The sequence below is a fragment of the Sorangiineae bacterium MSr11367 genome (assembly GCA_037157805.1).
Classification (GTDB): domain Bacteria; phylum Myxococcota_A; class Polyangia; order Polyangiales; family Polyangiaceae; genus Pendulispora; species Pendulispora rubella.
In genome coordinates this window covers 4438663-4554005 of sequence record CP089983.1, presented here as the reverse complement: position 1 = coordinate 4554005, position 115343 = coordinate 4438663, and the positions used below count along the sequence as shown (strand labels likewise).

Genomic DNA, 115343 nt, shown 5'->3' with positions numbered 1-115343 from the left:
CACGGTCATGCGGCACACGTGGAAGTGGCATCCGGTGATCGTCGCGGCGGTGCTCGTGCTGTTTCTCTCGTTCGACGTGCCGTTCTTCGTCGCCAACACGGTGAAGGTGCTCGACGGCGGGTGGGTGCCCATCATGATCGGCGTCGTCTTCGTCGCGGCGATGCTCCTTTGGACGAAGGGGCGCACGCTCGTCTTCGAGCAGTACCAGCAACGAAGCGGCAAAATGGAAGAAGCCCTCCCTCGCCTCGTGGAGAGCCTCGAGGCGCGCACGTCGGGAACCGCGGTGTTCATGTCCTCGGCCGCCTCCCTGGTGCCGCCGATTTTGATTCACTTGGTCGATCGGACGCACACCATCCACCGCTCGGTGCTGCTGCTGACGGTGATCACGGAGGATATCCCTTCAGTGCCGCCCGAGCGCCGCGTCGAGGTCGCGCCGCTGCACGATGGCTTCTGCCGCGTGGTGGCGCGCTACGGGTTCATGCAGACGCCCAACGTGCCCCTGGTGGTGCGCGAGGCCGGGGAAAAGGCGGGCTTGCCCATCAACTTGGACAAGGTGACGTACTTTCTCGGGCGCGAGCGGGTGCTGGGCTTGGACACCGGGGCGATGGGGCAATTCGCCGAGCGCATTTTCGGCTTTTTGCAGCGAAATGCGGTGTCGGCCGACCGGCATTTTCAGATCCCGGCGGACCAGGTCATCGAGATCGGGATTCAGCTCGATCTGTGAGATTCGAAGCGCGGCGTCGTCGCATCGCGAGAGCGAGCGCGAACATCGCGGATGCGAGCGCGCCGTACGCAAACGGCGCGCGCCGCGGAGAGGCCGAGCAGCTTCCGCCCGCGATCTCCGTTTCGGAGGGCGTGCTCGGGTTGTTGGGGCCAGCGTCGGCACCGCGGCTACCGACGGGCACCTTGCAGACTTTCTGGTTGCCCTCGAGCGAGCACTCGTACCCGGTGGGGCACGCCGTGGAGAAGCAATCGAGGGTGCAGGCGCCCTGGTAGCAGAGGCCCGATTGGCAATCGGTCGGGCCTTGGCAAGCCTGACCGAAGCGGGCCTTTCCCGGATCCCCGGAGCCCTCGACCCATGGGGTCTCGCCGACGTCGCCGAAGGCCTCGAGGATGAGGGTCTTGAACGGTGCGGTCTCCGTGTAGACGTTGGTCGTATTGGAACCGATGCATCCACGCGGCTCGCCCGAGGTGCCATTGCCACCGCGCGAGACGACCCCGATGACGGCGTGCGTGTCGTCGCTGAAGGCTGGGCCGCCGCTGTCGCCGGCGCAGATGGATTCGCCGGTCATGAAATCGACGGCGGTGAGCTCCGGATGCGAGCTGGAGGCTGCGGCGGGGCCCACCGCGGTCACGGTGAGGCCGGTGCGCTGCTTGCGCACGGCAGGCTCGGTGCCGCTGTTGCCCGAGTTGGAGTTCTCCGTCATGCCCCACCCCACGGCGGTGAAGGGGTCGCCGGCGGCCGCCCGGGTGTACAGGCGGATGGGGGCGATCTTCGCGTTGGGAATGGGTCGATCGAGCGCCAACAAGGCGAGATCGTGGCCGCAGAGATTGGTCCCTTTGTCCGTGTAGATCTTCTTTCCTTTGGCGGCCGCCTTCTCGTACGTCTCGGCCTTGCGGAGATCCCCGGGGCTCTGCGCGCCGGTGAAGACGTAGAGCCCTCCGACCTGAAAGTCCTCGTGGACGCCGTTGTCCTTGCACGAGGCGGCGTTGTCGTCGGTGGCGGAGACGCAGTGGCGCGCGGTGAGTACCAGGTTGGGCGCGATCAGCGTACCGGTGCACCGCTCGATCGTGACGATGACGCCGGAGGGCTGGTAGCGCATGAGAAGAACGGTCTCGTCCTGCGCGGCGCTCGAGTCGGCTCCGGAGATGATCTCCGTGGACGATGCGCGCGAATCTTCGTTTCGGTCGGCGCTGCACGCCGTCGTTGCGGCGGCGACGAAACAGGCCGCGAGGACGTGGGCTCGTTGCATGGTGGCAAGTGTATCCGAGCCATCGTCCCGCGCCGACCCACCGTAGTCACACGGAAATGATCCGCTAGGGCCATCTGTAGATCTGAAACACCCGGGGGGGCCCACACGATTCTCCAATGCGGGATTCTCCCCATGCCTTTCCATCGCAGTGCGGTGGTCTGCCGTCGAACTCGACTGTCGCCACCGAAGTTCGTTTCACGAGCGACGACCCCGTCGTGGGTCGTCTGGTTGCTTGCTCTGAGTATCACCGCGGGGATCGCCGGACTTGCGACCCCGACAGGCACCGCGCTGACGTTGCTCGCGGCGGCGCTGATCGGCCCGGTGGCCGTGCTCGTCGTGGCGTTCTCGCGACGGCGAATCCCGCTAGATACCGCCGGACATCAACGTCGCCGCGAGGTCCGAAAGAAGACGCACGTCGTGCACGTCCGACGCAAGCTCGGGCACCTTCACGATGGGCACGTCTTCGGGAAGCTCCGCGTGCAGCACGCCGACGTTGCGATGGTCCAGCGCCGCAAGGTGAACGGCGTCCAGGTGCGCGCGTGAGAGGCGCTCGGCCGCTTCGTCCTCGAGTTGGATACCGCGGGTCATCACCGCCGCGTGCGCCACCGAGATGGGAATGGGCGCATCTCCGGCATGCGGCGGCGGCACGCGGTAGCGATTCACCACCAGCGCGCCACGCGGCATGTCGTGCTGGGCCAGGCGCCCGGAGAAATAGAGCACCTCTTTGATGCTCACCGGCGACGGCGACGTCACCAGCACGAAGGCGACGTCCTTGCTTCGCAGCGCGGCCTGCACGCGCGCCGCGCGCTCTTTGAATCCGCCGAAGAGATCGTTCAGCTCCGTGATGAACCCCGCGACATCTTCCAAGAAGCCGCCACCCGTGATCTTGCCGATGGCGCGCAGCACCACGGACGCCGAGCGCGCGAGGATGTTGAGCGACAGCTTTCCCGTCGACTGGAACGCATCCACGAACCAGCGCATGGCCGCGGAATCGAGTGCGTCGACCAGCCGCTCCGGCGCATCGAGGAAGTCGAGCGCGTTGGCGGTGGGCGGCGTGTCGAGGCAGATTAGGTCGTAGCGGGGATCGCCCTTGACGTCGATCAGCTTCTCCATCGCCATGTACTCCTGCGTACCGGCGAGCGACGTGGAGACGTACTTGTAAATCTTGTTGTCCAAGAGGCGCTGCGCGCGTTCGGGGCTCGAAGAATACTTCATCACCAGCTCGTCGAAGGTGCGCTTCGTATCGAGCATCATCACGGTGAGCGAGCCTTTGAGTGGCGCGCCGGCGTCGGCGAAACGCGCCGGGTCGATGTCCATGGCCTCGGTGTTCATCCGGGCGATGCCCAGGCTCTCGGCGAGGCGATGCGCCGGATCGATGGTGAGGCACAGCACGCGCTTTCCGCGCTGCGCAGCCGCGACCCCCAGCGCCGCGGAGGTCGTGGTCTTACCGACCCCGCCCGCCCCCACCGAGATGATCACACGGCGCGTATCGACGATGGACTCCAGAGGCGACTTCATGAGGAGGCGTCGTTTTTACCAGGAAAGTTACGCAAAAGTCGAATCTCGGAAGGCATCGGTCGGGAATCAGCCCGGCTCGTCCTCGTATTCGCCATCGGGCAAGTTGTCGAAGCGCGTGTATTCTTTGTCGAACCGCACCTTCGCCGTGCCGGTCGGGCCGTTACGCTGCTTGGCGAGGATCAACTCGGCGATGTTGGGCTCGGTCGAGCCTTCCTTGTTGTAGTAGTCGTCGCGGTAAATGAAGATGATGTTGTCGGCGTCCTGCTCGATGGCGCCCGACTCGCGAAGGTCGCTGATCTGGGGGCGCTTGGATTTCTCGCTGCGCGTCTCGACGGCGCGATTCAGCTGCGAGAGGGCGATGACCGGGACCTTGAGCTCTTTGGCGAGGCCTTTGAGTCCGCGGGAGATTTCGCTGATCTCTTGCTCGCGGGAGCTGACCCCGTCGCGGCCCTTCATGAGCTGCAAGTAGTCGATGATGACCAGGCCGATCTTGCGGCCCCCGCGGCCGTCCTCGGGCTCGCGATCGTACTCGGCTTGGAGGCGGCGCACCTTGGCGCGAAGCTCGAGAATGCTCAAGGTCGACGAGTCGTCGATCCAGATGGGCAAGCTGCCGAGGAAGGCGGCGGCTTGCGTCAGGCGGTTCCAATCTTGTTGGCTGAGGAAGCCCGAGCGGACCTTGCTGACGTCGACCTTGCCCTCGGAGCACACCATACGATTGGCCAGCTGCTCGCGCGGCATTTCCAAGGAGAAGACGGCCACCCCTGCCCCTTCTTGCTCCCAGCGCTGGTTCGGATCGTTCTCGAGTTCCCTGCCCTTGGGGCTCGCCACGTTGACGGCCACGTTGAGGACGAAGCTCGTTTTGCCCATGCCGGGACGCGCGGCGACGATGGAGAGGTCGCCCGGGTGGAGGCCGGCGGTGAGGCGATCGTAGCGATCGAACCCGGTGGCCACACCGGTGATGCGATCGCCGCGTTGCATGGCGTCGGTCAATTGCTTGAACGACTTCTTCATGACGCTGATGAGCTTCTCGACGCTGCTCGACTCCGACGTGCGACTCAGCTCGTACACGGACTGCTCGGCGCCATCGATGAAGTGCTGCGCGTCGCCGTAGTCGATGTAACCCTGCGCGGCCACGCGCTGGCAGGTGGCAATCAGCTGGCGCACGCGCCACTTCTCGTGGATCGTGGTGCCGTAGGCGGCGATGTTGGCCACGGCCGGGGCGCAGTTGAGGATCTCCGTGAGGTACGCCATCCCGCCGATCTGCTGGATGCGCTCACGGTTCTTCAGGTACGTGCCCACCTGCACGATGTCGACGGGCTGGCCGGCCTGGCGCAGTTCGATGCACGCTTCGTAAATGCGGCGGTGCGCTTCCGAGTAGTAGTGCTCGGGCTTGAGGAACTCGAGCACGCGGTCGAGCGCCATGCTGTCGATCATGATCGCCGACAGAACGGCCGCCTCGGCGTCGAGATCGTGCGGGGGAACGCGCCCGTCGATCTGCGGCGGCTCCACGATCTCCGGCTTTCCCCGCGTTTTCCACGCCTTTTCCACAGATCTTCCTCCCGAAAAAGCACGAAACCCCGGCTGCGCCGTCTGCGCAACCGAGGTTTCAGATGCTTACCACAAGTGATGTCCCCGCGGCATGGGCCGCGGACGACATCATGCGAGGCTCACTTCTTGACGACTTCCACCTTGAGGGTGGCGACGACGTCGGTGAGAAGCTTCACGGGAACTTGCACTTGGCCGAGCGCCTTGAGGGGCTCACCGAGCACGAGCTTTTTGCGATCGAACTTCACGCCCTGGGCCTCGACCGCGGCGTGGATTTCCTTCGCCGTGACGGAGCCAAAGAGCTTGTCGTCCTCGCCGACGGCGCGGGCGATCTTGATGTCGAGCGCGTTGAGCTTCTCTGCGAGCTCGCGGCTCTCCTTCTTCAGCTTTTCGGCCTTGGCCAGGGCGACGGCCTTTTCGTGCTCGACGCGATGGACCTGGGCCACCGTCGCGGGGACGGCGAGCTGGCGCGGAAGAAGGTAGTTACGTGCGAAGCCCGGGCGAACCTTGACGAGTTCACCGGAGGTTCCGACGTTCGGGACGTCCTGCTGAAGAATGACTTGAATCGTGGCGGGCATGGTAGCTCTCCTGAATCCTTCTCGTCAGGCCGTGACGGTGAAGGGCAAGAGCGCGATGTTGCGCGCGCGTTTGATCGCCTGGGTGACCTTGCGCTGATGAAGAGCGCAGTTTCCGCTGATGCGGCGGGGAACGACCTTGCCGCGGTCGGAGATGAAGTAGCGAAGCGCCTGCGGGTCTTTGTAGTCGATGACCGTGACCTTCTCCGCGCAGAACTTGCAAACGCGCTTCTTGCCCGTGCGGCGGCGGCCGGGGGCATCTTGGTTCAGGTCCGGTGTACGTCCAAAGTCCTTGTCGTCATCCAACATAGCCATGGCTCAGGCCTCCTCTCCGCTGCTGCCACCACCTTCGGCCTTCGGGGTCGCCGCGCTCTCGGGAGCGGCTTCTTCGTCGGCGAAGTCGTCCTCACCACGATCGCCATCGCGATCGTCGCGGCTGTGACGCGCATCGGGAAGGTCGACGAGGCCGAGGGCGCGCTCGCGCGATTCCTTCTCTTCTTCTTCGGCCGGCAGCTCGAGGCGGGCCAGCTTCACTTCTTCCGGATCGATCGTCAGCGTGCCTTCGTCGACGTCGTCCTTCAAGAGCACCGTCTGGAACTTGAGGACGGAGTCCTGCAGCTTCAGGTTGCGCTCGAGCTCGTTCACGAGACCGCCGCGGCCCACGTACTTGACGTAAACGTAGACGCCCTTCTTGAACTTCGCGACGGGGTACGCGAGACGGCGGCGGCCCCAGGCCTCGACCTTGGTGAGCTTGCCGGACTCGCGCGAAACGACTTCCGCGACGCGGTTTTGAACTTTTTCGGCGGTGTCGGGATCGACGTCGCCGCGAAGGATGTAGATGGTCTCGTACTCCTTCGTTTTCAGCGCTTGGGTGGTGGTGGCTAGTGCCATCGACCTCTCCTTGTGGACGTGAGGCCCCCCGGGCGGGGAGCAAGGGATTCCCACGGAAAACCCGCGGGAGGCGGCTCTGTAGCATACAGACGCCGCCGATGGAAGCTCGGTGGAAGCTAAGAGGCCGAGAGATTTTGAACAGGGAGATCGGGAGGTCGGGAGACCTGAATTTTTTTGATTCAACGATCAGCGCGTTGAAACAACAAAAACTCCCGATCTCCCGATCTCCCTGTTCAATCCCTCAGGGAGGGTTACGTGCGTTTTCCGCGGGTATTGACGGCGTTCATGGCGGCGGTTACGCCGTTCACGACGACCGAATGCGCGGCTTTGACGGCCGTTTCTACGACGTTGGGGAGCTCGGCGCGTTCGACGGGGTCGAAGGCCTGGAGCACATAGTCGGCGACGTCGCCGCGGAAGTCGGGGGGCGGGCGGCCAATGCCGACGCGCACGCGGACGAAGTCCGGGGTGCCCAGGCGGCCGATGATGCTGCGCAGGCCGTTGTGGCCGGCGTGGCCGCCGCCAAACTTGAGGCGAACGTCACCCCAGGGCAGATCCAGCTCGTCGTGGATGACGACGATTTCGGCCGGCTCCGCCTTGAGGAAGGCGGCGCACGGCTGAACGCTGTCGCCCGAGAGGTTCATGAAGGTCTGCGGCTTGAGGAGCGCGTTGTGCGCGCCCTTCGTGAAGACGCCGGAGAACTTCTCCCGCCACTCGGGGAAGCTGCCCTGCCGATGGATCTCGTCGGCCACCATGAAGCCGATGTTGTGACGCGTTTCCGCGTATTTTTTCCCCGGATTCCCGAGGCCGACGACGAGGATCACATCGAGTCTGCAGGTAAAGAGAGCTTACTTCTTCTTGGCGTCTTTGGCGGGGGCCGCGGCTTTCGCGTCCTTGGCGGCCGGGGCGGCCTTGCCACCCGCGGCAGCGGCCGGGGCTGCGCCTGCGGCGCCCGGGGCGGCGGCGGCGGTTTCCTCGGAGCGATCCTTCTCCGGCGCGACGACCGACACGAGGGTCTGCTCCGCGGGGAGACGGACGCTCACGCCCTCGGCGAGCTGCAGCTGCTGCGTCGAGATGTGGCCGTTGAGCTCGAGCGCGGTCACGTCGACCTCGATCTTGAGCGGGATGCGGTCCGGCCGGCAGCGCACGGGGAGCGTGCGGTAAACCTGGCGAAGGATGCCGCCCTTGACGACGCCTTCGGCCTTGCCGGTGGTGAAGAGCGGGATGTCGACCTCGATCTCCTCGTCGAGCTTCACCTCGACGAAGTCGACGTGCTCCAGATCGCGGCGCACCGGATGGTACGAGTAGTCACGGATCATCACGAGGCGCTCGCTGCCCGCAACCTGGACGCGAATGACGGTGTTTTTCCCGTGCTCGCTCTTGAGGATGTTGAGGACTTCTTTGGGGGCAACCGCAATCGGGGTCGCGGCCAGCGTCTTACCGTAGGCCACGGCCGGAACTTGGCCGGTGCGGCGCAGGCGCTTCGCCTCTCCCTTGCCCGCTACGAGGCGTGCCGAAACGGAAAGCTGGGCGATCGCCGAGGTGGAAGAATCGGAGGTGGTGGCCGCGCTCATGATCGTACGTATCTCCCGGATGACTCGTGTGGATGCAGCTAAGAGGCGGTGCCTTTAGCAGAAGGTGCGGGGGGCTTACAGTTAAAACGTGAAGCCCCCGACAATTTGTTCAGTAACGTGAGGGTCTGCTCAGGCGAAAAGCGAGCTGACCGAATCGGAGCTGTGGATGCGCTTGATGGCCTCGCCCAAGAGTCGGGCGATGCTGACCTGGCGGATCTTGGAGCAGGCCTTGGCCTCGTCCGACAGCGGAATGGAGTCGGTGACGATGACCTCACCGAGGGGCGACTCGCTGATGCGCTTGACCGCCGGACCCGAAAAGACGCCGTGCGTGGCACACGCGACGACCCGCGTGGCGCCGTGATCGACCAAGGCGCGGGCGGCGCCGCAGAGGGTGCCCGCGGTGTCGATCATGTCGTCGATGATGATGCACTCCTTGCCCTTCACGTCGCCGATGAGGTTCATCACCTCGCTGACGTTGGCGCGCTCGCGACGCTTGTCGACGATGGCCAGGCTGGCGTTGAGACGCTTGGAGTAGGCGCGCGCGCGCTCGACGCCGCCCGAGTCGGGCGAGACGAAGACGGCGGAGGAGTCGAACGTCTTCTTCAGGTAATCCTCGAGCATCACCGGCATCGCGTACAGGTGGTCGAAGGGGATGTTGAAGAAGCCCTGAATCTGCCCGGCGTGCAGGTCGACCGAGACGACGCGGGTGACGCCGGAGACTTGGATCAAGTCCGCCACGAGCTTGGACGTGATGGGCGTGCGCGGTGCGACTTTGCGATCTTGCCGGCCGTAGCCGTAATACGGGATGACCGCTGTGATGGATCCGGCCGAGGCGCGACGGAGGGCGTCGCACATGATCAGGAGCTCCATCACGTTGTCGTTGACGGGGCTCGACGTCGGCTGGATGACGAATGCGTCGACCCCGCGGACGTTCTCGTTCAGCTCGACGAACGATTCGTTGTCGCTGAACCGCGTGATGCGAACCTTCGACAGCGGCGTCTCCAGATAGCCACCGATGGACGCGGCGAGCTCCGGATTCGCACCCCCAGAGAAGAGACAGACCTTCTTGAACATGACCGAGCCCCAGCTAGCTGCGTTTGTTTCGCCGACGGGTAATCCCGCGAGAAGCGCGTGGTCTAGCTTCCAGGTGCGCCTGTGTCAACGGAAGGCTCATCTCGACCCCGCAAGAGTTCGTCCGGGCGGCCACGAGCCACCAGGCTTCCACCCTGAATGCAAAGGACCCGGTCGCCGAGAAGCCGCGCTTCCTGGGCGTGGTGCGTGACGTGCAGGAAAGGTACACCGAGCTCGGTCGCAGAGGCCCGGAGATCGGCACATAAGGACTGCCTGAGTTCGCGATCCATGGCGGAGAACGGCTCGTCGAGGAGCACGGTGTGCGGTTCCATGGCAAATGCCCTTGCCAGGGCCACACGCTGGGCCTCCCCGCCCGAATACGTCGCCGGACGTCGGTCGGCGAGGTGCGCCACCCGAAACCGGTCGAGCAGCTCCAAGGCCTTGCGGCGGCGGACCTCGCGGGCGAGGGCGCGATCCATCCCGTAGGCGACGTTGGCCGCCGCGCTCATGTGGGGGAACAAGGCCAGCGATTGAAAGACGAAGGCCACGCGACGCAGATGAACCGGCCGATCGATTCGCGCGCCCGCGTCGAACCAGACGTCGCCACCCAGCACCACACGGCCGCGCTCGGGGCGGAGCAAGCCGGCGATGGCGGCCAGGGTGGTGCTTTTGCCCGAGCCCGAGGGGCCGAAAAGGATGGTGATGCCGGGCGGCGCCTCGAACGCGACGTCGAGGCGAAAGGCACCGTGCCGGATCTCCAGCGCGACCGAGAGGCTGGTCATGCGCGCCGCCGTTCGGTGAGCTTGTTGACGGTGTAGAGCACGGCGATGGCCACCAGCGAGAGGACGATGACCAAGGAAAGCGCCTCGTCGTCGCGCTGGGCCAAGATGGCGTCGAAGATGGCGAGGGAGGCGGTCTGCGTTTCGCCGGGGATGTTGCCCGCGACCATCAAGGTGACGCCGAAGTCGCCGAGGGCGCGCGCGAAGGCGAGCATCAGTGCGGCGATGATGCCGCGCCCGGCCAGCGGAAGGCGCACGGTGAGAAAGGCGCGCCACGCGGAAGCGCCCAGGGTACGCGCGGCGAAGACGAGCTGCGGGTCGACGTCTTCGAGGGCGGCGCGCCCCGATTTGATGACGATGGGGAGCGCGCCGATGGCGGCGGCCACGACGGCGCCGGTGCGGGTGAAGACGATGCTCGATCCGGTGAGGGCCTCGAAGGCCTGGCCGATGGGGCCGCGGCGGCCGAGCAGCACGAGCAGGTAGTACCCGAGCACCGTGGGCGGCATGACCATGGGCACGGTCACGAGCACGTCGAGCAAGGCGCGGCCGGGAAAGCGTCGCGTCGCGAGGAGCGTGGCCATCGCGAGGCCCACCACCGCCGCCAGAAGCGTCGACCCGGTGGCAACGAACAGCGACAGCGCGAGCGGGCTCACGTAGGGCTATTGTATCACGGGGCGGGCGATTCCCCCGGGAGCAGGAAACCGTAGCGCTTCATGATGGCGCGGCCCTCCTCGGAGGAAACGAAGTCGGCAAAGCCGCTGGCGTGTTTGCGCGGGCGCCCCTCTTCGCGCGAGCCGCCTTTGCACACGACGAGCTTTTGGTCGAGTGGCGTATGCAGGGCGGGATCGATGGGGACGTACACGCCTCCCTCGGCGCTTATAGCGAGGGAGAGCGCCACGATGGCCGCATCGGCGTTGCCGCTTTGGGCGAATTGGAAGGTCTGCTGGATGTTCTCGCCGTAGACGAGCTTTTTGGAGACGGCGTCCCAAGCCCCCATCGACGTGAGCGCCTCCTTGGCGGCGCGGCCGTACGGCGCATGATCGGGGTTGGCAATGGCGACCTTGGTGAAGCGACGCTCCTTGAGATCGGCCAAGGACTTCGGCGGCGCCAAGGCCCCTTTCTTCGTCCAGACCACAATGCGACCGCGCGCGTAGATCTCCTGCCCTTCCGGAAAGCACGCGCCACTCCTCACCGCTTCGTCGGCGAAGGCCTGGTTCGCCGCCGCGAACACATCGAACGGCGCCCCTTCGGCGATTTGCTTCGCCAGGAGCCCCGACGAGCCAAAGGAGAACACGACCTTCTTCTCGGTCTTGGCCTCGTACGCCTTGCCGACCTCCTCGAACGCCTTTGCCAGGTCCGCGGCGGCAGCGACCTTCAGTGGCCGTTCGTTTCCATGGTGCTCCTCCTCGGGCGCGGTCGCGTCCAGCGCGGGCGTGGCCGCCGTCGATTGCTGCTTGGCCGCATCTTGCTTACCTTGGCAGCCCGCTCCAACGAGTACGCCACCGGCTACGAGCAGCGCTTCAATCTTTGTAAATGATCGTGCCGACATTTTCTCCCTCGAGGGCGCGGGTCACCATACCCGGTTCGAGGCCGTTGATGATTTGGAGTTCGTGGCAGAATCGCGCGCGCGTCAAATATTCGATGACCACGCGCTCGAGGACCAGGTCGGCGAGATCGCGTTTCATGAGCTCGCGGGCGCCGATGTTGGGAATGTGGGAGGCGTTGGGGTTCTTCTTGGGGTCGTCGGTGAAGAGGCCGTCTTCGTCTTTGATGAAGATGGCCCGCTTGACGCCGAGGACTTCGGCGGAAAGGAAGACGCCGGCATCTGTGCGGTGTTGGGGGATGCGGCCATTTTCGGTGGGCTTCTCCCAATAGCCAAAGGGGGGCATCCCCGTCATGATGGGGATGCAGCCGAGTCGAAAGTAGAGGGGCAGCTTCTCGAAGTCATCGTGCAAGATGAAAATGCCGCCGTGCCGCGCGAGGAGCATCTGCAGCATGCGCGCATTCTGGCGCGGGACGTAGCCGCCGAGGGCGGCGAGAAGGCCGGTGGGCAGCTCGAGATCCGAGGCCACGGCGTAGATGTGGCGCGCCCGCGTGCCGCCTCCGCAACAGAGGAGAAGCTTGTGCCGATCTTTGGCCGCGGCGAGTTCATCCAGGATGGGAAAGAGAGCCTTTCGCCCGCGGTCCATGATGGATTGCCCGCCGACCTTGAGGACCTTGACGTCCGGCATGAGCGCCACCGGATCGTACGGGAGCGACGGCGCCTGGGTTTGCGTGAGCGGGGCGTTCGCCAGCGGAGAGTCGATGGTGCGTCGTTCGAGGCTCATTTTTCGATCACCGTTCCGCAAGGTTCGCCGGCGAGTGCGCGCGTGAGCTCCCCGCGCCGGAGGCCGTTGACGATTTGCACTTTGCGCACGTGGCGTGCGGTGCGCCACGCTTCGAAGAGCTGGCGGTCCAGAATGAGCTCCTGGGGCATGTTCGCCAGGAGCTCGTCCAGGCGGATGTGCGGAATGAAGCGGGCGTTCTCGTTGGACTTGGGATCGCGGTCGTAGAGGCCATCTTCGTCTTTGACGAAGATGATGCGCTCCATGCCGAGCACCTCGGCGTGGATGAAAAGGCCGAAGTCCGAGCCGTGCGCCGGGAGAGGGCCATTCTCCGGCGGGGGCTCCCAGAAGTGGTAGGGCGGAATGGAGATGACGATGGGGAGCATGCCGCCTTCGAGGTAAAGGGGCAGCTCCCAAAAGTGTTCGCGCTGCATGACGATGGAGCCATGTTTGGCCAGGAGCGCGTTCAGGAAGACGGCGTTGGCCTCCTCCATGGCGCCCACCAACTGGGCGATACCGCCGGTGGGAAGGCCGAGGTCCAATGCGATGGCCACGGTGTGCCGCACGCGGGTCCCGCCGCCGACGCCGAGAACGAGTTTGTGGTGCTTGCGGATGGCCGCGAGCTCGTTGGCCAGCGGAACGAGGGCCTCCTTGCCGCGATCGAAGATGGAGTGGCCGCCGAGCCCGACCAGGGTCACGTCGGGAAGGATTCGAAATTCGTGCTCGGAGGCCGTGGCAGCGACGGTGCGGCGGTCGACCAGCGATTCGCGCATCAACTTGGATGCGATATGGGTGCGGCCGTCGCCGGTTAGCAGGGCATTGAACGCTTTCATGAGAGGCTCTCCAGCGCGTTGACGAGGTGGTAGCTCACATAACCCGAGAGAATGCCGAATCCGGTGTGGATGACAAATCCGGGTACAAGCATCGCATAAGCTACCGCCGGCGCCTGCACGGCGAGGGTGATGCAAAAGATGGTGGCAAATCGCCCCGCACCGATGAACCCGCCCAGGGCAGACCATACGAAGCGACCGGGAGACGCCATGCGCATCACCCAGGGCACGAGCAGATCGCAAAGAATGCCCGGGGTGACGTGCTTGAGGATTTCGAAGATGCCATAGCGTCCGTCGCCCAAAAGGAAGGCGACGGTTCCCATGGTGAGGCCCGTCATCGTCGCACCGAAGCGCGATGTCGAGAGCACGGTGGCTGCGATGTAGAGCGGCGTCAGGATCACCAACTTATGGCCGGGCGCAAAGGGAATGCTTGGCAGAATCTTCAGTGCCTTCACCCCCAACATGGTGAGCGCCATGCCCGCGATCACTGCGACGTCACGCTGACCGGGTGCGTGCTCCTCGACGCGGCGGATCTGCCGCTCGATGCGCTGGGCAATCGGGCCCACCTCTCCGCGACCAATCCCTCGCACCGTCTCCCAAAACCCGCGCCATCCCGTGCCCGCGCCCGTGCCCCTGCCCCTGCCCCGTCCTCCGCCTCCGCCTCCCCCGCCGCCTCCGCCTCCCCCGCCTTGACCGAGGAGGGCGAGCACCGCGTCGATGGACGCGGCAATCGTCTTTTTCACCCCGAGCTTGCCCAACCCCGCAGCAATCGCGCGCCCATCCCCCGCGCGCGCCACCTGCGAGGCGAGGATCACGGCCACGACGCGCAGAAGCATCGCAGAGCCGATGAAGACACCGCCCACGTTGACCGCGAGCGAATGCCCAAACACCGGCACGTGCCTCCACGCGTCGGTCGCGGGATCGTCCGACGTGAGCGCATACGACACGAGAATGAACAGCGCAAAACCCCAGAGCTTCGTCACCTGCCGCACGAGCCTTCGCGGCGGAAGGCCGACGGCGAGCCACAACGCGGCCTGCGACCCTGCAAGGGCCGCAAGCCACGGGAGGCCCTTCACCGCGAAGGCCCCCACGGCGATGGCAACGAGGTACAGGACGCGCAGCCTTGGATCGATCACGCGCGTCGCCTTGCTCGAGTCGGCCGGTTCCATGCGGACGACTTCATGATGGAGCAGTTTTCGTTCCGCTGCCTGCGCAATCGTCGGGCCGAGCTATTCACCCCGCCTTGCGCTTGAGCGGCGGGCATACGCTCCCCGGTACCGTCTTTTTGACGGGCGGAAGCTTTCGCAGGTACGCGATGATGGCGTCGAGCTGCTCGTCGGTCAGATATTCGTAGTGCTCCATCTGTGGGCACAGATTCGAGCTGTCCCAACGGATGCCATTGCGAATGGCCAATCGCAGCTGACCGTCGGTCCAATTGCCCAACCCCGTTTCGGGATCGGGTGTGAGGTTCGGTGCGAAAAGCTCGATGTCCGGGGGATAGCCGAGTTTGTCCAACACGGCCACGCGCCCCGCCAGCGGGCTATCGCCTTCGTTGTGGCAATTGCCACAGCCCAATTGGTTGATCAGCCCCGCGCCCGGGGTCCCATCGTCGGGCACCTTGGCCAACGGATCCTTGGCCGAGATGTCCGGGCGCACGGGGCCACCCGAACCGTCGTCGCTCTTTCCGCAGCCCAGGGCCGAGAGCCCGAAGCTGGCGCATGCCAACAGCACGATCGCCGATGGGTTCATCATGGCATCACCGCGCATCCGCGCCTGCGTCCGCGGAAGGCGGCGGATTGGCCTGCCCGCAGCTGCCCGCCTTGTACTTTGCGATGGCGTCGTTCACGAACGCGTCAATCGCCGTCTTCATCTCCGGCTTGAGCGTGAACAGCGGGTGCGAGTACGGCTTGTCCTTGGCCGTGGCATCCGCCTTCGCTTGGATCGCGTTCGACGCCACGGGCTCGGTACCGTTCAAGCCGAGGTACTTGACGATGTACTTGACCGACTTGGTCTCCTGGAACGTGGACGTGTCCAGGTTGCTGCCCGCCGCCATGTAGAACCCGCCGTCGCCGCCCGTGTGGCAGGTGCGGCACTTGGCGTTATCGCAACCGGTGCAGTTGTTCCGATTCTCGCCCTGCCGCTTGGTGGTGGTCAAGTTCTGAAAGCCGATGGCCTTGAACTTCGCCTCGTCGAGGCAGCCGCCCATCTTCTCGAGGATGTTTTCCGGCGCCTGCTGACCACCGCGATCCGCGGCCTCCTGCGTGAGCCACTCTTGGACGGCCTGCGATTGCGCAGCATCGAGGGCGGGCGCCGCCCCGGAGGCGTGCGAGCCCTTGGTGAGGACGAGGCTATTGGGGACGATGAGCCCGCGCGCATCGAGTCCCTGGTACGAGGTGTTCGCGTCCGTGGTCAGGAACTTCGGCGCGCCCGCGGTGCCGTTCGCGTGGCACTCCACGCAGCGGCCAATCTTCGGGTACACGCTGGCATTGAAGGCCTTGTGCCCGGCCGATTCGACGCTTCCCGGGCCGCTCGGCGGTGGAGGAGGCTGATTCGGGATGCCGCCCCCACCGTTTCCACCGCCGTTGCCGGCGCCATTTCCGGCACCATTCCCGCCGCCGTTGCCGTTGCCAGCCCCGTTTCCACCTTCGTCACCGACCTCGAGGGTGCCCTGCGGACCTTGCGAGCATGCGGCGGCGAGTACGGCGGCCGCCAACGCCGAAAGTAGGTGCCGATTCATTTCACGACCCCCTCTTGCGGCGGATGACCAACAGCGCGCCGACCATGCCGAGGGCGAGAGCTCCGAGTCCTGTCGGCATCGTCGACGTGGCCCCCACCGAGCAACCGCCCGCACCCGCGTTCAAGTCGCCGCCCTTTTCGTCGTCCGGGCCATTGCCGAAGGGATCCGGCTCGGGCGAGTTCCCATCGCCGCTCGGGGCAGAAGGCACCACGACGGTGGGCGAAGGCCCATTCAGAATGTCCTTGGTCAGGGTGACGGGACCAGAGACCACCTTCAGCGTGGGCAACCAGGTCGTCGGCACCAGCGACAGAAACAGGCTGTCGCGGTTGGATGCGGTCACATCCTTCAGACCGGGGACGGCGGCCACGGTGAAAGTCGCAACCTCGGGCATGAAGCCATTCGCCTTGCCGAAACCCGGATTTTTCAGCCCGCCGATCCCGTTGATGAAGCCTGCCCCCTGATCCTGCGGGTTGCGCTTGCCGCGCGCCGGGAGGTTCGCCACGTCCGACATGATGGAGACCTCGGACAGCTTCGCCGGGTCGATCGCCCCGATTTTACCGTTCGCGGGATCGATCGGGATCGTCTGCATCAGGCCTTTGCCCGTGCCCGTCGACGAGCCGGCCATCACCGCCACCGCGGGCTGCCCTGCCCCGCCACCGTAGAGCGACCCGAAGGCGTGCGCGTGACGCTGGTACGGTGCGACGCGCTCCTTTTGATCGAGCTGCTGGAACTCGCCGCCGGCGGCCGGCACCTTCAAGGTCGTCAGCATCGACAAGTTCTCGCCGCCGGTGTGGCCGTTGCCCTTCACGCGGTTTTTTCGCGCGTTGGCGCTTTGCTGCCACTGAATGGCCACCACGTCATCGCTGATGAAGGCCACCGACGGCTGCACCGCATAGCGGTTGGCCCTGCGGTCCGACTTGGCGATGAGCGTGCTCGCCACGGCCTCGCCCTTGTCGGGATCGAAGAGCACGGCGCGCACGCCGATGTCGGCGGGCTGGCTGTTCGCTTCCACCGAGGTGATGACGCGCGTGCGGCGGTTCACCGTCGCTCCGGGCGGCTCGCACTCCACCTGCGGACGGCAGTGCTGCGCGTCCTCGACGATGCGCTTGAAGACGGGCACGGTGACCTTCGCGGCGCCATCGTCCTGCATCTTGACGTCGACGCGCATCGCGTACGCATTGGTGTTCTGGCGCTGCACACCCACCAGGAAGGACTCGCTACCGTCGGCGTTCTTTCCGAGCGGGCAAACGCTGTGCGGGCCGTACTGCTGCGCGTCGTTCTGTTTGGAGAGCTGAATCAAGTTTGCCGGCTTGTCCCCTTTGTCGCCGGGGATGACGCGGCCTTTGTCGGTGATGTTCAGCATGTTGCCCTTACGGTCGAAGACCCAGGCCACCGCTTGCGGGTTGGTCGGCACGACGCCGTTGTCCTCCGAGGCGAAGATGCTGATCATGAAATTCTCGCCCATGGCGGCGACCGGCCGCATGTACGTGCGTTCGCCAATGAGCGTCGGCAAATCGGTGGGCGGCTTGGTCACCTGAAGGCCATTTTCGGTGAGCTGGGCCAGGGCAAATGCGCCTTGCACGCCAGCCTTGCCGTCGGCGTGCACCGAGTTGGTCCACGTCATGAAGATGTTGCCGTTGGCGTCGGCCGCGGCACTCGTATCCATGACGCCAGCGCCGGTCTGCTTGCCGACGGGCTTGTTCGCGGGGCCGTTTGGTGAATCCTTGATGAGCATCGTGGCGGGGCGCAAAAGAACGGCGGGAGCCGCCTGGTCGGCTGCAGCAGTTCCTGCGGCCCCCGCCGCAAATGCGAATACGACGACTGCACCCACCCTTGAGCTCTTGAACGACATGAAAGCCTCCTCGCAGATCGACCTGCAACCCGATGCGGGGTTCCGGTATTTACTATTTCCTATTTGCGCCCCGCCGTTCGGGCGGGCCGCGTCAATTCTCGCGATCGTCTCGACGCGATTCGCGCGCCGCCACGGTGCCGTCTTGCGGCTCCGGGGATTCATCGACAATGGGCAATAGTTCGTGCGCACTCGCGGGCGTACTCTTGTGAATGTGCACCGCGGTCACCGTCGTATCGTGCGCCGTGACGGGGTCATCGCCTTCGACGGCTTTGGCCTGCATCTCCGCGGGAACGTGAACGCTCACGCGCCCGTGTTGATGCTTCGGCAAGGTAAAGAGGAGAGCGTTCTCGTGTTTCATCCAAGCGGCGCCGCCGGTGCGAGCGATGACCTCGTCGCCCGACACGAGCTCGATGGCCCGCGCCGAAGCGACGTTCGCACCGAGCGACGTCATGAATTTCGTCAGGGAAAACGTATGTTCCCCTGCCTCACTTTTGCCGACGACCATCGACTCCGGGATCTGCCGTCGTTTGACGTACCCCGCGAGGCGGCCATCGATGTAGACGCGCGTTCCCTTTGCGTTCTCGCCCGTCGAATACGGATCGTCCGCGGCGCAGACGTCCTCTGCCGGCTGGCGCTCGGCGCCATCGACCTTGGCCCCGGGCCGCAAATGGCAACTGTATTGCGGATCGATCGCGGGGCTCGGTTTGTCGACGTAGACCGAAAGGGCGCGGATTTCATGAACGACGCTCAGGTTTTTGAGCCCGGTGGTCGCCCAGCGCGTTTTGGCGTTGCCCGTGGTTTCGTCCAGAAAGTCGAAAATAAATCGCGCTTTGTCGGCGCGAAGTTCGTCGCCCTCGATGCTGGCCACGCGGTTCTGATTGCCCACGACATGAATGGATCGAACACGCTCGACGGGGACGCCAATCTCTTTGAGGTATTCGTCCACTCGGTAATACCGCGCCCCGCCCTTGGGGTGCTCGGGCGAGGTGTGCGGCTTCACGGTAGAGGGCAATTCGCCGTAACGAAGGACGGCCATTTGTTTTCCGTCGACCCAAACGGGAACATCGACGTTCCGCATTTTGCGTGAGCCATGCTGCGTGGCCGGCGGCTCGGCGGGCGCCGGGGCCTCCGTCGCATGGGCAACCGGTTTCGGCTTGGTCACCGTGAAGCTCGAGCGCTTGTTGCAGCCGAGAAGCGCCAGAGCACTCGCTGCACAAGCCCAGATCACGGTACGCCGATCCATGGTCCGTGGCGTGTGCACGCGATGTGCCGTCGTTGTTACACCGTGCGCGCCACGCGAAATTCGTAAGGCTTTCGTGACCGCATGCTATCCGCGCCAGCGCCTCACAGGTGAAGCTTTGCGCGATTTGGTGGAACATCGGTGTAACAAGATCCAGAGACTGGTTCATCGGTCCCCCAGGTGGACGTATTCGTGTTTCTTACGGATGGATCCGGCGCACCCCAGTGGGCCGGCAAAGGCTCAGGGCACCGAGCAGAGATCGTTGCCGCCGCATTTCTTGGTTTGTGGACAATCGGTATCTTGTGTCGTGACGGAGCAGTGGAGAGTGCAGCGCAGGCCTCCCTTCTTTGGAAAGTCGTGGCAAACATGCGGGACGGGGCAATCGCCCGGATCGCCTGCTTGTGCGCACGATTGCCCAAACGCGTCGCCACCACCTTTGTCGGGATTGGACGTAGTGGGTTTATCGGGTTTGGACGTAGAAGGTCCTTCGTCGTCGCTCCCGCAGGCCAGCAGAGCAAAGGGCATGATCAGCACGTAGAAGATTTGCTTTTTCATGCCCGTGCCGAAGCAAAAAGATATCCAGATGATGAGGCGCAGTTTTTGAAGTAACAATAGGAGATATGCGATGGCGCGATGCGATTGACTGGGTGGCGGCAGCACTTCTCGCGTGCATCGTCTCGTGCACGAGCCGCGATGAGCACACATGCTACCGAGGCGACTACCGCGCATGCGCATGCGACAATGGCCGAGGCGGTTTGGCGGCATGCCTCGAACAGGAGAATGACTATGGCGCCTGCGATTGCAGCGGCACCATTCCCGGACTCGCCACGGATGGCAGTGCGGAGGATGGCGGCACGGACGCCGGGCAAGACGCGGGCGGCAAATTGCCATTTCTACAACCGTGCGACGTGAACGAACAATGCGAAACGGGCCTGTGCTTTCCGTTCAACGCCAAAGGGCCTCATTGCAGCAAATCATGCAAAAGCGACGGAGAGTGTCCTGTCCCCTCACCCGGATGCAACAACATGCATGTCTGCAAGGTACCGTGAGAATCGCGTTCTTCTTCGGGTGCGCGCTGATTCTGGGGGCGCCCGCCGCGTTCGCGCAAACCGCACGCGCGAAGAACGACGACGTACCCGAGGTGCGGGTCATTGGCGACAAGGCCGATTCGCTGCAAAAGATCCCCGGCTCCGGCCATTTGGTGACCCAGACGGACCTCGACCGCGCCCAGCCGTACGATGCGGCGGAGATGCTGCAACGTGTTCCCGGTCTGACCGCGCGACAGGATTATGGCGCGGGGCTGCGCCTCGACATCGGCCTTCGCGGATTGGATCCCGGGCGCAGCCGGCGCGTGTTGATCCTCGAAGATGGGATTCCGGTGGCCATCAATCCGTATGCGGAGCCGGATCTCTATTATTCGCCGCCCATCGAGCGCATGCGCGGGCTGGAGGTGGTCAAGGGCAGCGGGAGCATTCTCTTTGGTCCGCAGACGGTGGGCGGTGTCATCAACTTTCTGACGGTGATGCCCCCCGACAAGCCGCACGCCATGGTGGACGCCGAGGGCGGCAGCTTTGGATACCGCCGCGGCATGCTGAGCTGGGGCGACTCCATCGGTTCGACCCGGTACATCGTGCAGGGCTTCTACAAAGAGGGAGACGGGTTGCGCGCCCAAGCCTTCAAATCGGTAGACGTCTTCGGCAAAGTGATATTTCAAACGTCGCCGAATGGACAGGCCACGTTGAAAATCGGTTTGCACGACGACCGCGCCGACTCGGACGATGTGGGGCTCACCCGGGCGATGTTCCAGATCGATCCACGGCGCACGACCTTGGCCCCGTATGACCATCTCGGGCTACGTCGTTACGATGTATCCCTGACGCACGAGCAGCGGTTTTCCAAGGATACGAAATTGAAAACGCTGCTGTACGCGTACACCACGTCGCGACTCTGGCGGCGCCAGGATTATGCGCGCACACCGCAGGCGGGGGTAGCCTACGACCATATCGTGGGCGATGTGGCCGTGCCCGGCGGTGCGATTTATTTCAAGCAGACGAATACCATTTTGGATCGGAGTTACGATGTGGCCGGCGTCGAGCCGCGGGTCGAGCACCGCGTTCGGACGGGGCCCGTGGCGCACACGTTCGACGTGGGCGCGCGTCTGTTGTTCGAGCGAGCGCACTACCAGCAGCGCGCGGGAGACTTTCCCACGTCGGAGGCCGGCGCGCTGATGAGCGAGGAGTTTCACTCCACGGGCGCGCTGTCGGCGTACGTGCAGGATCGGCTGGCCTTTCGCGAGGATCTTTTGGTGACGCCGGGCCTTCGCGTCGAGCATGCGGAATTTACACGGAGAACGACACGCCAGGGCACGGATCGCGATGTGAAGGGCGATAGCCGGGCGACGGCGGTGGTACCGGGAATCGGGATGATTTACGGATCGCGGCAGGCACACGTGTTCGGTGGACTGCACGTGGGGTTTGCGCCGCCGCGGGTCACGAGTTCGATCAGCCCCAAGGGGGAAGATTTGCAGCTCGATTCGGAGCGCAGCATCAATTACGAAGCCGGTGCGCGGTTCGTCGACAAAATCCGAAACCGATTCGAAATTACGGGCTTCTTGTCGAATTTTCAGAATCAGCTAATTTCGTCGAGCGAGGGCGGGGTCACCGAATTGATCAACGGCGGCACCACGCGTCACCTCGGGGTCGAGGCGGTGGGTTCGCTGGCGATGGGCAAGATGATGAAGCTTCCCGTCGAGCTGGACTGGGGCGCAAGGTACACCCTCGCGCGCGCGACCTTCGTGGGCGGTGCCTACGATGGGAATGCCCTGCCCTATGCACCGTTGCACACGTTCTCGACGAACCTCGACGTGGGCTATGCCGGCGTGATGGCCGAGGCGGCGTACAACTACGTCGATGCCATGTACACGGATCCCGCGAACACGGTTCCGGAAGACATCACCGGCCGCACCGGCCGCATCCCCGGCGCCCACCGGGTGGACTTCGCCGTGCGCTACAAGCACGCGCCCACGGGCCTTTCGGTGCGCTTCCTCGTGAAGAACGCGTTCGACGACGTGCACATCCTCGCGCGCCGGCCCGAGGGCATTTTCGCGGGAGGGTTCCGTCAATTCATCCTAGGGGTGCGCTGGGATTATGACGGCACGCGCCACACGGACGAATAGAGAGATTCACAGGAAGACGGGAAGACGGGAAGTTTTTTTGTTTCAATCGGCTCAGTGAGCCAACTGAAAACCCACAAGAAAAAGCGTTCCGTGGCTCGCGCGCAGGTTCCCTTCCCGTCTTCCTGTGAATCCAAATCTCAGTGCGTGAAGTTGGCTGAGCGGGACTTGGCCTCTTTGCGGAGGTCGGCGACGGCGGTGGCGCTCGAGGCTTTGACGCTGAAGGTGGTGCCGCCGGGGGTGTCTTTGGCGGTGACCGTGGTGTCCTTCAGGACGACGGGGCAGCGGCCGAAGCCGCCACCGCCGGTGCCCGAGCCCGTGTGGTGCACGCTGGCGGGATCTTGCTTGGAGGCTTCGACCAACGCTTTGGCGCGCTCGCGGATCTCTTTTTCCGTGTCGGCGTCTTTGGCTTTGGCGGCGACCACGGTGACGTCGACGCCGTCCTTGGTGTCTTTGACCGTCGTTTTCGTACCTTGGACGGCGCTCGGGCAATGGGCCATTTTGCCTTGGCCGGCGGACTCCGCACCCGGTTTGGCCAATTCGGCAAGGCGGTCGCGCGATTCGCGGCGCAGCCAGTCGAGCTCTTTGGGTTCGCTCGGCTTCACCGTGATGGCGCTGCCATTCTCGATGTCCGCGGCCGTGACCGCCGTGTTGCGCATCACCACCGGACAGCGGCCGAAGGCGCCGCCGCCCTCCCCGCTGCCCGTGTGCTTCACCTCTTGGGCGGCCTTGCTCGCCTGCTCCGTGAGGACCTTGGCGCGGGCGCGGATGTCGCTCACGGCCGCAGGATCCGTGGCCGTCACCTTGACGGTGACCGCGTCTTTGCCATCTTGAATCTCGGTTTTGGCCCCCGCCACACTGCTCGGGCAATGGGCCATGTTGCCGGATTTCGCCGGCGGCGACGCCGCTGTCGATGCGGAGGGCTCCGGCGCCGATGCGCTGGCCGCGCCCGATGCGGCAGATGCGCTGGCCGCGGGCGGTGGCTTGCTCTCGGATTCGCTTTTCTTGCAACCGCTGGAGAACGACACGAGCGCAAACGCCGCCCCCCATGCCCAAACGATGGTCGCTCGCATGAGACGACTATATCACTGCACGCCCTCGCGCGAGCAGCGCTGACGCGATCTGCGAGGCCGGTGGACCGCCGGCGACGGTCAGCGTAGGCAGCTTCATGCCGGTCGACTTTTCGAGCTCGGTGACGATCTCCAACGCAAGCGTGGAGTCCATTCCGAGATCGCGAAGCGGTACACCCGGGTCGAGCTCCGCCGCAGGTAGACGCATCACACCGGCGACACTGCCCACGACGAGCGACGTCATGTGCGAAAGCGCCGCCTCCTCGTCCAACCCGCCCATGGACGCGAAGAACACGCCGGCGCGACCGTTCGCCTGCCCCTCGGCGACCGCAGGCGCCGCTAGGGCGCCAAATCGTCGGGCGCCAGCGCGACCGTCCATCTGCGCGAGAAGCTTCGTCCAATCGACGTCGGCCACGGCCATCGGTTCGGGTGACGCATCGAGCATCGCTCCGAGCGCCGCGAGCGCGTCGTCCGTCGTGAGGCCGCGGATGCCCAAGCTCTCCAGATGCTTCGCCGTAGCGTCGTGGCGCGCGACCATACCCGCCTCGGCGAGCGCGCCCCATTGGATGCTCGTCGCGACCAGGCCGAGCTTGCGCCGATGGATTGCGAGCTGATCCAAAAAGGTATTCGCGGCCACGTAGTTGCCTTGGTGGGCATTTCCAACGAGGGCTGCCACCGACGAGAACAGCACGAAGAAGTCGAGCGCCGCGTGCTCGGTGGCAAGGTGCAGGTTCCACGCACCGCGGGCCTTCGCGGAGAGCACCCGATCGAGCGAACCGCGGTCCAGCGCGTCCAGTGGGCAGTCCTCGAGAACCGCGGCGGCATGCACGACACCTCGAAGCGGCGGCATCGACCGGCGAACGGTATCAACGACTTCCTGCACCTGCACCTGGGCACCGGCATCGGCTGCGAACACGCGAACCTCGGCTCCGCGCGCGCGAAGCTCGGTCAGCGCCAGCCGCGCACCGGGCGTGTCCTCGCCGCGACGCCCGACGAGTGCGAGGTGACGCGCGCCGTGCCCGACCAGCCAGCGTGCCACCTCCAACCCAAAGCCGCCGAGGCCACCGGTCACCAGGTAGCTCGCGCCCTCGGAGAAACGCGTACTTCGCGGGGCCGGCACCACGCGGAGATCGGGATCCTTCGGTTGGACGCATACCCGGCCGATGTGCTTGGACCGCGCCATCGTGTGAAAGGCATCGTCCACCCGACTCGCGGGGAACGACGTGGAGGGGAGCGGGCGAAAATCGCCTCGGGCGATGTGTTCGAGCACGGTGCGCGCGAGAACGCGGACCATGTCGGGCTTGGCCTCGAAGATGCGATCGAAGTCGATGGCCGCGTACAGAAGGTTCTCGTTGAAGGGGCGCAGCTGGAGGGCGGCATCCTGGTCGAAGCTCATTTTGCCGAGCTCGATGAAGCGTCCGAACGGCGCGAGGCACGCCAAGCTCTTCACCATGATCTCGCCGGGTGTGAAGTTGAGCACGACGTCGACACCGCGACCGCCGGTGATGGCGCGCACATCGTCGGCGAAACCGATGTCGCGCGATGGGCTGACGTGGGTGATGCCGCGCTCGCGCAGGTACCGACGCTTTTCGGGGGTGCCTGCGGTGGCGATGACCTCGGCCCCGAAGAAGCGGGCGACCTCGATGGCCGAGAGGCCGACGCCACCCGTGGCGCTGTGAACGAGCACGCGCTCACCCGGGCGGATGCGCGCGATGTCGACGAGGCCGTGGTGGACGGTCATGAGCGGCATGAGGCTCGAGCCTTCCTCGAAGCCGACGGAGTCGGGGAGCTTCACGACCCGGTTTTCCTCGAGGACCACGTGCGAGTTCAGGAAGTGCGGCGCCACGCCGTAGACCCGATCGCCGGGGGCGAACTCGGTGACGCCGGGGCCGATGCGCACGATGCGACCGGAGCCCTCCATGCCCATGGAGTCGCCGAAGTAGGTGTTCTCCTTGATGCGATCGGAAAGGAGGTCGAGCGCCTTCATGACGTCCTTGAAGCCGAGCGCCGAGACTTCCACCTCGATTTCCACCTCGCCGGGTCCCGGTGCCCGCCGCCCGTGGGCGACGAAGCCGAGGGAGTCGATGCGGCCTGGTTGAGCAAGGGCGATCGCGTAACCGCTGCCCTCGGCGGGGAGGATGCGCTCGGGCGGAGGCGGCAGCGGAGGCGCGCAGCCCCGCACGCGGACCGCGTACGCCTCGCCTCCGCGCAGGGCCAGCTCTTGCTCCTCGCCCAAGGTGCGCAACCACGCCGTCAGCGCGAGAGGATCGCTGGGCACGGACTCGAGATCGACGAGGGTGAGATGGAGATCGGGGCGCTCGGTCATCGCCGTGCGGGCGAGGCCGAGCAGCGGCGCCAGCGAGACATCGGGCGGGCCATCGCTTGGCAGGACGGCCTCGGCGCCGCGGGTCGCCACGTAATAGCGGACCACGCGGCCGTGCGCGATGCCGCGAAGCGTCTGCACCAGCGCCCCCGCGCGGTCGGCACCGCGGGCAACGGGATCTCGGCCGTCGGGAGGAAGGCTCGCGCAGGCGCGGAGATCGAGCACGCGGATCCCGGACGACGGGGTGAGCAGCTCGAGCTGGGGCAATTCCGGCACGCCGTCGTCGAGGACGATCCACAACGATGGATCGCGAGGCCCCGACTCGGAGACCGGCGCGACGCGTTCCCAGGTGCGCGCGTGGTAGAGCGAGGCCAGGTGCGCCCTTTCACGCGACGCCGTGGGCAGCATGCGGCAGGCGAGGCCGGTGATCTCGGCCACCACCGAGCCGTCCTCGCGCGCCAAGGTGACGTCCGCACGGAGTTGGCCCCGCCGTGGAGCGCCAAGCCGGCCGTAAGCCAGGAGACGGCGCCCCGGTGTGCCGGCAACGTGCACGCGATCGATGGCCACGGGCACGATGTCGTGTGCGCCATCCTCGTTCGGTGCCAGCGCCAGGACACTGTGAAGCGCCGCATCGAGCAACACGGGGTGCAGGTGGTAGCCGTCCTCGTTGAGGCCCTCGGGGAGCGAGAGCCACGCGAGCAACTCGTGCGTGCCGCGTTGCACGCGCTCGACGCCGCGAAACGCGGGGCCGTAGCGCAGGCCGCGCCGCGCGAGCGACGCGTACAGGTCCGACGCGGAGACGGCCTCGGGCAGCCGCGCGGCGAGTGTTTGGACATCGAGCGCAGGCGCCGCACGACCCGGGGAAAACAGCTTGCCACGGCTGCGCAGCGACTCGTCCTCGCCATGGATGGAGAAGCTCGCGGTCTCCGTCGAAAAGCGCAGCACGAGCCGCGGCACCTCGTCCTCGCGAAGGGGTGCCGCCGTGGGAAATTCGAGCTGCTCGATGGAGCACGATGGCTCGCCCGCGTGCATCGCGCGTGCAGCGAGCACCATCTCGATGTAGCCCGCAGCAGGAAAGACCACGGTGTCCGCCACGATGTGGTCCAAGAGGTACGGAGTGGCACCGAGGTTGAGCTCCGCGGTCCACGTGGGCACGGGCGCCTTCTCGTGGTGCGTGATCAGCGGGTGCCGCACGTCGACCTGCCGCTTGCGGCGCGTGCGGTCGCCCTCGTGCCAGAAGACCTTGCGGTTCCAGGCGTACGTGGGGATCGGCACGTACGGGCCCGGGCCGAAGTAGGCGCGGAACGACGGCGCATGCCCCGCCCCGTGCACGCGCGCGAGCGCGCGGGCCATCGTCTCGAGCTCGGGGGCCTTGCGCACCAGCGAGGCCGCCAGCTCGCCCTCGGCGCGGCTGCTCTGCAGCACGTCGCGCATCGAGGTGGCCAGCACCGGGTGCGGTCCCACCTCGACGAATGTGGTGTGCCCTGCGCGCACGGCCTGCTGGAACGCGCTGGCAAACCGAACCGCCTGCCGAACGTTGCGCCACCAGTAGCGACCGTCGAGCGGCTCGCCCTCGAGCCGCGCCCCCGTGACCGTCGAATAGAGCGGGATGGCCGCCTCCTTTGGCCGAAGCGCCTCGAGCGCGCTCGAAAGCGGCGCCTCGATCTCGTCCATGAGCGGACTGTGGTACGGCACGTCCACGCGCAGGGCGCGCTGGAAATGCCCGGCCGCCTCGAGATCGCGGGCGATGCGCGCGAGCTCCAGTTCGTCGCCGGCAAGGGTGACCGACTCCTCGCTGTTCACGGCGGCGATGGCCGCGCGCCCCAGCCAAGGGACCACCGCATCCTCGCTTAAGCCCACCGCGAGCATCCCTCCCCGCCCCGCGAGCCTCTGTTGCAGGCGGCTGCGATGGTACGCGACGCGCATGGCCTCGCGCACACCCAACGCGCCGCAGGCATAGGCTGCCCCCACCTCGCCCACGCTGTGCCCGAGCACGGCGTCGGGCACGACACCCCACTCCGCCCAAAGCCGGGTCAGCGCTATCTGCAACACCGCGTTCGCGGGCTGCGCCACCTCGGTGCGGTGCATGCGCGACGTTCCCTCGTCGCGGGCCATTTCTTCCCAGATCGACCAGCCCGAGACATCGCGAAACGCTTCGTCGCACTCCTTCACGGCACGGCGAAACGCCGGCTCGGCGGCGAAAAGCTCGCGCCCCATCCCCCACCACTGCGGTCCCATGCCGGTGTAGACGAAGAGCAGCCCGCCCGCCTCGGCGGCCCCGTGCTCCTCGAACGACGCCGCGCGCAGCGCCGGCACGAGCTCGGCGCCCGAGTGGGCACTCTGCGCCCATCGGTGCCGGAGGTGCTCGCGGTGGAGGGCCGCGCTTCGGCAAATGTCGGCGACCTCCGCGTCGTTTCGCGCCCGCTCGAGCCGATCGGCATAGCGCCCCGCGAGCTCGGCGAGGGACTCCTTCGACTTCGCACTGAGCGCCAAGAGGTGCGGCCTGCGCCGCTCCCCGACCTCCGCAACGGATACGCGTGCAGGCGCCTCCTCCAGCACCACGTGCGCGTTGCTTCCGCCGTACCCGAACGAGTTGACCCCGGCCACGCGCGGGGTGTCGCGCGCAGGAAGCGGCTCCGGCGTCCTGGGGATGCGCAGACCGAGATCGCCCAGCGGGATCTCCGGGTTGACCTCCCCCAGGTGCGGATGGTGCGGCACCACGCCGTGCTGCAAGCACAGCGCAGTTTTCAGCACACCCGTCACACCGGCCGCCGCCTCGAGGTGCCCCAGGTTCGTTTTCACCGATCCCAGAAGGCACGCCTCCGAATCGCCACGCGAGGCCCCCACGACGGTGCCGATCGCGCGCGCCTCGATGGGATCGCCCGCCGGCGTGCCCGTTCCGTGGGCTTCCACGTACACCACCGTGCGCGGATCGACCCCTGCGCCCGCGTAAGCTTCGCGCATCACCGCCATCTGCGCCTCGGCACTGGGCAGCGAGATACCGGCCGTGCGCCCATCCTGGTTCGTGGCCGTCCCGCGGATCACGGCATAGATGCGATGGCCCTCGCGCTCGGCCACGGAGAGCGGTTCGAGCAGGAGCACCGCCGCCCCCTCCCCGCGCACGTAGCCATCGGCTTTGGCGTCGAAGGCGTGGCAGCGCCCCGTCGGCGAGAGGAACTTCCCCTTGGCCATCGTCAGGTGCGTCTCGGGTACGGTGATCGCGTTCACGCCGGCGACCAGCGCCCGGTCGCTTTCCTTCGACCAGAGACTCTGGCAGGCGTAGTGCAGCGCCACCAAGGACGACGAGCACGCGGTGTCGATCGACACGCTGGGACCGCGCACGTCGTAGAAGTACGACAGCCGATTCGACAGCATGGTCAGCGTGCTGGCCGTGGCCGTGTGCGTGGACACGAGCTCGCGGTTGTCGGGGTTCGAGAAGACGAGCAAATTGTCCGTCATGAAGCCGCCCACGAAGACGCCGGTGCGGCTGCCGGCCACGGAGCTCGGCACCACGCCCGCGTCCTCGAACGCCTCCCACGATGTCTCGAGCAGCAGCCGCTGTTGCGGGTCCATGCTCACCGCCTCGCGCGGCGTGATGCCGAAGAACGCGGCATCGAAGGCGTGCAAGTCCGTTTCGAGCAGCCCCGCCTTGTGCACGTAGGCACGCCCCGGGCTTTTTCCGCTCGGATCGTGGTACATGCGCGGGTCCCAGCGGTCCGCGGGAATGTCCACGATGCCGTCGCGCCCATCCAAGAGCAGGCGGAACAGCGCCTCGGGATCGTGCGCGCCGCCCGGCAGACGGCAGCCGATGCCCACGATGGCGATGGGCTCGCGGTGCTCGATCCCGAACCGCGCGGCCGCTTCCCGCGCAAGCCGAGGGCGCGGGGGCACGGATCCCAACGCCGCGCGCACCACCTCGTCGGGCGGCACGGTGCCAGCGGCCCCGCGGAAGGTCACCTTCACGGAGCCGGAGCCTACGGCGGCGCCCGAGGCGCGGTGGAAGTCTTGCTGCAAATAGAACCAGCGCTCGTCCCAGGAGAGCACGCGGGTGTGAATCTCGTACGCCTCGAAAGGCCGCAGCGGCGCTTTGAAGTCGACGCACGCCGAGCCCACGGGCACCATCCACCGATTCTCCAGCGCGGGGCGCAGCAGGCCTGCGCGGATGACGTGCTCGATGCGCGCCAAGTCCATCATGGCGAGGTAGCGGCTGTTGGTCATGTGGCCGAACGGATCCAGATCGCCCGGGAGGACCCGCCATGTGGTCACGCTCGTCTCGAGCGGTGCAATGCGCGGCTTCGTCGCCGCGCGGCCGAGACTCCACAGCAAACGCCCATACAGATTCATGTCGACCCTCCTCGAAGAACGTCCCCCAGCACGTTGCGCCGGAGGATCACGGAGCTGGCGAGAACGCCGGACATGAGCGATGCGCCCACGCCGACGGTCACCACGTCTTGGCCCACGAAGAACAACCCTGGAACGGGGGAAGCCGACCGCAGCCATCGCGTGTGGAATCGCTGCGGCGAATGCTCGAAGCCGTACATGGCGCCGGCCGCGTGGCCGGTGAAATGCACCGTCGAAAGCGGGGTGGAAAGCTCCTGATGCAGAATGCGGCCCTTCACCCCAGGGAGCTCGCGGCACACGATGGCGAGCAAGCGCTCCGTGAGCCACGCCTTGTAGTCGATGTATTCACGCCCGCGTTTCGCCCATCGTGTTCCGCTCCAGCGCGCGAACGGCGCGAAGCTCGCCGGAACGATGGCCACCACCGTGGAAATGCCCGGGTGCCGGCGCTCCCAATCCGGATCCTTGGCCGACGGCGAGTTGATGTACACCAGCGGAAACGGCGCCTGCGGATTGCGCTCGAAGGCGCGCGTGGTCGCGTCATGATCGTAGCCGGCGTGCACCCAGAGGTTGCTCGAGCCGAGGCCGAGCTCCGACGCCGTGCCGGAGAGCCCGAGGTAGAGCGCGATGTGGCCCGTGGATGGCGGCGGACACGCGGAGCGCTCCGCGCGGGGCGAGACGGGAAGGAGCTGGTTCAAGGTGGTCTCCACACCGGCGTTGCTGACGATGCACGGCGCGAAGACCTCCAGGCCCGCCTCGGTGCGGACGCCGATGGCTTTTCCGTCCCGCACGAGGATGTTCGCGACGGGGGTCGACGTCCACACGTCGCCACCTACAGCCTCGATGACCGGCATGATGGTCGACGCGAGCCGCGAGGCGCCCCCCACCGGATAGCTCGCGCCCTCGAGGTAGTAGTCCGCCACGAGCGCGTGCATGCCGAAACTACTTCGCTCGGGCGGAAGACCGTAATTGCCCCATTGCCCGGTCAAGACGCCAATGAGCCGCTCGTTGCGCGTCCACGAGCGCAGCATGGAGAGCGTGGTCCGGCCGGCGTAACGTTGAAACGGGCGGCCGAGTACCGGATGCAGCAGCCACCCGAGCCACTTCGGGACGATGCGCTGGAGGAAAAATTTGTCCGCGGAACGTGCCGCACGGCGGACCGTGTCGAAGTACGACCCAATCGCGCGAGCCTCGCTGGGAAACGCGCGCGAGAGATCGTCCTTCAGTGTTTCGACGCCGGTGCGAAACTCGAAGCGCGCATCGTCGAAGATCATGCGGTCGTAGACCGGATCCATCGGTGCCCACGCGAGCTTGCCACCGGTCACGTAGTCGAAGGCACGGCGGAGCGGATGCTCGGGATCGTGCACCTGGCCCAGGTAATGAACCCCGACGTCCCATTCGAATTGGCGCCGCCGGAACGTGTGCGTGAGCCCGCCCGCCACGTAGTGCCGTTCCAGAACGAGCACCTTCTTGCCATGCCGCGCCAGCATGGCCGCCGTGCCCAGACCACCGATGCCCGAGCCAATGACGATGGCGTCGTATTTGGTCATCGCGCCCTCCCGCGTGCGAGCCGCACCAGCAGCGCGGGAAATCCGACGACGGGGCGCAAGAAGAACTGGCGCTTTTGCCGAGGGGTCAAAATGCGCCGCAAAAAGAAGTGCAACGCGAGCTGGTGGTACCAAGGCAATGCCGGCTCGAGGTGGTGCGAAAAATGGCAAGGCTGCCCCCACGGACCACCGCCGAGCAAAAGCCCCCAAAGCCCCAGGCCAAAATCGCGCGTGCCGTGAATGCGCTCGAGCGGCATGCCCAGGTGCTCGGTGCTTTCACGCAGGCGGTCGAAAACGAAACTGATCCACGTCCCGATGACGAGCAGCGAGATGACCGCGTACAGGACGCCGAAACGCCAGGTCATCGCGGAGAAGAACACCGCGAGGTGCAGTTTGGTGAGCACGGCCGAGATTTTCCGGCTCCGCGTGTGCTCCTGCGGACGCCACGGAAAGTAGTCCGAGTGGCTGAACACCGGCGCCATGGGCACGATGGCCAAGAGCAGCCTTCGCAGTCGCACATGGTTGGTGAACGAGCCGTCTTCCTCGGTACCGAGCCAGCGATGGTGCTTGAAATGGCTGGCCGCGTAGTAGTCCGGATCGGCGAGGAACAACCGGCACGCGTTGTTGGCAAGAACGCGCAGCACCCGCACGACGGGGCCGTTCCCCACGACGATGAGATCGTGCGCGGCGCCTTCGTGCACGCTGTACGTGACGATGCTGCACACGAGAAAGCCGTGGATGAAGCCGGTCGTGAGCGCCGCAAACACGATCCCGCTGCGCGTCGCGAGATCGAGCGGCAGCTGCCGCGGCAACTCCAAAAGGACATACGCATCGAAGGCGAAGAGAAACGCCAGAAGGCCGATCCCCACCGCGTTGTGCAGCCTTGGATGCGCGCGCCGCCATGCGATCCACTGCTTCGCCTTGGCGCGTACGAGTTGGCGCTGCGACGTCGAGAGGTACACGAAGCTCGGGAGGGTCGACGCTTGGTAAGCACGCGCCGCCTCCACGTCGGTGACGTGTGTCTTCACGGTTCTCGTTACTTACGCGCCGCAGCGCACGACGGCCCGCCGCAAAAGACCGATAGGCCATCGTGCCTATGGTGCGCGGCTTACCCAGCGAGGACGCCCAGCAGATCGTGCTCGCTCGCAAACAGCGTGGCCCCCGCGCGCGTGGACACGCCGATCTTCTCGTAGATGTGCGCAACGTGGTGTTGGACCGTGCGCGGCGAGATGGAGAGCTGCTCGGCGATGTCCTTGTTCGAACATCCGCGTGCCACGCGGCGGAGCACGTCCACTTCGCGATCGCTGAGGCCGCGCGGCCATGTCTGGCGACGGCGTTGGCGCTCGTGCCCGGCCGCCTCGAGGATGGCTTCGACGATCTCTGCCTCGAGCCGGCGGTGCGTCACCTCCGCGCGCAGGGCGCGCACGGCCTCGGCGGCGCCGAGCGCGGGGCGGTGCGGGCGCGCTTCGAGGAAGGCGCAGTAGCAGTCCGCGGCGGCGATCACCATCGCATCGGGCGGGATCATCGCCGCGGGCGTGCCGCGCGAATAGCCCGAGCCATCGCACCGTTCGTGGTGGGCGCCGGCCAAGGTCGCTACTTCGGAAAGCAGCGGCGAGCGCGAGAGCACACGCTCCGTGTAATACGGATGCAAGCGGACGCGCTCCCATTCGGCGGTGGTGAGCGTGCCCTTTTTCTCCCAGATGCCCGCGGGCACGCTCACGCTTCCCAGATCGTGCAACAGCGCGGCATGGCGCACGTTCGCGCGCGCAGGCTCGTCCAAACCGAGATGCTTCGCCGCGCGCTCCGCGAGATCGGCCACCGACGTCGAATGCCCCGCCGAATACACCGACTTCAAATCGGTGAAGTCCGCAAACGCGCGCGCCACCTCCGCGATGCCCGCCCGCGACGGATTCGTCGACGGGGCGCGGGCCAGCACCGCGTCCCACACCGATGGCCCCTCGAGCGGAGCGAGGAGCGCCTCGGCCTCCTGGGTGAACACCTTGACCAAGTGCGGATCGAGCTGCCCGCCGGCGCGCGTCTTCAGCACCGAGCGCGCGTGCGCGAGGCCCGTAACCCGCGTGTGAATCTCCGCCACGCGCGCGACTTGGAGGATGCGCGCCGGCAAGGCAATGCTTTCCTCGGCGAGCGTTTGCGGGAAACCGCGCCCGTCCCATCGCGTGTAAATCTGACCCAAGGTGGCGACCACCCCGGCGCTCATGTCGAGGCGCATGGCGAAGCGAAGCGCCGCCTCGCAATTGCTCGCCGCGAACGCCGTCAGGATCGCGGGCCCTCCGGTCACGAAATTCGTCACCGCGCGCACGCGTTGCTTGAGCCCGCGACCCTTGCCAAGCCCGATGGCCGCCGGCAAAAGCTCGCCCGGGCGCCGCGCATCGATGGGGGCAAAGGTCTTGTGAAGCACGTTGTCGTCGCCGCCCAGCGCCCCCGCCCACTCCGACGAAAAGGCTGTGCAGCCCACGAAGCGGAGTAATCCTGCGTAGTACACATCGGCGATGGCCTCTGTGCTCGCGCCCGCCGCACGGGCCAGCTCCGTCGCGAGAAGGCAGGCGCGCAGGCTCGTTTCGAACGGTTGATCGTTCGCGAGGTCCGTGGCGAGCGAGAGCGCGGCGAGGACCTCGGCGAGATGCAGCGGATGCGCCGATTTCATGAAGTCCATGATTGAGGTAAGACGTTACACACGGATGAGAAAACTCGAGTCGAAGACCGACGACGTCGGCGCGCCTTCTGCCCGCCGCCTCGAGGTCGGAGCCGCAGCGGTTGAAAAACTCCGCCGCGGGCACCCGTGGGTATGGCAACGAACCGTGCAGCGGGGCCTCGAGGGTGTCGAACCCGGCCAAGACGTCCTGGTGGTGGCGCCGGATGGCAGCGTGCTTGGCCGAGGCCTCGCCGATCCCGCGTCCCCCATCGCCGCACGCCTTTTCACCGGTGCCGATGGCGCGAAGACGCGCATCGATCGCGCCCTGTTCGCGCGGCGCATCGCCTCGGCGTTCGCCGTGCGCGCGCGCCTCTTCGCCGATGGCCAGACCAACGCCTACCGCCTCTTGCACGGTGAGGGCGATCGCCTTCCAGGCTTCGTGCTCGACCGCTACGACCGCGTGGCCGTGCTCCGCACCGACGGAGAAGGTGCGGCCGCACGCGCGGAGGAGTTCGTGCAGGCCGCCTGGCCCGAACTGGAAAAATTGGGCATCGAGACCTTGCTCGTGCGCGAGGGGAAAAAGGCGCGCGAAGGCAAGCCTTCCGCGGCAAAGGCGACCACGTTGCGCGGTCCCGAGCCCAAGGAGCGAGTGGCGGTGCGCGAGCACGGCGTCGGCTTCATGGTGGACGTGCTCCAAGGCCAGAAGACCGGTGCCTTCCTCGACCAGCGCGAAAACCGCTGGCGCGCAGGCGGGCTCGCTCCGGGGCGGCGCGTGCTCAATCTTTTTTCGTACGCGGGCGGTTTCTCGCTCTTTGCCGCGCTGGGCGGGGCGACGCACGTCACCAGCGTGGACATCGCCGCCGGGGCGCACGCCGCCGCCCAGGCGAGCTTTCGCTTGGCCGGTGTCGAGCCGGGCGCGCATGCCTTCGTCACCGCCGACGCGTTCGCCTTTCTCGCCGACGCCAAGCGCCGCGGAACGGTCTGGGACCTCGTCATCAGCGATCCACCGAGCTTCGCGTCCAACGAGAAATCGCTGGGCCGCGCCCTCGCCGCCTACCGCGCCCTGCACCGCGCGTGCGCCGAGGTGCTCGCCCCCGGCGGCATCTTCTGCGCGGCGTCTTGCTCGAGCCACGTGGACACGGAGAGCTTCCTCACGACCCTCGACGACGCGGCCACGAACCGCACCGAGCTGCGCCTTCTCGAGCATCACGGCGCACCGCCGGACCATCCAACCCTGCCGGCATGGCCCGAAGGGCGTTACCTCAAGTTTGCCGTTCTCGGATGACGCGATGACAGAACTCTACAGCATCGACAACGGCGCCGGCTGGCGCCTCTCCCTCAAGCGCATCGCGCCCACCGGCCCTGCCAAAGGCCGCCCTGCCCTCATCGTTCCCGGCTACGGGATGAACTCGTTCATCTTCGGCTTTCACCCCCACGGCCTTTCGCTCGAGGAGTACCTCGCGTCGCGCGGCATCGAAGTGTGGAGCGTCGATCTGCGCGAGCAAGGCCGCTCGGAGCGCACCTTCGGCAACAACCGCTACGGCCTCGCCGAGATGGTCGACGACACCGCGGTGGCCATCGACCATGTTCTGACGCACACGAAGACGGGCGCCAAGGAGATCGATCTCATCGGCGCCAGCCTGGGTGCCGCATTGATGTTCGGCTACATGGCGCGCACGAAGAACGCGCCCGTGCGCTGCCTGGTGAACGTCGGCGGCTTGGTCTCGTGGGTGAAGATCCACCCCGCCGTGCGCGCGGCCTTTTATTCGAGCCGCCTCATCGGACTGGTTCGCCTGCGCGGGACGCGCAAACTCGCCGGACTGGCCCTCCCGGTGCTCGCCAAATACGCACCACGCGTGCTCTCGGTGTACATGAACGCGAGCTCCACCGACACGAGCCAAGCCGCCACAATGGTGCAGACGGTGGAAGATCCCAACCCCTACGTCAACATGGACATCGCCCGTTGGATGGCCGAACGCGATCTCATCCTGCGCGGGGTCAACGTCTCGCGCGCCCTCGCCGACATGCACCATCCCTTCTTGTGCATCGTGGCCAACGACGACGGCATCGTCCCCCCCGAAACCGCCCGCGCCCCCTACGACAGCATCGGCTCCGACGACAAAGAGCTCCTCGCCGTAGGCGACCCCACCTTCCCCATGGCCCACGCCGATTTGTTCCTGTCGACGGGCTGCCAGGACAAAGTCTTCGACAAGCTGGCGAGCTTCCTTTTGGCGCGATGATCCAAACGGATCAGGCTTTTTCCAACTCGTAGAACGTCAAATGCCCGCGTTTGGAATAGTAAAGCCCGCACCCTAGCGGCGTATAGAACTTGTCCAAGCGCGTGCGGTACCATTTGGCGGTGCGTGCGCGCTGCGAGGTGTCGGTGAAATCGCGATCGCAGATTTCCTCGAGGTCGTATTTGGTCACGGCTTCCAAATAGAGAAAGCCATTGCTCATGGAGGCAATGTTCTCGATGGCCCGTGTAGCCGCGTCGCCGTCGAGGTACGGGAGAACACCTTGGCAGATGACCAAATCGAATTGCTCGCGCGTGCGCCATACGGAAATATCGCACTGCTTGTGGCCGTATTTTTTGCACGCGTGTTCGCTGACCTCGGTGGAGAGGTAGTGCACGTTCTTCTTGTTGGCGGCAAACCAATCGCGCCAGAGGCCCGTGCCCGCGCCGATGTCCAGCACCGAGCGAATGTCGCCGCCGTACCAGGCAATCATCTCGGTCACGCCGCGCGCCAGGTGGGCGATGGAGTCTTTGCCGTAAACGCGCGTCTCTTTGGATTCGTAAAAGCGCTGGTAATAAGCCTCGTCGAAACGTTCACCGCCACCACTCTTTGTCGTCATTTTTCCTTCTCGCGCTCGCGCCACAGAGGACTCTGCTGAAGCAACTTGGCCACCAGCGCGGTCCAACCCGTCTGGTGGTTGGCCCCCAAACCTGCGCCCGTGTCACCGTGGAAATATTCGGGAAAGATCAGATAATCGCGAAAATGCGGATCGCGTTCGAGCTTCTCCTGCGATCCATCGATGGGGCGGCGCCCGTCCTTGCCGCGTAGAAACAGGCTGGCCAGGCGGCGCGATAGCTCGGAGCTCACGTCCCACAGATTCATCCACTTTCCGGAGCCGGTGGGGCATTCCACCTTGAGCTCGTCCCCGTAGAAGTGGTGATACTTCTGCAGCGCTTCGATGAGCAGGTAATTCACCGGAAACCAAATCGGCCCGCGCCAATTCGAATTTCCGCCAAAGAGGCCGCTGCCCGATTCCCCTGGCTCGTAAGCCACTTGGTGCATGGCGCCGTTGATGGCCAGCGAATACGGCTTGTCGCGGTGCACACGCGACAAAGAGCGAATCCCGTAAGGCGAGAGAAACTCGTTTTCGTCGAGCACGCGGCGCAGAATGCGCACCAGGCGCTCGGGGCCCACCAGCGACAGAATGTGCCGCCCCCCGGGCCCGGCCTGCCCGAACCCTTGAAACTGCGCCAGGTACGCGCCGAGCTCCGGCCGATTCACCACGAACCAACGCACCCGTTTGACGAATGCAGGAAACTGCTGCAAAAGCTCGTCGTCGACGGTCTCCACCGCAAAGAGCGGAATGATGCCCACCATCGAGCGCACCTTGAGCGGCGCGTACTGATTGCCGGGCAGACGGAGCACGTCGTAGAAGAAGCCGTCCTCCTCGTCCCAGAGGCAAACGGAATCCTCGCCCTCCTTCATGGCCTTTTTTTTGTCCTTGCCGAATCGCGAGGACGGATTCCCATTCATCGCGCGCGCGATGTAAAGGAAGTGCTCGAAATACTTGTTCGCCACATCCTGGTAACTGGGATTCTCGCGCGCGAGTTCCAGAGACATGCTGAGGAGGTTGAGGCAATACATGCCCATCCAGCTCGTGGCATCGGCCTGTTCGAGCGTGCCGCCCTCGGGCAAGGCATTGCTTCGGTCGAAAACACCAATGTTGTCCAATCCGAGAAAGCCGCCTTCGAAGACGTTTTTCCCATCGGCGTCTTTGCGATTCACCCACCAGGTGAAGTTCAACATCAATTTATGAAAGACGCTCTCCAGGAAGGGGCGATCGAGATGGCCGGTCATGCGCCGCTCGATCTGGTAGACGCGCAGCGCGGCCCATGCGTGGACGGGCGGATTGACGTCGCCGAAGGCCCATTCGTAGGCGGGCAGGCGTCCGTTGGGGTGCATGTACCATTCACGCAACAAGAGCGTCAGCTGCGTGCGGGCGAACTCCGCATCGATGAGCGCGAAGGGCACACAATGGAATGCGAGATCCCAGGCCGCGTACCAGGGGAATTCCCATTTGTCGGGAACCGATAGAATTTCGCTATTGTAAAGGCTGCGCCAGTCGTTGTTGCGCCCGTTCAATCGTTCCGGGGGCGGCGCAGGGTACGCCGGGTCGCCGCGCAGCCAGCGGTCCACGTCGAAGTAGTAAAATTGCTTGGTCCATAGAAGACCGGCCATCGCCTGGCGGTAGACGGCGCGCTCTTCCTGGGAGAGTCCACACGGCATGATGCCGTCGTAAAAGGCATTGGCATCGGCGATGCGCTCCTCGAAGAGCGCACCGATGTCCGAAAACGGTGCCTCGAGGCGCGTATCCGTGAATCGAAGATGCATCACCTTCGATTCACCCGGACCGAGCACCCAGCGCACGTGCGCCGCCGCCTTGCTTCCGCGCTTTTCGGGGTTCACCGCGGTGGTTTCGCCCGCGATGACGTAGCGGTGGAACGCGTCCTTGGTGTACGGCGTCCGATTCGGCGTCCCATTGAGGAGCTCGAAGTTCGTCTCGTTCTCGGTAAAGAGAAGCTCGGGGCCTTCCTCGCTCGCCTGGTGAGCCGGCGCCTCGATGTACAGGCGGCGCGCACCGAGGTGGGTCTGCTGCATCGCGATGGTCCGGTGGCCACGCTTCGGTGACTCGGCCCAGAAAAAGCTGTCCTCGAGCACGGGCTCCTGCCAGCTCCACGTGTTGCGAAACCAGATGGTGGGCAACAGGTGCACGGGCGCGGCGGTGCGGCCGCGGTTGGTCACCGTGAGGCGGATGATCACGTCCTCGACGTCGACCTTGGCGTATTCCACGACCACGTCGAAGTACGCATCGTCGTCGAAGACGCCGAAGTCCCAAATCTCCGGCTCCCTGACGTTCCGGCCAGCACGCGCAGCCGCCTCGCGGATGTCCTCGCAGGGAAATCGCCGCTGCGGATATTTGTAAATGGCCTTGGCGTACGAGTGCGTGGGGGTGCCGTCGAGGAAGTAGTAAACCTCTTTGACATCCTCGCCGTGGTTGCCTTCCGGCCCGCTGAGACCGAAGAGGCGCTCTTTTAAGATGGGATCGCTTTCATTCCACAAGGCTGGCGCGAAGTGCACGAGCCCGCGGTTGTCGGAAATACCCAGAAGGCCGTCCTCCCCCCAACGATACGCACGCGCGATGGCGTCCTCGTAGGTCAGGTAGCGCCAGGCGTCGCCGCCGGCGGAGTAATCCTCTCGGACGGTCCCCCACTGCCGCAAGCTGAGGTATGTGCCCCAACGCCGCCATTTTCGCCCTGCGTGGGCCTCCTGGAGGCGGTCGCATTCTTTCTTGGTAGGCACCGGGCGGGTCATCGTTGCTGAGGACTACCACGGCAATGCTACTATCGAACGCGTGACCGGCGGACCGCCCTCGAAGACTGGAACGATGCCGCCTCCCGTTTCGGCCCCGCCGCCGTCGGTTCCCCGCCCTCCAGCGCCCCCAGCTGCTCCGCCCGCGCCGCCGATTCCGTATGCGCATCCTCATCCAGGGAGCAACCCTGGACCCCCGCCGTCGAGCCAGCCGCGCGCCGTCCCTCCGCCGCGTCATGCGACCACGGCACCGCTCACGCATCCATCGTCACAAAACTTCGCGGCCGGGAGCGTGACCCTCGCGGGGTTGCCCCCGATGCAGACGCACCCAGGTGCGGCATCCGCCCCGCCAGCGGGACCTGGGGGTCAAGGCTCGCCCACCCTGCACGGCCATGGCTTTCACACCACGCCGCCCATGCCCATGCCGCGCATCACCGTGCAGTACCCGCAGGTCGGCGCGGTGCTCACGTCGGCGCGGGGCAATTACGAAGTGAGGTCCATCGTCGGCTCGGGCGAGTTCGGTGCCGTCTACGAGTGCGTCGGCCCCTTCGACCAAGTCTATGCGGTGAAGATGATTCGCCCCGCGAACCGGCCCCACGGCGAGGTGCACGCGGAGTGGGCGCGCGAGGTGCAGCGCTTGATGCTCCTGCGCCACCCCAACGTGGTGTTCATCTACGACGCGTTCGAGCAGAACTTCCTCTACTACCTCGCGCTCGAGCGGTGCGATCACCCGCTCACGGCGATGCTCGGTCCGCCGATGCAGGAGGGCCTGGTCATCGAGCTCGCCCGCCAGCTCCTCGCCGCCGTGCAGTTCCTACACGACAACGATATCGTCCACGACGATCTCCACCCCGGCAACGTTCTCATTTCGCATGCCGACCGACCCATCGTGAAGATCAGCGACTTTGGTATCAGCCACGAGCTGCGCGGGCAGTCGGCCATCCGCCCCAATGTCGTACATCACAAGATTATGGCGCCCGAGGTGGTAGCAGCGGGGTACACGAGCAAACAAAGCGACCTCTATCAGGTCGGCCTCCTCCTCTATTGGATGCTCACGGGATCGCCGGCACTCGCTGCGGGATTGCCCTATCAGGAGCTGATTCGACAAGTGGGAGGTGGTGAGCCGCGTCGCCGTGCGGAGCAGATTGGAACACCGCTCGGGCATCTCATTGCCAAAATGCTACGGCGCCGCGAAGCCTATCGTTACACATCGGCGCGGGAGGTATGGGCGGATCTGCGCGCATTGCCCGCATGGCAAAATCGAGATTTGTTTCGCGATACGTAACGACGCAATCCGAAGGGAAAATAAGCTAGACTGGCTCCGTGGTGGCTGCAGCGCCCACTCCGCCTTTGGTGCCGTTGTCCATAGGAAAGTACGCCGTGGTGCGCTTTCTTGGGACCGAGGAAGGCGTGCATGCAGGGCCGGATGCCACCGGCGTCGAAAGCTACATCGTGCGGGCGGAAGCCGCGGGCGATGCGGCCCCTCGGTTGATCCTCGAGCGGGTGCTGCGTTCTCAGGTCACCGCCGAGGATTTCGACGCGTTCACGCGGCGGGCGCGACGCATTGCGATGTTGCGCCACCCCAATGTCCCGCGTGTTCGGGACGTCTTCACCACGGCGGAGCACGCGGTGGTGGTGACCGAATTCATCGACGGCAAACGCTGGGGCAGCTTGGACGGGCGGGCCGAGTCTCAGCGCAAGGCGTCGCTTTCGCTCGAAGTGCGGTTGAAGCTGCTGCTGGACAGCATCTCGGCGCTGGCCGCGCTCCATGCGCTGCGCGAGCCGGGGTGGAGCTCCACGTCGACGGGCGCGAAGGTCCCCTCGATGATTCACGGCGATGTGACCCCGTCGAGCATCCTCGTGGGGACGGACGGTGTGGCGCGGCTGCTGCGCATCCACCGGATCCCGCTGCATCCCCCGGGCGGTCCCTTGGGCGAGCGAACGGCGCGCTGTGCGCCGGAGATTTTGCTGGGCGACGGAACGGCCGACGGGCGTGCCGACGTGTACTCCATCGGCGTGATGCTCTGGGAGGCGCTGTCGGGAAAGCGGCTCTTCACGCAGCCCACGGTGGCGGAAATGCTGTCGCGGCAGCTCGCGGGCGACCTTCCCGCGGCCACGACGTCGGTGGCGTGGGCCGAACCGCTCGTCGACGTTGCGGCAGCCGCACTGGCGGTCGATCCAAAGCGTCGCTACGCAACGGCCATTGATCTGGGTATGGCGATTCGCAATGTGGTCGGGCACCGGGTCGCCGGGGCGTCGGAGGTAGCTCGGCAGGTCGCAGGGATCCTGGGCAATGTCAGCGGGGCTCGAAAGGTGGTGATGCCGCCGCCGCCGCCGGTCCCACCTCCGCGGCCCACGACGCCGGCGTCCTTGGAGATCGAGGACGAGCCGGAGGAGGACGTCGAGCTCGAGGAGGACCTGGCAGAGTTCCTGGAGCCCGTGGCGGCCGCACCGGTCGTGTCGGCCGCGCCGGAGTTGGAGGCCATTGACGAGCGCTGGTCCTCCCTCGCGCCGGCGCCGGCGATCCCTGCGTCGCCCCCCGCCGGCCCGCCACCGTTGCAGGTGGGGGGCGCCATGCCGCCGCCTCCGGTTCCCGCGCCCGCACCGACGCCCGTGACCCTCGTTGGTACGCCGCCGCCGCTTCTCCATGCGCCGCTGCGGATGACGCCAGCGCCCATGCCGCCGATGCCCCCTGTCGCGCCTTCGGCGAACACGCTCCGGCCGAGCGATATCACCGAGTTGCAGGCGCGATCGCCTCGGCGAAAGCGGCAGATCCTCATCGTGATGTTCCTCGCGGCGCTCCTGCTCTTCGTGACGGTGTGCACGACGACGTTGCTTCTGCGCTCGCCAAAAACGACCGCCACCCTCCGCGCGGCGACCTCGTCCAAACCCGTCGAATCGGCGGCGGCGCCCAAGGCGTTGGCCGTTGCAACACCGGCGGCACCCGAACCCGCCCCGATCCCCACGCCCGATCCCACGCCGGCCGCACCACCGCCGGTCACGGCGTCGGCCCCTCCTCCTGCTCCTCCTCCCTCTCCTTCGCCTCCTGCGCGCGCGGTCGCACCGGCCTCTGTCCCCGGCCGCCGTCCCGCAGCAACCGTCCCCTCGACCGCGCCGGCCCCCGCGCCTGCGAAGGTCAATGCCACCCCGGCGCCCAAAGCTGCCGCAGCACCGAAATCGAGCCCTCCTCCTCCGCCCGCCGCGCGTGCCCCCGCAAAGCCGCGCCCGAAGCGCAGCACGTACGTGCCGCTTGGGATCTAACCGAATGCGCTCTGCCCATTTTCCACTCGCCGTCCTCGTTTCCCTCAGCCTAACGACATCGATTCTCGCGAGCCCCGATGCCTTCGCCGCGGGCGTGGATCCCGGAAAGGCAACGCCCGTGCAGCGGGAGCAAGCCCAGTCGCGCTTTCTCAAAGGGCGAAAGCTCTACGATGCGCGCGACTACGCCGGCGCGGCGGAGGAATTTCGCGCGTCGCACGACATCGTGGCGAGTCCGAACTCGCTGCTCTTCCTCGCGCGCTCCCTTCGCCAGAAGGGCGATCTCGTGGCCGCGTACGTCGAGTTCGACAAGGCGCGGGTCGAAGCCAAGGAGCTCGCCCGCGACGACACGCGCTACGAGAAGGCCGGCGAGGCCGCGACCATCGAGCGCGATGCCCTGGCCAGCAAACTCGGGTTCGTGGTGGTTGATGTGGAGAACCCCACCGAGCAAACCACCTTGAAAATCGGCGGCGATACGATCCGCCGTGCGGGCTGGAGCGAACCTGCCCCCGTCGTTCCGGGCACGACCTCCATCGAGGTGGACACCCCCGGCCGCGCGCCCGTGACCACCTCGGTCACGGTCTCCGCCGGCCAGACGGAGCACACCCGCCTCGACGCCCAGAGCGGCGCGTCCACCACCACCGAGGCGCCCGCCCCTCCGCCCCCCGCGAACAGCGATCGCTCGGGCCTGCGGACCGGCGCGTACATCGCAGGCGGCGTTGGCGCGGCCGGGTTGATCACCTTCGTCGTGGCCGGCCTGATGAACAACCGCACCTACGGCAGCTTGGAAGATGCCTGCGGCAAAGCCCCCTGCCCCGAGTCGAAGAACGACGACATCAGCAAAGGAAAGACGCAACAGACGATCGCCAACATCGGCTTGGTGGTCGGCCTGCTCGGCGCCGGTGCGGGCGTCACCCTCTTCGTCTTGAGCCAACCCCGCAAGCAAGCCCCCGCCGCCGCGCGCACCCAAGTCGTCCTCGGCGCCACGGGCATCTCCCTGCGAGGCTCGTTTTGAAACAGATGCACCTTACACTCATCCTCGTCGCAGCCTCCCTGCTTCTCTCGGCTTGCACCCACGACTACGACGTCTTCAAACCGAAACGCGACGCAGGCCCCGACGCCTCCTCCAGCGCCTCGAACCTCGACACCGAGGCCGTCGAGGGCGAAGAAGAGGATTGAACAGGAAGACGGGAAGACGGGAAGGAAAGAGAGGGAATTTTTGGGTTTTCCATTGGCTCCATGGGCCAATTGAAAATCCAAAAAACCTTCCCGTCTTCCTGTGAATTCTCTCCCTCTCCTAGAAGGTCACTTCGTCGTGGGGGAGTGGTTCGACGGCGCCCTTTTTGCCGGGCTTGATGCGTCTCTCCGCTTCCTCGCGCTCTTTCTTTACGGAGTCGCGGTGGATGCGGGCGCGGGAACGCCAGGGGTCGGCGGGGTCGGCTTTGTCGACATATTCGGACCACATGGACTCGGCCCGGCGGAAATGAAGCGCCGACTCGAGGGCGTTCTTGCCGCCGCGGCCTAGGGCCATTTCGCGCAGGCCGAAGTACCAAAGGCGCTCGTATTCCGGCACGAAGAACACGTTGACGGTGTCTTCGATCACGCGACGATGGTCGATCTCCGTCGCCCACTTGGCCTCGGCCATGGCGCCCGATGTGTCGCCGTGTCGGTCCAACGCGACGGCGAGACCCCACACGGCGAGCACGCCGGTGTCACCCGCGCTGGGTACCAGGGTGGCCAGTTGAATGGCCTCCCGGTAACCGGAGATGGCCTCCTCGAGGTGCCCGAGACGCATCTCCGCCTCGGCGAGGTTCAAGGTGGCCGTCACACGCCCGGAACCATACGTCGCACGTTGCAGGTACTTCACGTACGCCTCGCGCTCCTTCAACGGCTGGTTGCCGTGCGCGTATGCGTAGGCCAACATCAGCCACGCATCTTCGGCGGCCGGATGATCCGGCGCCATCGCCAGCGCCTTCTCCAGCACGGCGGCGGCCGCCGCATGGCGGTTGAGCGACTCGTACACCGTGCCCAGGTCGAAGCGCAGACGCACGTCGGGGCTCTCTGCGGCGTGGGCCTCCTCCAGGATGGCGCGCGCCTCCTCGTAGCGCTTGTCGCGCTCGAGACGGCCGAGGGGAAGCGAGTCGGTCTGGATCATCCGCTCGCGCGCGCGGACGTGCACCTCGTAGGTGCCGCGCATCTGGGGATTCTTCGCCACGTCCCACGGATTGGGCGGCGTGTCGGCGCGGGCGGGCGAACCTGCGGCACCGAGCGCAACGAACAAGGCGGCAAGGAAGAGGGCGCGTTTCATCGTGGCTTCTTCTCCGCGGTCTTCTCCACGTTCCAGCCTGGCACACGTTTCACCGGCTCGTGGGCGCGGGTCCGCGCGTGCGCCATCCACGGACTGCTCCCGGCCGTCTCGGCGTACTTCTGCCACGAGGCCTTGGCCTTCGCGGGATCGCTCACCTCCAGGGCGATGGCCGCCAGCGCATCGGTCTCGCGTTCCGCGCCCGGCCCCACGAGAAGCTGGCGCGCCCGCGCGTCCGACAAGGTTGGCCACGGGTTGACGAGCTGGCGCTCGAGCAGCACCGCCCGAGCCTCCTCGCGTGCGCCCATGCGATCCAGCGCCAACGCGAGGCCCAGGATGGCCACGGCCTGCGCCGTGTCCTGCGCATCGCGCCGGGCCTGGCGAAAGACGGAGATGGCCTCGTCGAGCCCGGCGGGGCCACGCGACATGGCCACGAAGCCCGCCTCCACGTAGGCCGGTCCGCGCTCGGCCAGCGGAAGCATGGCGGCGCGCGGAAGGAGCATGCGGTAGGCGATGTCCCCTTCGTCCGCGTGCCCGGCACGCACGGTCACCCGCGCCCACGTCAGCAGCGCCACCGGATCGTCGAGCGCCCGTGGATCGCGGATGCGGGCCTCGTTCATCTCTTTGTAGGCCTCGAGCCAGCGCCCGAGCCTCGCGTAGGCGCGCCCGCGCAGCACCGCCGGTGCCGAATGCTTGGGCACCAGGGTGTCGGCCTCGTTGGCGATGGCAATCACCTCACTGGCCACGGCCGCCACAGCGCCCCTGGTCTGCATGCCGGCCAGCTTCGACGCGCCACTGGCCAGCAGATCGCAGTACTTGCGCAGCTCGGGGGTTTTCGCCCGTTCCCACACGTTCCCCGACTGCGACCCCTCGATGGCCCCGCACTCCTGTGGACGGACGCTTCCCACCGCCTGCGCATGAAGCGCGACGACGGCGAATGCAACCACGCTGGAGCTCAGGGCCATGCCCAGCAAATACTAGCTGAATATTTTTTCGAGGAGGATGGTCTCGTCCCGTCGCTGCCCAACGCTGATGAGTACCACCTTGCAGCGCGTTTCCCGCTCGACGAACTCGATGTAGCGCTGCGCGGCAGGCGGAAGGTCGGCGATGGTGCGCGCCGCGGAGATGTCCTGGCCCCAGCCCGGGAGCGTCTCGTAGATGGGCTCCGCCAACTCGATGTCCTCCAGCGGGAACGAGGTGCGGGCGACGCCGCGAATGCGGTACCCCGTGCAGACCTTGATCTCCGGGAGGCCCGTGAGCACGTCCAACTTGGTGAGCGCGAGGCCATCGAGCCCGTTCACCCGTGCGGCGTAGCGGACGGCGCAGGCGTCGAGCCAGCCCGTACGGCGAGGCCGCCCCGTGACCGAGCCGAACTCCGCCCCGACCTTGCGCAAGCGCTCGCCCGTCTCGTCGTTGAGCTCCGTGGGGAAGGGTCCACCGCCCACGCGCGTGGAGTAAGCCTTGACCAGGCCGATCACCTTGCCAAGCCTGGTCGGGCCGACGCCCGTCCCGGTGGCCGCACCGCCCGCCGTCGAGTTCGACGACGTGACGAAGGGGTACGTGCCGTGGTCGATGTCCAGCAAGGTGCCCTGCGCACCCTCGAAGAGCACGTTCTTGCCGGCTTGGATGGCATCTTCGAGGAGCTCCGAGGCGTCGACCAGGAGCGGCACGATGCGCTCGCGAACGGCGTCGACGCCCTCCATCACCTTGGCCAAGGTGGGCAGCTCACCGCCGAGTGCCGCGACCGTGGGTTGCCACGCCTCGAGCGAACGACGGACGAGCTTCTCGGTGCGCGCCCGATCGCGGAAGGCCCCAAGCGGAACCCCGCGGCGGGCCATCTTGTCCTCGTAGCAGGGCCCGACCCCTCTCTTGGTCGTGCCGATGGCATCCGCCTGTTGCTCGCGCAATGTATCGACCACGATGTGGTACGGAAGGATCGCGTGAGCTCGCTCGCTCACCACTAGCTGCCCATCGGCCGCATAGCCGCGGCGCTGCAGTTCGTCGATCTCACCAATCAGGGAACTCGGGTCGATCGCCATCCCCTGCCCGAGAACGCAGCGCGTATGCGGCCGCAAGATGCCGCTCGGCACCAGCCGCACGATCACTTTGTCGTCGCCTACGACGAGGGTGTGGCCCGCGTTCGGACCCCCTGCGTAGCGCACCACGACCTCGGCGTGCTCGGTGAAAATGTCGACGATTTTGCCCTTACCCTCGTCACCCCACTGCGCCCCAACCACAACGACAGCACTCATTTCGCGGGAGCCTATCAACATCCCTCGCGCTTTGGGAGCGTCCAACACGCGAAACGCACGCGTTCCCGAGCCATCCAAGAGTTATGGCCCCATCACGATGCTTAGGGGCATCCACCCTGCGGCGTCGAAGCACGGGGCAGGTCAGGCAGACGCAAGCAGTGCTACGGAGGTGATCGCATCACGCGAGGCTCGCCCGAAAGGGGCAAGTGCGTGGCGATTTCGCCAGGGTGTGGCATTGTTGTACTCGCCAACGATGTTCGTCTGAGACGCGGATCGACGGTCTGCGACACGAACGACGGAACGGCTCAACTCGCGAAACGGCCTATATTTCTCGCGATTTGCGGACACCGAACGCGGCGGCGGCGCCCGTCTTCGTGAGGAACGCGACACGCGCGCGGGGGCGCTGCTACGGCTGACGCACAGTACGCCGGCGGCGACGCGGCGAAGCGAGGCCGATCGCTGCCTACGTTCAGCTCCGTACTCCCGAGCTGCCACCCCAACGCAAGCGAGCATGTCGGCTGAGGGCGATGCCATGGAGGGCCACGACGGGTGCACGCGGATTGCGAATCCATCGAGAATGATCGCGGTTTCGCATCGCTCCTGCGCACGAGCGTACCTGCTTACGCGGAGTGGTGAGGAGTCCCGAGTCCGCCTCGGCACGGGACTCGCATTCTCTTCCGCCGTGCTGACGACGGAATCGCGCAACGCGATCGTCGTTGTCGGTGCCGTCCCTAACGAGCCTTTGGCTCGCACCACTCTCCGAGGAACGACCATGGCATTTGCGATCGATCGCACCCTTCTCCGGCGCGCTGTCGACGGCGAGACGAGCGCCCTCAACTCGCTTGTACAGGAGCTACGGCCACACATCGAGCGGCAACTTCTCCGCTACCCGGTGGCCGATGAGGACCGGCGCGATCTACTACAAGCAACGTTGATGCAAGTCATCCGACGTCTCGGATCCTTCCGAGGCGATTCGAGCTTCTCGACATGGCTCTTTCGCGTCACCGCGAACGAAGCCCTCATGATGATGCGTTCACAGCGCCGTCACCGCGCTCGCCTGGTCGAAGGACTCGACCTCGAAGAGCTCGGCTCTCTGCCGGCGTCGAACGACGGTGAATTCGCCGCGCGCGGCGACATCGGCGCGGCCAACAGCGAGCGTGATCATCGCGTGCGCAATGCCCTCGAAGAATTGCCCGAGGACTACCGCAACGTCGTCGTCGCGCACTACCACATGGATCTCGGTCTGCAGGAAATCGCCGACCGATTCGAGCTGAGTGAGAGCGCGGTTCGTTCGCGCCTGCACCGCGCCCGCTCGCGGCTGCGCACGATGCTCGAGGCCACGCCACTCGCGGCGGAGGCCCGTGAGGAAGCAGCGCGTGCACGTCGCGCCCGTGTGAGCCGCCCGGCCGCAGCAGCGCCCGAGCAGGTCATCGAGGTCGCGCAAGAAGAGTTGGTCGCCGCAGCGGCGGCCGCTGCGATGGAGGCCGTGGCTTCGGCCGACGTCGTGGAGGCACCGCCGATCAGCACCGTCTCGGTCAACGAGGCTGCCGACGCCGAGTCGGCCGTTCCGGCCCCGGCCGCCAGCGGCCCGTCGCTCGAGAACGCAGCGTAAGCCTGGTTTAGGCTCTCGCATTCCAAGGGGGTGGGGGCGTGCTAAGGCTGGAGCGTGACCGCTCGCCAATTTGCTGCCCCCGAGGCCGTCCTTTTCGATCTGGACGGTACGCTGATTGATTCGCAGGCCGACATTGCCGCGGCCTGCAACCACGCCCTCGAGGCGCATGATCGGGCGCGATTGCCCGACAACGTGATTCGGACCTTCGTCGGAGATGGCGCGCGCGTGTTGCTCGCGCGCGCCTTCGGTGTTCGGCCCGATGCGCCCGAGCTGGAATCGCCTCTGGAGGCATTCCACGCGTATTACCGTGCGAACCCCGTGGTTCACACGACGCTCCTTCCGGGCGCGCGCGAGTCGCTCGACGCGGCCAGCGGGAAGAAGCGCATTCTGGCGACGAACAAGCCGCGCGAGACCACGCTTCGGGTCCTGGAGGCGTTGGGCATTCTCGGGGAGTTCGACGCCCTTCGCGGCGGCGGCGATGGTCCGCTGAAGCCGCATCCGTTCACGTTGCTCTCGGCGCTGAGCGAGGTGAACGTCGAGCCGTCGCGGGCCTGGATGGTCGGCGATGGTCCGCAAGACGTGGGCGCCGGCAAGGCCGCCGCCTGCGCGGCCACCATCGCGGTGCTCGAAGGCTTCGTGCCGCCCGCACGCCTTTACGCCGCAGGCCCCGACGTGGTCCTCAAGTCGCTGCACGAGCTGCCCGCGCTTTTGCGCGACGGCGCCTCGCTCTCGGCGGTGTAAACGCAGAGAGATTTACAGGAAGACGGGAAGACGGGAAGACGGGAAGGAAGAGAGGATTTGGGGGGGGTTCCATTGGCTCAGTGGGCCGATTGAAATCCCAAAAACCTTCCCGTATTCCCGTCTTCCTGTGAATTCTCGATTCTTCTAGGGCTCCGGCTTCACGTCGATTTCCTTCATGCGGGCGCGCTGCGCCTGCAGGGCCTCGTACATGGGGCGGAACTTCGATTTGTCCTCGGCGAGATCTTCTTTCTCGTCGGGATCGGACGACAGATCGAACAGGCTGTAGTTGCTGCCGCCGAAGTGAATCAACTTCATCCCGGGCGTCGGCCCATGGATGATCGCGCGCCGCATCCCCGTATAAGGTCCGATGGGCATGTCCACGTACACGTCCCGCTCCGGGAAAGATGCACCCGGTTTCGAGGCGAGATCGGCCCACATGCTCTGGCCCGAGAGCTCCCCCGACGGCGCCTCCACGTGCATGATATCGAGCAGCGTAGGTACCACGTCGATGGCACCTCGTTTGACCGGTACGTGGTGCGGTGTGAGGCCGGGCACGTAGACGAGAAGGGGCACGCGAACGAGCACTTCCCAGATCTCGTGACCGTGCCAGTTCATATGGTGCTCGCCGAATGCTTCGCCGTGATCCGAGGTGACCACGACGGCGGTGCGCTTGCCCCAAGGCTGCGCGGCAATGGCGTCGAGTACCCGCCCGATGTGGTGATCGACGAACCACACCTCGCCGTCGTAGGCGCCCTTGTTGATCTTGCCCGGGCTCTTCGTGCCCTCGGGTACGAAATTGGGCGCCCCCTCGTGCGCGGCGTACTGCGCATGCGGGTCGAAGTAGTGAAGCCACATGAAAAAGCGGCCCGAGGTGTTTTCCGGCTTGGCCAATAGCTTGAGGGCGGCGTCGCTCAGTTCCTTGCTGGTGACCGAGGTGTCGGTGTCGCCCTGCCCCGTCGCGGGCTTGGCCGACGTATCCCACTCGTCCATGCCCTGCGTCAGGCCGCTGCGTGGGGTGAAGTACCAGTGCGAGGCCGCGCCGAAGGTGCGGATGTGCGCTTGCTGGAAGCGCTCCGCGATGAGGACGTTGCCCTTTTCGTAGGTGTTGAAGTGCGAGCCGTTGCGAAGCGTCTCGCTCGGGTACTTGCCAATGAGCAGCGGGCCGAGGCTCTTTCCCGTGTACGACGCAAACGAGTACGCGTGATCGAAGACGACGCCCTTCTCGGCCAGCTTGTCCAAGTTCGGCGTGACCGGCTTGTCGTAGCCCATGAAGCCGAGATCGGGCCGGAGGGTGTCGACGGTGATGAAGACGAGGTTCAACCCCTCGGGAAGCGCGGTCTTGGTGGCGCTGTTGGTGGAATCTGCGCTGGCCGGTGTGGTCACGGGCGCGGCCAGCGGTGTGTCGCTGCCCGAGCAGTCCTCGTCGATGCCGTTGCCGGGGATGTCGATGGCCAGCGGTGAGCGATTGCGATCGCGGTCGTCGCAGTCGCCGCCGCCGAAGTAGGCCGACGCCCCGTCGTGGTCGCGGTCCGTGGCCTTGCGCAAGACGGCGAGCGCGATGCCGCCGAGCGGAGCATTGCGCTCGAGGCTGCGCGTGACCTGTGGCGCGTCGTTGAGGGCGCGGGCCTCGCGGACGGTGATGCCGAGCGGGGCGAAGGCCACGAGGGCCGCGGCGACCCAGCGAAGAGCGCTGACCTTGCGCCGGGCCAGCGCGATGGGCGCGGTGTAGGCGCCCGCGCTGATGGCGAGAAGATCGACCACCGGGCGCAAGTCCAACTCGGCGCGTTTGAGCACGCCGAAGATGCCCAGGGCCCCGCCCCCTTCCCCGCCGGTGTCCCCGGCCGAGATGCCGATGGCCAGCACCGCCAGGGAGGCGAGGAGCGCCAACCCTCCGGTGGCCACCGGATCGATGAGCCAAGGTTGTTTCGCCGCCCCCGTCGCAAGCACGCGCCGGAGCGGCGGCACGAACGACAGCGCCACCGACGCCAGCCCGGCGAGGAGGACCATGCCCGCGAGCGCGAGCTCCATGCCCACCTCGAGGGCGGCGCCGCGCCCGAGGAGCTGCCGCGCAAGGTTCGCCAGGAGGACGAGCCAAAAGAGGCCCACGAAGACGGCCAGCGGCGACATGGCCGCCGTGCGCGAGCGCATGAGCACCGGCTGGGCGCGCAGAGTGGCCAGGTGCTCGCGCCAGGAGTACGGGCGATCCGGCTCGAGGAAGGACATGAGGACGCCCAGCCCGGCAGCCACGAACAGCGCGACGGGCAGAAGGACCGCCGCGTCCGCGAAAAACAGGTCCGCGTAGCGCGGGGCATTGGCGCCGGTGCCTGCGGAGAAGCACGAGCGCGCTTCCATGGCCGCCACCAGCACGGCCGCAGCAGCCCCGCCCGCAAGCGCGACGGTGAGCCGTTTGAACCAAGCGAGAAGCATCGGCTGCTTAGTTAGTCCGTTTCGTGGCTTCCGCGAAGCGCCTTCCGCGCGCGGGCGAGCGGATGCGCGGCGTCGTAGACCTTCATCAAGTGGTCCATCGAGACGTGCGTGTACCGCTGCGTGGTGGAAAGCGAGGAGTGCCCGAGGATCTCCTGGATGGCGCGCAGGTCGGCACCGCCCTCGAGAAGGTGCGTGGCGCACGTGTGGCGCAGGGCATGCGGGAACAGATCGGCCCGCCCCGCCCCCAGGGCCCCGTATTTGGAAACGGCGCGCTCGATGGCGCGCACGCCGAGCTTCGCGCCGCGCGTGCTGACGAAGACGGCGTGGGGATCGATGTGCTGGGTGCGACGATGCCGCAGGTCCCCGCGCACCGCCAGGTACGCGGCCAGCGCCTCCACGCATTTGCGCCCGAGCGGCACGTAGCGCTCCTTCGAGCCTTTGCCGAGGACCCGCGCGGTCGCGCCCGGCAGATCCAACTGGTCCAGGGTGAGGCCCGAGGCTTCGCTCACGCGCAGCCCGGACCCATAGAGCAACTCGAGCAGCGCCGTATCGCGCTTGCCCACGGCGTCCGAAGTATCGGGTGCCTCGACGACCTGCTTGGCCGCATCGACGGAGACGAAGGTCGGCAGCGGCTTACGCACTTTCGGGCTGGCCAATTCGTCGGCGGGGCTCTTCTCGAGGATGCCGCGCCGTCGCATCCACCGCATCCACGTGCGCAGGGCCGCAAGCTTCCGCGACATGGAGTTCGGCGTCACCGTGCGCGCCAGCTGTCCGAGCCACCCGCGCAGGAGGTAGACGTCGACCTCCTCGATGTTCGATTTCTTCTCGCCGTGCCGCTCACGGAAAAACGTGACCAGCGTGCTCAAGTCACGCCGGTACGCCGCCACGGTGTGCGGCGACGCACGCCGTTCGTCCCGAAGGTGCGCGATGAAGCCGTCCAGCGCGTCGTCGATTTCCATAGGGTTTAGGGGTTAGGGTTTAGGGTTTAGGGGGAGATCAGAGCCTAGCGGCTACCCCGCAAGTTGGAAAATCTCGTGCTCAAAATCCCCGTCCTCTCCCTTCTTCCCTACCCTCTCCCCTCTCCTTCTTCCCTAAACCCTAAACCCTAAACCCTAAACCCTATCCCCTGCACACCCGCTCCACGTCCTCGGGCAGCTTGGGGATGGCTTCGCTCAGGACCACGGGGCCGTTCTCGGTGATGAGAATGTCGTCCTCGATGCGGACGCCGATGGAGCGCCATTCGGGGGCGACGTTCGCGAAGTCCTTCGATAGGTAGATGCCCGGTTCCACGGTGAGGACCATGCCCGGTGCGAGCGGGCGGGGCTTGCCGTCGACGTAGTATTGACCCACGTCGTGCACGTCCATGCCGAGCCAATGGCTGGTGCGGTGCATGTAGAACGGCTTGTGTTTCTCTTCCTCGATGAGCTTTTCCGGCTCTCCGGTGAGCAAGCCGAGCTTCACCAGGCCGCGTGTGATGCCGGCGACGCTTTGCTTGTGCACGTCGTCGACGTTGGCGCCCACACGGCAGGCCGAAATGGCCTCGAGCTGCGCCTCCAGGACCACGTCGTAGATGGCCCGCTGCTCGCGCGAGAATGTGCCCGAGACCGGAAAGGTCCGCGTCACGTCGCTGGCGAAGTACTCGTACTCGCAGCCTGCATCGATGAGCAAAAGCTCGCCCTCCTGCATGGTGCGGTCGTTGGCCACGTAATGAAGGATGGCCGCGTTGTGGCCCGAGCCCACGATGCTCTGGTATGCCACCCGCTTGGCCCCGCGCCGGCGGAACGTCTCCAGCAGCACCCCCTCGATCTCGGCTTCGTTCATCCCCGGCCGCGCCGTCGCCATGGCCTTCACGTGCGCCTCGCCGGTGATGGCCAGCGCCTTGCGCATGCTCGCGAGGTCGTCCTCCGTCTTCACCAAGCGCTGCTCGTGAAGCAAGCTGGCGAGATCCACGATCTCGCTGGGGTAGTAGAACGGGCTGCGCCCGCGCATCATCCCGCGCTCGATCGCCGCGAAAATCCGGCTATCCAAGGTGCGGTTGCGCCCAAGGCGGTAGTAGAGGCGGCGCTGATTCTGGAAGAGTTTGATCAGATGGGTATCCAGCTCGGCCAACGCAAACGCCTCGTCGGCGCCGTAGTCGGATTTGGCGCCTTCGACCCCGGCGCGCGGGCCATCCCAAGTTTCCCGCTCGGGATCGCGCGGGCGCACGAATAGGGTCGTCTTGCGCTCGCGCGTCGCCATCACCAGGACGGCGTCCGGCTCATCGAAACCGGTGAGGTAGTAAAAATCGGAATCTTGGCGAAACGGATGCTCCGTGTCGTTGTTGCGCAATTGCGGCTGCGCGGCCGGAACCACCGCCACCGCGTCCTCGCCCCGCTCTTGGGCCATCCGGTCGAACAAATCTTCGCGACGACGACGAAAACTCTCGCGCATCAACGTCTCCTAGCCCCTTCTGAAAAGTTGGCCCACATCTACCCACAGACGAAACTCACCCCATGCTCCAGACCGAGGACCGCCGTCGTAAGCGTAGCTCCGATCCGCTCATTGCCCTTCACTACCAGCTTTCCCATGCGCGAAGCGACGGTTCCCTCGAAACCCTCGTGCTCGCCGATCCGTCGGGGGTGGTGGTGGCCGGGGCCGGCTCATGGGCGGCCTGCGAAGAGCTCGCGGCGTACGCACCTCTCTTTGCTCGCATCCCCCGCCCGGAGACCCAGAGCAGCACAGAGGACGGTTCGATGTCGCGAATCCTGGCGATGCGAAGCGAAGTCGAGGTCCGTGAGCTGATGATCTCCGGCCAGAACGTTTTTCTATGCGCCCGCGGCCACGTGGAAGGCGGAGCAGCAGCTACGTTGGCGATGGATCACGCAGCCCAAGGCATCTCACGCATTCTCTCCGCCGCGTAGAGGTGCTACTCCCTGTCGCGGGTGAGCGATGGGTGAGAACGATCAGGGCGAGCGTGGGGGGGGAGGCAGCAGCCGGCGACGTCGGCTCGAAGGTGTCATCCCTGATTTGATAAAGCGGGCCGTGGAGATCGGCGTCGAAAAGGCCGCCGAGGCTCCGGATACCGTGAAGCACATCATGAGCGAGCTCAAGCTGCCAAAAGGCATGGCGGGCTACGTACTTGCTCAAATCGATGAGACGAAGAACGGCGTCGTTCGAGTCGTGGCCAACGAGGTCCGCGATTTTCTCGAGCACACGAACTTGGCAGGCGAGGCGCAGAAGATCCTGACGTCGCTGCAGTTCGAGGTGAACACGACGATTCGGTTCCGTCCCAACAGCGGCTCCCGGGACAGCCGCGACGGTCGCGACAAAAGCGACAAGAGCGAAGACTCGGACGCGCCAGAAGAAAACGACGACTCCTCGGGCGAGGATGGCCCCCTTGCCAATTTGCCCAAACCCGAGGTGAAGACGGACATCTACGTTAAGCGCGAGGAGCGGCGAGAACGCCGCACGCGTTCAAAGGAATGACGAGGAATGACGAAAGTCGCACGCGCCGGCGGAGAAATAGACAGCTACTGCACGAAATGTCGTCTCGTGCTCAACCACCGAGTCATCGCCATGGTCGGGCCCCGACCGGTGAGGGTCGAGTGTTCCACGTGTGGCTCGCATCACAACTATCGACCGCGTGCTCCAGGCGACAAGGGCGAGCCGACGGTCCGCAGCCGAGCGAGCGGTATCTCGTCCCCCCGCCCCGCTCGGGTGTCGGGCGCTGCGCGCGCAGAGCAAGCCAAAGTGTCACGCGAGCAGACGTGGGAGAAGGCCATCGCCGGTCGCGGTGTGTCGGACTTCCGCCGCTACAACGTGGCGCAGACCTTCCAAGAAGGCGATTTGATTCGGCACGCGAAATTCGGCGACGGTGTCGTCACACGTGTTCTGGACCCGCGCAAGGTGGAGGTTCTCTTCCGCGATGAGCCGCGAACGCTGGCACAAGGCATGATCGAGTGATTTAGTTAACTGTGCACGAGCTGCTGAAGGTGCGGAAAGCGCGGGTCATCCCGTTCGTGGCCCTGCTGGCGATTGGTGGTAGCGCCGCAGGCATTTCTCCGCTCGGCATCTCGCGCGCGCAACCGTCGACCGCAGGCGCAGGACCCACAGCTACCGGGGCCGCGGCCGGGTCGACGGCTCCGGTTGCAGGACCGACGCGGATGGCCCCGGGTGCCGATGGCAGCCTCGGGGCCTGGTTGTTTCTGGGGCCGTTCCGCTCGGCGACGTTCGTTCCCAAGGGAACGCCGGTACCGGTGGGTGTGGACGCCCTGGCGGTGCCGCCGCCCGGCATCGACGAGAAGGCGCTGTCGCCGGAGCTCGGACGCGTCGGCGGCTTTGCGCGATGGACCTTGGGATCGAGCGCGGACGGGCCCATCGATGTGCTCAAGGCGCTGGGTCCACGCGAGGGCAACGTCATCGGGTATGCCGGCGGCACGCTGCACGTGGAGCAGACGGGGCGCTACTACTTGCTCGTGGGCGCCGACGACGGCATCCGCGTGAACATCGACGGCAAGCCCGTGCTTTCGCGCGACGAACCGCGCCCCGAGCGCGACGACGACGATCTGGTCGCGCTCGATCTGACGGCCGGCGATCACCCGATCCTGATGAAGCTGCATCAACGCGACGGAGGCTGGGCGCTGCACGTGCGCCTCGTCGATGCGCAGCTCGCGCCGCCGGCGGGCGCCTACGTGACGCTGCCGGGAACGACGGTCAACGATACGCGCGCCCTTGCCTCGAAAATGTCGTCCGTGTCCATCGACCGCGGGGTGCGCGGCGATGGGTACCACCCGCGGCTCACCGTGCGCTTCCCGGAGGGAACCCCGCTGGGCGTTCCCCTCCCCGTTCGCACGCGTCTTTTGCCGGGGCTCTTCGACGTGCAGGCCGGGGCGATGGCGCCGGAGCTCGGCGAGCTGACGATCACGCTGCCGGTGCTTCGTCCCGACGAGGCGAAGTTCGAGGATCAGGATCTCAACTTCGAGACCACGGTCGGCGAGCGCACGGTACGCACGCCGTTCGCACCGCGGCACGTGGTGCGCGAGGCGATTGCCCATGCCGATCGCACCTTGGCATCGCTCGCGGCGCCGCCCAGCTCGGGGGAGCCTCTCTTGCCGCCATCGTGGCTGAAACGCGGCACCGTCGAGACCGTGACGCACCTGCGCGATCGCTTGATGAACTACACCTCGCGCGGGGACAGCGATCTGGAAATCCAGCGCGAGGAGGCCGCGGAGCTCGATGCGGCCGTGACGATGCTCGACAAGAAGGTCGACCCGTACGCGAGCCGCACGGGCCCGCAGCGGCGCGCGTACCTGGCGCCGGAAGATGGGCACCTGTCCGAATACGGCCTTTACGTTCCGCCGAGCTACAAGCCGGGAACGACGCGGAAGTACCCGCTCATCGTGATCATGCACGGGCTCAATGGAAAGCCATTGGCCATTTTGCGCGTGCTCTTCGGATTGGACGATCAACAGCACGATTCGGAGTGGAAAGACCGGCACGCGATGTCGCCGACGTACATGGGATTTCCACCCCTCGAGGCCTTCGTGGTGGCGCCCAATGGGCACGGCAATACGATGTACCGCCACCTGGGCATGGTGGACGTGATGCAGGTCATCGACGAAGTGACGTCCCTGTATCCCATCGATCCCACGCGGGTCACCGCCACCGGTCCTTCGATGGGCGGCAGCGGCTCGGCGGCATTGGCCCTGCGACACCCGGATATGTTCGCCGCGGCGGCCCCGTTGTGCGGGTACCACAGTTACTTCGTGCGCCGCGACTTCGTGGGCAAGCCGATCCGCCCCTGGGAGCGCGCACTCGCATCGGAGCGCTCCAACTCGGAGTGGGCCTTCAATGGGAAGGATTTACCGCTGTTCGTGGTCCACGGCACACTCGATTGGCCGGAGATCAACAGCGGTGTGCTGATTCAACGATACGAGGAGCTCCAATACTCGATTATCCACGAGCACCCCAAATTGGGGCACAACGTGTGGGCCACGACGTACGAAGGTTTCAAAGGCGCGAACTGGCTGCTGAGCAAGACGAAGAACCTGCACCCGGCATCGATTCGATTCCGCACCGCGCGGCTGCGCGAAAATACGAATGCGTGGTTGCACATTCAGGAATTCACCGCGCCCGATGTGTGGGGCGAGGTCGAGGCGCGGGTAAAAGGCCGCACGGCGTTCGAGGTGATGACCAAGGGCGTGGGCGCGCTGTCGCTGGATCGCGATGAAAAGCTGGTCGATGCGCAAAAGCCCATCACGGTGGCCATCGATGGGAGCACGCTGACGTTCGGGCCGGCGGATCCCCTGGAGATGCATCGCGAGGGCGCCGCGTGGAAGGCCGGCGAACGCGAGCGGCCGAGCGACAGCGTGTTCAAACACGGCAAGATCACCGGGCCGTTGCGCGATGTCTTTCACGAGCCGCTGCTCTTCGTGTACGGCTCGGAGGATCCGACGCAGACGCGCGCGAACGAAGAGGTCGCCCGGGCCTGGGCCCGTGTGAGCGGCGGGGTGGAGGTTCGTTACCCCATCCTGAGCGATACGGAGTTTTTCGCGAAGGGCGAAGTGCTGGCCAATTCGAGGGCGCTCTTTTTGGTGGGGAATGCGAAGTCCAATCGGGTGGTTCGCAGCCTGGAATCGGATTTCCCGATTCGCATCGATGGCGACACCGTGCTCGTGGGCGACAAGGTATTCAAAGGCAATCAGCTTGGCGCGGCGTTCATTCGCCCCAATCCCAAACGTGCGGACCGCTACGTGGTGGTCGTGGAAGGCGTGGATGCCTTGGGAACCTGGCGCTCGCTTTCGCTGCCCGACTTGATTCCGGATTTCGTGGTGTACGACGAGAAGGTTGCGCCGGCGCGCGGGCAGGTTCTCTTGAACAACGGTGCCGTCCTGGCGGCTGGGTTCTTCCGCAACGATTGGTCCATTCCGGCCACCATGGGAGATCCTTTGGCTCGCAGCGCGCGCCCGGCGGCACGAACCGAACATGACGCGACGCCGTATCTCCCCTAGGGGTTAGGCATTAGGGGTTAGCGGAGAGAAAATTGGGCCTATGCTCTCGAGCATGGGCGTCCCCGCGATCGAGTTTCCCCGTCAGTACAACGCGGCCGTGGACCTGGTGGATCGGCATCTTGCCGAAGGGCGGCGGGAACGCATCGCTTTTCGCGATGAGCACGGGGCGCTGACGTACGGCGAGCTCGCTCGGGAAGTGAACCGCGCGGGGAATGCGCTGTTGGCGCTGGGCATCGAGCCCGAGCAGCGGGTGATGTTGCTTCTGCAGGATACGACCGACTTTCCCGTCGTGTTCCTCGGCGCCCTCAAAGCCGGCATCGTCCCCATTCCGGTGAATACACTGCTCACGCCGGCCGATTACGAGCACATGCTGATCGACAGTCGGGCGCGCGGCTTGGTGGTCAGCGAGTCGTTGCTTCCAAAGGTCGAAGTGGCGATGGCGCGTGCGCCACGCCTGCGCCATGTCCTCGTGTCGCGGGCTCCCGAGGGAAATCTCCGGCACGAGCGGCTCGACGCGCATCTCGCCGCCGCATCGGACGAGCTCGAGGCTTTCCCGACGACGCCGGACGACGTCGCATTCTGGCTCTATTCCTCGGGCTCCACCGGCGCCGCCAAAGCGGCCATGCACCTGCACGCACACTTGATGCGGACGGCGAAGCTCTATGCCCAAGGGGTACTGGGCATTCGCGAGGACGATGTCGTCTTCTCCGCGGCGAAGCTCTTTTTTGCCTATGGCCTGGGCAATGCGCTCACCTTCCCTCTTTCGGTCGGCGCCACGGCGATCCTCATGGCCGAGCGGCCCACGCCCGCCTCGGTCCTGCGCACCTTGCGCGAGCACCAGCCGACCATCTTCTGCGGTGTGCCCACGTTGTTCGCGGCGATGCTCGCCGACACGACCCAGGGAGGGATCACGCGCGCGGTGGCGTCGCGTGCGCTGCGCATCTGCGTGTCCGCGGGTGAGGCATTGCCGAAGCACGTCGGCGAAGCATGGCGCGAGCGCATGGGGACGGACATCCTCGACGGCATCGGGACGACGGAGCTTTTGCATATTTTTCTATCGAATCGCCCCGGCGACGTTCGCTACGGAACATCAGGCAAGCCGGTGCCGGGCTACGAGATCAAGCTGCTCGACGACGACGGGCGGCCCGTGCCCGCGGGAGAGGAAGGCTCGCTCTGGGTGAAGGCGCCGTCGGCGGCGACGGCGTATTGGAACCAGCGCGATCCGAGCATGGCGACGTTTCAGGGGCCTTGGACGCGCACGGGCGACCGCTACGTGCACGATGCCGAGGGCTATTTCACGTACCTCGGGCGCTCGGACGACATGCTCAAGGTGGGCGGCATCTGGGTGTCACCCTTCGAGGTGGAATCGGCGCTGGCGCAGCACGAGGCGGTGCTCGAGGCGGCGGTGGTCGGGCATACGGATGGGGACCGGTTGGTGAAGCCCAAGGCGTACGTGGTGCTCCGCGAGGGGCATGCAGCCAGCGAGGCGCTGGAGAACGCACTGAAGGACTTCGTGAAGAGCAAACTTGCACCTTACAAGTATCCGCGCTGGGTGGAGTTTCTCGCCGATTTGCCGAAGACCGCGACGGGAAAGATCCAGCGATTCCGTTTGCGGGCCAAGCGAAGCACCATCGTTGCGGGCGGGCATCGGCTCGAGGTCGAGCGGCACGCCCTGGGTTCCGGCGATCAGCCGGTGCTCGTGTTTTTGCACGAGGGGCTCGGGAGCATCTCGCTCTGGCGGGACTTCCCGGAGGCCCTGGCACGGCGCACGGCGCGCGACAGCGTGGTGTACAGCCGTTGGGGCTACGGCGGCTCGGATCCGGTGGCCCTTCCGCGACCGCTGACGTACATGCACGACGAGGCGGCGGTGCTGCCCGAAGTGCTCGACGCCTGTCAGATCGAGAAAGCCATTTTGGTGGGCCATAGCGACGGCGGCTCCATTGCCTTGCTGCACGCCGCGAGCGAGCAGGCCCGGGGCCGGGTGGTGGGGTTGATCTTGGAGGCGCCGCACGTCTTTTGCGAAGACGTCTCGGTGCGCAGCATCACGGAAGCGCGAACGCAGTACGAAGAGAGCGATCTGCGCGAGCGGCTCATGAAGCATCACGGAGACAACGTCGACGGGGCCTTTTGGGGCTGGAACCGAGCATGGCTCGATCCGGAGTTCCGCAAGTGGAACATCGAGGCGGTCTTGCCGAACATCGAAGTACCGGTGTTGTTGCTCCAGGGCGCAAACGACGAATATGGGACGCTGGCTCAATTGGACGCCATCGAGCGCCAGGTGAAAGGGCCGGTCACGCGTCGCGTGCTCGACGAGTGCGGACATAGTCCACACCGGGATCAGAGGGACACGACGCTGGAAGCGATGGCGCGCTTCATTGGCGGTGCAACCTAGAGGTGGCCGCGGGGCTCATGGCTTGGCAAAGAAGCCGTTCATCACGTGGTAGTTCAGTTCGCAACGCTCGAACGCGGAATACGTTCCTGATTCGAGAAATTCGATGCATGCGCGGCGGGCGGCATCGAACGCGACTTCCGCGAAGCGCCCGGCCGTGGTCAACCGCCGCACACCGAGACGGCGAAGCTCCGCAACGGGAGGGAGCTTGGGAAGGGCGGCGAACAGATTGAGCGGAAGGGACGTGCCGCGCGCGACGGCTTCGATGTGGTCCGGGTTGGAGAGACCCGGTACGAACAATCCATCGGCCCCGGCATCTTGATAGATTTTGGCGCGCGCCAGGATCTCGTCCACCTCTTGCTCCGGCCGACGCGTCCGATGGAGCACGACGTCGGTGCGCGCGTTGATGAAGAGGGGCACGCCGAAACGGAGTGCCGCACGACGGGCGACGGCGATGCGTACGCCCAGCTCGTTGGCAGGTCCGAAGCCGTCTTCCAAGTTGATGCCCACGGCGCCGACGTCGAGGATGCGGGTGACCGACGCGGCCACGTCGTTTGGCGTTTCGCCGTAACCTCTTTCGAAGTCGACGGAGACCGGGATCGATACCGACCGCGTGATGCCTCGAACGACGGTGGTCAGCGCATCGAGTGAGATTTTCTCACCGTCCGCAAAGCCGAGTGCCCAAGCGACCGCGCAGCTCGTGGTCGCGATGGCCTTTGCGCCGCTGGCTTCGAAAATCTTGGCACTCGCGGCGTCCCACGCGTTGGGAATCGATAAGAACTCACCCGGCGCGTGGAGAGATTGAAACGCAGCGGCTCGTGAAATCTGCACGGGATTCGCCATCGAACGTGACCTCCGGATGCAGGGGTAGAAGCGCGGCCTGACATCGAAAAGGTCCACTTTGCGATAAGCGTGATGTGCCACCCATCGCCGCCCAGCGGAACTAGCGGCGGGGGCGGCGGGGGCGGGGCTCCGCCGGGGAAGGCCGGCTGGAAGCCGGCGGACCGCCGGCAGGATGCCGGCGCTCCATGGGCGGGCGGCCCTTCGGGTGGTGCTCTTTTGCGGGGCGCTCGCGCGAGGTGCGGTCGGTGGGGCGGCGCTCGCGTGACGTGCGGTCGCTTGCGGGGCGCTCACGCGACGCGCGGTCGCTCGAGGGGCGGCGCTCGGTGGAAGGGCGCTCCCTTCCAGGACGCTCGCGTGACGCGCGCTCGTTCGTCGGGCGCTCTCTCGCGGCGCGGTCGTTGAACGGGCGCTCACGCGACGCGCGCTCGCTCGAGGGGCGGCGCTCGGTGGAAGGGCGCTCCCTTCCAGGACGCTCGCGTGACGCGCGCTCGTTCGTCGGGCGCTCTCTCGCGGCGCGGTCGTTGAACGGGCGCTCGCGCGGGCCGCGGTCGCTCGAGGGGCGGCGCTCGGTGGTGGGGCGCTCCCTTGCGGGGCGCTCGCGTGACGCGCGCTCGTTCGTCGGGCGCTCCCTTGCGGCGCGGTCGTTGAACGGGCGCTCGCGCGGGGCGCGGTCGCTCGAGGGACGGCGCTCGGTGGTGGGGCGGCGGGACGGCTTCTCGAAGGTGCGGTCGATGGCTTCGCGGATGTGGGAGCCGTCGGGCGAACGGGAGGCTCGCGTGGGGCGCTCTTCGCGATCGTGGGGGCGGGAGGCGCGTTGCGGGCGCTCGGGGCGCGGGGCGCGTGACACTCCGGCCTTGCGGCCGTCGTGGGTCTCGTTCCGAGACTCGGCGCGGCCGTGGCGATCGGTGGTGGGGGCGCGCGCGGGGCGCTTGGTGCGGCTCTCGAGGACGGCGGTGGGGAGCGTGGGGAGCTTCTTGGGAACGCCGTATTCCTTGCGCAGATCCATGAGCTCGTCGCGGGTCAAATGCCGGAAGTCACCCGGGCGGAGGTTCTCGCTGCTGATGCCCGCGAACGAGATGCGCGCGAGGCGCATCACGGGAAAGCCGGTCGCCTCGCCCATGCGGCGGATTTGCTGGTTGCGGCCCTCGCGGATGGTCAGCTCGAACCACGTCTTTCCGTCCTCGTGACGGTGGAACACCAGATCGGCCGGGCGCGTCATGCCATCGTCGAGGCGCACGCCTTGGGCCCAGCGCTCGAGATCCTTCTCCTGCATCTCGCCGACGACCTTCACCACGTACGTCTTCGGCACCGACTTGCGTGGATGCAAAAGAGCGTCGGAGAAATCGCCATCGTTCGTCGCCAGGAGCACCCCGCTCGTCGCGAAGTCGAGGCGGCCCACGGAATAGACGCGGCCGGGAACGCGCCCGAGGTAATCTTTGACGGTGGGCCGCCCTTCGGGATCGCTCATCGTGGAGACGACGCCGCGCGGCTTGTGCAGCACCACGTACACGAGGGGCTCGGCGATGACGCGCTTGCCATCGACCTCGATCTTGTCCTGGATCGGGTCGGCTTGGGCGCCCAGCTCGGTGACGATGCGGCCATTGACGCGCACCCGCCCCGCCGAAATCAGCTCTTCGGCCTTCCTCCGGGAGGCGAGTCCGCCCCGTGCCAAGATTTTCTGAAGACGGTAGGTAGCCATGCGAGCCGCTTTCTCTTATGAATTTCCACCATGCGTCGCGTGGAAAAGCCTTGGGGGTACGAAATCATCTGGGCCGAGGCCGAACGTTATGTAGGCAAAATTCTGCACATCAATGCCGGCCAGCGGTTGTCGCGTCAGTACCACAATCGGAAGGAGGAGACCTTTCTCATCCAAGACGGCGAGATGGATCTGGAAATCGGCCAAGGCGCCGACATCAAGACCATCCGGATGAAGAAGCTCGACACCTACCACTGCCTGCCAAAGACCATCCACCGCATGGTCGCGGTGACGGACGTGGACGTCGTCGAAGTCTCCACCAACGACCTCGACGACGTCGTCCGATTGGAAGACAGCTACGGCCGCGAAGGCACGAACAACCCGTAGCGTCTCGTTACACGAGAGAAATCGCCACTTTACCGAAGACGTCGCCGCTGGCGAGGCGTTCGAACGCCTCGCCCGCCTTGTCCAGCGGGAAAACGCTGTCGATCACGGGGCGAACGTCGTGCACTTTGATGGCGCGCGCCAGCGCCTCGAAGGTTCGACGGCTGCCCACCCCCAGCGGATGCAAGGTCGTCTTGCGGACGAACGCGGTGGCCAAGTCGAAGTGGCCCGTTCGGCCGGCCACGTAACCCGCGAGGCTGACCGTGCCGCCCACGCGTGCGGCACGGATCGAGCGCGTGAGGCCCTCGCCGCCGGCGACATCCACCACGTGGTCGGCGCCTTGGCCGCCGGTGAGCTCGAGCACGACCTTGTCCCATTCCGGTTCGGCCCGGTAGTCGATGCCGTGGGCCGCGCCCAGCGCGAGGGCCCGATCGAGCTTGGCCCGCTGGCTCGAGGTGACGATGACCTGCGCCCCGGCCATCTTGGCAAACAGCAGCGCGAACAGCGACACGCCGCCCGTACCTTGGACGACCACCGTGTCGCCGGGCACCACGCGACCCGAGACGAAGAGCGCATCCCACGCCGTCACGGCCGCGCAAGGCAACGTCGCCGCCTCCACGTCGCTCAAGTTCGACGGCGCACGCACCGCCGCGTGCTCGTCCACCACGACGTACTCGGAAAGGACGCCGTCGCGTGGCCATCCCAGCCTCCCCGCGCGCGCCTCGGCGGTAGGTTGCCCATCGATCCAATCGGGGAAGAACGTGGGCGATACGCGCTGGCCCACGGCAAAGCGCGACACCTTGGCGCCGACGTCGACCACCTCCCCGACCCCGTCGGACAATGGAATGAGAGGCTCCTGGTTGCCGTGCGCACCGCGCACCACGTCGATGTCGCGGAAGTTCAGGGAGACGGCGCGCATGCGCAGCAGGAGCTGGTGCGCGTCGGGCTTGGGCACGGGACGCTCTTCGAGGGTGAGGCCGTCGAAGCCGCGCCCGTTGGAAATCACGATTTTCATGCTCCCGAATGTGTGCGCGCCGGCCGTGCTGCAAAGATGACGTCTCTGCCCGTCCGTCGTGCAAAAATGCCCGTGGCCCCCACCATGACCGAATCCTGGGACGATCTGCGCTTCTTCCTCGCCATTGCACGGCACAAAACGCGGACGGCCGCGGCCGCGGCGCTCTGCGTGGATGCCACCACCGTCGGACGCCGCATTCGCGCACTGGAGCGACGGTTCGACGCGCGGCTCTTTGCGCGCGGGCCGAATGGGCTCGTGCTCACACCGGCAGGTTTGGCCCTGGCGCCGCGTGCGGAGGCGGTGGAGTCGCAGGTGCTCGCGGCCGAGGGGGCGCTCGGCGGCGCGGATTCACGCCTCGAGGGAATGCTCCGCATCACCTCGAGCGAAGGGCTCAGCAGCTATGTGCTCGCGCCGAGGCTCGTCGAGTTCCGGCGCGAGCACCCGGCGATCCGCATCTCGATTTGCGCGGAGAACCGCACCTTGGATCTCGTGCGGCACGAGGCGGACGTCGCGGTGCGTCTTTTTCGGCCGCGCGAGCCCTCGCTGGTGGCGCGGCGGGTGGGCGCGCTCGCCCTGCATCTCTACGCGAGCGACGAGTACCTTCGCCGCGCCGGGCCGCTCCGCAAGCTTCGCGATCTGGCGGCACACGATTGGGTCGGCTTCGATGCGTCGCTGGATCGCACGCCGCCTTCGCGCTGGATGCACGAGCATGCGACGGCCTCGCGCTGCGTGCTGCGATCGAACAGCACCACGGTGGTGCTGGCCGCATGCGCCGCCGGGCATGGCATCGCGATGGCCCCTGCATGCTTCACGAAGCATTTTCTCGGCCTCGAGCGGGTGCTGCCCAAAGTCGCCCTCGAAGCCGAGGTGTGGGCCGTGACCCACCCAGATCTGTATCCGAGCGCGCGGGTCAAGGCCCTGTTGGCGTGGTTGGGACGGACGCTCGCTACTTCTTCTTCGGCGTAGCTTTCGGAGCTTTGCCTGCATCCGCCGAGGACGACGGAGCACCGGCATCCTTGATGAACGCGTCTTGGCCTGGGGCGGCCGTGGGTTCGCCTTGCCCCAGCTTTTCCCGCGCCTTGCGCTCCTCGTCGTCGAGCTGCACGCGCACCATTTCGTCGCGGTCCCAGCGGTCGACGTGGCCGTCGGCCGTCTCGTCGAGCCCCATGCGCTCGAGCTTTCCGCGCGCGTAGATCTCCCAGACGTCGGGCTTCCCGTCGTAATTCCGGTCGCGCTTGATGCGCGAAAGCTGGCCGTCGGTGTAGACCTTCCAGATGTCCGGCTTGCCGTCGTGGTTCGAGTCGACGTTCTCCTCGGCCAGGCGGCCGGCCACGAACGCCATCCACAGATCGACGCGGCCGTCGTAGTCGGTGTCGGCTTCTTCCTTCAGCGCCTCGCCCTTCTCGTTGAAGGTGCGCACGTCGTCCTTGATGCCGTCGAGGTTCGTGTCCACCTCGCGGCAGACCAACGTCTTGTGGCGCGTCTCGCCTTCCCCGAACGTCTTGAACACGCGGCGGATGTTCGGCTTCAACGCGCCCGTGCCCGCCGTTTCACTCACCTCGAACTCGGGCTTGTTGCGCCAGTCGCACATCGTCCGGTCGTCTTTGGGCCACTGGCTCGGATCCTTCGACCCGCCCGGCGTCACCTTGGCGCTTTGTGGCGCCGGCCCGGAGCCGCCGCACCCCACGGCGATGAGCCCCACGCTCGAGGCCACACCCAGCGCGATCCCTACGAACCAGCCCCCGCGGCCCGTCGATACGGTGCGCGACTTCATTTCTTTCCTCCGCCTTTTACAGCGTCCTTGGGCTTGGGTGCCCCTGCGTCTTTGGCGCCGGGCGCGTTGAGCAGCTGGTTGTCCGCTCCCTGCGGAGTCACCGGCTTCGACGCCGACCCGGCATCGACCCCGGTGCCCAAGGCCGCCGCCGTACTGAGAGGAGGTCCAGCGTCACCCGGCCCCGCATCCAAGGTGGCCGACGTGGTGACCGCCGCGCCCGACGCGTTCAGCGTCATCGTGTCATTCGGATCGGGCTGTCCGTCGTTGTTCTTGTCGAAGGCGATCGTCACCTGGTCGCCGCTCCACGACCACCACTGGTCGACGCGGCCGTCGCCGTCGGTGTCGCGCTCACGCTTGATGCGCTTTTCGCTCGCATCGAAGAAGTCCCACGTGTCGAGCCGGTGTTGGCCGGAGATGTCGAGTTCACGACGAGCGAGCTTGCCGTTCTCGTAGTACTCGAGCGCCTCGACCACGCCATCGCCGTCGTAATCGGCCTCCCGGCGGCGAAGCTGCCCGTTTTTGTCGAAGTACTGGAACATGTCCGGCTTGCCGTCGTAGTTCAGGTCCGTCACCCGGCAGACTTCTTTGCCCGAGCCGTCGGCGACCCGCCGGATGTCCGGCTTCCCGTCGCCGTTGGCGTCGAGCAGGGTCACCTTGGCCCCCGTTTCTGGGCAGGGCTCGTGCTGGATGACCTCCGAGCGCGCACCTGCCGGGAGCTTCGAGTTCGAAACCCCGGAATCGCCGCCGCCGCAAGCAGCCAGCGCGACCGTGAAAGCTGCAACCCCAGCGCCAACCCCTCCCGCAACGCTGGCCCATCGAAGAAAGCGAACTCTCATTGTGGCCCGGGCCCACCATACCGAGCGGATCGACCCCCGAGCAAGCTGGCTGTCCGGATGCGCTTGTGACGCCCTAGATCCTGGCCTCGCTTCAGGACGCGCCAAGCTCATCCGTACCATCTGCACCGGGCCCCTTGAACCGACACGTATATTCACGTAGTGTATGTTGCTGCCGCTGGGGCGGGGGTTCGATTTCGAACAAGGGGATGGCGGCAGGCATCCGCGTCGAGTACTGGAGGTTCGCGGGCGGGCTGCTTTTTCGCGGATGGCAACGCGTAGTACATGAGGATTCAAGGCTTTTTGGCGTTCTTGCTCTCGATGAGGCACTGGCGATGTCGCGGAAGAAAATCTCGACGACGATCTACGTGACCCCGGAGCAGAACGACAAACTCAAGCTCCTTCACGAGAGGACCAAGGTCCCCGTCGCCGTCTACATCCGCGAAGGTATCGATCTGGTGCTGCGCCACTACGCGCACCTTCTGCCTGGTCAGCTTCCTTTGGGCGGCCCGCCGCCTCCGACTCCGACGGCCGCGCCCGACTTCCCTCGTCCCGCCGCACCGGCCCCTATTCCTGTTCCCGTTCCTGTAGCTGGCCCTGCCGCGGTTTTGCAGGAGCGCCCCTCGACAGGTGGGGGTGGTGGCGTCGGACGTGCTGAAAAAGCCGAGCGCCTGTCGGCAAGTAAGCTAGAAGCACTCGACACTGTCGACGACGTCCCCTCCGTACCTGCGGAGCGCGTTCGAAGCCAGGACGAGAAGGCCGCCGCTGGCAGCAAAAAATAGCAAGCGCCGCCACTTCGACCCCTGGCCGAGACGCATCTGTCAGGTAATGACGGCATCGGTTTCATAGAGGGCACGCGTCAGATCGCGAGCTGAGTTTCCCCGCCATGTCCACGCCGCAAGAGTTCATCCGCAATTTTTCGATCATCGCCCACATCGACCACGGCAAATCGACCCTGGCCGACCGCATCCTGGAGGTCACCGGCGCGGTCACCCAGCGCGAGGCGCGCGAGCAGTTCCTCGACAAGATGGACATCGAGCGCGAGCGCGGCATCACCATCAAGGCCCAGAACGTCCGCCTCAAATATACGGCGAAGGACGGCACGAACTACCAGCTCAATCTGATCGACACCCCCGGCCACGTCGACTTCAACTACGAGGTGTCGCGCAGCCTGTCGGCGTGCGAGGGTGCCGTCCTGGTCGTCGACTCCACGCAGGGCGTCGAGGCCCAGACCTTGGCCAACGTCTATCTGGCCATCGACCAAGGGCTCGAGGTCATTCCCGTCCTCAACAAGATCGACCTCCCGTCGTCCGACGTCGCCGGCACCAAGCAGCAGATCGAGGACACCATCGGGCTCGACTGCTCGGACGCGCTGTCCTGCAGCGGCAAGACCGGCGAGGGCGTCGCCGACATCCTCGAGCAGATCGTGCAGAAGGTGCCGCCGCCCAAGGGAAATCCCGATGCGCCGCTGCGGGCCATCATCTTCGACTCTTGGTACGACAGCTACCGCGGGGCCATGATCATGGTGCGCGTGGTCGATGGGACGCTCCGCCGCGGCGATAAAATTCGCTTCATGGCGACCAAGCGCGACTACGAGGTCACCGAGGTGGGCTCGTTCCAGCCCTTCGCCGTCGCGCTGGAAGAGATCGGCCCCGGGGAGGTCGGCTTCCTCGCGGGCAACATCAAGAGCGTGCACGACACCAAGGTGGGCGACACCGTGACGCTCGCGGGCAAGCCCGCCGAGGTTCCCCTGCCCGGCTTCAAAGACGTGAAGCCCATGGTCTTCGCGGGCATCTTCCCCACCGACAGCGCCGACTACCCGGACCTGCGCGACGCGTTGGAGAAGCTGCACATGAACGACGCGGCCTTCTCCTTCGAGCCCGACTCGTCGGAGGCGCTCGGCTTCGGCTTCCGCTGCGGCTTTTTGGGGCTGCTGCACATGGAGATCATCCAGGAGCGCCTCGAGCGCGAGTTCAACCTGGACCTGATCACCACGGCACCGAGCGTGGTCTACAACGTGTACAAGAACGACGGAACGATGGTTCGGGTGGAGAACCCGGCCAAGCTCCCGTCGCCGCAGTACATCGAGCGCATCGAGGAGCCCATCGTCAAGATGGCCATCCACGTGCCGGCGGAGTTCGTCGGTGGCGTGCTGGCACTGTGCCACGACAAGCGCGGTGTGCAGAAAGCGCTGACCTACTCCAGCTCGGACCGCGTCATCGTCACCTACGAGCTTCCGTTCGGCGAAGTGCTCTTCGACTTCCACGACAAATTGAAGAGCATCTCCCGCGGCTACGCGTCGATGGACTACGAGCTCATTGGCTACAACCCGGACACCTTGGTGAAGGTGGACATCCTGGTGAACGGCGATCCGCTCGACGCGCTATCCATCATCGTCCACCGCGAGCGCGCAGCCGTGCGCGGACGCGGCCTGGCCGAAAAGCTGAAGGAATTCGTCCCGCAGCAGCAGTACGAAGTGGCCATCCAAGCCGCCATCGGCGGCAAGATCATCGCGCGCGAAACAGTGCGCGCCCTCCGCAAAGACGTCACCGCCAAGTGCTACGGCGGCGACATCTCGCGCAAGCGCAAGCTCCTCGAGAAGCAGAAAGAGGGCAAGAAGCGCATGAAGCAAGTCGGCAGCGTCGAAATCCCGCAGAAGGCCTTCCTCGCGATCCTCAAGGTCGACTGAAGAAGAGAAATTCACAGGAAGACGGGAAGACGGGAAGTTTTTTGGTTTTCAATGAGCCAGCGGGCGAATTGAAACCCCAAAAAGCGCTCCGCGCCCTCTGTGCCGCAAGTCCTTCCCGCCTTCCCGCCTTCATGTGAATTCTCCCCTGAGTTAGCGAGAGCCGCGGCGTCTTCGCAGCAGGAGTAGACTGAGCGCGCAGGCCAGTGCGCTCGCGCCGGCGCTCGCCGCACCGGGTTCGGCGATGGTGCAGCTGCCACCGCTGCTGCCGTCGGCCGGGTTCGTGGGCGCGGGTTCGCGGCCGTTGCCGGCGTCGGATTTGGGAATCGGGGTGCCTGCGTCCGTGCCGGCATCGAGGATGGCGTCGGCTCCAGCGTCGGAGGGGCCGGCGTCTTCGGGGGGGTCGGCATCGGGGGGCGGGCCTGCGTCGAAGGGGACGTCGCGCAGGGCGGAGGCGATGGGTGTCCCCCACCCCGACGGCGCGTCGAAACCGGCGACGGCGTTGCAAAGGTTGTCCGCGCCGGGATCGCAGGTGACGCCCCCGGATGGGGAGCCGTTGGCGTTGGTGCCGGCGGTGATATCGAGGAAGGCGGCGCGGTTCTTCCAGATGAGTGAACCGCCGGCGGCGCCTTTGCCCGCAAGCACGAACATGGCCGCCACGATGGGTGGACCCAGGCTGGTACCGCCGTAAACGGCCCAACCCGCGCCTTCGTACGTGTTGTAGATGGCCACGCCGGTGCGCGGATCGGCGACCGCGGCGACGTCGTTCACCGTTTTCTTCGCGCATCGCGGGGTCGCCACCGGATCGACCCACGAGGGGCGCGCGATGTAGCTGCTGCAGCCGCTGCCCGTGCCGGGAGAGGCGGTGTCGCTTCCGCCCCATACCGTTTCGGTCCAGCCGCGCGCATTGGAGGCGCGGGCGAGCGTGGTGCCGCCAACCCCGATGACCCGCGTGCCGGCGGCAGGGAACAGAGCGCCTTGCGAATACCCCTGGTCGCCGGAGCTCGCGAAGATGGTCACGCCGTCATGCGTGAAGTACGCACGATCGTAGTCGACGGATTCGGCGCTCTCGATGCCTCCCCAGCTGTTCGACACCACGCTTGCGCCAAGGCGCACCGCCATGACGACGGCCGCGCCGAGGTCGGCCATCGTCGCGCCGTCCGCCTCGACGAGCAGGATGCGACAGGCCGGGCAAATGGCGCTGGCCAGCTGCGTGTCGATCGCCATCTCGCTGGCCCACCCGCTGTCCGGGGCGGGCAACGGCGACGAAGCACCGCGCTGGTTTACCTTTTTGAAACAGCCATTGGCGGTCGTGCACGGAGGAAGGCCAAAGGTGGAGCGGTACGTCGCGAGATCGGCCTCGACGTTCGGGTTGTCGAACGCATCCACGACGGCGATGATGCCGGTCGATGTGCCGCTGGATGGAACGCTGTACGCCGACGTAAGATCGGCAGGGCCAAGGCCGCTCGGCCCCGCCAGCGTGGGCCGCACTCCGTAGGCGTCGGTCTGCACCTTGGCCAAGCACCACGCGGTGTTCGGATCGCTCGACGGTGCACAAACGTCGCGGGAATTGGCCGATGCCAACTGCGCAAACGTGAGCGTCATCGCGGCGACGGCCGATGACGATGCCCGAAGCCAAGGGCAGTGAATCCACATCTCAACGCAAGAGTTTACGCCCTCTCCGCGCTGCGAGGATACCCATCATTGCAAACAAAACACCCGCGGTCGGCGAATGCTCCCCGGCGTCGAAGGAGACCGAGCATCCCGTGTTCCCACCGCTGGAGGCCCCGTTCGGGCTGGCGGCATGGGAGGAGCTCGCGTCGGTCTTGCCGCTGCCGCTCGATGCGTCCATCAACGGCGGGATCACCACCGACGCGTCGATCGATGCGTCGGAGCTCGCGCCGCCGTCCACGACCGGGCCGGCATCGTCGACGGGGGCCGGGCCGGCGTCATCGAGCGAGGCAGCGAGAAGCGCCGCGGTGTTCGGCGTTCCCCACCCGGTGGGGCCGTCGAAGCCGACCTTCGCGTTGCACAAGTACGATCCATTGTCCCCGGCGACGCAGGAGATGCCGCCGTCGGGGGTACCGCTGCCATTGTCGCCGCTGGTCACGTCGTAGAAGCGCTCCGTGTTCTTCCACACGAACGCGCCCGTCGAGGTGGCCTTTCCTGCCAACACGAAGATCGCGGCCACGATGGGCGTGGCTGCACTGGTGCCACCAATGACCATCCATCCCGCATCGCCGCCACCGTACGAGTCGTAGACGGCCACGCCGGTGGCGGGATCGGACACGGCGGAAATGTCGGCCACCGTCTTGTTCGGACAATCGGGCCCGTCGTTGGCCCACGACGGTTTCGCGATGCGCGTGCTGCATCCGCTGCCTGCGTGCGCCCACGCCACCTCCGCCCATCCGCGCAGGCTGAGAGGCGATCGCACGAGGCGCGTTCCACCCACGCCAATCACGTTTTTGCCCGATGCCGGGTACGACGTGCCGTTGCCGTACGCCCAGTCGCCCGAGGCCGCGAAGATGGCCACGCCGGGGTGGTTCGAATAATACAGCCGATCGGCCTCGCGGATTTCTTCCGGGCTGGCGTCGGTTTCCTCCTCGGCTTCGACGCCGCCGTAGCTGTTCGACACGACGTCCGCGCCCATACGTACCGCCGTGTTCACCGCCGTCCCGAGATCCACCAACGTCGGTGTGTTGCCCAAGACGAGCACGAGTTTGCAATCGGGGCACATGGCGCTGGCCATGTCGAGATCGAGCGCGATCTCGGCGGCCCATCCGGCATGATCCGACTTGGGCAACGGCGACGGAGCGCCGACTTGATTCACCTTTTTGAAGCAGCCATTCTCCGTCGTGCACGGCGGGAGCCCGAATTGCTCGCGGTACGTCGCCAGGTCGGACTCGGCCGAGGGCGAGTCGTACGCGTTGATGATGGCAATCGTGCCGGTGTGCGTGCCCGACGATGGAACGCGGTAGGCGTGCCGCAAGTCCTCGGGGCCGTAGCCACGGGGCGAGGCGGCCGCCAGAATGTTGCCCGCCGAATCGGTACGCACCTTGGCGTAGCAGCGCACGGTGCCGGGTACGTACGGGCACGCATCGCGCGAAGGTGTGTCGACGACCTGGGCCAGGGCCTGTTCCTGCGCCCCCGCTGCCGCCGACGGCATGGATGATTTTTCGGACTTGGCCGACTCGGAACATGCCATGGGCAAGCCGCCCAAGGCAGAGATCAGCCCCAACGACGCCCAGCGAACCCAACGCAGCATACTCCGAGCCCCCTCTCCTCTCGGATGTGGGTGCATGCATGCTGGGTTCGCTCAACGTGACGCGATGACGCGAAGAGCTATGAAGGGAGCTGCACCGGTGGCGATTCGATCAACTGATGAACACGTCCCGCGAGCCGTTCGAAGTCGGCGTGCTGCTGGCCGAGATCGCGCTTGAGCGCGCGGTCGTCGGTGTGCACGAGCTCATCGAACAGGTGCCGAACGCGCTCGTCGAGGGCGCTGGCCATCAGACGCATTTCGCTTTCGCTGAGCCGAAGGTCGAACATCATGGCTCGAATTTGCGAGCGGAGGCGTCGCACCGCAAGCGATGAGGCGGCGGATTAAACGATGACCACCTCGATGTTGGCGGCCTTCAGCGCGCGAACCATCTCGGCCGAGATTTTTCGGTCCGTGACGACTTTGTGCACGGCATCGAGGTCGGCGATTTTCGAGAGGCTGCGCCGGCCGAACTTGCTCGAGTCGGCCACCACCACGACCTGACGCGAGACGCGAATCATGAGCGCATTGAGCTTGGCCTCCAGCACGTCCGGCGTGGTGAGGCCCACCTCGGGATCGACACCGTCGACGCCCAGAAAGAGCCTGTCGACGTGGAAGCGCTCGAGGATCTGCTCGGCGTGCGGGCCCACCAGGGAATAGGACATCTCGCGCAGCATGCCCCCGAGCATGATGACCCGGATGTGCCGCAACCCCGCGAGCTCCATCGCAATGTTGAGCGCGTTGGTGATGACCGTCAGGGCGCGGAGCGGCAGCGCCTTCACCTCGCGGGCAATGGCCGCGGTGCTGGTGCCCGAGTCGAGCAGCACCGTTTCGCCATCGCGGATCATCTTCGCCGCGGCCTGGCCGATGCGGCCCTTCTCGCGGCGGTGCAGGGTCTCTTTGACCCCGAGCGGCATGTCGTAAACCTGCGGTTTGACCGCACCGCCGTGCGAACGCACCAAGCGGCCCGTGCGCTCGAGCGATGCGAGATCGGCCCGGATGGTCACGGTGGAGACGGAGAAGCGCTCGGACAGCTCCTCGACCATGACGCTGCCCTGTTCGTCGAGCATCTGCAGAATCTTGCGGCGGCGTTCTTCGACGAGCATGCGGTTCGTGTTGTTCGTGGCGGTCGCGGCGTTCTTGGGTGCCTGCGACCGCGTTCCTGAGGAGCCCCCTCCCGAGCCACCGGACTGTGACCTGGGCCCCTCAGAAGAGCGCGTCATGCAACCAGCCCCAAAAGACGTGCGGCGTTGTCGTGATACACCTTGCGGAGAATCGGATCGGGAAGACCGAGGCCATAGATGGCCCAGCGACCTTGGGGCGGTACGGGTGCCGGCGCATAATCGAAGTACTCATCTTCGGTCTCGAGGAACCGATAGTAAATCTCATAAAGCTCGTCGCCAAATACCTGCTGTGGCACTTCGTTGCCCACGGGTGGCGGAATGGCATCCGTGCCGAACAGGATACGGTCTTGATACGTGTCGAAAAACCTGCGAGATGTTCGCGGTTGGCGCCCAAGTTCGCCGATGCGTGCACCTATTTCCACCATGGTGTTGGGATAAAGGTCCAAACAGCGCGAAACGTAAGCAAGATTTTCCGCGGCGTTGCCGACGTGCAAGAGGAGAAATTGCGTCTTCGGGTGGCGCGCGATCACCCGGTTTCGCGCCTCGAGCAGCTCGGCGTTGGAGGGAAAATCCTTGCCATGAAAGGACCAATCGGGGTGGTTCGAGAGCTCCTCGTAGCGCTCGTTATTTCGATCGGTCGGGAGAAAAAAGGCCTCGGGATCGGAGATGTGGATCCACACCGGCATTTTGTTGGCAGCACATGCTTCCCACATCGGGTCGAAGCGGCGGTCGTCGATTTTGACCAGCGGGCCGCTGTCGATCTGCTCGCGCAGGTAGAGGCCGAGGGTCTTCAGGACTTTGAGGCCTTTCGCGCCAGCCTTGCGCGCGTGCTGGATGGCGTCGGCTTGGAGCTGCGGATACTTGGGCTCGAGCCAGCGGCCGTAGGAGGGCTCGGTGAGCGTGGCGAAGCGGCCTTCGTAGGTGCGATCGAGCTTTTGGATCGCATCCTCGAGGCCCTTGCTGGTGCCGCCGGTGAGGTTGACCATCATCTGCACGTTCTTGCGGTTCATCACGTCGAGAAGTGCGCGCGGCTCGGCGAAGAACTGGTTCTCCTCGCCGACGGCGACGCCTTTGCGCATGGTCTTGGACCACGTGATGTGCGTATGCACGTCGATGACTGGGAACTTCGCCTTCGGCACGCGCGTCTGCGCGACATGGAGCATGCTCTTGGGGCGAAAGTCGTCCAGGACGAGCTTGGAGCCGCCCGGGCTGCCGGCGCCGCCGGTGCCTGCAGCCGTCGCCGTAGCCTCCCCCACCCCGTCCCTCCCCTTTTTGGGGAGGGTGCCGCAAGCCGCGGACACGAGTCCAGCTGCCGTCATGGTCAACCACTGGCGTCGATTCATGGTCACTCCCCGTCTGGACCTACCCGAGATGCCATCAAGGTTTGCACGCGCTGGGTGAGGGCCAGCGCGCGATCGTACGGCCGCAGCCACATGTTGCGGCCGAACATCACGCCGGTGGCGCCGCTCTCCATATAAAGCTTCACCTTGTGGATCACGGCGTCATCATCGTCGTTTTTCTCCCCTCCCGAAAAGAGGACCATCGTCTTTCCCGCGGAACGGACCACGCGGCGCAAGCGCTCCGCGGTGTCTTCTCGGAGCGAACGGTACGGCTCCGGGCAGCGCTCGTTGTCTGATTCTGGCTCATGCAGTTTCACGATGTCGGCGCCTAGTTCCTCGGCGACACGGGCGGCGTAGTCTTGGGCGTACAACGTGCCCTTTCCGCCCTTCGCATCGATGGCGCGCCCGCGCGGATAGGCCCACATGACAATGGGCATTCCAAATCGCGCGCAATCCTGACGAACCCGCTGAAACTGGAGAATCTCGTGATCTTGCCGTGGCGAGCCGATGTAAAGCGTATATCCCACCGCATCGGCGCCGAGGCGCACCGCGTCTTCGACATTGGCAAACATCGGCGACACCGCCTCGGCATCGTCCGCGATGTTCGTCTTGCCATTGAGCTTGAGGATGAGCGGAATCGTCCCCGCGTACTGATCCATGTATTTCTCGGCCAGGCCGATGCCCAACGCCATGGCCGAATAATTCCCCTCCGCCGCCAGGCGGAATGGGTAATCGGTATTCAGCGCAGCCGGATTGGGAAAGAAGTCCGCCGGCCCATGTTCGAGTCCCTGATCGAGCGGAAGGACGAGCAAGTTCCCGTTCCTGGGCCCGCTGGCATACAGCAGCCGATGAAGCCGCACCCGTTTGCCGAGCGAAAGGGACAGATTTCCGAGCCGGGGGCGCGATGTCCGGACACCGAGATCGGGGGTTGGACGCACAGGTTGCTCTTGTCGGTTCATTTTGTTACTTTTCGTTTTCTTTCGATTTTCTTTCGTTTCCTTACAAGGAGGAGTTTCTCATGTCAATTGGCGCGCTGCGAGGTGAGACGCCGTCACTGGATGATTGGTTGAACCAATTGAAGGGTACCCGAGAATTGGGCACGCTTCTCTCGACGGCGGAGAGCGACCGCAGGGATGCGGGGTACTTCCACACCTTGCGCGAGATCGCGCAGCAACCGATCACGTGGCTCGAGACGGCGAAGGCGGCGGCGCAGGGCGCGCCCGACCTCGTGCGGCTGCTCTCCGAAGTGGGTATTCGCGAGGGCGATGGGACGGGGTCGTTCTTCCTCACGGGCTCGGGCAGCTCGCATTGCATCGCACAATGCCTCGCGCCCACGTACCAGCAGGCGTTTCGCGTGCCCGCGCTCGCCGTGCCAGCGGGCAACGTGCTCACGCATCCCTCGGAGGCATCGGTCTTCGCCCACCCCGGGTTGGTCGTCTCGTTCGCCCGCTCCGGGGACAGCCCCGAGAGCGACGCGCTGGTGGATCACTTCCTTCGCGCCCACCCCCGGGCGCGGCATCTGATTTACACCTGCAATGCGGAGGGCGCCCTCGCCACGAAGTACCGGACCGATGCGCGGGTGACCTGCGTCGTGCTCGACAAGAACACGAACGACCGCAGCCTGGTGATGACCTCGAGCTTCACCAACCTATTCCTTGCCGGCCACGCCCTGACGAGCCTGGACGACACGGCGTCGTACGTTCGCCGCGTGGAGCGGGTGGCCCGTGTCGCAGCGGACGTCCTCGGCGAGTGCAGCCCGCTCGCGAATGTGGCACGAAGTGACTTCCGTTCGGCCATCTATCTAGGTAGCGGGGCACGCTTCGGCGCAGCCCGGGAGTCGGCTCTCAAAATGCTCGAGATGACAGGAGGCCAAGTTTTCACCTTTGGTGAAACGTACCTCGGTCTTCGCCACGGACCGATGTGCGCAGCGCAACGCGACACCTTGCTCGTGTGCTTCCTGTCGTCGGATCCCATCGCGCGCGCCTACGAGATGGACCTGCTGGAGGAACTAGGCGGCAAAGGCCTCGGCCTGGCGAAGGTCCTCGTCGGCAGCCAGGTACCCGAGTCGATCGTCGGCCCGCAAGACGTCGTGGTGGACACGGGCACGCCCATGGTCGACGACGGCGATCTTCCGGTCCTCGATGTCTTGGTGGGTCAGCTTCTCGCGTTCTTTCAGTGCCGAGCGCTGGGGCTTCGCCCGGATGCGCCCTCACCCGACAACGTCATTCGTCGCGTCGTCGAGAAATTCGAAATTCATAGCCCCCCGCTGAGTGTGTCGTGAAAGGGGGCGGGTCATGAGGAAGGTTCTGGTCGCGGGCGAGATCAACGTCGACCTGGTGCTCCGCGGTTGTCCGATTTTTCCGGCGCCGGGCAAGGAGGTCGTGGTCGACGATCTGGGCATGGTGCTGGGCAGCGCCTCGGCCATCTGTGCGATGGGGCTCGCCCGGCTGGGAACACCGGTCTCCTTCGTCGGAAAGGTGGGGGCCGATTCCTGGGGCGCGTTCTGCAGGGAGACGATGGCAGGCGCCGGGATCGACGTCGCACGGGTTCGCGCGGAGCCCGAGCTCAAGACCGGTGTGACGGTGGCCATCTCCGGCCCGAGCGATCGCGCGCTGGTCACGTTCTTGGGGAGCTCGGCCGAGCTGGGCGCCGACGACATCGGGGACGACGTCTTCGAGGGCGCGGCGCATCTTCATGTCTCGTCGTACTACCTCCAGAAAAAGCTTCGGCCGGGCTGCCGCGCGTTGTTCGAGCGCGCCCACCGCGCCGGGCTGACCACGTCGCTCGATCCAGGTTACGACCCGAGCGAACGCTGGTCGGACGATCTACTGTCCACGCTGGCGGAGGTGGATCTTTTCTTCCCGAACGAGGTGGAGCTCCAACGCATCGCACGACGCGAGGATGTCGTCGAAGCGCTGCATGCCATGGAAAGCGTGCCCGCTAAAACGGTGGCCAAGCTCGGAGCGGAGGGCGCCATCACCTTGCATCGCGGCGAGGTGGTGCGCGTCCCGGCGTTTCCGGTGCAGCCCGTCGACACGACGGGCGCGGGCGATTCGTTCAACGCGGGCTTCCTCCACGCATGGCTCGGCGGCGATAGCCTGGTCGAGTGCATGCGGTTCGGCGCGGCTTGTGCATCTCTTTCGACGCTGGGCATCGGAGGCACGGCGTCCCAGCCAACACGCGACCAGGCGCTGTCCGTGCTGAGACGACGCAAACAGGATTGACGAGACGGACGAGGACGGAACGGTGATTACGGTTGGTGGCTTCAATACGTCGATGGACGAGCTCATCCAGCTCGAAGAACTTTCACTCGGCAAGGTCCACCGAACCACCGGCGTGCAGGCGTACCCCGGCGGCAAAGGGTTGCACGTGGCCACCGGCATTGCCGCCCTGGGCGAGCCCGTCGCCTTGGTGGGGCTGATCGACCGCGGTTACCGCACCACCTTCGAAGACTGGCTCGGCGCGCGCGGGGTCGCCTTCCACGGCATCGAAATCGAGCAGCCGATCCGCACCTGTTTTGCCATCCGCGAGCAGTCGGGCCGCATCACGGAAATTCTGGAGGCGGGGCCCGAGATCGATTCGCGGATCGAGGGCGAGCTGCTGGCAACCTTCCGCAAGCTGGCCGACGCCTCCCGGGTGGCCGTGCTCTCGGGCAGCCTGCCGCGCGGCATCTCCGAGCAGACCTACGCCAAGCTGGTGGAGTCGCTCGGGACGCGCTGCATCGTGGACGCCAGCGGGGATCCGCTGCGGCATGCCATCGCCGCCGGTCCGTTCATGGTGAAGCCGAATCGCGATGAGGCCGAAAGATGGCTCTCGATGCCCATCGACGGCCTCGAGGCAGCGGCCGCCGCCGCGCAGCGCATGGCCTACGAGGGCATCGCACTCGTCGTCGTGTCGCTGGGTGACCAAGGCGCCCTCGCCTTCTCCCACGGCGTGTGCCTTCACGCCTCGGTGGAGATCGACGCGTGCATCAACCCCGTGGGCTCCGGCGATGCGCTCGTGGGCGGGATGACCGTGGGGCTTGCCCGCGATTGGTCCTTCGAGGCCACGTTCCGGCTGGGGGTGGCCTGCGGCGCCGCCAATGCGCTCACCGGCGAGACCGGCTTCTTCCGACGCGAGGACGTGGAAAAGCTATTCCCCCTCGTCAAGGTCCGCACCTTTCCGTTTTCGCGCTGACGGAGCCGCCAATGCCGCGCGGAGCGATTTCGCCCAAGGGCGGGGATCGCTTTTGCGGATTTGGACTTTCGGGGTGCGGTGCCACGCCGCGCACGTTCGAATGGCCTCGGCCACGTCGCGGGTCAGTGCCTCGGTGGGGCGTTGGCCGGGCTGGAGGTAAACCGATTTGATCTCGAAAATACCGTCCACGCGATGGGCTTTGGCGTCGAGCCGGCCCACCAGGGCCCCCCGGCGCAGAATGGGCAATACGAAGTAACCGTATTGGCGTTTCTCCGCCGGGACGTAGCATTCGATGCGGTAGTCGAAATCGAACATGCCGGTGGCGCGCTCGCGATCCCAAACGACGGGATCGAACGGCGAAAGCAGGGTGCTGTGCGTGGCGCGAAGGGGGCTTTGCACGAGCTCGGTATGTGCAGCATGCATGTACCCGGGGTTGCCCCAGCCTTCGACCTCGACGCGCACGATGTCACCCGACTCGACGAAGGGGTCGAGCTCGACGTCTTTGAGCCGCCGCCCGAGTCGGAAGTAGTCGGCGATCCATCGCGCCTGGGTGACACCGAGGGCGCGAACGGCGCGCACGATGAAGGTGCGGCGCATCTCTTCTTCGGAAGGGCTCACCGTCGGATCGACGTCGGGGGCTGCCGCGGCGAGGACACGCTCGGTCAAGTCGTAGACGCGTTGGAACTTGTCGCGGCGGGCGATCATCAATTCGCCCAGGACGAAAAGCGCCTCCAGCCAGCGCTTCTCCGACTTCCAGCCCCACCACCACCGTTTTTCGCCGCCCTTGTCGTTGCGCTCGAAGTCCGACGACTTCACCGGCCCGAGCTCGCGCACGTGCGCGAGCAGGCGATCCATGGCCTCGCGGTGGTCGTCGTGCATGCGCTGGGCTTGGCGGCGCGCCCAATGGTTGCGCCCGTCAACGTGACGCCGGTGCAGGGCGTAATCCGCGATGGGGGCGAAGCACGCCTCGTGCGCCCACGTTTCGAAGATGGCCCCCTCGGCCAAGAGAGCCTCCAGCCACCCAGGCTGGTAGTCACCGAGCCGGGAAAAGAGAACCAAGTACGGGCTGCGCGCCACGACGTGGATGGTGTCGATCTGCAAAAGCTGCATCCGCGCGATGGCGGCCAGAACGTCGGCCTTCTTGGCCCGGCCGCGGGGCGGCACGAGCAAACCTTGCGCTGCGAGGTGGAGGTGGCGCGCCTGCCGCGCACTCAATGCAAGCATATCGCGCCCGTCGTACCACAGGTTGCAAGGTGTGACTTCCACTTCACGTACCTGGGCGTAGTGATTGGATGACGCGTATCGCCGAACGCAGTGTGGATTGCTGCAAAAGACCGCAGGAAACGGCATTTTCGACGCGCGCACCGCTGCGGCAAGCAAAATGCATTGTAGCCCGTGCATAGAGCAGCACGCACTTATTCACATAAGGATCTCTCCATCATGCGAAAAATCTTAATCGGGCTTTTGTCAGGTACCTTCTTCGTTGCGGCCGCCTCGAGCGCGAACGCGGCGGAAACCTCGCCGACGCCGAGCACCGATCATCCCATTAGCGTGGCCGCGTTCGGCGGTTATGGCTTCAACAATTCTTTGGATAGCAACGCAAAAGACAGCTTCAACCTCTATGGCGCCGGCTTCGGCGTTCGGGCGGGCTACACGCTTCCCATGAAGCTCTATCTCGGCGGTATGTTTCAATACAACTTGGGCAGTGAGCTCGAAGGAACGACTGGAAAAACCAGGGGTCGGGTCATGAACCTCGGCGGTGAAGTCGGCTACAACTTCGACGTCGCGCAGTTCACCATTCGTCCGTACGTCGGTGCGGGTGTCGGCATCGCCGGCGGCGATATCAAAGGCCTCGATGAGCACGACAACAAGGTCAAATTCTCCGTTTGGCCGGGCGTGCAAGGTCTCTACAACGTCACCGACCAGCTCTATGCCGGTATCGACGCGCGGTACACGTTCATCTTCACCGACCTTGGGCCGGGCGGCGGAAATGCCAACGCCATCGGCGTCTACGGCACCGTGGGGTACCGCTTCTAAGCGAGGGACCTCCGTCGGGACCGCTTCGCGGTGACGCGCAGCGTCTTCGAAGATTCGGACGCCTCGCGATGCCGAGCGAGGTGCATGCCCTTCCAGCGTTGCGCGCCATGACGTTAGGATCGACGCCATGGCCCGTCCGCCCCGATTCGCCGATCCCGCGATCTCGATCGAGCAACGTCCCGACGGCAGCATGCTTCTCTGCGCCCAGGGCGCGCTGGGCGACTACCCGGCGCATCTGGGCGCGGTGCTTCGCGCGTGGGCCGAGCGCGCGCCCGATCGGGTGTTTCTGGCGGAGCGCACCAAGAAGGGCGGTACGCGGGAAGTGACGTACGGGGAGGCCTATCGAACGGCAAGGCGCCTCGGCGCGCGCATGCTGGACGATGGCCTCGGCCCCGCGCGGCCGGTGATGATCGTCTCGGACAACTCCGTGGACCATGCCTTGGTGGCCTTGGGGGCCATGGTGGCTGGGGTTCCCGTTGTGCCGATCTCCGCCGCGTATTCGCTCATGTCGCGCGATCATGCGAAGCTGCGCACGTTGCACGCGATGGTGCACCCGGGCTGGGTGTTCGCCGACGGCGACGCCTACGCGCGCGCCATTGCGGCGTTGCCTCTCGATCCCACGACCCGTGTCGCAGTGGGACTTTCCGCCCTTTTGGAGGTCGCAAATTCGAACTCCGCCGATGTCGATGGTGCGCTGAATGCCATTGGCCCCGACCAGGTGGCGAAGATCCTTTTTACCTCGGGCTCGACCGGCGCGCCCAAGGGCGTCATCAACACGCACCGCATGCTGTGCTCGAATCAGCAGGCGCTGGCCCAGGGGTGGCCCTTCTTGGGCGATCGCCCGCCGGTGGTCGTCGATTGGCTTCCTTGGAGCCATACCTTTGGGGGCAATCACAATTTCAATTTGGTCCTCTGGCACGGCGGGACGCTGTGGGTCGACCGCGGAAAGCCCGTTCCCGGCCGCATCGAGGACACGGTCGACGTGCTGCGCCACGTCTCCCCTACCCTGTATTTCAATGTGCCGCGCGGCTTCGATGCACTGTTGCCTTATTTGGAAAACGACGCCGCGCTCGCCGAGACGTTCTTTCGCGATCTTGATTTGCTCTTTTATGCCGCGGCAGCGTTGCCACGACCCATTTGGGACAGGCTGGTTCGCTTGGGAGAACGGACGCGCGGCGAGGCCGTGCCCTTCGTGAGCGCGTGGGGCGCGACGGAGACGTCCCCGCTGGTCACGCAGGTGCATTTTCCCATCGACGATCCGAGCATCATCGGTGTACCGACCCCGGGCACCACGCTGAAGCTGGTACCCAACGGCACCAAGCTGGAGGCGCGCGTGAAGGGGCCGCAGGTCACGCCGGGCTATTTGCACGACGCGGATGGCTTTCGCGCCATGCTCGACGACGAAGGCTTCTATCCAACGGGCGACGCCGTCCGCCTCGCCGATCCCGCCAATCCGAACCGGGGCATCGTCTTCGACGGCCGCGTGAGCGAGAATTTCAAATTGAGCAGCGGCACCTGGGTGCACACGGGCGCATTGCGCCTCGGGTTAATTGCCGCGTTGTCTCCGCTGGTTCAAGACGCGGTCATCGCCGGCCACGATCGCGACTTCGTGGCGGCGCTCCTCTTTCCCAGCGCCGCGGCCTCGAAGGACGAGGGCCTGCGCACGAAAATCGAAACCGCACTTCGCGCCCACAACGCCCGCGCGAACGGAGCGACCAGCCAGATCGTGCGGTATGCTTTGATCCTCGACGAACCGCCGTCCATCGACGCGGGCGAAATCACCGACAAGGGATACATCAACCAACGCGCCGTCCTCGATCGACGCGCGGCATGGGTGGAATGCCTCTTTGCCGCCGACACCGGCCCAGACGTCATCCGCACCTGACCGGCGAGCTTGGACATCGCTTCGGCCGCCGCAGCATGCGTGCTCGAAAGACACCCGCGCGATCATCGAAAATTTGAGAGACATTCATCGAAGTTAATTGATTGGTATTGTCACGAGCGCCGTCATAGTTAGGCGAGATGCCTCACTTGAACGAGCCATCGACCCTCCGTGGTCACGTCGAGCATCCCATCCTCTTTGGGCGAGAAGAATGCAGATGGCTTGCTCGGGAGTATCACGCCCGCGAGCCATCGATTCTTCACGCCGCCGAAACCATATCTCCGGAGCAATTCTTACGATTGTTCCTCACCGCCCATGGGATGCCGCCCGCCGGAAATTGGCGCACGCACACCTATGTACGAGTGACCGATTCCATCACCGCATTGGATCATTTCTTTCTAATCCCGCTGCCGTACGAGGCGTACCATCTCCTTCTCAAGGATCGCCATCCGCCCAAGAATCGGCCTCATATTCGCATGCAGGACGGCCGGGTTTGGGTCGATCACATTCCAACCACCGCACGGCCTCAAGCCATCCCATTCACCACTCCATTTTGGTATTTTCACTACGATCCCAATTTGGAGCAGACCCCCTTTCAATCGATGACGCTCAACCTGAATCCGGCGTGTCCGGAAAAATGCACGCTTTGTGCGGGAGCGAAGACGGGGCGGGTGAACAATGGGATGGATGATACGCTTTCGTCGCGATCCACGTTGGATCGCGTTTTCGCGCAGCATCCCGAGGCGGCCGCGCAGTTGGACAGCGTGGCCATCGTGACCGGGTGCTTTCGCAATTTCGATGTCTTGACGGACCATCTGAAAGACGTGCGGCGATCCGTCGAGTCGCATGCATCGCCCTCGCGCTATTTGGTCCTCGAGCACAACGTCGTCACGGAAGAGCAGTTCGACGTGGTGATTCGCGAACTCGGCTACGAGGTGTTCATCACCCTAGAATGTTTCGATCAGGACAACCGGAACATCGCCCTCAATGGGAAGGTGGGACGCAAAGGGCGCGACAGCAACGAATTTCTCGACATGATGTGGACGTACGCGCGCTACCTCGACACCCGCCCCGAGCTGGGCAAGCGTTTCGTCAAAGTCACTTACCTCATGGGCATCGACTCGCTGGAGACCTCCGAGGCCTTGTTCCAAAAAATGGCCGACATGAATCGCCAGTTGAAACATGCCGTCGTCATGCCCTGGCTCAGCATCTTTACCCCCTACGACCGCCCCATGCGGGCCATCCAACAGCCGGACTTTTCGCTTCGATTTCTGCTGGATGCCCAGGAATTGTGTCGCAAATATTTCGATGAACCGTGGCTCGCGAGCGAAAGCGGGGGCACCGCTCAGGGATTCGCCCGCGGGCTGTTCTGATGAGCGCCATCGCCACGGCTGGATTCGGGGACGGGATCTCGGAGCGGCTGAAACGGCTGTCGCCGCTCCTAGAGAACATGTGCTTCTGCGGCTCGAGCCTTCGGGCACTGCACACCATCGTGGAGCTCTCGCAAAGGCGTTCCGGCCGCGCGTGCCTTTTGGTTCTCGCCCCGCCGAAGCCCTCCGCGCTCATGAAGGCACTGGCCTCGCAAGCGGGATCGAAGGTCGTTTCGGCAGGGAGTGCCGCGCTTCTCTGCCGGGCCATCGCCGAATCGGGCGAGCGCATCGGCGCCATCGCCGTGCAGCCCGAACCCAGCGTCCGCGCCCAAAGGCGCTATCTCCGGAGGGTGCGCGATTTGGCCAGTGCGGAGGGTGCGCTGATGCTTTGCGACGAATCCTCGTCGAGTGCCGAAGCCCTCACGGCAGGCTACGTGCACGCGATGTACGGCATCACGCCCGACCTGGTGTGCGTTCGTTCCTCCGATGAATGGGATTCGCATTGGTTGGCGGGCCGGGCCGAAATTCTCGAATCAGGAGCGAACCATGGCATCATCCCTTGAGTCGTACATCGCGCGGCACGGCCTCCGGCAGGTGAACGCGTACGAGACGGAATACCTTTACCGGGAGATCTTCGAGCACGAGGTCTATTTGAAATACAGCGTCCGTCTGCCCAGGGCTCCCGTCATCTTCGACGTGGGCGCGAACATTGGCTTGTTCACACTGTTCATGAAAGAGCGCTTTCCGGATGCGACCCTTCATGCCTTCGAGCCCGCCGGCGAGCCGTATGCATGCCTGGTGCACAACACGGCGAGGTTCGAGCAGGGCATCGAGACGCTCCAAGTCGGTCTTTCCGAGGAAAACGGCGAGGTCGACTTCACGTATTACCCGGGGTATTCCGTTCTATCGGGCTTTCACACGGATCTTCGGCGAGACTCGTCGCTCGTCGTCGAATCCACCTTGCACTTCGCCGACCCGGCAGCGGTTCGGCGGGCGGACGTCGAAGCCACCGTGCTGCCGCGGTTCGGACGAACCTCGACGATGACTTGCCCCACGCGCAGCATGTCGCGCATCGTTCGTGCGCGGAACATCTCCAGGATCGATCTGTTGAAGATCGACGCCGAACGCTCGGAATTGGCCATTCTGCGGGGCATTCGTTCCGACGATTGGCGCATCATCGACCAAATCGTGGTGGAGGTTCACGACGAGGCCGAGTTGAGCGTCATTCGGACGATGCTGAAGTCTCACGGATTCGACGTGGCCATCGACCAGGAACCGGCGCTGGCCAAGTCGGGAATCTACAACGTCCATGCTGCGCGCTAACGGCATTTCGATGCCGACGGAGGCGATGGTGGCGCGCTTCGAGGCACGAACGCGGATGCACATCGGTTTGGTCGCGAAGAACCTCCTCCTGCTCCAGGGGTACATGGGCCTGGAGCGATCCGAGTTGGAGGCGCGCGCGCGTGTGCACGACCAGAGCAAGTTCGACGATTCGGAGCGCACCGGCTATATTTGGCTCACCTGGAGGTACGACTCCAAGGCGGTCTTCGAATACCCCGAGGGGATCCAAACCACCGTCGAGCAAGCGCTTCGGCATCACCGCATGCGAAATCTTCACCACCCGGAAGCGCATGCCACGCCCGATGCCATGGGCATCTTGGATCTCGTCGAGATGGTCTGCGATTGGACCGCGATTGCGCAAGAGCTGCACGCGGGCGCGGGAAGCGCACGATCCTGGGCGGAGGACAACCTGGGCAAATGGCCATTCTCGCCGGGCAAGCGTCATTTCGTATTGGCCACCATCGACGAACTGGACCGACGCCATGCGCGCTGACTTCGGCCGACGCCGGAGAGAGGATTGAACAGGGAGGGGGGGAGGCGGGGAGGGATACGGCACAAATCCCACCGCGCACCGATGCTGGTTTGGGTTTTTTACTTGGCTCACGAAGCCAACTGAAAACCCAAAAAAGCCTTGGCATGTGGTGGGATTCGCGTTGTTTCCCTCCCCGCCTTCCCCCCTTCCTGTTCAATCTTCTGCGGGGTGCGCAAGACTCGGGAGCGGGAAGGTTTATCGTGGCGCGCCACGCAGGAGTGCGTCGGCGCGGAGCAAATCCGTCGTGTCGAAGCCTTCGGTGAAGCGCGCACGGACCTCCGCGAGCCGGTCGTATGCCTCGGCGACGGGGCGTTCGGGCTGGCGCGTCCAGAGATCGACCAGCGTCATCGTGGCGCGAAGCTCCCAGGATAGCGCGCGCTGGTGCCGTGCAAGATCGATGGCCCGAAGGAGGAGCGTCTCGGCTTCCTTTTCACCGGCGCCTCGTTCGAGGATGCGTGCGGCGCGGATCCGCAGTCGCTCGGGGGCACACCACGCGGCGAGTCCCTCCTCCCCGCGCGCGAGGACCGCGTCGCAGGCCAGCGCCGCGTCCACCGTGGCGACGGACTCCGAGAGGACCGTGTCCTCGAGCCGTTCCGCGTGCCCGTTGAGTGCCCCGTCCAAGATGTCTTGGTAGGCGAGCCCGCAGGTGTGAAAGGTCGCGAGGGAGTGCTCGAGCGCGCTCGTGCACAGCTCCGCCGTGTATCGCTCGGCCGCGACGCGATCCCCCGTCCAGAACGAAACGGGGATCGCCGCGAGCGAAAGCATGTAGCAGAGAGGCAGCGCTTGGCCGATGCTGCGCGCACGCGCGACGGCCTCGCGAACGTGCTCTTTTGCCTGCTCGGGGAAGCCTTGGAGCCAGCGGACGCGCGCGAGTATCGTGTGCGCGGAAATCCGCGTATCGAATTGAATCACGCGATAGCGAACCCCGCCCGTGGCGAGGGCGGCGTGTTCGAGCAACTCGTTCGCGCATGCACGCGCCCCCGCATGGTCGCCGGTGCAATGAAGGACCAAGGCGTCCATTCTCGTGCGCACGAGCGTGAAGGCGGAGCGTCCGAGGCTCGTCGTCAGCTCGTCGAATTCCCTCAAGACATCCATCGTGCCCGGGTGGTCGCCGCTATGCAGCACGCAGATCTGCAGGCCCCAGAGCGTCCGGAGTTGCGCATCGACGAGCCCTTCGCGCCGCGCGGTCCCGAGCGCTCTTCGGAAGGCGTCCGCAGCCACTTGCCGCGATTGGCGCTCGCGAACGTGCAATACCGTATAAGCAAACGCTTCCCACAGGCGAATTTCCAAGAGCGGATGCTGCGCCAGCAGCGCGCAGGGCGCGGCGAAGGCGCCCTGCAGAAGCCGCTCGTATTCATCCAGCAGCGCCAAGAAGAACCAGAGCAATGCCGAGTGCGCGAGGATCTGCGCGCCGAGGAGAGGATCGCCGCGATCCGACATGGCCCAATCGAGCGCACCGCGCAGATCGTCAATCACATATCGATGGCCGTCCGTCCAAACCTTGGGATCCGAGGTCTCCCACTCGACTTCGGCGGCACGCACCGTCGAGAGCATGTACTCCGCATGACGCCGCGCGACCGCATCCCGAACCGGCGCGGCCGCGAGCTTCGCCGCCGCAAACTCGCGCGTCGTATCGAGCAATCGATAAAATGGAACTTCACCGCCGATATCGGCGGTCACCAGCGATTTCGCAAAAAGGTTGGAAAGATGATTCATCGCCTCCGAGTGGGTCGATTCGGGGCCGGCCACAGCGACGGCAGCCTCTCCGCTGAACGGCCCTCGAAAGACGGAGAGACGCTGGAGCATCGTCTGCTCTTCCGGCGGCAAAAGATCGTAGCTCCAGTCCAGGGTCGCCTCGAGTGTCTTGTGGCGCGGGAGCGCCGTGCGCCGGCCCTGCGACAGCACGCCGAAGCGATCGTCCAAGCGGGTGGCGATCTGGCGCACGCCGAGCTCCCCCACCCGCGCCGCGGCGAACTCGATGGCCAGCGGCATCCCGTCGAGCCGCCGGCAGATCGCCGCCACGCTCGCAGCGTCGGCATCCCGCAGCTCGAACCCATCGTCGCTCGCCCGGGCGCGCTGTGCGAAAAGGCCGACCGCGGCGTACGAGAGGGCGTCGGCCGCGTTCAATCCTTCCGGCTGCGACGGGTGGGGCAGCGGCGGCAGGCGATACGCCCACTCCGCCGCCGCCCGCAGAATTTCACGGCTGGTCGCGAGGATGCGCAGCTCGGGGAGCCCCGACAACAGCGCTTCCACGAGCCCGGCGGAGGACTCCACCACGTGCTCGCACGTGTCGAGCAGAAGGAGCATGCGCTTGCCACGCAAATGCGAGAGCAGGCCGGCGAGCGGCTCGTCGGGAAGCAGGCCAATCCCGAGTGCCGAAGCGACGGCGCTGGCCACGAGGTTCGGATCGGAGAGCGACGAGAAGTCGACGAAGCAGATTCCGTCTGCAAAACGCGGCAAGCAACGCTGCGCCACCGCAATGGCCACCGTGGTCTTGCCGATGCCCCCGGGACCGGTGACGGTGACCAAGCGCTGGTCGTTCAGCGCCTCCGCGAGGAGGTCGATCGTCTCCGCGCGCCCCACGATGGTGGCCAGCCGCACGGGGAGGTTGTGCGCGGCGCGCTCGCCGGACGCTACCGTCGCGGGATGGGTGTCCACCCGTGAAACCGGCAGCGTGAAGCAGTAGCCACGGGGAACCGTCTCGATGGCTTGCTGCCCGCGCTCGGTGCGCGCGAGCACCTTTCGAAGGGCACCGATTTGGACGCGCAGGTTGGTCTCGTCGACGACGACGTCCGGCCAGACCAGGGCCATGAGCTCGTCGGCCGAAACCACGCTCCCCGCGCGCTCGACCAGCACGCGAAGGATGTCGAACGCGCGCACACCGAGGCGAACCTGCTCCTCGAGCAGATGCAACGCGCGTGATCCGGGATCCAACCGAAAAGCACCGAATGCATACCCGATCGAGCCCAATGTTCCCCCTGATGGCAAACCCGCTTTCGATTCTAACGCGCCGCGGCTGAGGTGTCGAGGCCCAGCGGCTTCGGCCGCACTCTCCACCGACACCGCACGCGTCGATTTCTGAAGATTGTCTACAATCCTATCGTAGACACATGGCGGGACCTCCGTTATGGGTGAAGCTCACCCGAACAAGGGGGCTCGTCTTGAAGCTTCGATCGACGGCTGCGCGCGTCGTGATGGCGGCGGTGGTATCGTTTTCCGGCGACGCGGGGGCCGACGAGCTGCCGCCCGGCACGTTCCGCATTCCCGGAACGACGACGACGCTCACCTTGTCGGGCCATGCGCGGCTCGACGTGACGTACGACTTCAAGAGCCGCGATCCGCTCGTCACGGGGGAGGATTTCGGGACGCTCACCTCGCGGCTTCCGCTCAATTCGAGCTTCGAGGGCCGGAAAAACGGGCAGCTCTACATGACGGCCCGCACGAGTCGCCTCGGCATCGCCACCATGACGGACGCGGGGTGGGCCGACATCGGGAGTCGCATCGAGGGCGATTTCTGGTCCGGCAATCTCCTCTCGAGCCAGACGTTCACCAACTCGGTACTCTTCCGGCTGCGGCATGCCTACGGCACCTTGAGCGGCCGGTACGGAACGCTGCTGGTCGGCCAGACGTGGACGACCTTTCTCGATCTCGTGGCATTTCCCGACGTCGTGGACTGGATTGGCCCGGGCTCCACCGCGGCCATCCGCCAGCCGATGATCCGCTACGTCATTCCCCTTCCCGCCCGTTCCAGCTTCGCCCTCGCGCTCGAGAACGCACCGGGAACCGATCAAAATGGGATCACCGACGGCCCGGGAACGAAACAGCCGTTCACCCGCAAAGTGCAGCGTATCCCCGATCTGATCGGTCGTTTCTCGATGGCCGGCGATTGGGGCACGGCCTCGGTGGGTGCCGTGGCGACGCAGTACCGCGATGCGGGCGCGCCGGGTGCGGATTCGTATTCGAAGTATGGGTGGGGTGTCAGTGCGGCGGCAGCCGTGAAAATATTCAATGACACGTTCCGCACCACCGTCGCGGGCGGACGGGGCATCGGACGTTACATCGTTGCCGCAGGAACGACCGGGCAAGCTGCGACGAACACCGGGGATAGCTTCGTCCTGTGGAACGCACTCGGGTACCACGTGAATTATACCCACGTGTGGAGTCCGCAGCTGCGCTCCAATGCCGTCTGGAGTCAAACGCTCATGGCGAACAACGGGGCCAGCACCGCGGACGCGCCCTACGAAGCGACGGTCGATCCGGCAACGGGCGAGCTGATCGACCCGTTCGTGAACCAGAGGATCGAAGAGCTGTTCGTGAATACGTTCTTCACCCTGACCAAGCAGGTCGAGTTCGGCCTCGAATATGCGTTCTCGCAGCGGCACACGTTCGGCAACGACGCGGCGCCCTCGCAAGTGGGAACGATGCACCGCATCACGACGACGGCGCTTTTTTCTCTTTTCTAGCAGGCTCCGGTTCGACCATCGCCTCGGTCGGTAGATGGATTTTGCTATCGCGCGAAGACAGCGGAAGCGCTAACCAGGAAGTGGTCGAGGAGCTGCTGCCGTGCGGAGAAACGCGGTCGAAGGCTGATAGGACCAGCCTATCAATCTCATTGAAACGATGTCTTGGCGATGTCACGGCACGCAGTGCATCCTGACCCCCTAAAGCGGACGCACGCAGACCTTTCCCGAAAGGATTCCCCATGGCAACCGAGAGCAAATGCCCGTTCCATCACGCCGTCGGCGGCGGCACGTCGAACCGTGACTGGTGGCCGAACCAGCTTCCGATCGATCTTCTCCATCAGCATTCCTCCAAATCCGACCCAATGGGCGGGGAGTTCGACTACGCCAAGGAATTCCAAAGCCTCGACTTCGCGGCGCTGAAAAAAGACCTCGCTGCGCTGATGACCGACTCCCAGTCGTGGTGGCCTGCGGATTTCGGTCACTACGGACCGCTGTTCATTCGCATGGCATGGCACAGCGCCGGCACCTACCGCATCGGAGACGGACGTGGCGGCGGCGGGCGCGGGCAGCAACGCTTCGCGCCGCTCAATAGCTGGCCGGACAATGCGAGCCTCGACAAAGCGCGCCGCCTGCTCTGGCCGATCAAGCAGAAGTACGGCCGCAAGATCTCCTGGGCCGACCTCTTCATTCTCACCGGCAACGTCGCGCTCGAGAGCATGGGATTCAAGACCTTCGGCTTCGCCGGCGGCCGCGAGGACGTGTGGGAGCCGGATCTGGATGTGTACTGGGGTACGGAGAAGAAATGGCTCGGCGGCGACACCCGCTACTCGGGTGAGCGCGATCTCGCCAATCCGCTGGCGGCCGTCCAGATGGGGCTCATCTACGTCAATCCGGAGGGGCCGAACGGGAACCCCGATCCGATCGCGGCGGCGCGGGACATCCGCGACACGTTCGGACGTATGGCGATGGATGACGAGGAGACCGTCGCGCTCATCGCCGGCGGCCACACCTTCGGCAAGACGCACGGCGCGGGCGAGGCATCGCAGGTTGGCTGCGATCCGGAAGCGGGCGAGATCGAAGCCCAGGGCCTCGGCTGGAAGTGCGGGTTCAATACCGGCATCGGCGTCGACGCCATCACGAGCGGTCTCGAGGTCACCTGGACCACCACGCCGACGAAGTGGAACAACGACTTCTTCAAGCACTTGTTCGGTTACGAGTGGGAGCTCACGAAGAGCCCCGCGGGCGCGCACCAATGGAAACCGAAAGGTGATGCCGGCGCGGGCACCGTCCCGGCCGCGCACGACACGTCGAAGCGCATCGCCCCCGCGATGCTGACCACGGACCTCGCGCTTCGCCTCGATCCGGCGTACGAGAAGATCTCCCGGCGCTTCATGGAGCACCCGGATCAATTCGCCGATGCGTTCGCGCGCGCGTGGTTCAAGCTCACCCATCGCGACATGGGACCGCGCGCCCGCTACCTCGGACCCGAGGTGCCGGCCGAAGAGCTCCTCTGGCAGGATCCCGTCCCCGCGGTGAATCATCCGCTGGTCGACGAGAAGGACATCGCCTCGCTCAAGAGCAAGATCCTCGCGTCGGGCCTGTCCGTCGCGCAGCTCGTCTCCACGGCGTGGGCCGCGGCTTCCTCCTTCCGCGGCTCGGACAAGCGCGGCGGAGCCAACGGCGGGCGCATTCGACTCGCACCGCAGAAGGATTGGGCGGTCAATGAGCCCGCCAAGCTCGCGCAGGTGCTCGAGACACTCGGCGGCATCCAGCGCGACTTTAACGGCGCGGCCTCGGGCGGGAAGAAGATTTCGCTCGCCGACTTGGTCGTGCTCGCCGGCTCGGCGGGCATCGAGCAGGCCGCGAAGAACGCCGGTCATGCGGTGACGGTTCCCTTCACCCCCGGACGAACCGATGCCACGCAGGAGCAGACCGACGTCACGTCGTTCGCCGTGCTGGAGCCGCTCGCCGACGGGTTCCGCAATTACCAGAAGACCCGCTACAGCGTGCAGGCCGAAGTGCTCCTTCTCGACAAGGCGCAGCTGCTCACCTTGACCGCGCCCGAGATGACCTTGCTCGTGGGCGGACTCCGCGTGCTCGGGGCCAACTTCGACGGGTCGAAGCACGGCGTCTTCACCACGAAGACGGGGGCGCTGACCAACGACTTCTTCGTGAACCTGCTCGACATGGGCACGGAGTGGACCGCCACGTCGGACGCGAAGGACGTGTTCGAAGGCCGCGATCGCAAGACCGGCGCGGTGAAATGGACCGGGACGCGGGTCGATCTCGTCTTCGGCTCCAATGCCCAGCTCCGCGCCATCGCGGAGGTCTATGGAAGCTCGGACGCGCAGGCATCGTTCGTCCGTGACTTCGTCGCCGCGTGGACGAAGGTGATGAACCTCGATCGCTTCGACGTCCGCTGAGCGCGCGTTTCGGATGAAGTGCGGGCGCCCGCGTGGCGCCTGCACTCTTTTAATGCGCGGCCTTCGTATCGACGGTGGCGCCGGTCTTTGGCTTTCGCATCAAAAGAATGAGCCAGCTCGCGGCGAGGAATGCAAGGGCAAGCATCATAAAGTTCCCATTGAAGGCGCGAAGCAACGCCTGCTGATCGATGCGGAGCTTCAGCACCGCGAGGGCGGCGCCGTGGGGATCGGCCAGGCGCGCACCGGGGCCGTGCTCGAGCAGGGAGGCTTGATCAGCCACCAGGGGGCTGTAGGCATCCACATGGCTGGTCATGAAGGTGAAGGCTCGTTTGCTTTCGCGATCGAGCATGGTGGTCATCCACGCGGTGCCGATCGAGGCGCCGAGCTCGCGCGTCAGGTTGAACAAAGCGGTGCCGCCGGGGCGCTGTGCGATGGGGAGCGCTTGGACGGCGAGAAACGTGAGGGGCACGAAGCCGATGCCCGTGCCCACGGCGCGGATGAAGAGCGGTTTGACGATGGCCCCGAGGTCCGCGTCCGCGGTGAGGTGCGCATTCAGCCAGAGGCTCGTAAAGATGCCAGTATTGGCCAGTACGAGGAGAAGGCGAGGATCGACTTTAGTGACGAGGCGGCCCGCCAGGGGGAAGATCAAGATCTGGATCCAGCTTCCCAGGAGGAAAACGTGCCCGATCTCCAGGGCGCGGTAATGCATGATGTTGCCGCAGTAGAGCGACAACAAGAGCGAGCCCGCGAAAACGGCCGTCCCCACGAGAAAGTTGAGCGTGGTGGCGGCCGCGTATCCGCGATTGGCAAATACGCGCAATTCGACCACCGGGTGCGGTGTCTCCAGCTCGTGGCTGATGAAGCCGATGAGGGAAATCGCCGCCACCACGGCCAGCACCGTGATGGTCGTGCTCTCGAACCAGCCATCACGATTCCCCTCCTCGAGCACGTATTGCAGCGACACCATGCCGACGGCCAATAGGGCGATGCCAAAGCGATCCACCGGTGCACGGTCGGGAACGAAGCCCGGTTGCTCGATTTGGGTCCAGGCGATGTAGGCGGCAAAGAGGCCGAATGGAATATTGACGAAGAAGATCCAATGCCAACTTGCAAAGTCGACCAAGTATCCGCCAATGGTCGGCCCAAGGAGTGGCCCGGTGATCGCGCCAATGGCAAAGAGCGCACCGGCCATGCCGTGCTGCTTTTCCGGATAGCGCGAGAACAGGACGCTTTGCGACGTTGGAATGATGGCGCCGCCGCCCAGTCCCTGGAGAATGCGAAATACCACCAGGGAAAGGAGATTCCACGAGAGGCCGCACAAGGCGCTGGCCGCCGTGAAGACGAGAATGGACGCCGTGTAATAGCGGCGGAATCCGAAGCGCTTGAGCAACCAGCCCGACATGGGGATGATCGTGATGTTCGCCATTGCGTACGCCGTGGAGATCCACGCAATGCGATCCAGCGGCGTGCCGAAGTTGGCGCGAATGTCGTTCAGCGCCACGTTCACGATGGAAATATCGAGAAATGCCATCAATCCGGCAAACATGGTGCCCATGGTGATGAGCACCTTGTTCCCGCGCAGAAGCGTTCCCTCGTCCGCGGCGCTCACCGCGGCCTCGTTCGAACGGTGACGTCGGCGCTCATGCCCGGGCGGAGGTCCACGTCCAGCGGAGCGTCGAACCGCACCAACACCGGAACGCGCTGCACGACCTTGACGAAGTTGCCCGTCGCGTTGTCCGGCGGAAGAAGCGCGAAACGCGCGCCCGTTCCCCCGGCAATGCTCTCCACGTGGGCCTGGAAATCGCGGCGGCCGTACGTATCGAGCCGCACGCTCACCGGCTGGCCGGCGTGCATCTCGGCGAGTTGGTCCTCTTTGAAGTTCGCCACCACCCACACGTCGTCCAGCGGCACGATGGCGAACAGCGGACGATCGGGGCTCACCATCTGTCCCTCTTCGACGGTGCGCCGCGAGACCACACCCCGACGGGCCGCACGGAGCGTCGTGTACGACAGATTGAGCTCTGCCAGCTTGCGCGCCGACTCGGTCTGCTCGACCTTCGCCTCGGCGAGCGCCAGCGCCGCGCGCGCGGACGACACCTGCTCCATCGACGTATCCGCCGCGGTGAGGCGGCCCTTCGCGAGGACGATGCCACCGTTCGAGCCGGCCAGGGCCGCCTCCGCGGCCAGCTGCCGCGCACGCGCCTGATCGAGCTGCGCGCTCGCATTGTCGAACTCCGTCTGCCTCGAATCGAGATCCAGCTGCGGCACGGCATTTTGCTCGACCAGGGCGCGCGACCGCTTCAAATTGAGCTCCGCCAGCGCCTTGCGCGATGCTGCGGCCGCGTAATCGGCCTTGGCCTCCGCGATGGAGGCCTGCGCCGACGCCATGGATGACGTGGCCGAGGTCACCCCGCCCTTGGCCTGCACCACGTTCGCCGGCGCGGTCTTCTCGATGAGCAAGAGCGACGCCCGCGCGCCCTCGACCTGCGCCCGCGCAGCCACCACATCGGCGCGCGCTGCATCGAACCTGGCCTGGTAATCCGCGGGGTCGAGCTCCACGAGCACATCGCCCGCGTCCACCGTTTGATTGTCGGTCACGCGCACGTGGAGCACTTGGCCGGACACGCGCGCGGACACGTTCATCACACGGCCCTCCACCTGCGCATCGTCCGTGTTCTCACGCCCGGCGGTGAGCGCGTACCAGCTTCCCGCGCCCACCAGGGCTACCGTGCCAAGTGCCGCAAGAAGCCTCGGGGTGCGTCGTTTGCGCGGCGGGGCGGCGGCGTCCGTGGCCACCACGTCGGTCGTCGAAGTTGCGGCGCTCATCGGCCCTTGGCCTCCTCGCCACGCAGCACCATGCAGGTACTCGAGAGACGGGCCACGAGGCTGCCGGCTTGGTCGGTGATGTCGGTCTCGAGGGCGCCCAGGCTCCGCGTGCGCTTGATCGCGCGCCCCACGGCCGTGAGCCGTCCCGTTCGGACCGGTTTGAAATACTTCGCCGAGAGCTCGATGGTGGTGAACGTCTCGTCGTCCTCGAGGGTCGACGACATCGCCATGCCCATGGCCGCATCGCCCAAGTCGCAGAGGATGCCGCCATGCATCGTTCCCATGGGGTTCGTGTGCTGGGGGCCTGCATCCAACTCGAAAACCGCCCGCCCCGGTTCGATTTGGACGATGCGGAAGCCAACGAGCTGCGCCGACGGCGGCGGCGGAACCTCACCGCGAACCAGTTGCTCGATCCAACGAAGGTGCCCTTGCGTCTTGGGAATCCGTGCCGTTTCTTTCATCGTACGACCGTAATATGATGCTAATCATACGTGGGTCAAGCCCCCGAGCAGCACGGTTCGTTTTGGGCTACAAGGTGGGCATGTCCGATTCGAAGCAAGACGTCCTCGACATGCTTCACGAGCTCGCCGAGCTCACGATGATCGAGGAGGGCGATCCCCAGTCGTTCCGCGTGCGCGCCTACGAGAGCGCAGCCAATGCCATCGAGGCGCAGGCCACGGATCTGGGGAAGCTCACCGCGAAGGATTTTCAGAAGATCGAGGGGATCGGCAAAAGCACGGCGGAAAAAATCCGCGAGCTGCTCGACACGGGCAAGGTCGAGAAGCTGGAAGTGTTGCGGCAGAAGCACCCGCCGAGCGTGGTGGCGTTGCTGCGCATCCAGGGCCTCGGTCCCAAGGCGGTGAAGCGCCTGCGCGCCGAACTCGACGTGCACTCCATCGACGATCTGCGCGCGGCGCTGGCAGCGCAAAAGCTGCGCGGGCTCAAGGGCTTCGGCGCGAAGTCGGAGGAGAAGCTCGCGGCGTCGCTGGCGCGGCTCGAACAACAGGGCACGACCTCGCGCACGCCCATTTCGGTGGCGCTGCCGCTGGCCAACCGCGTCGTGGCGCGCATGCTCGAGTTGCCCGGGGTGACGCACGCGTCCTACTGCGGTTCCCTGCGTCGCTTCTGCGAGACGGTGGGCGACGTGGACATCATGGTCGCGGGCGGAGATCCGGCCCGTGTGATGGAGGCGTTCGTGTCGATGAACCTGGTCGAGCGCGTGCTCGTGCAGGGCGACTCGAAGACGAGCGTGGTCACCAAGCGCGGAACGCAGGTGGATCTACGGGTGGTCGCGCAGCACCAGCTGGGCGCCGCGCTCATGTACTTCACCGGCTCCAAAGGGCACAACATCAAGCTTCGCCAGCGCGCCCTCACGCGCGGGTGGACGCTCAACGAGTACGCGCTGTCGGAGCTCGAAGGCGGCAAAGTCGTTGCCAGCGAAACGGAAGAGCAGATCTACGAGGCGCTGGGCCTTCGCTTCATTCCGCCCATGCTGCGGGAAGATGCGGGCGAGATCGAGGCGGCGGAAACGGGGTCCTTGCCGCGGCGCATGGGAAAGGTCATGGGCGACTTTCACGTGCACACCACGGTGTCGGGCGACGGGCGCTCCTCGATCGAGGACGTGGTGGCCGCCGCCAAGGCACGCGGTTACGCCGTGCTGGCGCTGACCGATCACGCCGAGGGAACGCTGTCCGGTGTGGGGCGAGAGGCATTTCTGGAGCAGCGCGAAAAGATCCGGGCGATGCAAGCGGAGCTCGGAGATTCGCTGAAGTTGCTCCACGGCGTGGAGCTGAACATCGGGCCCAACGGTGAGCTGGACTACGACTTGGAGTTCCGGCGCGGGTTCGATTTCTGCCTGGCATCGGTGCACGACCATTTCGAATTGGACCGCGCCGCACAGACGAAGCGCATCGTGACGGCGATGCAGGATCCCACGGTGCGCATGATCGGGCATCTGTCGGCGCGCATGATCGGCGGGCGGCCCCCCATCGAGCTGGATCTGGACGCAATCCTGGAGGCGGCGGAAAGCACGGGCACCGCGCTGGAGGTGAACGGCGCCCTGCCCCGCCTCGATATGTCCGTCGAGGCACTTCGGAGGGCACGCGGGCGGGATATCCAGTTCGTGCTCACCAGCGATGCCCACCACGCCGACGAATTGGAGCGCGTGCGCTATGCATCGTTGAACGCGGAGCGCGCGTGGGTGGACCCAGACCGAGTGGTGAACGCCGGCACGGCCGAGCGACTCATCGCCTGGACCCAAGCCAAACGCGACGGCGGCGGATCGGCATAGACACACGCGTACCCTCCGAGAGGATTTACAGGAAGACGGGAAGACGGGAAGATTTTTAGGATTTCAAATCGGCCCACGGCGCTGATTGGAAACCACAAAACCAGCGTTCCGCGCTGCTGCACGCCGACGGTCCTTCCCGTCTTCCCGTCTTCCTGTTCAATTCTCTCTGCTTCTAGCTTTCAAAAGCCTCCGCGCCGGCAGCGTCAAGGGGGCGCTTTTTGGAGCATTTCTTTCAACCCGAAGACGAGCGTGCCGGTTTTCTTGAGGGCCGCCGTGCCTCCTGCGCGCCCCCAAAAGGCGTAGACGGGTTCGGCGACGGGGCTGGGGACCAACGCGAGCTTCTGCTCGAGGCGCACGCGATCGGCGATGTCCAGCGGGCGTTCCTGCCATCGGGCTTCGCCGAGGAGGGCGGTGCGACTTCCCTGCAAACCGAGCACGTCGACCTCGCACTGCGGGCCGCGCACGGACCACCAGCGCCCGACGACGAGGTCCTCGGGGAGTTCACCCTTTTCGACGAGGCGGCGCGCATGGTGGCGGGCCAAGTCTTCGAAGACCGCGCCTAGGTGCTTTTGCCAAATGGGCTCGACCCGCTGCAAGACGGCGCGGCCTTGACCGGAGGCGATTTCCGAGCGGTTTGCGTAGATGCACGAGAACCAGAAATCCAAATAGACGTCGTCGATGGCGTAATTCGGTTTCGCGCCCTTCGGCGCCCCGACGGGCAGCACTTTGCGCACGAGCCCCGCACGCACGAGTTGCTCCAGTGGCATTTCGACGCGCTGGCCCGCATCGGACGCAATATCCGAATAGCGTGTCCGCCCACGCCCGATGGCCGCGAGAATGCGCGCATAACCGACGCTGGCGGACGTCTGCTCGATGAGCATGGCTTCGGCGTCGAGGGTCAAAAGCCCCGCGGAATCGTAGGCGTGCGTGAGCAGATTGTGCTCGACGTTTTTCGCGCGATCCCAGGAGCGAAGGTGCAAGGGATAGCCTCCGCACGCCGCGTACGCGCGCAGGAAGTCCGGCGGCGAGAGATGCGGTAGGAAGGAACGCGCTGCGAGCGGATCCAATGGCTCGAGCCGCAGAGGAAGCGTGGGCCTGCCGCGCAGAGGGCCGTCCGGACCAATGAGATCTTCGACGACGCGAATGGCCGATCCGGTGAGGACGAGCATCAACTTGCTCTTCGAAGGCAGGTGATCCCAGACGACTTGAACGATGCTGGCGAATGCCGGCGTCGATGCGAGCAGATAGGGGACCTCGTCGAGGACGAGCATCAGTGGTTCGTCCTTGGCGAGGGCGGCGAAGTACTTGAGCGCGGCCTCCCAGGAGCCGAACGAGCCCCCCGTGCGATCGGCCACGTGATCGCCCAAGCTTTGGCGGAGCGCATCGTGAAGGCGTCCGAGCTCCACGGACTCGGACTGCTCGGTGGCACCGAAGAACACGGCGCGCCGGCCTTGGACGAAATGCGAGAGAAGGAATGTCTTTCCCACGCGCCGCTTTCCCCAAACCAATGCGAACTGAGAGCGTCCACGCTGGGCGAGCTTCCACGCGGCGCGAAGTCGTTCGAGCTCTCGAGTGCGGCCGAGGAGGGACATCTCTACAATTTACATGGAGTACATGGCCCATGCACTTCGAAGAACATGAACTACAAGCTGCGTGTAGTACATGATACTTGTAGCTCGATGAAACAAACGTAGAGCCCGCTGTGCATTTCGTGACGCTTCTGAACGTGATGTAAGAGGTGGCGCTGTGACGTTGGGGTATGTTGAAGGTGCCGAAGTCCGTCATCGGACCGCCTGACACTCGTCGCCTTGATGTCGCACGAACGTCACCGGGCGCCATTAAACAGGCGCAAGCGATGGGCTTCGAATCTTTCGGCCAACAGGAGCACGATCCTGCACGCAAACGGCGCCTTGCCGTTGGAGCGGGCGCAGGGCTCGTGGTCTTGGGTGGCCTGCTTGCGGTCGGGATTGCATTCGGGGCCATAGCGCCTCTCCAACAAGAGGAAGAGGTGGACGTGAAGCTCGTGGCCAAGATGCCCGAGGCCAAACCCCCGCCGCCTCCTCCCCCTCCCCCACCACGGGTGAAATCGCCGGCACCGCTGGGGGCGAAGAAGGCCAGCCCGATCACGCCGCCTACGGTGATTCCGCAGGAGAAGCCCCCGGAGACGGATCTGCAGAATGCCAAGAGCGAGATCCCCATCGGGGACGGCGACCCCAACGGAGATCCGAACGGCAAGGCCGGTGGACGGGGCTCCGGCGGCGTGGCCGTTGCACCGACGGCACCGCCCGCGCCCCCGGCACCGCCTCCCCCACCGATTCAGCTGCCCGAGCACGTGGACCCGCCGCAGGCGATCCACAAGCCGATGCCGGAATATCCGGAGGCCGCGCGCAAGCAGGGCGTCGAGACGGTGGTCGTCGTCAAGTTCGTCGTCACGGAGACGGGGGACGTGGCGGATATCACGATTATGCGCGGGCATCCGCTGCTCGACGAGACGGTGCTTGCGGTCGTGAAGACTTGGCGCTTTCAACCGGCCGTCATGGACGGTCACGCCATTCGCGTTTACCGCGTTGTGAAAATCCCTTTCAAACTCAGGACTTGAGGTTACTGCTATGATGTCGTTCAACCCGATTCATCTCTGGGCCAGCATGGGCCTCATGAGCAAGATCGTTACTTCGGTTTTGCTCGTCATGGCACTTTGCACCATTACCGTCGTGGTCGAACGATGGGTTGCCCTTTTCCGCGGCACGCGCGCTTCGCAGCGGTTCGCGGCGGCGGCGGGCGCGGCGCTCAATGCGCGCGAGTTCGAGAAGCTGGTCGTGCTTTCCGATGAGATCGCGCAAGCCCCGCTTTCGCGCCTGGTCGGCGCCACGGTCAAGCGTTACCTCCGCGCACGCATCGACGGTGTGCACGAGGCGGAGGGATTGACGCCCATCGAATTGGCCAAACGCGAAGGCGCCCGACAAACCGAGGAACTCGGAGCGGATCTGCGGCGCGGCATGGGCATGCTGGCGACGATTGGTTCGATTTCCCCCTTCGTCGGATTGCTCGGTACGGTCGTAGGTATCATCACCGCCTTCCAGGGCATTGCCTCGACGGGCTCCGGCGGTCTCGGTGCGGTGTCGGGCGGTATCGCCGAAGCCCTCGTGGAAACCGCGCTCGGCCTCATGGTGGCCATTCCGTCGGTCATGATCTTCAATTTCCTGAGCAATAAGATTGCGCGCATGGAGGGGGCCCTTCAGCGCTCGCTCGGGGAGTTGATCGACGAGATGGAAACGCACCAGGACCGCGAAGCCTCGGGGCGGCGGTTCGCACGACAGAACGACGCGCAAGCTGCCGAGTAAGGCGCCGCCATGAGCAAGCATATGCCGCAGCCCGAGATCAACGTGACGCCGCTGGTCGACGTCGTTCTCGTGCTCCTCATCATCTTCATGGTCATCGCCCCCGCGCTCGAACACGGCGAGCGCGTGGAGCTCCCCGCCATCGTGCGGCCGGACCCGAAGTCCAAACTGAAGCAAGAGCCCATCACCGTGAGCATTGCCGCAAGCGGCAAGATCTTCCTGGAGAAAGACGCCGTCGAGCGCGACGCGCTCGCGGCAAAGCTCGACGAGCTGCACGAGAAAGACGCGGAGCGCCGGGTCGTGTTGAAGGGAGACTCCAGCCTGAATTATGCCGAGGCGCGCGCCGTCTTCGCCCTGGTGGAGAAAACCGGCTTCGGCGGCTGTTCTCTGATGGTGAGCAAGAAGGGCAAAGAGGACGAGGCCGAAGAGGCCGAGCCGGCGAAGGAAAGCCGCAACTCGGACTCGAACGAGGCGGCGCCCGAAGTGGTGGGTCGCCTCGCCGCGGCGGGGAGCGGGAGATAAGCCATGGCCGTTACCCTCGAAGCCGGCAAGCCTGGGGCAAAACGAGCGGGCCCCGTACCGCCGGCCATCAACGTCACGCCGCTGGTCGACGTCGTTCTGGTTCTTCTCATCATTTTCATGGTGGTGACTCCTCTGCTGAACAAGGAGTTCAAAATCCACCTTCCGAAGAAGGACGATAACAAAGAGCAACCACCGCCCGAAAACGACACGCGCATCGTGCTGACCGTCAACAAAACGGGCACGATTCGCATCAATCGGGACGTGATTGACGACAATGAATTGGCGGAAAAGCTGCCCCGCATGCTCGCCGCCCGCAGCGACAAAGTCGTTTACTTCGATGCAGACGACGACGCACCTTATTCGCTCGTCGTGCAAACCCTCGATCGCACACGCCGCGCAGGCGGAAAAGCGATCGCGATCCTTACGGAGAAAGTCGCGCAGTAATGCCGCTTACGTCTCGTTTCCCAGGAAACGTGTATTTGCTGCTCGCCACGGCTGTGTCGTCGGCAACGGTTTTCGTGCCCAGTGTTGCCTCGGCGCAAGACGCACCCACTCCTGCGCAACCGCCGTCGTCGACGCAGACGCCGGAGCCGGCTCCCGCGGACGCGGCGGCGGAGGAAGGGGCCGAGGAGCTCAAGGAAGAGGATCCCGCGCGACCTCCGCCCAAGGGTAAGGGCGCCGTTTGGGGTGTCATTTCCGACCGCGATACCAAGGATACGCTGATCGAAGCCCAGGTCTTCGTGCTTGGGAAGAACAAGCGCGTGTTGACGGATGTCGACGGCCGCTACCGCATCGAGCTTCCGCCGGGCGATTACGATTTTCGCGTGGTGTACGAGCTGCACCAGACGCGCCGGTTGAAGCGAGTACGCGTCGTTGCGGGCAAGACGCGCCGCATCGACGTGGCGATGGAGTCGGACAAAGAGGCGCACGAGGAGCTCTCGCCCATCGAGGCCGACATCGAGCGCGCGAGCGCGGCGGCGCAGATTCAGATCCGGCGAAACGCCGCGACGGCGTCCGATGGCGTGGGTGCGCAGGATATTGCGAAGACGCCAGATAGGAACGCGGCCGACGCATCGCGACGCGTGGTCGGTGTGACGCTGGTCGAGGGTCGGTATCTGTTCGTGCGCGGTTTGGGCGAGCGGTATTCGAATGCGCTCCTGAACGGCGCACCGCTACCGAGCCCCGAGCCGGATCGGCAAGCCGTCCCGCTCGACATTTTCCCGACGCTGGTTCTCTCCGACGTCACCGTTTCGAAGACGTTCGTGCCGGACATGCCAGGCGACTTTGCGGGTGGCTCCGTCAATATTCACACGCGCGATTTGCCTCCCAAATTTCAGTTCCAGGCGAACCTCGGCTTGGGGTTCAATACCCAGACGACGTTTCAGCACCGCCTCTCGCACGAGGGTGGAAGCACGGATTGGCTCGGCATCGACGACGGAGGGCGCAAGCTACCTTCGATCATCCCGAATTACACGGTTTCGCGCGTAAACCCCGATGGCGAAACCTTGAATCCGAACCTCACCGAGTATGGCCGAGCCATCAACTCGCGTATGACCACGACGGATCCGATCTCGCTTCCAAACGGTACGTTAAGTCTCGTCATCGGTGATTCGTTCAAGTTCGGGAAGAAGAAGGAGCAGGCGTTCGGCTATCAAGTCGCCGCGGGCTACTCTCGACGATACGTGCGGCGTAACGACGAGACGCTCCGACGATTCGACCTCGTGCGACGGGACGCGACGAGCCCCCCTGAGCTCGCCCTCCAGAACGACTACGTCGCCAACACGGGGCTCGATTTGGTCTCATGGAATGGTCTGGCGACGCTTTCCTATGCACCTAGCCTAAATCATCGATTCACGCTTACGGGGTTCTACAGCCGTGGCTCCGAGAAGGAGGGGCGTGAGATCCATGGGCCCAACGCCGAGCGCAATTTCCAGACCATTTATGATACGCGACTCCGGTTCATCGCGCGCGATCTCATCTTCGGACAGCTGCGCGGCGAGCACCGTTTTCCCGAAACGATGGGAACTCAGATTGCGTGGAACGGCAGCGTCTCGCGGGCGGCTCTCGACGAGCCCAATACGCGTCAGACGGTTTACCTGGACGACCCAACACGGGGCCGTAGCTGGCTCTTGGGCACACTGAGTGGGTCTCACTTCTATGCCACGCAAAGTGAAGTCACCTACGGCGGTGGAGTCGACCTCACCCAACCGATCACGCGCGAAACGAAGGCTACCAAGAACTTCAAGATCGGCGGGCTCATAACCAGGAAGCATCGCTCCTTCGAGGCGCGCAGGTTCCGTTTCGAGCCGACCAACGAAGTACCGAACACGATCCTCTTGCCTCCCGACCAACTGTTCACGAACGACAACGTCGGGCCCGCGATCTTTCTCACCGAATACACGCGCCCGACGGACGGCTACAAGGCGGATCACAATATTTACGCCGGCTACCTCATGGGGGATTTCTGGTTCGGTGACCGATTTCGCGTGATTGTGGGCGAGCGCGTGGAGGCCTCCTCGCAGACGATCGATACATTCAGCCCGTTCGCTCCCGGTGCGCCGGCGAGCTCCAAGTTGGCAAAGACCGATCTTCTGCCATCGGCCAATCTCGTCTTCAAAGCGACCGAATCGTCGAATCTTCGGCTGTCGGTCTCGCGCACCGTGGCAAGACCGCAACTTCGAGAGCTGGCACCATTCTCCTTTTCCGACTATTTCGGCGCACGAGAGGTGCAGGGAAATCCCAACCTCGACCGCACCCGTATTTGGAACTACGACGTCCGCTACGAATGGTTTCCAGGCGAAGCAGATGTCATCGCCGCAAGCGCTTTTGCCAAGTCGTTCGACAATCCGATCGAGCCCGTCATCATCTCGCAAGCGGGCGGCGTCAAATCATTCCGCAACGCCCGTGGTGCAACCAACTTCGGAATCGAGCTCGAGGCGCGCAAGCAGTTGGGTTTCATCAGCAAAGCGCTTCAAGACTTCAGCGTCCTGTCCAATTTGACCTTGGTTCATTCGCGGGTCGAGCTGAGAACGGACGACCCTTTGCTCATTCAAACGAGCAGCGTTCGTCCGCTCGCCCAGCAGTCGCCCTACATCATCAATTTTGCCGTTGACTACAATCGCGAAAGCTCACGAACGCGTGTTCGCGTCCTCTACAATATTTTCGGCGAGCGCATCTCCGAAGTAGGCTCGAACGGTCTACCCGATATTTACGAACAACCGCGCGGCCAACTCGATGCGTCGATCACACAGGGAATCGGCCAATACCTGGATGTCAAACTAGCGGCCGAAAATATTCTCGATTCACCATACCGCTTCCTTCACAAGGATCACGACGAGTTGGTGCAACGCTACAAGCTCGGAACTTCCGTTTGGCTCAGCGCAACCCTAAACCTGCAATGACGCTCGCGCCGCGGGGATTGCAAACCTCATTCGAACCGCTCTGTTTCGCCAACAATTCGCGAACCCGAACTTTTCTCGTCACACAGTGGCCGTAATTGCCGCCCAAGGAGACTATCGATGAAATCCAGCTTCTTTTCCCTTGCTCCGCGAATGGCGAAAGCCTCGTATGCCGTGGGATTCTTGGCCCTATCGCTTTCCGCGTTGGGGGCCGTGGCCAGCGGCTGCAGCAGCGACGACAACAACAACGGCGGCACGACGCCGCCCCGGCCGGATGCCGGCAATGGCAACGACGGCGGCGGCACCAAGCCGACCGTTGAGCTGATCGGCGAGGTGACGACGAATACGACCCTCACGGCCGACAAATTCTGGCTTCTGAAGGGCGTCGTCTTCGTGCGCAATGGCGCTACGCTCACCATCGAAAAGGGCACCACGATCAAAGGCGAGAATGCAAGCAAGGGTATCCTCGTGATCCAGCCCGGCGGCAAGATCATGGCGGAAGGCACGGCCAATGAGCCGATCCTGTTCACGAGTCAACTCCCCGAAGGGGCCCGCAAGGCCGGCGACTGGGGCGGTGTCATCATCCTCGGGAACGCAAGGGTCAACCGGGGCGTGCACCGCGTCGACGGTCTCGATCAGGGAGGAACCTTCGGCGGTCAAAACGATGACGAGTCGAGCGGCACATTCCGTTACGTTCGCATCGAGTACAGCGGCATCGAGCTCAGCCCCGACAATGAGGTCAATGGCCTCACGATGGCCGGCGTTGGCCGTGGCACGACGATTGATCACGTCCAGATTCGTCACACGAAGGACGATTGCTTCGAGTTCTTCGGCGGCACCGTGAACGCAAAGTACCTCGCGTGCCAGTACAACCAGGACGACGGGATCGACTGGGACCTCGGCTGGACGGGCAAGCTGCAATTTTTCGTGCTGCAGCAGGATCCGAATACGGGCGAGGAAATGAACGGATTCGAGGCCGACAACGACAATCCCGCGAACAGCAACGAGCCTGTCTCCGAGCCCACGATTTACAACGTGACTCTATGTGGTCAGAATAGCGACCAGCCCAAGGCGCAATTCGGAATGCTCCTTCGCCGCAACACGAAGGGCCATATCTTCAATACGTTGGCTATGGGCTTCGAGTCAGGAATCGATATTCGCGACGTGGTGACCGGGACCAATGCGACCGCCGGCTCCCTCGAGGTGAAGAGCAGTCTGTTCTTTGGGAGCACGAACCGCGGTGTCGTGGATGGGATTGCGTACCCGGAGACGGGAAGCGTCGCCCCGGACAAAGACAACGACGGAAACGTCGACGAACTCAATTGGTTCAAGACGGGCACCTTCAAGAACTCCTGGTCGGATCCGGGCATCTCCGGTTGCTTCAACGCTGCGGCGCCGAGCTTCGGCCCGGCCACGTCGCTTACCACGAATGCGGCGACCCCGCCGAACGACGGCTTTTTCGATCCGAATGCCACGTACATCGGTGCGTTCAAGGATGCGAACGACAACTGGGCGACCACGGGCAACTGGATCCAATGGAAGGCTAACTGAGAAGTTTCTTCGCACTTTCTCCAGGATTGTGAAATGAGGGTCAGGCCGAAGCGCCTGGCCCTCGTTTTCATTTCAAGTGGTCGTCTCGCGAGGATCTCTTTCGATGGATGCTGCAGGAACGTCAACGACTCTCATTGCAACGAGCGTGGCACTCGTTACGGTTCTGGGCTTTGCTTGCGGCAGTTCAAGCGATGATGGCGCTCCCGTCCGCGACGCCGGCCCAGATCGGGGAATCATTGTCGATGATCGGGTTGATCCATTGCATTCATCCGTCGTGTTCGAGCCTTCGAGCGTTGTCGCCGATGGCGTAGCGTCGGCCAAGATCATCGTGACGTTACGACGGGGCGACCTAAGTCCGGCGCCGGGCGTGCACGTGGATCTGAGCGTGTCGGGAAACGGGAATAGGCTCAGTTCGGCCGCCGGAGAAACGGATAAGGCGGGGACATTCAGCGCCACCCTTGCATCGACGATGGCCGAGACCAAGACCGTGAGCGCGACGTTCGCACAATATGCTCTGAAATCCACAGCGACATTCGATCCCTGCCGCGGGAAGTTCTCGTTCCTCGCCCCCAGTGTCGCAATGAGCGATGCTCTACACGCGCCGCGAGCACTCGCCGCGGCCGACTTCAACGGCGACCGAAAAACCGACCTTGCCGTTGTAAGCAAGAATATCGATGAGGTACGCATCCTTCTTGGGAATGGAGACGGTACATTCATCGAGGGGAACACCTACATTACCAGAGGCGGCCCCGTCGCGATCGTGACCGCAGACTTCACATCCGACGGGAATCCGGACCTGGTCGTGGTGAACGAAGTCTCGGGCTCCGTCAACCTTCTCACCGGCAAGGGTGACGGCACATTCGCGAACGAGTACTTCAACGTGTCCGCTTATCCCGCGGCAGTCGTCGCCACCGATTTGAACCATGACGGCCGCATCGACCTCGCGATCCATAGCGGTACTAGCAGGAGTACCGTAAGCGTCTTGCTCGGGGTTGGATATGGCAAATTCTCGCCCCCCACGGAGTATATCGTTTATGGCCTAGCCATGAGCCTCGCGTCCGGCGACTTCAACAAGGATGGGGCAACCGACCTCGCCGCCGCGACCCACGACTCCGTGGCCGTGCTCTACGGGCGTTCGGAAGGCAAGTTCGATGGCCCCTACTACCCGATTACCGATGGGGAGGATTTCCGATTCGTTGCAACCGCCGATTTCGAAGGCGACGGCGACACGGATATCGCAATAGCCGTAGAATACGACACGTCGAATCTATTGAAGGGTGAACGCTCCGGTACGACGTTGAGCTCCTCGCGCCAGCCAAACTTTCCCCGTTCCTTCGTGACGACCGGTGATTTCGACGGTGATGGCAAAGCCGACGTGCTGGGCCCCGAACACCTTCTGATAGGAAACGGCAAGGGCGCCTTCTCCGAGCCGATCCCACTTCCCCACGGCAACTATCATGACAATTACGAGACCGCTGCCGCAACGGCCGACTTCAACGGCGATGGGAAACTGGATGTAGCAATCACGTCGGATCGCGATACTTCGCCGGGGCAATTGAGTATTTTGCTGAACTCGGGGTGTGTGCCATGATGCATGGCGGGGCAAATCGAGACGGTCGACTCACCGCGGAAACACGGTCACCGCTTGCGCTCTCTCGACGAAAAGGTTCACATCCTCCTCCAGCAGAAAGCCCTGCCCCGCCGCGGCGGTGGCGGCCGCGTGGACTCGGTCCACGTAGTCGGCTTTGTCGGCGTAGCGCTCCAGCAAGGCGGGGCGCGGGTCGGCTTTGGATTGTCGCTCGGTGGCGGTGGTCGAGAATGGGAGGATGCCGCCGCTGAATCCGCACAATTCGCCGGGGGCGTATCCCTCTTTTCGCAAGTTCCACGGTAGGTACGTGGCCAGGGGGACGCTGACGTCGGGGACGCGGAATCCGGGGAAGTCGTTGCCATCGGTGTCGGTCGTGGGGACGCGTATCTCGTAGTCTTTGCTCGTGTCGGCGACGGGGACGGCGTTCGAATAGTTGGTGACGTGGATCGCGTTGTGGATCCCCGTGTACGTCAGCCCTACCGAGGTCAAATCGGGAAAGCCTACTTGGGTGCGCGACTCCGGCAGGGCGAGTGTCCCCGCGGCGATGGTCGGATAATTCGACGGCGGCGGCGGATCGCCCGCCGCGAGCCAGTGCTCCATGCGGTCGACGATGGCGCGGTCCATGGCCGATTGATTCACGGGGTTCGACTTGAATTGGCAGGCCGTGAGCGCGGTCTGTGTGCCTGCGCCGTTGCCGCCGCCGTGTTGCGTGGCCGACGAGAGGTACAGGCGCACGTTTTCCGGAATGGGGATGTCGTAGCCTGCACCGTCGGTCACGTTGAGGGAGGCTCGGCCGCCCCAGAATTCGTAGCTGCCATCGAGCTGGAGGACCTTCGGGCAGCTGCCCGTCGCAGTGCACTTGGCCAAGAGTCCGTCGGTCTTGCCGGTGAGCGGATCGGTGGTCGTGGCGTAGGCAAATGGGAATTGATCGCCCGGCTGGAAATGGTCCTCGTGTTCCCTCGACGAGCGCCCCGGCTGTGCCCAACGTGCATTGACGAATGCCTTGCGGCCACCGCCGATGAACGGAATGATTCCGTCGAACACCTTGTGGCCACGCGCATCGTCGTTGAAGCCTTGCCAGGTAAAATCGCGCAGGAATCGGCCTGATTGGGAGATACCTTCGCCGATCGCGAGGCGATAATTCAAATCGGCGACGGGGCTTGGGTGGCCCTGGGCGTCGGCCTTGTCGTTTCGCAAGAACGATACGAAATCGCGTACGGCCGCGAAGCCGATGCCCATGACGATGGGATCTTTGGCGGGGTATACGAAGGAATAGATCGCGCCGGCGTCAGCATCGCTCGGGCGTTGGAGCTTCACGTGCCGGTCGTCGACGTACTGCCAACTCGAGGACGGAATCGGCTGCGAGGGCGAATCCCAGGTCATGCCGCTGGGGGTTCGCCATGTGGAGCGCACGTTGAAAATCACCTGGGAGGGATCGAGCGTCGATGCCGGATAGCTGAGGGTGAACGTGATGGGGTTCGTCGTGTTGTCGAAGACGAATTCCTCGCGGCTGGTTCCGATGATGGGCCCCTCCGCGTTGGTGGCGATGGGAAATCGCGTGCCAATGGGGGCGACGGTCTGCCCCGACGATACCGGGGAATCCGATTGAACGATGTCGCCCTGCCAACCGCTCCACACCAGTGTGTAGCCCCGACGCAAGAGAAAGCCATTGCCTTGCCGACCGGCGGCCAGTGAGTTGCCCGTGGCATCGAGGGCCTGGAGGCCCAGCATGGAGCCGCGGTTGGCCACGTCGTAAAAGAGAATCGGGACCGCCGAAACGGCGTTTTTCGGCCGCAGGATGACGAAATCCGTCGTGTACGAGACGTAGCCGTCACTTCCTACCGGAGCACGGTCCAAGTCCACGATGCCGGCGTTGGCCGGATGCGCAGGAAGCAACTTGCCATGGACGATGCCGCTCACCACCTCGTACGGGCCCGCGGTGCCGAAGGACTCGCCGCCGTACGCGTCGGTGACGGAGACGACCTCGATGTCGTCGACGTATCCTGGCAGGCTCCCCACGGGGGGCTGGTCGCCGTGGCTCGTACACGCGGCGGCCAGCGTGGAAAGGAGGACGCACGCGAAGGGGCCGAGCGGGCGAGGATGCATGGATTGGTGCATGGTTTGCTCCTCTCGCTGGGTTAGCACGTGCCGGCGGTGCGGGCCCCAATCAACGTACACCGGGTTGCTCGATATGGGGCATGGCCCTTACGCTCGAGACCGTGCATTCTCGGCTCGAGCTCTCGCGGTCGCAGATTCTCGCGTTCAGGCGACACGCCGGTTCGCTCGACGAACGCCTACCCATGCGGGCGGAGTCGCTCCGCCGTGCGGCATGGGGCGGGTTGCAGGACTCCATGCCGCGGGCCGCGCTGCTGTCGATCCATGCGCGGGTCGACGGTACCGGTCCGACGGCTTGGGAGCATCGATCGCTCGTTCAACTTTGGGGCCCCCTCCTTCGCGGGCTGGGCCGGGATTCCGCCGGTGGCTGCGCGCTCCGCGGTCGAGGCGCTCGGTCGTACGTTGACGCCAGTGCGCACACCGATTGGCGAGGCATGGATCCTCGCCGACGACGAGCCCGCGTTCCGGGCGCCATCGAGGCCTGCCGCCCCGGCGCGACTCCTGCCCAGTGGCGATGCGTATTATCTCCTGTGGGGAGCCGATCGCGAGCTCCTCGTGCCCAACGCCAAGCGACGAGCAGGACTGTGGACGTCGCGCGTGTGGCCGGGCGCTTTGCTCGTGAATGGGGAAGTCGTCGGTGTGTGGCGCCGCTCGGCCGGCGAGATCTCGATGGAGGCGTGGTGCCGCCTCTCCGGAGCCAAGCGCTCCAAACTACGTCTCGCGTGTGATCAAAGCGTTCGCTTGGGCTGCCTTGCTGTTGGGCGGGAGCACGTAAAGCTTCCGCGGGTCGACCTTTTTCGTGGGCGACACCACGGGCAGCTTCATTTCGTATTTGACCGGTTGCGCGTGGTCGGCGAGTTGGCGCCTTGGATCGTAAACGGAATTGAACTTCCAGAGCATTTTGACGAAGTTCGTTTGGCCCTGAAGCAAGAGGCGTGCGGAGATGGCCGCCGTGGCCTTGAGGGCGGCCACGCCGAGGTGCTTCTTGTTGAGCACTTGCTGCGTTTTCACGAGTTCCTCGTAAAAACGGGCGAGCGGCAGCTTCGTCGGGAGCACGGCGTGTTGAATGTCGAAAAGGCGGTAGTCGCGTGTGGTGAATTCTCGGGCATCGGTGAGGAACGTCTCCGTACCCGGATAAGGGGTATTCACGCTGATGTTCACGATTTCGGGCACCGACAGGGCCCACTCGCGGATCACTCGAAAACGCGCTTCGTCCCAATCGGGGTCGGCGATGATGTTCACCGCCACCATGATGCCGAGCGAGCGGGCATATTCCAGGGCCTCGAAGTTTTTGCCCAATGGAACGCGCTTTCGAAAGGCTTTGAGGCCTTCCGCGTCGATGGCCTCGAGGCCGAGAAACATGTACTCGAGGCCGAGCTTCTTCCATCGAACGAAGAGCTCCTTGTTGCGCAAGAGCACGTCGCCGCGGGTCTCCAAGTAGTAGCGCTTTTTGAGTCCGCGGCGCTCGATGGCGTCGGCGATGGCGTTCCCGTGCTCGGCCTGGATGAACGCCACGTCGTCGACGATGAACACGCCCTCCTCGCGGATGCTCGCGAGATCTTCGGCGCACAGCTCGGGGGCCACTTTGCGGTAGCTTCGTCCGTAAAAGGTCCAGGCGCTGCAAAAGGAGCAGTCCCACGGACAGCCGCGCGAGAACTCGATGGACGCGGCCGGATCCAGCACTCCGATGAAGTACTTTTTCCGATGGGGAAGCAAATCGCGCGCGGGGCGCAGATCGTCGAGCGAGTGGATCTGCTTGGGTGGCGGCCCCTCACCGTCGAGGGTCATCACGCCGTCGAGCCGATGCAGACTCTTCGGGTCGTCGCGCCAGGCGTCCAGCACGCGCGGCGCGGCTTCCTCCCCTTCCCCGCGCACCACGCAATCGATACCGCCCGCCGCATGCTCGAGGAGCTCCCGCGCGGTGAAGGAGGCACTATGCCCGCCCACACAGGTGAGTGTGCGCGGAAGGCGCGCCTTCGTGGCCTTGCAGAGGTCGATGACCTCGGGGATGTTGGCCAGGTAGTTCATCCCGAAGAGCACCGCGTCGGGGCGGAAGTCGTCGAGGATGCGGAAGAAATCGCGATGCGTGGCCGCCTGCAGATCGAGCAGGCGCGTGTCGTGCCCGGCCCGACGAACCGAGGCTGCCACGAGCTCGACCCCCAGGGGCTCGAGCCGCAGGAAAATCTCCGTGTACATGAGACCACTCGGGTGAACACACAGGACCTTCATGGATTCTCTCCGGTCGTTCGCAGTCGATGGTATTCGATGGTCGTCCGCGCGTGGTGTCCTCGTGTTTGGGGGCTTTGACAAATTCGGAAAGTGCGATGATCGATCTAGTAACGGGCGCGACCGGTTTCATCGGAGGGTACCTTGCCGAGCGGCTGCTCCGTCATGGGCGGCAGGTGCGGGTGCTCTGCCGTCCGGGGAGCGAAACGAAGCTCACGGCTGCGGTGGCCAAGGACGCGCAAATTGCGCGCGGCGATCTGCGCGACGAAGACTCCCTCACCGCGGCCGTGGCGGGGGCTGCGCGCGTGTTTCATTGCGCGGGGCACGTCTCGGACTGGGGGACGCCGGACGAGTTTGCAGCGACCAACGTGCGCGGCACGGAAGCGCTGTACCGCGCCGCGCATGCAGCCGGTGTGGAGCGCGTCGTGCATTTCAGCTCGATCGCGGCCTTTGGGACGCCATCACCGAAATACTTCGATGATGCGACACCGCTGGATGGCCTGGCGCGGGATGGCTACTCGCTGACCAAAGCAAGCGGCGAGGCCGTCGCACACCGGGCTGCCGAGGCGGGGTTGCCCGTCACCATCCTGCGGCCCGCCGTGGTGTACGGCCTGCGGGGGACATGGCTCGAGGAGCCTCTGTCGATGATCCAGCAGGGCAAGATGTTCCTCTTGGGCGGGGGCAGCGGCACCTGCCACCCGTGTTACATCGAGAACCTGATCGACG

At 65.3% G+C, this 115343-nt stretch carries 90 protein-coding genes and 1 pseudogene (2 of these 91 only partly in view); 39 read left to right on the top strand and 52 right to left on the bottom strand.

Translation table 11 applies throughout. The annotated features are described in order from the left end of the window. Nucleotides 1-724 carry the 3' end of a KUP/HAK/KT family potassium transporter gene (locus LVJ94_18215; GenBank protein ID WXB09157.1) on the top strand. It extends 1187 nt beyond the left edge of the window, so 724 of the gene's 1911 nt are visible here — the last part of the coding sequence; the start codon falls outside the window, past its left edge; it ends in the stop codon at nucleotides 722-724. Here LVJ94_18215 and LVJ94_18210 read toward each other — a convergent pair. The 20 genes from LVJ94_18210 to LVJ94_18115 all read right to left on the bottom strand — a co-directional run bounded on the left by LVJ94_18210 (nucleotide 693) and on the right by LVJ94_18115 (nucleotide 19566). Next, nucleotides 693-1973, bottom strand: coding sequence for a S1 family peptidase (locus LVJ94_18210; protein WXB09156.1), 1281 nt, complete (start codon nucleotides 1971-1973; stop codon nucleotides 693-695). The two genes, LVJ94_18215 and LVJ94_18210, sit on opposite strands and share 32 nt — an antisense overlap. A gap of 363 nt (nucleotides 1974-2336) precedes the next feature. Continuing rightward, a complete protein-coding gene (locus tag LVJ94_18205) occupies nucleotides 2337-3491 on the bottom strand; it encodes an ArsA family ATPase (protein WXB09155.1) in 1155 nt (384 codons plus the stop codon). A 66-nt stretch (nucleotides 3492-3557) separates the two neighbouring features. Beyond that, the gene (gene dnaB / locus LVJ94_18200) at nucleotides 3558-5039 is read right to left on the bottom strand and encodes a replicative DNA helicase (protein ID WXB09154.1); all 1482 of its coding nucleotides are present in this window, start codon (nucleotides 5037-5039) and stop codon (nucleotides 3558-3560) included. Between the two features lie 119 nt (nucleotides 5040-5158). Continuing rightward, the gene (rplI, locus tag LVJ94_18195; GenBank protein WXB09153.1) at nucleotides 5159-5614 is read right to left on the bottom strand and encodes a 50S ribosomal protein L9; all 456 of its coding nucleotides are present in this window, start codon (nucleotides 5612-5614) and stop codon (nucleotides 5159-5161) included. Between the two features lie 24 nt (nucleotides 5615-5638). Beyond that, nucleotides 5639-5926: a 30S ribosomal protein S18 gene (gene rpsR / locus LVJ94_18190; protein ID WXB09152.1), complete on the bottom strand. Its 288-nt coding sequence runs from the start codon at nucleotides 5924-5926 to the stop codon at nucleotides 5639-5641. 3 nt (nucleotides 5927-5929) lie between these two features. Beyond that, nucleotides 5930-6502 carry a 30S ribosomal protein S6 gene (gene rpsF, locus LVJ94_18185; GenBank protein WXB09151.1) on the bottom strand — a complete coding sequence of 191 codons (573 nt, stop codon included), beginning with the start codon at nucleotides 6500-6502 and terminating at the stop codon, nucleotides 5930-5932. Between the two features lie 251 nt (nucleotides 6503-6753). Then, nucleotides 6754-7323, bottom strand: coding sequence for an aminoacyl-tRNA hydrolase (gene pth, locus LVJ94_18180; GenBank protein WXB09150.1), 570 nt, complete (start codon nucleotides 7321-7323; stop codon nucleotides 6754-6756). A 24-nt stretch (nucleotides 7324-7347) separates the two neighbouring features. Then, entirely contained in the window at nucleotides 7348-8073 is a 726-nt protein-coding gene (locus LVJ94_18175; GenBank protein ID WXB09149.1) for a 50S ribosomal protein L25, read from the bottom strand. A 129-nt stretch (nucleotides 8074-8202) separates the two neighbouring features. Next, entirely contained in the window at nucleotides 8203-9147 is a 945-nt protein-coding gene (locus LVJ94_18170) for a ribose-phosphate pyrophosphokinase (protein ID WXB09148.1), read from the bottom strand. A 62-nt stretch (nucleotides 9148-9209) separates the two neighbouring features. Further along, nucleotides 9210-9926 (bottom strand): ATP-binding cassette domain-containing protein, encoded by a 717-nt coding sequence (locus LVJ94_18165; GenBank protein WXB09147.1) that lies wholly within the window; start codon nucleotides 9924-9926, stop codon nucleotides 9210-9212. Next, nucleotides 9923-10576: a molybdate ABC transporter permease subunit gene (gene modB, locus LVJ94_18160; GenBank protein ID WXB09146.1), complete on the bottom strand. Its 654-nt coding sequence runs from the start codon at nucleotides 10574-10576 to the stop codon at nucleotides 9923-9925. Before modB ends, LVJ94_18165 begins: the two co-directional genes overlap by 4 nt. A 14-nt stretch (nucleotides 10577-10590) precedes the next feature. Beyond that, nucleotides 10591-11472, bottom strand: coding sequence for a molybdate ABC transporter substrate-binding protein (gene modA, locus LVJ94_18155; protein WXB09145.1), 882 nt, complete (start codon nucleotides 11470-11472; stop codon nucleotides 10591-10593). Beyond that, nucleotides 11444-12250 carry a hypothetical protein gene (locus tag LVJ94_18150; GenBank protein WXB09144.1) on the bottom strand — a complete coding sequence of 269 codons (807 nt, stop codon included), beginning with the start codon at nucleotides 12248-12250 and terminating at the stop codon, nucleotides 11444-11446. Before LVJ94_18150 ends, modA begins: the two co-directional genes overlap by 29 nt. Next, nucleotides 12247-13080 (bottom strand): hypothetical protein, encoded by an 834-nt coding sequence (locus LVJ94_18145; GenBank protein ID WXB09143.1) that lies wholly within the window; start codon nucleotides 13078-13080, stop codon nucleotides 12247-12249. Before LVJ94_18145 ends, LVJ94_18150 begins: the two co-directional genes overlap by 4 nt. Beyond that, nucleotides 13077-14246, bottom strand: a complete 1170-nt coding sequence (locus LVJ94_18140) for an energy-coupling factor transporter transmembrane protein EcfT (GenBank protein ID WXB09142.1) — start codon at nucleotides 14244-14246, stop codon at nucleotides 13077-13079. Before LVJ94_18140 ends, LVJ94_18145 begins: the two co-directional genes overlap by 4 nt. A 64-nt stretch (nucleotides 14247-14310) precedes the next feature. Continuing rightward, on the bottom strand, nucleotides 14311-14829 hold the full coding sequence (locus LVJ94_18135; GenBank protein WXB09141.1) for a cytochrome c: 519 nt from the start codon (nucleotides 14827-14829) through the stop codon (nucleotides 14311-14313). Nucleotides 14830-14833: 4 nt separating this feature from the next. After that, complete coding sequence (locus tag LVJ94_18130; protein ID WXB09140.1) at nucleotides 14834-15814, bottom strand: hypothetical protein; 981 nt, start codon at nucleotides 15812-15814, stop codon at nucleotides 14834-14836. Between the two features lies 1 nt (nucleotide 15815). After that, nucleotides 15816-17666 (bottom strand): hypothetical protein, encoded by a 1851-nt coding sequence (locus tag LVJ94_18125; GenBank protein WXB09139.1) that lies wholly within the window; start codon nucleotides 17664-17666, stop codon nucleotides 15816-15818. Nucleotides 17667-17757: 91 nt separating this feature from the next. Continuing rightward, entirely contained in the window at nucleotides 17758-18909 is a 1152-nt protein-coding gene (locus LVJ94_18120) for a hypothetical protein (GenBank protein ID WXB09138.1), read from the bottom strand. Nucleotides 18910-19146: 237 nt separating this feature from the next. Next, nucleotides 19147-19566, bottom strand: coding sequence for a hypothetical protein (locus LVJ94_18115; protein ID WXB09137.1), 420 nt, complete (start codon nucleotides 19564-19566; stop codon nucleotides 19147-19149). 385 nt (nucleotides 19567-19951) lie between these two features. Between LVJ94_18115 and LVJ94_18110 the strand changes: the two genes are divergently transcribed. After that, nucleotides 19952-22081: a TonB-dependent receptor gene (locus LVJ94_18110; protein ID WXB09136.1), complete on the top strand. Its 2130-nt coding sequence runs from the start codon at nucleotides 19952-19954 to the stop codon at nucleotides 22079-22081. A 137-nt stretch (nucleotides 22082-22218) separates the two neighbouring features. Here LVJ94_18110 and LVJ94_18105 read toward each other — a convergent pair whose 3' ends face one another. From LVJ94_18105 to LVJ94_18085, 5 genes are all read right to left on the bottom strand, one after another. Further along, on the bottom strand, nucleotides 22219-23151 hold the full coding sequence (locus tag LVJ94_18105) for a hypothetical protein (protein WXB09135.1): 933 nt from the start codon (nucleotides 23149-23151) through the stop codon (nucleotides 22219-22221). A gap of 7 nt (nucleotides 23152-23158) precedes the next feature. Beyond that, complete coding sequence (locus tag LVJ94_18100) at nucleotides 23159-29815, bottom strand: SDR family NAD(P)-dependent oxidoreductase (protein WXB09134.1); 6657 nt, start codon at nucleotides 29813-29815, stop codon at nucleotides 23159-23161. Continuing rightward, on the bottom strand, nucleotides 29812-31359 hold the full coding sequence (locus LVJ94_18095; protein ID WXB09133.1) for an NAD(P)/FAD-dependent oxidoreductase: 1548 nt from the start codon (nucleotides 31357-31359) through the stop codon (nucleotides 29812-29814). The genes LVJ94_18100 and LVJ94_18095 overlap by 4 nt, the downstream gene beginning before the upstream one ends. After that, the gene (locus LVJ94_18090; protein WXB09132.1) at nucleotides 31356-32384 is read right to left on the bottom strand and encodes a fatty acid desaturase; all 1029 of its coding nucleotides are present in this window, start codon (nucleotides 32382-32384) and stop codon (nucleotides 31356-31358) included. Before LVJ94_18090 ends, LVJ94_18095 begins: the two co-directional genes overlap by 4 nt. An 80-nt stretch (nucleotides 32385-32464) precedes the next feature. Continuing rightward, the gene (locus LVJ94_18085; protein ID WXB09131.1) at nucleotides 32465-34021 is read right to left on the bottom strand and encodes a LuxR C-terminal-related transcriptional regulator; all 1557 of its coding nucleotides are present in this window, start codon (nucleotides 34019-34021) and stop codon (nucleotides 32465-32467) included. Nucleotides 34022-34055: 34 nt separating this feature from the next. Between LVJ94_18085 and LVJ94_18080 the strand changes: the two genes are divergently transcribed. Both LVJ94_18080 and LVJ94_18075 read left to right on the top strand, forming a co-directional pair. Further along, on the top strand, nucleotides 34056-35294 hold the full coding sequence (locus LVJ94_18080) for a class I SAM-dependent rRNA methyltransferase (GenBank protein ID WXB09130.1): 1239 nt from the start codon (nucleotides 34056-34058) through the stop codon (nucleotides 35292-35294). A 4-nt stretch (nucleotides 35295-35298) separates the two neighbouring features. Beyond that, a complete protein-coding gene (locus LVJ94_18075) occupies nucleotides 35299-36249 on the top strand; it encodes a lysophospholipase (protein ID WXB09129.1) in 951 nt (316 codons plus the stop codon). Between the two features lie 10 nt (nucleotides 36250-36259). Here the strand turns inward: LVJ94_18075 and LVJ94_18070 are convergent, their stop codons facing one another. Both LVJ94_18070 and LVJ94_18065 read right to left on the bottom strand, forming a co-directional pair. Beyond that, nucleotides 36260-36862: a class I SAM-dependent methyltransferase gene (locus tag LVJ94_18070; protein ID WXB09128.1), complete on the bottom strand. Its 603-nt coding sequence runs from the start codon at nucleotides 36860-36862 to the stop codon at nucleotides 36260-36262. Continuing rightward, the gene (locus LVJ94_18065; protein WXB09127.1) at nucleotides 36859-39615 is read right to left on the bottom strand and encodes a glucosidase; all 2757 of its coding nucleotides are present in this window, start codon (nucleotides 39613-39615) and stop codon (nucleotides 36859-36861) included. Before LVJ94_18065 ends, LVJ94_18070 begins: the two co-directional genes overlap by 4 nt. A gap of 73 nt (nucleotides 39616-39688) precedes the next feature. Here LVJ94_18065 and LVJ94_18060 point away from each other — a divergent pair, with 73 nt between their 5' ends. From LVJ94_18060 to LVJ94_18045, 4 genes are all read left to right on the top strand, one after another. Continuing rightward, nucleotides 39689-40897 (top strand): serine/threonine protein kinase, encoded by a 1209-nt coding sequence (locus LVJ94_18060; GenBank protein ID WXB09126.1) that lies wholly within the window; start codon nucleotides 39689-39691, stop codon nucleotides 40895-40897. 95 nt (nucleotides 40898-40992) lie between these two features. Continuing rightward, on the top strand, nucleotides 40993-42873 hold the full coding sequence (locus LVJ94_18055; GenBank protein WXB09125.1) for a hypothetical protein: 1881 nt from the start codon (nucleotides 40993-40995) through the stop codon (nucleotides 42871-42873). Nucleotides 42874-42877: 4 nt separating this feature from the next. After that, a complete protein-coding gene (locus LVJ94_18050) occupies nucleotides 42878-43885 on the top strand; it encodes a tetratricopeptide repeat protein (GenBank protein WXB09124.1) in 1008 nt (335 codons plus the stop codon). A gap of 5 nt (nucleotides 43886-43890) precedes the next feature. Continuing rightward, nucleotides 43891-44049, top strand: a complete 159-nt coding sequence (locus LVJ94_18045; protein ID WXB09123.1) for a hypothetical protein — start codon at nucleotides 43891-43893, stop codon at nucleotides 44047-44049. A gap of 118 nt (nucleotides 44050-44167) precedes the next feature. On the opposite strand, the gene LVJ94_18040 is transcribed toward LVJ94_18045, so the two are convergent. The 3 genes from LVJ94_18040 to LVJ94_18030 are packed head-to-tail and all read right to left on the bottom strand — an operon-like array spanning nucleotide 44168 to nucleotide 47427. Beyond that, nucleotides 44168-45178 (bottom strand): tetratricopeptide repeat protein, encoded by a 1011-nt coding sequence (locus tag LVJ94_18040; GenBank protein WXB09122.1) that lies wholly within the window; start codon nucleotides 45176-45178, stop codon nucleotides 44168-44170. After that, nucleotides 45175-46140 (bottom strand): hypothetical protein, encoded by a 966-nt coding sequence (locus LVJ94_18035; GenBank protein WXB09121.1) that lies wholly within the window; start codon nucleotides 46138-46140, stop codon nucleotides 45175-45177. Before LVJ94_18035 ends, LVJ94_18040 begins: the two co-directional genes overlap by 4 nt. 12 nt (nucleotides 46141-46152) lie before the next feature. Continuing rightward, on the bottom strand, nucleotides 46153-47427 hold the full coding sequence (locus LVJ94_18030) for an adenylosuccinate synthase (GenBank protein ID WXB09120.1): 1275 nt from the start codon (nucleotides 47425-47427) through the stop codon (nucleotides 46153-46155). Between the two features lie 772 nt (nucleotides 47428-48199). On the opposite strand from LVJ94_18030, the gene LVJ94_18025 reads away from it, so the two are divergent. After that, the gene (locus tag LVJ94_18025; protein ID WXB09119.1) at nucleotides 48200-49039 is read left to right on the top strand and encodes an RNA polymerase sigma factor; all 840 of its coding nucleotides are present in this window, start codon (nucleotides 48200-48202) and stop codon (nucleotides 49037-49039) included. Between the two features lie 54 nt (nucleotides 49040-49093). Beyond that, a complete protein-coding gene (locus tag LVJ94_18020) occupies nucleotides 49094-49780 on the top strand; it encodes an HAD hydrolase-like protein (GenBank protein WXB09118.1) in 687 nt (228 codons plus the stop codon). A gap of 144 nt (nucleotides 49781-49924) precedes the next feature. On the opposite strand, the gene LVJ94_18015 is transcribed toward LVJ94_18020, so the two are convergent. From LVJ94_18015 to LVJ94_18005, 3 genes are all read right to left on the bottom strand, one after another. Beyond that, complete coding sequence (locus LVJ94_18015) at nucleotides 49925-52207, bottom strand: sulfatase-like hydrolase/transferase (GenBank protein WXB09117.1); 2283 nt, start codon at nucleotides 52205-52207, stop codon at nucleotides 49925-49927. 11 nt (nucleotides 52208-52218) lie between these two features. After that, nucleotides 52219-53166, bottom strand: a complete 948-nt coding sequence (locus LVJ94_18010) for a tyrosine recombinase XerC (GenBank protein WXB09116.1) — start codon at nucleotides 53164-53166, stop codon at nucleotides 52219-52221. Nucleotides 53167-53326: 160 nt separating this feature from the next. Further along, complete coding sequence (locus LVJ94_18005) at nucleotides 53327-54637, bottom strand: aminopeptidase P N-terminal domain-containing protein (protein ID WXB09115.1); 1311 nt, start codon at nucleotides 54635-54637, stop codon at nucleotides 53327-53329. 62 nt (nucleotides 54638-54699) lie between these two features. On the opposite strand from LVJ94_18005, the gene LVJ94_18000 reads away from it, so the two are divergent. From LVJ94_18000 to LVJ94_17980, 5 genes are all read left to right on the top strand, one after another. Then, nucleotides 54700-55107: a hypothetical protein gene (locus LVJ94_18000; GenBank protein WXB09114.1), complete on the top strand. Its 408-nt coding sequence runs from the start codon at nucleotides 54700-54702 to the stop codon at nucleotides 55105-55107. A 28-nt stretch (nucleotides 55108-55135) separates the two neighbouring features. Further along, a complete protein-coding gene (locus LVJ94_17995; GenBank protein WXB09113.1) occupies nucleotides 55136-55672 on the top strand; it encodes a hypothetical protein in 537 nt (178 codons plus the stop codon). Nucleotides 55673-55762: 90 nt separating this feature from the next. Continuing rightward, entirely contained in the window at nucleotides 55763-56149 is a 387-nt protein-coding gene (locus LVJ94_17990; protein ID WXB09112.1) for a hypothetical protein, read from the top strand. 11 nt (nucleotides 56150-56160) lie between these two features. After that, complete coding sequence (locus tag LVJ94_17985; protein WXB09111.1) at nucleotides 56161-59196, top strand: prolyl oligopeptidase family serine peptidase; 3036 nt, start codon at nucleotides 56161-56163, stop codon at nucleotides 59194-59196. Between the two features lie 40 nt (nucleotides 59197-59236). Then, nucleotides 59237-61588 (top strand): benzoate-CoA ligase family protein, encoded by a 2352-nt coding sequence (locus tag LVJ94_17980; GenBank protein ID WXB09110.1) that lies wholly within the window; start codon nucleotides 59237-59239, stop codon nucleotides 61586-61588. 15 nt (nucleotides 61589-61603) lie between these two features. Here LVJ94_17980 and LVJ94_17975 read toward each other — a convergent pair whose 3' ends face one another. Both LVJ94_17975 and LVJ94_17970 read right to left on the bottom strand, forming a co-directional pair. Beyond that, the gene (locus LVJ94_17975) at nucleotides 61604-62416 is read right to left on the bottom strand and encodes an isocitrate lyase/phosphoenolpyruvate mutase family protein (protein WXB09109.1); all 813 of its coding nucleotides are present in this window, start codon (nucleotides 62414-62416) and stop codon (nucleotides 61604-61606) included. Between the two features lie 112 nt (nucleotides 62417-62528). Then, nucleotides 62529-64127, bottom strand: coding sequence for a pseudouridine synthase (locus tag LVJ94_17970; GenBank protein WXB09108.1), 1599 nt, complete (start codon nucleotides 64125-64127; stop codon nucleotides 62529-62531). 30 nt (nucleotides 64128-64157) lie between these two features. Here LVJ94_17970 and LVJ94_17965 point away from each other — a divergent pair, with 30 nt between their 5' ends. Beyond that, complete coding sequence (locus LVJ94_17965; protein WXB09107.1) at nucleotides 64158-64511, top strand: cupin; 354 nt, start codon at nucleotides 64158-64160, stop codon at nucleotides 64509-64511. A 7-nt stretch (nucleotides 64512-64518) separates the two neighbouring features. Here LVJ94_17965 and LVJ94_17960 read toward each other — a convergent pair whose 3' ends face one another. After that, a complete protein-coding gene (locus tag LVJ94_17960; protein ID WXB09106.1) occupies nucleotides 64519-65523 on the bottom strand; it encodes an NAD(P)-dependent alcohol dehydrogenase in 1005 nt (334 codons plus the stop codon). A gap of 84 nt (nucleotides 65524-65607) precedes the next feature. On the opposite strand from LVJ94_17960, the gene LVJ94_17955 reads away from it, so the two are divergent. Further along, nucleotides 65608-66489 carry a LysR family transcriptional regulator gene (locus LVJ94_17955; GenBank protein WXB09105.1) on the top strand — a complete coding sequence of 294 codons (882 nt, stop codon included), beginning with the start codon at nucleotides 65608-65610 and terminating at the stop codon, nucleotides 66487-66489. Here LVJ94_17955 and LVJ94_17950 read toward each other — a convergent pair. After that, nucleotides 66470-67297 carry a hypothetical protein gene (locus tag LVJ94_17950; GenBank protein ID WXB09104.1) on the bottom strand — a complete coding sequence of 276 codons (828 nt, stop codon included), beginning with the start codon at nucleotides 67295-67297 and terminating at the stop codon, nucleotides 66470-66472. The genes LVJ94_17955 and LVJ94_17950 overlap by 20 nt on opposite strands. Continuing rightward, nucleotides 67294-68133, bottom strand: a complete 840-nt coding sequence (locus tag LVJ94_17945) for a hypothetical protein (GenBank protein ID WXB09103.1) — start codon at nucleotides 68131-68133, stop codon at nucleotides 67294-67296. The genes LVJ94_17950 and LVJ94_17945 overlap by 4 nt, the downstream gene beginning before the upstream one ends. 332 nt (nucleotides 68134-68465) lie before the next feature. On the opposite strand from LVJ94_17945, the pseudogene LVJ94_17940 reads away from it, so the two are divergent. Further along, nucleotides 68466-68624: pseudogene (locus LVJ94_17940) on the top strand (ribbon-helix-helix domain-containing protein). 392 nt (nucleotides 68625-69016) lie between these two features. Continuing rightward, on the top strand, nucleotides 69017-70819 hold the full coding sequence (gene lepA / locus LVJ94_17935) for a translation elongation factor 4 (protein ID WXB09102.1): 1803 nt from the start codon (nucleotides 69017-69019) through the stop codon (nucleotides 70817-70819). Nucleotides 70820-70969: 150 nt separating this feature from the next. Here the strand turns inward: lepA and LVJ94_17930 are convergent, their stop codons facing one another. The 6 genes from LVJ94_17930 to LVJ94_17905 all read right to left on the bottom strand — a co-directional run bounded on the left by LVJ94_17930 (nucleotide 70970) and on the right by LVJ94_17905 (nucleotide 77477). After that, nucleotides 70970-72421, bottom strand: coding sequence for a S8 family serine peptidase (locus LVJ94_17930; GenBank protein ID WXB09101.1), 1452 nt, complete (start codon nucleotides 72419-72421; stop codon nucleotides 70970-70972). Between the two features lie 52 nt (nucleotides 72422-72473). After that, on the bottom strand, nucleotides 72474-74081 hold the full coding sequence (locus LVJ94_17925) for a hypothetical protein (GenBank protein ID WXB09100.1): 1608 nt from the start codon (nucleotides 74079-74081) through the stop codon (nucleotides 72474-72476). 77 nt (nucleotides 74082-74158) lie between these two features. Beyond that, nucleotides 74159-74368: a hypothetical protein gene (locus LVJ94_17920; GenBank protein ID WXB09099.1), complete on the bottom strand. Its 210-nt coding sequence runs from the start codon at nucleotides 74366-74368 to the stop codon at nucleotides 74159-74161. 51 nt (nucleotides 74369-74419) lie between these two features. Further along, complete coding sequence (locus LVJ94_17915) at nucleotides 74420-75298, bottom strand: DeoR/GlpR family DNA-binding transcription regulator (protein WXB09098.1); 879 nt, start codon at nucleotides 75296-75298, stop codon at nucleotides 74420-74422. Continuing rightward, nucleotides 75295-76542, bottom strand: a complete 1248-nt coding sequence (locus tag LVJ94_17910; GenBank protein ID WXB09097.1) for an amidohydrolase — start codon at nucleotides 76540-76542, stop codon at nucleotides 75295-75297. Before LVJ94_17910 ends, LVJ94_17915 begins: the two co-directional genes overlap by 4 nt. A gap of 2 nt (nucleotides 76543-76544) precedes the next feature. Continuing rightward, nucleotides 76545-77477, bottom strand: coding sequence for a hypothetical protein (locus tag LVJ94_17905; GenBank protein ID WXB09096.1), 933 nt, complete (start codon nucleotides 77475-77477; stop codon nucleotides 76545-76547). An 80-nt stretch (nucleotides 77478-77557) separates the two neighbouring features. Between LVJ94_17905 and LVJ94_17900 the strand changes: the two genes are divergently transcribed. From LVJ94_17900 to LVJ94_17890, 3 genes are read left to right on the top strand one after another with little or no spacing between them, the layout of a single operon-like run. Next, on the top strand, nucleotides 77558-78820 hold the full coding sequence (locus LVJ94_17900; GenBank protein WXB09095.1) for a hypothetical protein: 1263 nt from the start codon (nucleotides 77558-77560) through the stop codon (nucleotides 78818-78820). A gap of 13 nt (nucleotides 78821-78833) precedes the next feature. Continuing rightward, on the top strand, nucleotides 78834-79763 hold the full coding sequence (locus LVJ94_17895; GenBank protein ID WXB09094.1) for a carbohydrate kinase family protein: 930 nt from the start codon (nucleotides 78834-78836) through the stop codon (nucleotides 79761-79763). 22 nt (nucleotides 79764-79785) lie between these two features. Further along, nucleotides 79786-80715 (top strand): 1-phosphofructokinase family hexose kinase, encoded by a 930-nt coding sequence (locus tag LVJ94_17890; GenBank protein ID WXB09093.1) that lies wholly within the window; start codon nucleotides 79786-79788, stop codon nucleotides 80713-80715. Here LVJ94_17890 and LVJ94_17885 read toward each other — a convergent pair. Then, the gene (locus LVJ94_17885) at nucleotides 80671-81981 is read right to left on the bottom strand and encodes a winged helix DNA-binding domain-containing protein (protein ID WXB09092.1); all 1311 of its coding nucleotides are present in this window, start codon (nucleotides 81979-81981) and stop codon (nucleotides 80671-80673) included. The two genes, LVJ94_17890 and LVJ94_17885, sit on opposite strands and share 45 nt — an antisense overlap. A 174-nt stretch (nucleotides 81982-82155) precedes the next feature. Between LVJ94_17885 and LVJ94_17880 the strand changes: the two genes are divergently transcribed. The 6 genes from LVJ94_17880 (at nucleotide 82156) to LVJ94_17855 (ending at nucleotide 87838) form a co-directional block, all read left to right on the top strand. Then, nucleotides 82156-82752, top strand: a complete 597-nt coding sequence (locus tag LVJ94_17880; GenBank protein ID WXB09091.1) for a porin family protein — start codon at nucleotides 82156-82158, stop codon at nucleotides 82750-82752. Between the two features lie 127 nt (nucleotides 82753-82879). Beyond that, nucleotides 82880-84637 carry a feruloyl-CoA synthase gene (locus LVJ94_17875; protein WXB09090.1) on the top strand — a complete coding sequence of 586 codons (1758 nt, stop codon included), beginning with the start codon at nucleotides 82880-82882 and terminating at the stop codon, nucleotides 84635-84637. Between the two features lie 359 nt (nucleotides 84638-84996). Continuing rightward, the gene (locus LVJ94_17870) at nucleotides 84997-86007 is read left to right on the top strand and encodes a hypothetical protein (protein WXB09089.1); all 1011 of its coding nucleotides are present in this window, start codon (nucleotides 84997-84999) and stop codon (nucleotides 86005-86007) included. Next, nucleotides 86007-86567 carry a hypothetical protein gene (locus tag LVJ94_17865; protein ID WXB09088.1) on the top strand — a complete coding sequence of 187 codons (561 nt, stop codon included), beginning with the start codon at nucleotides 86007-86009 and terminating at the stop codon, nucleotides 86565-86567. The genes LVJ94_17870 and LVJ94_17865 overlap by 1 nt, the downstream gene beginning before the upstream one ends. Continuing rightward, complete coding sequence (locus tag LVJ94_17860) at nucleotides 86551-87327, top strand: FkbM family methyltransferase (GenBank protein ID WXB09087.1); 777 nt, start codon at nucleotides 86551-86553, stop codon at nucleotides 87325-87327. Before LVJ94_17865 ends, LVJ94_17860 begins: the two co-directional genes overlap by 17 nt. A gap of 10 nt (nucleotides 87328-87337) precedes the next feature. Continuing rightward, complete coding sequence (locus tag LVJ94_17855) at nucleotides 87338-87838, top strand: DUF5662 family protein (GenBank protein ID WXB09086.1); 501 nt, start codon at nucleotides 87338-87340, stop codon at nucleotides 87836-87838. A 234-nt stretch (nucleotides 87839-88072) separates the two neighbouring features. Here the strand turns inward: LVJ94_17855 and LVJ94_17850 are convergent, their stop codons facing one another. Beyond that, nucleotides 88073-90811: a helix-turn-helix transcriptional regulator gene (locus LVJ94_17850; protein ID WXB09085.1), complete on the bottom strand. Its 2739-nt coding sequence runs from the start codon at nucleotides 90809-90811 to the stop codon at nucleotides 88073-88075. 227 nt (nucleotides 90812-91038) lie between these two features. Here LVJ94_17850 and LVJ94_17845 point away from each other — a divergent pair, with 227 nt between their 5' ends. Both LVJ94_17845 and katG read left to right on the top strand, forming a co-directional pair. Next, nucleotides 91039-92340, top strand: a complete 1302-nt coding sequence (locus tag LVJ94_17845) for a DcaP family trimeric outer membrane transporter (protein WXB09084.1) — start codon at nucleotides 91039-91041, stop codon at nucleotides 92338-92340. A gap of 239 nt (nucleotides 92341-92579) precedes the next feature. After that, entirely contained in the window at nucleotides 92580-94763 is a 2184-nt protein-coding gene (gene katG / locus LVJ94_17840) for a catalase/peroxidase HPI (protein ID WXB09083.1), read from the top strand. 49 nt (nucleotides 94764-94812) lie between these two features. Here katG and LVJ94_17835 read toward each other — a convergent pair whose 3' ends face one another. Genes LVJ94_17835 through LVJ94_17825 form a run of 3 tightly spaced genes read right to left on the bottom strand, consistent with a single transcriptional unit; the run spans nucleotide 94813 to nucleotide 98050 of the window. After that, entirely contained in the window at nucleotides 94813-96372 is a 1560-nt protein-coding gene (locus LVJ94_17835; protein ID WXB09082.1) for a DHA2 family efflux MFS transporter permease subunit, read from the bottom strand. Then, the gene (locus tag LVJ94_17830) at nucleotides 96369-97589 is read right to left on the bottom strand and encodes an HlyD family secretion protein (protein ID WXB09081.1); all 1221 of its coding nucleotides are present in this window, start codon (nucleotides 97587-97589) and stop codon (nucleotides 96369-96371) included. Before LVJ94_17830 ends, LVJ94_17835 begins: the two co-directional genes overlap by 4 nt. Beyond that, the gene (locus LVJ94_17825) at nucleotides 97586-98050 is read right to left on the bottom strand and encodes a PaaI family thioesterase (GenBank protein WXB09080.1); all 465 of its coding nucleotides are present in this window, start codon (nucleotides 98048-98050) and stop codon (nucleotides 97586-97588) included. Before LVJ94_17825 ends, LVJ94_17830 begins: the two co-directional genes overlap by 4 nt. Nucleotides 98051-98130: 80 nt before the next feature. On the opposite strand from LVJ94_17825, the gene polX reads away from it, so the two are divergent. Then, nucleotides 98131-99879, top strand: a complete 1749-nt coding sequence (polX, locus tag LVJ94_17820) for a DNA polymerase/3'-5' exonuclease PolX (GenBank protein WXB09079.1) — start codon at nucleotides 98131-98133, stop codon at nucleotides 99877-99879. A 203-nt stretch (nucleotides 99880-100082) separates the two neighbouring features. Here polX and LVJ94_17815 read toward each other — a convergent pair whose 3' ends face one another. Then, entirely contained in the window at nucleotides 100083-101471 is a 1389-nt protein-coding gene (locus LVJ94_17815) for an ATP-binding protein (GenBank protein ID WXB09078.1), read from the bottom strand. Between the two features lie 263 nt (nucleotides 101472-101734). Between LVJ94_17815 and LVJ94_17810 the strand changes: the two genes are divergently transcribed. From LVJ94_17810 to LVJ94_17780, 7 genes are all read left to right on the top strand, one after another. Beyond that, entirely contained in the window at nucleotides 101735-102478 is a 744-nt protein-coding gene (locus LVJ94_17810) for a TonB family protein (GenBank protein ID WXB09077.1), read from the top strand. Between the two features lie 10 nt (nucleotides 102479-102488). Continuing rightward, on the top strand, nucleotides 102489-103220 hold the full coding sequence (locus LVJ94_17805) for a MotA/TolQ/ExbB proton channel family protein (GenBank protein ID WXB09076.1): 732 nt from the start codon (nucleotides 102489-102491) through the stop codon (nucleotides 103218-103220). A gap of 9 nt (nucleotides 103221-103229) precedes the next feature. Continuing rightward, nucleotides 103230-103739 (top strand): biopolymer transporter ExbD, encoded by a 510-nt coding sequence (locus tag LVJ94_17800; protein WXB09075.1) that lies wholly within the window; start codon nucleotides 103230-103232, stop codon nucleotides 103737-103739. A 3-nt stretch (nucleotides 103740-103742) separates the two neighbouring features. Further along, entirely contained in the window at nucleotides 103743-104183 is a 441-nt protein-coding gene (locus LVJ94_17795; GenBank protein ID WXB09074.1) for a biopolymer transporter ExbD, read from the top strand. Beyond that, entirely contained in the window at nucleotides 104183-107140 is a 2958-nt protein-coding gene (locus tag LVJ94_17790) for a TonB-dependent receptor (GenBank protein ID WXB09073.1), read from the top strand. The genes LVJ94_17795 and LVJ94_17790 overlap by 1 nt, the downstream gene beginning before the upstream one ends. A gap of 117 nt (nucleotides 107141-107257) precedes the next feature. Further along, nucleotides 107258-108688, top strand: a complete 1431-nt coding sequence (locus LVJ94_17785) for a hypothetical protein (protein ID WXB09072.1) — start codon at nucleotides 107258-107260, stop codon at nucleotides 108686-108688. 103 nt (nucleotides 108689-108791) lie between these two features. Then, a complete protein-coding gene (locus LVJ94_17780; protein WXB09071.1) occupies nucleotides 108792-110279 on the top strand; it encodes an FG-GAP-like repeat-containing protein in 1488 nt (495 codons plus the stop codon). Between the two features lie 30 nt (nucleotides 110280-110309). Here the strand turns inward: LVJ94_17780 and LVJ94_17775 are convergent, their stop codons facing one another. After that, nucleotides 110310-112394 carry a hypothetical protein gene (locus LVJ94_17775; GenBank protein ID WXB09070.1) on the bottom strand — a complete coding sequence of 695 codons (2085 nt, stop codon included), beginning with the start codon at nucleotides 112392-112394 and terminating at the stop codon, nucleotides 110310-110312. Nucleotides 112395-113102: 708 nt separating this feature from the next. After that, nucleotides 113103-114620 (bottom strand): hopanoid C-3 methylase HpnR, encoded by a 1518-nt coding sequence (gene hpnR, locus LVJ94_17770; protein WXB09069.1) that lies wholly within the window; start codon nucleotides 114618-114620, stop codon nucleotides 113103-113105. 95 nt (nucleotides 114621-114715) lie between these two features. On the opposite strand from hpnR, the gene LVJ94_17765 reads away from it, so the two are divergent. Further along, nucleotides 114716-115343, top strand: the 5' portion of a protein-coding gene (locus LVJ94_17765) for an NAD-dependent epimerase/dehydratase family protein (GenBank protein WXB09068.1). The gene runs 365 nt beyond the window's last position; the window shows 628 of its 993 coding nt (coding positions 1-628); the start codon lies at nucleotides 114716-114718; its stop codon lies off the right edge, out of view.

Excerpts from the sequence above, each read along its gene's own strand:
- LVJ94_17980 (WXB09110.1), top strand. The coding sequence starts at position 59,237 with ATGCTCTCGAGCATGGGCGTCCCCGCGATCGAGTTTCCCCGTCAGTAC.
- LVJ94_17970 (WXB09108.1), bottom strand. The coding sequence starts at position 64,127 with ATGGCTACCTACCGTCTTCAGAAAATCTTGGCACGGGGCGGACTCGCC.
- LVJ94_18030 (WXB09120.1), bottom strand. The coding sequence starts at position 47,427 with ATGAGTGCTGTCGTTGTGGTTGGGGCGCAGTGGGGTGACGAGGGTAAG.
- LVJ94_18120 (WXB09138.1), bottom strand. The coding sequence starts at position 18,909 with ATGGATCGGCGTACCGTGATCTGGGCTTGTGCAGCGAGTGCTCTGGCG.
- LVJ94_17865 (WXB09088.1), top strand. The coding sequence starts at position 86,007 with ATGAGCGCCATCGCCACGGCTGGATTCGGGGACGGGATCTCGGAGCGG.
- LVJ94_17785 (WXB09072.1), top strand. The coding sequence starts at position 107,258 with ATGAAATCCAGCTTCTTTTCCCTTGCTCCGCGAATGGCGAAAGCCTCG.
- LVJ94_17955 (WXB09105.1), top strand. The coding sequence starts at position 65,608 with ATGACCGAATCCTGGGACGATCTGCGCTTCTTCCTCGCCATTGCACGG.
- LVJ94_17920 (WXB09099.1), bottom strand. The coding sequence starts at position 74,368 with ATGATGTTCGACCTTCGGCTCAGCGAAAGCGAAATGCGTCTGATGGCC.
- LVJ94_17790 (WXB09073.1), top strand. The coding sequence starts at position 104,183 with ATGCCGCTTACGTCTCGTTTCCCAGGAAACGTGTATTTGCTGCTCGCC.
- LVJ94_17855 (WXB09086.1), top strand. The coding sequence starts at position 87,338 with ATGCCGACGGAGGCGATGGTGGCGCGCTTCGAGGCACGAACGCGGATG.
- LVJ94_17990 (WXB09112.1), top strand. The coding sequence starts at position 55,763 with ATGGTCGGGCCCCGACCGGTGAGGGTCGAGTGTTCCACGTGTGGCTCG.
- LVJ94_17775 (WXB09070.1), bottom strand. The coding sequence starts at position 112,394 with ATGCACCAATCCATGCATCCTCGCCCGCTCGGCCCCTTCGCGTGCGTC.
- LVJ94_18125 (WXB09139.1), bottom strand. The coding sequence starts at position 17,666 with ATGTCGTTCAAGAGCTCAAGGGTGGGTGCAGTCGTCGTATTCGCATTT.
- LVJ94_18060 (WXB09126.1), top strand. The coding sequence starts at position 39,689 with ATGCCGCCTCCCGTTTCGGCCCCGCCGCCGTCGGTTCCCCGCCCTCCA.
- LVJ94_17875 (WXB09090.1), top strand. The coding sequence starts at position 82,880 with ATGGCCCGTCCGCCCCGATTCGCCGATCCCGCGATCTCGATCGAGCAA.
- LVJ94_18065 (WXB09127.1), bottom strand. The coding sequence starts at position 39,615 with ATGACCCGCCCGGTGCCTACCAAGAAAGAATGCGACCGCCTCCAGGAG.
- LVJ94_18170 (WXB09148.1), bottom strand. The coding sequence starts at position 9,147 with ATGTTCAAGAAGGTCTGTCTCTTCTCTGGGGGTGCGAATCCGGAGCTC.
- LVJ94_18130 (WXB09140.1), bottom strand. The coding sequence starts at position 15,814 with ATGAATCGGCACCTACTTTCGGCGTTGGCGGCCGCCGTACTCGCCGCC.
- LVJ94_17825 (WXB09080.1), bottom strand. The coding sequence starts at position 98,050 with ATGAAAGAAACGGCACGGATTCCCAAGACGCAAGGGCACCTTCGTTGG.
- LVJ94_18040 (WXB09122.1), bottom strand. The coding sequence starts at position 45,178 with ATGAAACGCGCCCTCTTCCTTGCCGCCTTGTTCGTTGCGCTCGGTGCC.
- LVJ94_17780 (WXB09071.1), top strand. The coding sequence starts at position 108,792 with ATGGATGCTGCAGGAACGTCAACGACTCTCATTGCAACGAGCGTGGCA.
- LVJ94_18205 (WXB09155.1), bottom strand. The coding sequence starts at position 3,491 with ATGAAGTCGCCTCTGGAGTCCATCGTCGATACGCGCCGTGTGATCATC.
- LVJ94_18135 (WXB09141.1), bottom strand. The coding sequence starts at position 14,829 with ATGATGAACCCATCGGCGATCGTGCTGTTGGCATGCGCCAGCTTCGGG.
- LVJ94_18025 (WXB09119.1), top strand. The coding sequence starts at position 48,200 with ATGGCATTTGCGATCGATCGCACCCTTCTCCGGCGCGCTGTCGACGGC.
- LVJ94_18095 (WXB09133.1), bottom strand. The coding sequence starts at position 31,359 with ATGACCAAATACGACGCCATCGTCATTGGCTCGGGCATCGGTGGTCTG.
- rpsF (WXB09151.1), bottom strand. The coding sequence starts at position 6,502 with ATGGCACTAGCCACCACCACCCAAGCGCTGAAAACGAAGGAGTACGAG.
- LVJ94_18165 (WXB09147.1), bottom strand. The coding sequence starts at position 9,926 with ATGACCAGCCTCTCGGTCGCGCTGGAGATCCGGCACGGTGCCTTTCGC.
- rplI (WXB09153.1), bottom strand. The coding sequence starts at position 5,614 with ATGCCCGCCACGATTCAAGTCATTCTTCAGCAGGACGTCCCGAACGTC.
- LVJ94_17900 (WXB09095.1), top strand. The coding sequence starts at position 77,558 with ATGTCAATTGGCGCGCTGCGAGGTGAGACGCCGTCACTGGATGATTGG.
- LVJ94_18105 (WXB09135.1), bottom strand. The coding sequence starts at position 23,151 with ATGCGAGCGACCATCGTTTGGGCATGGGGGGCGGCGTTTGCGCTCGTG.
- LVJ94_18075 (WXB09129.1), top strand. The coding sequence starts at position 35,299 with ATGACAGAACTCTACAGCATCGACAACGGCGCCGGCTGGCGCCTCTCC.
- LVJ94_18045 (WXB09123.1), top strand. The coding sequence starts at position 43,891 with ATGCACCTTACACTCATCCTCGTCGCAGCCTCCCTGCTTCTCTCGGCT.
- LVJ94_18015 (WXB09117.1), bottom strand. The coding sequence starts at position 52,207 with ATGCTTCTCGCTTGGTTCAAACGGCTCACCGTCGCGCTTGCGGGCGGG.
- LVJ94_17965 (WXB09107.1), top strand. The coding sequence starts at position 64,158 with ATGCGTCGCGTGGAAAAGCCTTGGGGGTACGAAATCATCTGGGCCGAG.
- LVJ94_17880 (WXB09091.1), top strand. The coding sequence starts at position 82,156 with ATGCGAAAAATCTTAATCGGGCTTTTGTCAGGTACCTTCTTCGTTGCG.
- LVJ94_17945 (WXB09103.1), bottom strand. The coding sequence starts at position 68,133 with ATGAGAGTTCGCTTTCTTCGATGGGCCAGCGTTGCGGGAGGGGTTGGC.
- LVJ94_18150 (WXB09144.1), bottom strand. The coding sequence starts at position 12,250 with ATGAGCCTCGAACGACGCACCATCGACTCTCCGCTGGCGAACGCCCCG.
- hpnR (WXB09069.1), bottom strand. The coding sequence starts at position 114,620 with ATGAAGGTCCTGTGTGTTCACCCGAGTGGTCTCATGTACACGGAGATT.
- LVJ94_17960 (WXB09106.1), bottom strand. The coding sequence starts at position 65,523 with ATGAAAATCGTGATTTCCAACGGGCGCGGCTTCGACGGCCTCACCCTC.
- rpsR (WXB09152.1), bottom strand. The coding sequence starts at position 5,926 with ATGGCTATGTTGGATGACGACAAGGACTTTGGACGTACACCGGACCTG.
- LVJ94_18035 (WXB09121.1), bottom strand. The coding sequence starts at position 46,140 with ATGGCCCTGAGCTCCAGCGTGGTTGCATTCGCCGTCGTCGCGCTTCAT.
- LVJ94_17830 (WXB09081.1), bottom strand. The coding sequence starts at position 97,589 with ATGAGCGCCGCAACTTCGACGACCGACGTGGTGGCCACGGACGCCGCC.
- LVJ94_18210 (WXB09156.1), bottom strand. The coding sequence starts at position 1,973 with ATGCAACGAGCCCACGTCCTCGCGGCCTGTTTCGTCGCCGCCGCAACG.
- LVJ94_18080 (WXB09130.1), top strand. The coding sequence starts at position 34,056 with ATGAGAAAACTCGAGTCGAAGACCGACGACGTCGGCGCGCCTTCTGCC.
- LVJ94_17930 (WXB09101.1), bottom strand. The coding sequence starts at position 72,421 with ATGACGCTCACGTTTGCGCAGTTGGCATCGGCCAATTCCCGCGACGTT.
- LVJ94_18010 (WXB09116.1), bottom strand. The coding sequence starts at position 53,166 with ATGGAAATCGACGACGCGCTGGACGGCTTCATCGCGCACCTTCGGGAC.
- LVJ94_18050 (WXB09124.1), top strand. The coding sequence starts at position 42,878 with ATGCGCTCTGCCCATTTTCCACTCGCCGTCCTCGTTTCCCTCAGCCTA.
- LVJ94_18005 (WXB09115.1), bottom strand. The coding sequence starts at position 54,637 with ATGCGCGAGAGTTTTCGTCGTCGTCGCGAAGATTTGTTCGACCGGATG.
- LVJ94_17800 (WXB09075.1), top strand. The coding sequence starts at position 103,230 with ATGAGCAAGCATATGCCGCAGCCCGAGATCAACGTGACGCCGCTGGTC.
- polX (WXB09079.1), top strand. The coding sequence starts at position 98,131 with ATGTCCGATTCGAAGCAAGACGTCCTCGACATGCTTCACGAGCTCGCC.
- LVJ94_18175 (WXB09149.1), bottom strand. The coding sequence starts at position 8,073 with ATGAGCGCGGCCACCACCTCCGATTCTTCCACCTCGGCGATCGCCCAG.
- LVJ94_17815 (WXB09078.1), bottom strand. The coding sequence starts at position 101,471 with ATGTCCCTCCTCGGCCGCACTCGAGAGCTCGAACGACTTCGCGCCGCG.
- LVJ94_18140 (WXB09142.1), bottom strand. The coding sequence starts at position 14,246 with ATGGAACCGGCCGACTCGAGCAAGGCGACGCGCGTGATCGATCCAAGG.
- modA (WXB09145.1), bottom strand. The coding sequence starts at position 11,472 with ATGTCGGCACGATCATTTACAAAGATTGAAGCGCTGCTCGTAGCCGGT.
- LVJ94_17810 (WXB09077.1), top strand. The coding sequence starts at position 101,735 with ATGGGCTTCGAATCTTTCGGCCAACAGGAGCACGATCCTGCACGCAAA.
- LVJ94_18070 (WXB09128.1), bottom strand. The coding sequence starts at position 36,862 with ATGACGACAAAGAGTGGTGGCGGTGAACGTTTCGACGAGGCTTATTAC.
- lepA (WXB09102.1), top strand. The coding sequence starts at position 69,017 with ATGTCCACGCCGCAAGAGTTCATCCGCAATTTTTCGATCATCGCCCAC.
- LVJ94_17910 (WXB09097.1), bottom strand. The coding sequence starts at position 76,542 with ATGAATCGACGCCAGTGGTTGACCATGACGGCAGCTGGACTCGTGTCC.
- LVJ94_17795 (WXB09074.1), top strand. The coding sequence starts at position 103,743 with ATGGCCGTTACCCTCGAAGCCGGCAAGCCTGGGGCAAAACGAGCGGGC.
- LVJ94_18085 (WXB09131.1), bottom strand. The coding sequence starts at position 34,021 with ATGAAATCGGCGCATCCGCTGCATCTCGCCGAGGTCCTCGCCGCGCTC.
- LVJ94_18000 (WXB09114.1), top strand. The coding sequence starts at position 54,700 with ATGCTCCAGACCGAGGACCGCCGTCGTAAGCGTAGCTCCGATCCGCTC.
- LVJ94_17950 (WXB09104.1), bottom strand. The coding sequence starts at position 67,297 with ATGAAGTCGCGCACCGTATCGACGGGCCGCGGGGGCTGGTTCGTAGGG.
- LVJ94_18145 (WXB09143.1), bottom strand. The coding sequence starts at position 13,080 with ATGAAAGCGTTCAATGCCCTGCTAACCGGCGACGGCCGCACCCATATC.
- LVJ94_17915 (WXB09098.1), bottom strand. The coding sequence starts at position 75,298 with ATGACGCGCTCTTCTGAGGGGCCCAGGTCACAGTCCGGTGGCTCGGGA.
- LVJ94_17805 (WXB09076.1), top strand. The coding sequence starts at position 102,489 with ATGATGTCGTTCAACCCGATTCATCTCTGGGCCAGCATGGGCCTCATG.
- LVJ94_17860 (WXB09087.1), top strand. The coding sequence starts at position 86,551 with ATGGCATCATCCCTTGAGTCGTACATCGCGCGGCACGGCCTCCGGCAG.
- katG (WXB09083.1), top strand. The coding sequence starts at position 92,580 with ATGGCAACCGAGAGCAAATGCCCGTTCCATCACGCCGTCGGCGGCGGC.
- LVJ94_17925 (WXB09100.1), bottom strand. The coding sequence starts at position 74,081 with ATGCTGCGTTGGGTTCGCTGGGCGTCGTTGGGGCTGATCTCTGCCTTG.
- LVJ94_17995 (WXB09113.1), top strand. The coding sequence starts at position 55,136 with ATGGGTGAGAACGATCAGGGCGAGCGTGGGGGGGGAGGCAGCAGCCGG.
- LVJ94_17895 (WXB09094.1), top strand. The coding sequence starts at position 78,834 with ATGAGGAAGGTTCTGGTCGCGGGCGAGATCAACGTCGACCTGGTGCTC.
- LVJ94_18100 (WXB09134.1), bottom strand. The coding sequence starts at position 29,815 with ATGAATCTGTATGGGCGTTTGCTGTGGAGTCTCGGCCGCGCGGCGACG.